The sequence below is a fragment of the Mesorhizobium sp. M1004 genome (genome assembly GCF_040318795.1).
Taxonomy (GTDB): Bacteria; Pseudomonadota; Alphaproteobacteria; order Rhizobiales; family Rhizobiaceae; genus Mesorhizobium.
This window is the reverse complement of sequence record NZ_JAMYNB010000001.1, coordinates 674603-784622: the sequence shown is the minus strand read 5'-3', so window position 1 is coordinate 784622 and position 110020 is coordinate 674603. Positions and strand designations below refer to the sequence as shown.

Annotated in this window: 118 protein-coding genes (2 of these 118 cut by a window edge); 67 read left to right on the top strand and 51 right to left on the bottom strand. The window is 62.9% G+C overall.

Annotation, left to right across the window (positions count from 1 at the left end; all coding sequences use genetic code 11):
* The 3 genes from carA to NKH54_RS03830 form a co-directional block, all read left to right on the top strand.
* Positions 1-314: the 3' portion of a glutamine-hydrolyzing carbamoyl-phosphate synthase small subunit gene (carA, locus tag NKH54_RS03840; protein ID WP_352497545.1), read on the top strand. It extends 904 nt beyond the left edge of the window; only the last 314 of its 1218 coding nucleotides appear in the window; its start codon lies beyond the left edge, outside the window; the stop codon is at positions 312-314.
* Between the two features lie 68 nt (positions 315-382).
* The gene (locus NKH54_RS03835) at positions 383-634 is read left to right on the top strand and encodes a type II toxin-antitoxin system RelE family toxin (protein WP_023711204.1); all 252 of its coding nucleotides are present in this window, start codon (positions 383-385) and stop codon (positions 632-634) included.
* An 11-nt stretch (positions 635-645) separates the two neighbouring features.
* Positions 646-1029 carry a helix-turn-helix transcriptional regulator gene (locus NKH54_RS03830; protein ID WP_352497546.1) on the top strand — a complete coding sequence of 128 codons (384 nt, stop codon included), beginning with the start codon at positions 646-648 and terminating at the stop codon, positions 1027-1029.
* Positions 1030-1038: 9 nt separating this feature from the next.
* On the opposite strand, the gene NKH54_RS03825 is transcribed toward NKH54_RS03830, so the two are convergent.
* From NKH54_RS03825 to ypfJ, 3 genes are all read right to left on the bottom strand, one after another.
* The gene (locus tag NKH54_RS03825; protein WP_353027724.1) at positions 1039-1959 is read right to left on the bottom strand and encodes an aldo/keto reductase; all 921 of its coding nucleotides are present in this window, start codon (positions 1957-1959) and stop codon (positions 1039-1041) included.
* A complete protein-coding gene (locus tag NKH54_RS03820; RefSeq protein ID WP_023683790.1) occupies positions 1956-3221 on the bottom strand; it encodes a TCR/Tet family MFS transporter in 1266 nt (421 codons plus the stop codon). The genes NKH54_RS03825 and NKH54_RS03820 overlap by 4 nt, the downstream gene beginning before the upstream one ends.
* Before the next feature lie 176 nt (positions 3222-3397).
* On the bottom strand, positions 3398-4333 hold the full coding sequence (gene ypfJ / locus NKH54_RS03815) for a KPN_02809 family neutral zinc metallopeptidase (protein WP_023672436.1): 936 nt from the start codon (positions 4331-4333) through the stop codon (positions 3398-3400).
* A 188-nt stretch (positions 4334-4521) separates the two neighbouring features.
* Between ypfJ and NKH54_RS03810 the strand changes: the two genes are divergently transcribed.
* Entirely contained in the window at positions 4522-6588 is a 2067-nt protein-coding gene (locus NKH54_RS03810; RefSeq protein ID WP_352594840.1) for a hypothetical protein, read from the top strand.
* 28 nt (positions 6589-6616) lie between these two features.
* On the opposite strand, the gene NKH54_RS03805 is transcribed toward NKH54_RS03810, so the two are convergent.
* The gene (locus NKH54_RS03805; protein WP_023672434.1) at positions 6617-6805 is read right to left on the bottom strand and encodes a hypothetical protein; all 189 of its coding nucleotides are present in this window, start codon (positions 6803-6805) and stop codon (positions 6617-6619) included.
* Positions 6806-6895: 90 nt separating this feature from the next.
* Positions 6896-7351 carry a manganese-binding transcriptional regulator MntR gene (gene mntR / locus NKH54_RS03800; protein WP_023740198.1) on the bottom strand — a complete coding sequence of 152 codons (456 nt, stop codon included), beginning with the start codon at positions 7349-7351 and terminating at the stop codon, positions 6896-6898.
* A gap of 258 nt (positions 7352-7609) precedes the next feature.
* Between mntR and NKH54_RS03795 the strand changes: the two genes are divergently transcribed.
* The 3 genes from NKH54_RS03795 (at position 7610) to NKH54_RS03785 (ending at position 10747) form a co-directional block, all read left to right on the top strand.
* Positions 7610-8968 carry an Nramp family divalent metal transporter gene (locus NKH54_RS03795; protein WP_023672432.1) on the top strand — a complete coding sequence of 453 codons (1359 nt, stop codon included), beginning with the start codon at positions 7610-7612 and terminating at the stop codon, positions 8966-8968.
* A 153-nt stretch (positions 8969-9121) separates the two neighbouring features.
* Positions 9122-9979, top strand: a complete 858-nt coding sequence (locus tag NKH54_RS03790; RefSeq protein ID WP_353027723.1) for a protein-L-isoaspartate O-methyltransferase family protein — start codon at positions 9122-9124, stop codon at positions 9977-9979.
* Positions 9980-10096: 117 nt separating this feature from the next.
* Positions 10097-10747: a dihydrofolate reductase family protein gene (locus NKH54_RS03785; RefSeq protein WP_023727458.1), complete on the top strand. Its 651-nt coding sequence runs from the start codon at positions 10097-10099 to the stop codon at positions 10745-10747.
* A gap of 63 nt (positions 10748-10810) precedes the next feature.
* On the opposite strand, the gene NKH54_RS03780 is transcribed toward NKH54_RS03785, so the two are convergent.
* Complete coding sequence (locus NKH54_RS03780) at positions 10811-11689, bottom strand: LysR family transcriptional regulator (protein ID WP_502907452.1); 879 nt, start codon at positions 11687-11689, stop codon at positions 10811-10813.
* 87 nt (positions 11690-11776) lie between these two features.
* Here NKH54_RS03780 and NKH54_RS03775 point away from each other — a divergent pair, with 87 nt between their 5' ends.
* Complete coding sequence (locus NKH54_RS03775) at positions 11777-12376, top strand: LysE family translocator (protein ID WP_023683785.1); 600 nt, start codon at positions 11777-11779, stop codon at positions 12374-12376.
* Positions 12377-12535: 159 nt separating this feature from the next.
* Here the strand turns inward: NKH54_RS03775 and NKH54_RS03770 are convergent, their stop codons facing one another.
* Positions 12536-13330 (bottom strand): SDR family NAD(P)-dependent oxidoreductase, encoded by a 795-nt coding sequence (locus NKH54_RS03770; RefSeq protein WP_023683784.1) that lies wholly within the window; start codon positions 13328-13330, stop codon positions 12536-12538.
* Between the two features lie 179 nt (positions 13331-13509).
* Here NKH54_RS03770 and NKH54_RS03765 point away from each other — a divergent pair, with 179 nt between their 5' ends.
* Positions 13510-13974, top strand: coding sequence for a MarR family winged helix-turn-helix transcriptional regulator (locus NKH54_RS03765; RefSeq protein ID WP_023691525.1), 465 nt, complete (start codon positions 13510-13512; stop codon positions 13972-13974).
* 29 nt (positions 13975-14003) lie between these two features.
* Here NKH54_RS03765 and NKH54_RS03760 read toward each other — a convergent pair whose 3' ends face one another.
* Positions 14004-15182 (bottom strand): MFS transporter, encoded by a 1179-nt coding sequence (locus NKH54_RS03760; protein ID WP_353027722.1) that lies wholly within the window; start codon positions 15180-15182, stop codon positions 14004-14006.
* A 199-nt stretch (positions 15183-15381) separates the two neighbouring features.
* Here NKH54_RS03760 and NKH54_RS03755 point away from each other — a divergent pair, with 199 nt between their 5' ends.
* Positions 15382-15738, top strand: coding sequence for an ArsR/SmtB family transcription factor (locus tag NKH54_RS03755; RefSeq protein WP_023683780.1), 357 nt, complete (start codon positions 15382-15384; stop codon positions 15736-15738).
* 20 nt (positions 15739-15758) lie between these two features.
* Here the strand turns inward: NKH54_RS03755 and NKH54_RS03750 are convergent, their stop codons facing one another.
* A complete protein-coding gene (locus tag NKH54_RS03750) occupies positions 15759-16229 on the bottom strand; it encodes a nucleoside deaminase (protein ID WP_023672423.1) in 471 nt (156 codons plus the stop codon).
* 179 nt (positions 16230-16408) lie between these two features.
* On the opposite strand from NKH54_RS03750, the gene NKH54_RS03745 reads away from it, so the two are divergent.
* From NKH54_RS03745 to carB, 3 genes are all read left to right on the top strand, one after another.
* On the top strand, positions 16409-17185 hold the full coding sequence (locus NKH54_RS03745; RefSeq protein WP_353027721.1) for a metallophosphoesterase family protein: 777 nt from the start codon (positions 16409-16411) through the stop codon (positions 17183-17185).
* Between the two features lie 248 nt (positions 17186-17433).
* On the top strand, positions 17434-18486 hold the full coding sequence (locus tag NKH54_RS03740) for an SH3 domain-containing protein (protein ID WP_352626131.1): 1053 nt from the start codon (positions 17434-17436) through the stop codon (positions 18484-18486).
* Positions 18487-18721: 235 nt separating this feature from the next.
* Complete coding sequence (gene carB / locus NKH54_RS03735) at positions 18722-22225, top strand: carbamoyl-phosphate synthase large subunit (RefSeq protein WP_023823448.1); 3504 nt, start codon at positions 18722-18724, stop codon at positions 22223-22225.
* A gap of 28 nt (positions 22226-22253) precedes the next feature.
* Here the strand turns inward: carB and NKH54_RS03730 are convergent, their stop codons facing one another.
* The 5 genes from NKH54_RS03730 to NKH54_RS03710 form a co-directional block, all read right to left on the bottom strand.
* Entirely contained in the window at positions 22254-23207 is a 954-nt protein-coding gene (locus NKH54_RS03730; protein WP_352909452.1) for a hypothetical protein, read from the bottom strand.
* A complete protein-coding gene (locus tag NKH54_RS03725; protein WP_081726818.1) occupies positions 23204-24139 on the bottom strand; it encodes an HD domain-containing protein in 936 nt (311 codons plus the stop codon). Before NKH54_RS03725 ends, NKH54_RS03730 begins: the two co-directional genes overlap by 4 nt.
* A gap of 270 nt (positions 24140-24409) precedes the next feature.
* A complete protein-coding gene (locus NKH54_RS03720; protein ID WP_023672419.1) occupies positions 24410-24802 on the bottom strand; it encodes a Rid family hydrolase in 393 nt (130 codons plus the stop codon).
* 238 nt (positions 24803-25040) lie between these two features.
* Positions 25041-25505, bottom strand: coding sequence for a cupin domain-containing protein (locus tag NKH54_RS03715; RefSeq protein ID WP_023724916.1), 465 nt, complete (start codon positions 25503-25505; stop codon positions 25041-25043).
* 299 nt (positions 25506-25804) lie between these two features.
* Positions 25805-26356, bottom strand: coding sequence for a DUF4142 domain-containing protein (locus NKH54_RS03710; RefSeq protein WP_023691533.1), 552 nt, complete (start codon positions 26354-26356; stop codon positions 25805-25807).
* Between the two features lie 332 nt (positions 26357-26688).
* Between NKH54_RS03710 and NKH54_RS03705 the strand changes: the two genes are divergently transcribed.
* On the top strand, positions 26689-27027 hold the full coding sequence (locus tag NKH54_RS03705) for a hypothetical protein (RefSeq protein WP_023697061.1): 339 nt from the start codon (positions 26689-26691) through the stop codon (positions 27025-27027).
* 287 nt (positions 27028-27314) lie between these two features.
* Here NKH54_RS03705 and NKH54_RS03700 read toward each other — a convergent pair whose 3' ends face one another.
* Complete coding sequence (locus NKH54_RS03700) at positions 27315-27803, bottom strand: GNAT family N-acetyltransferase (RefSeq protein WP_023711187.1); 489 nt, start codon at positions 27801-27803, stop codon at positions 27315-27317.
* 5 nt (positions 27804-27808) lie between these two features.
* A complete protein-coding gene (locus NKH54_RS03695) occupies positions 27809-28738 on the bottom strand; it encodes a lytic transglycosylase domain-containing protein (protein WP_023805970.1) in 930 nt (309 codons plus the stop codon).
* A gap of 177 nt (positions 28739-28915) precedes the next feature.
* Here NKH54_RS03695 and NKH54_RS03690 point away from each other — a divergent pair, with 177 nt between their 5' ends.
* Positions 28916-29497: a methylated-DNA--[protein]-cysteine S-methyltransferase gene (locus NKH54_RS03690; protein ID WP_353027720.1), complete on the top strand. Its 582-nt coding sequence runs from the start codon at positions 28916-28918 to the stop codon at positions 29495-29497.
* 148 nt (positions 29498-29645) lie between these two features.
* Here the strand turns inward: NKH54_RS03690 and NKH54_RS03685 are convergent, their stop codons facing one another.
* A complete protein-coding gene (locus NKH54_RS03685) occupies positions 29646-29972 on the bottom strand; it encodes a hypothetical protein (RefSeq protein WP_353027755.1) in 327 nt (108 codons plus the stop codon).
* A 298-nt stretch (positions 29973-30270) separates the two neighbouring features.
* Here NKH54_RS03685 and NKH54_RS03680 point away from each other — a divergent pair, with 298 nt between their 5' ends.
* Positions 30271-30483, top strand: a complete 213-nt coding sequence (locus tag NKH54_RS03680) for a cold-shock protein (RefSeq protein WP_015316174.1) — start codon at positions 30271-30273, stop codon at positions 30481-30483.
* 530 nt (positions 30484-31013) lie between these two features.
* On the opposite strand, the gene NKH54_RS03675 is transcribed toward NKH54_RS03680, so the two are convergent.
* On the bottom strand, positions 31014-31874 hold the full coding sequence (locus NKH54_RS03675; protein WP_353027718.1) for an EAL domain-containing protein: 861 nt from the start codon (positions 31872-31874) through the stop codon (positions 31014-31016).
* Positions 31871-32770 carry an EAL domain-containing protein gene (locus NKH54_RS03670; RefSeq protein WP_023728195.1) on the bottom strand — a complete coding sequence of 300 codons (900 nt, stop codon included), beginning with the start codon at positions 32768-32770 and terminating at the stop codon, positions 31871-31873. Before NKH54_RS03670 ends, NKH54_RS03675 begins: the two co-directional genes overlap by 4 nt.
* A 275-nt stretch (positions 32771-33045) precedes the next feature.
* Here NKH54_RS03670 and NKH54_RS03665 point away from each other — a divergent pair, with 275 nt between their 5' ends.
* The gene (locus NKH54_RS03665) at positions 33046-34248 is read left to right on the top strand and encodes a pyridoxal phosphate-dependent aminotransferase (RefSeq protein WP_023751219.1); all 1203 of its coding nucleotides are present in this window, start codon (positions 33046-33048) and stop codon (positions 34246-34248) included.
* A gap of 59 nt (positions 34249-34307) precedes the next feature.
* Here NKH54_RS03665 and NKH54_RS03660 read toward each other — a convergent pair whose 3' ends face one another.
* Together NKH54_RS03660 and NKH54_RS03655 are read right to left on the bottom strand one after the other, a co-directional pair.
* On the bottom strand, positions 34308-34703 hold the full coding sequence (locus tag NKH54_RS03660; protein ID WP_023695758.1) for a (R)-mandelonitrile lyase: 396 nt from the start codon (positions 34701-34703) through the stop codon (positions 34308-34310).
* Between the two features lie 48 nt (positions 34704-34751).
* Positions 34752-35303 (bottom strand): methyltransferase family protein, encoded by a 552-nt coding sequence (locus NKH54_RS03655; protein ID WP_023695759.1) that lies wholly within the window; start codon positions 35301-35303, stop codon positions 34752-34754.
* Between the two features lie 148 nt (positions 35304-35451).
* On the opposite strand from NKH54_RS03655, the gene NKH54_RS03650 reads away from it, so the two are divergent.
* The 3 genes from NKH54_RS03650 to NKH54_RS03640 all read left to right on the top strand — a co-directional run bounded on the left by NKH54_RS03650 (position 35452) and on the right by NKH54_RS03640 (position 39832).
* Entirely contained in the window at positions 35452-36312 is an 861-nt protein-coding gene (locus tag NKH54_RS03650; RefSeq protein ID WP_353027717.1) for an alpha/beta fold hydrolase, read from the top strand.
* Positions 36313-36557: 245 nt separating this feature from the next.
* Positions 36558-38609 (top strand): elongation factor G, encoded by a 2052-nt coding sequence (locus tag NKH54_RS03645; protein WP_353027715.1) that lies wholly within the window; start codon positions 36558-36560, stop codon positions 38607-38609.
* Between the two features lie 725 nt (positions 38610-39334).
* Positions 39335-39832, top strand: coding sequence for a methyltransferase family protein (locus NKH54_RS03640; RefSeq protein WP_352513930.1), 498 nt, complete (start codon positions 39335-39337; stop codon positions 39830-39832).
* 22 nt (positions 39833-39854) lie between these two features.
* On the opposite strand, the gene NKH54_RS03635 is transcribed toward NKH54_RS03640, so the two are convergent.
* Positions 39855-40751, bottom strand: coding sequence for a LysR family transcriptional regulator (locus NKH54_RS03635; RefSeq protein ID WP_023671970.1), 897 nt, complete (start codon positions 40749-40751; stop codon positions 39855-39857).
* Between the two features lie 80 nt (positions 40752-40831).
* Positions 40832-41806, bottom strand: coding sequence for a thioredoxin-disulfide reductase (gene trxB, locus NKH54_RS03630; RefSeq protein ID WP_023689720.1), 975 nt, complete (start codon positions 41804-41806; stop codon positions 40832-40834).
* 256 nt (positions 41807-42062) lie between these two features.
* On the opposite strand from trxB, the gene NKH54_RS03625 reads away from it, so the two are divergent.
* Positions 42063-42539, top strand: a complete 477-nt coding sequence (locus tag NKH54_RS03625; protein ID WP_023689719.1) for an Lrp/AsnC family transcriptional regulator — start codon at positions 42063-42065, stop codon at positions 42537-42539.
* Between the two features lie 422 nt (positions 42540-42961).
* On the opposite strand, the gene NKH54_RS03620 is transcribed toward NKH54_RS03625, so the two are convergent.
* From NKH54_RS03620 to NKH54_RS03600, 5 genes are all read right to left on the bottom strand, one after another.
* Positions 42962-43942, bottom strand: a complete 981-nt coding sequence (locus NKH54_RS03620; RefSeq protein ID WP_245260033.1) for a phosphodiester glycosidase family protein — start codon at positions 43940-43942, stop codon at positions 42962-42964.
* A gap of 206 nt (positions 43943-44148) precedes the next feature.
* The gene (locus tag NKH54_RS03615) at positions 44149-44802 is read right to left on the bottom strand and encodes a D-glycero-alpha-D-manno-heptose-1,7-bisphosphate 7-phosphatase (protein WP_023671974.1); all 654 of its coding nucleotides are present in this window, start codon (positions 44800-44802) and stop codon (positions 44149-44151) included.
* Positions 44795-45367, bottom strand: a complete 573-nt coding sequence (locus NKH54_RS03610) for a D-sedoheptulose-7-phosphate isomerase (RefSeq protein ID WP_023671975.1) — start codon at positions 45365-45367, stop codon at positions 44795-44797. Before NKH54_RS03610 ends, NKH54_RS03615 begins: the two co-directional genes overlap by 8 nt.
* An 8-nt stretch (positions 45368-45375) precedes the next feature.
* Entirely contained in the window at positions 45376-46869 is a 1494-nt protein-coding gene (gene rfaE1, locus NKH54_RS03605; RefSeq protein ID WP_023671976.1) for a D-glycero-beta-D-manno-heptose-7-phosphate kinase, read from the bottom strand.
* 124 nt (positions 46870-46993) lie between these two features.
* Positions 46994-47626 carry a LysE family translocator gene (locus NKH54_RS03600; protein WP_023689716.1) on the bottom strand — a complete coding sequence of 211 codons (633 nt, stop codon included), beginning with the start codon at positions 47624-47626 and terminating at the stop codon, positions 46994-46996.
* Positions 47627-47759: 133 nt separating this feature from the next.
* On the opposite strand from NKH54_RS03600, the gene rfaD reads away from it, so the two are divergent.
* Genes rfaD through waaC form a run of 3 tightly spaced genes read left to right on the top strand, consistent with a single transcriptional unit; the run spans position 47760 to position 50661 of the window.
* The gene (gene rfaD / locus NKH54_RS03595; protein ID WP_352594810.1) at positions 47760-48710 is read left to right on the top strand and encodes an ADP-glyceromanno-heptose 6-epimerase; all 951 of its coding nucleotides are present in this window, start codon (positions 47760-47762) and stop codon (positions 48708-48710) included.
* Positions 48683-49690, top strand: coding sequence for a lipopolysaccharide heptosyltransferase II (gene waaF / locus NKH54_RS03590; protein WP_352594808.1), 1008 nt, complete (start codon positions 48683-48685; stop codon positions 49688-49690). The genes rfaD and waaF overlap by 28 nt, the downstream gene beginning before the upstream one ends.
* Positions 49687-50661, top strand: a complete 975-nt coding sequence (waaC, locus tag NKH54_RS03585; protein ID WP_023825336.1) for a lipopolysaccharide heptosyltransferase I — start codon at positions 49687-49689, stop codon at positions 50659-50661. The genes waaF and waaC overlap by 4 nt, the downstream gene beginning before the upstream one ends.
* A 24-nt stretch (positions 50662-50685) precedes the next feature.
* Here the strand turns inward: waaC and greA are convergent, their stop codons facing one another.
* The gene (greA, locus tag NKH54_RS03580; protein ID WP_023671981.1) at positions 50686-51159 is read right to left on the bottom strand and encodes a transcription elongation factor GreA; all 474 of its coding nucleotides are present in this window, start codon (positions 51157-51159) and stop codon (positions 50686-50688) included.
* Positions 51160-51445: 286 nt separating this feature from the next.
* A complete protein-coding gene (locus tag NKH54_RS03575; protein ID WP_023683752.1) occupies positions 51446-51982 on the bottom strand; it encodes a tetratricopeptide repeat protein in 537 nt (178 codons plus the stop codon).
* 229 nt (positions 51983-52211) lie between these two features.
* Here NKH54_RS03575 and NKH54_RS03570 point away from each other — a divergent pair, with 229 nt between their 5' ends.
* From NKH54_RS03570 to NKH54_RS03560, 3 genes are all read left to right on the top strand, one after another.
* The gene (locus NKH54_RS03570; RefSeq protein WP_023683751.1) at positions 52212-52637 is read left to right on the top strand and encodes a DUF3775 domain-containing protein; all 426 of its coding nucleotides are present in this window, start codon (positions 52212-52214) and stop codon (positions 52635-52637) included.
* Positions 52638-52835: 198 nt separating this feature from the next.
* Positions 52836-53912: an extensin-like domain-containing protein gene (locus tag NKH54_RS03565; RefSeq protein WP_023689711.1), complete on the top strand. Its 1077-nt coding sequence runs from the start codon at positions 52836-52838 to the stop codon at positions 53910-53912.
* A gap of 132 nt (positions 53913-54044) precedes the next feature.
* Positions 54045-54836 carry an extensin-like domain-containing protein gene (locus NKH54_RS03560; protein WP_353027714.1) on the top strand — a complete coding sequence of 264 codons (792 nt, stop codon included), beginning with the start codon at positions 54045-54047 and terminating at the stop codon, positions 54834-54836.
* A gap of 20 nt (positions 54837-54856) precedes the next feature.
* Here the strand turns inward: NKH54_RS03560 and NKH54_RS03555 are convergent, their stop codons facing one another.
* Positions 54857-55576, bottom strand: coding sequence for a gamma-glutamylcyclotransferase (locus tag NKH54_RS03555; protein WP_023705875.1), 720 nt, complete (start codon positions 55574-55576; stop codon positions 54857-54859).
* Positions 55577-55688: 112 nt separating this feature from the next.
* Here NKH54_RS03555 and NKH54_RS03550 point away from each other — a divergent pair, with 112 nt between their 5' ends.
* The gene (locus NKH54_RS03550; protein ID WP_352443337.1) at positions 55689-56396 is read left to right on the top strand and encodes an LssY C-terminal domain-containing protein; all 708 of its coding nucleotides are present in this window, start codon (positions 55689-55691) and stop codon (positions 56394-56396) included.
* Between the two features lie 70 nt (positions 56397-56466).
* Positions 56467-57777: a hemolysin family protein gene (locus tag NKH54_RS03545; protein WP_023724931.1), complete on the top strand. Its 1311-nt coding sequence runs from the start codon at positions 56467-56469 to the stop codon at positions 57775-57777.
* A 28-nt stretch (positions 57778-57805) separates the two neighbouring features.
* Here NKH54_RS03545 and NKH54_RS03540 read toward each other — a convergent pair whose 3' ends face one another.
* Positions 57806-58684, bottom strand: coding sequence for a DMT family transporter (locus tag NKH54_RS03540; protein WP_050587011.1), 879 nt, complete (start codon positions 58682-58684; stop codon positions 57806-57808).
* 258 nt (positions 58685-58942) lie between these two features.
* Between NKH54_RS03540 and NKH54_RS03535 the strand changes: the two genes are divergently transcribed.
* Complete coding sequence (locus NKH54_RS03535; protein ID WP_023683745.1) at positions 58943-60238, top strand: glucoamylase family protein; 1296 nt, start codon at positions 58943-58945, stop codon at positions 60236-60238.
* A gap of 165 nt (positions 60239-60403) precedes the next feature.
* Here NKH54_RS03535 and NKH54_RS03530 read toward each other — a convergent pair whose 3' ends face one another.
* Positions 60404-61009: an NADPH-dependent FMN reductase gene (locus NKH54_RS03530; protein ID WP_023671992.1), complete on the bottom strand. Its 606-nt coding sequence runs from the start codon at positions 61007-61009 to the stop codon at positions 60404-60406.
* Positions 61010-61098: 89 nt separating this feature from the next.
* Here NKH54_RS03530 and NKH54_RS03525 point away from each other — a divergent pair, with 89 nt between their 5' ends.
* A complete protein-coding gene (locus NKH54_RS03525; RefSeq protein WP_023683744.1) occupies positions 61099-61467 on the top strand; it encodes a winged helix-turn-helix transcriptional regulator in 369 nt (122 codons plus the stop codon).
* A gap of 500 nt (positions 61468-61967) precedes the next feature.
* On the opposite strand, the gene NKH54_RS03520 is transcribed toward NKH54_RS03525, so the two are convergent.
* On the bottom strand, positions 61968-62363 hold the full coding sequence (locus tag NKH54_RS03520) for an acyl-CoA thioesterase (RefSeq protein ID WP_023671995.1): 396 nt from the start codon (positions 62361-62363) through the stop codon (positions 61968-61970).
* Between the two features lie 223 nt (positions 62364-62586).
* Here NKH54_RS03520 and NKH54_RS03515 point away from each other — a divergent pair, with 223 nt between their 5' ends.
* The 3 genes from NKH54_RS03515 to NKH54_RS03505 are packed head-to-tail and all read left to right on the top strand — an operon-like array spanning position 62587 to position 66328.
* A complete protein-coding gene (locus NKH54_RS03515; protein WP_023741088.1) occupies positions 62587-64203 on the top strand; it encodes a GMC family oxidoreductase in 1617 nt (538 codons plus the stop codon).
* Positions 64200-65414, top strand: a complete 1215-nt coding sequence (locus NKH54_RS03510; protein WP_023691553.1) for a mandelate racemase/muconate lactonizing enzyme family protein — start codon at positions 64200-64202, stop codon at positions 65412-65414. The genes NKH54_RS03515 and NKH54_RS03510 overlap by 4 nt, the downstream gene beginning before the upstream one ends.
* Positions 65411-66328 carry an NAD(P)-dependent oxidoreductase gene (locus NKH54_RS03505; protein ID WP_023683741.1) on the top strand — a complete coding sequence of 306 codons (918 nt, stop codon included), beginning with the start codon at positions 65411-65413 and terminating at the stop codon, positions 66326-66328. The genes NKH54_RS03510 and NKH54_RS03505 overlap by 4 nt, the downstream gene beginning before the upstream one ends.
* A gap of 92 nt (positions 66329-66420) precedes the next feature.
* Here NKH54_RS03505 and NKH54_RS03500 read toward each other — a convergent pair whose 3' ends face one another.
* Positions 66421-67359, bottom strand: a complete 939-nt coding sequence (locus tag NKH54_RS03500) for a diacylglycerol/lipid kinase family protein (RefSeq protein WP_353027713.1) — start codon at positions 67357-67359, stop codon at positions 66421-66423.
* A 661-nt stretch (positions 67360-68020) separates the two neighbouring features.
* Here NKH54_RS03500 and NKH54_RS03495 point away from each other — a divergent pair.
* Positions 68021-68338 carry a hypothetical protein gene (locus NKH54_RS03495; protein ID WP_023724937.1) on the top strand — a complete coding sequence of 106 codons (318 nt, stop codon included), beginning with the start codon at positions 68021-68023 and terminating at the stop codon, positions 68336-68338.
* Between the two features lie 37 nt (positions 68339-68375).
* Here NKH54_RS03495 and NKH54_RS03490 read toward each other — a convergent pair whose 3' ends face one another.
* Positions 68376-69008 (bottom strand): hypothetical protein, encoded by a 633-nt coding sequence (locus tag NKH54_RS03490; protein WP_156933370.1) that lies wholly within the window; start codon positions 69006-69008, stop codon positions 68376-68378.
* Between the two features lie 286 nt (positions 69009-69294).
* Here NKH54_RS03490 and NKH54_RS03485 point away from each other — a divergent pair, with 286 nt between their 5' ends.
* From NKH54_RS03485 to NKH54_RS03475, 3 genes are all read left to right on the top strand, one after another.
* Complete coding sequence (locus tag NKH54_RS03485; RefSeq protein WP_023672002.1) at positions 69295-69810, top strand: hypothetical protein; 516 nt, start codon at positions 69295-69297, stop codon at positions 69808-69810.
* A 100-nt stretch (positions 69811-69910) separates the two neighbouring features.
* Positions 69911-70405, top strand: a complete 495-nt coding sequence (locus NKH54_RS03480; RefSeq protein ID WP_023741084.1) for a YegJ family protein — start codon at positions 69911-69913, stop codon at positions 70403-70405.
* Between the two features lie 11 nt (positions 70406-70416).
* Complete coding sequence (locus NKH54_RS03475; protein WP_023691556.1) at positions 70417-71418, top strand: serine hydrolase domain-containing protein; 1002 nt, start codon at positions 70417-70419, stop codon at positions 71416-71418.
* 28 nt (positions 71419-71446) lie between these two features.
* On the opposite strand, the gene NKH54_RS03470 is transcribed toward NKH54_RS03475, so the two are convergent.
* Complete coding sequence (locus NKH54_RS03470) at positions 71447-72424, bottom strand: hypothetical protein (RefSeq protein WP_352757669.1); 978 nt, start codon at positions 72422-72424, stop codon at positions 71447-71449.
* Between the two features lie 46 nt (positions 72425-72470).
* Positions 72471-73517: a CapA family protein gene (locus tag NKH54_RS03465; protein WP_023751231.1), complete on the bottom strand. Its 1047-nt coding sequence runs from the start codon at positions 73515-73517 to the stop codon at positions 72471-72473.
* Between the two features lie 146 nt (positions 73518-73663).
* On the opposite strand from NKH54_RS03465, the gene NKH54_RS03460 reads away from it, so the two are divergent.
* From NKH54_RS03460 to NKH54_RS03440, 5 genes are all read left to right on the top strand, one after another.
* Positions 73664-74929 (top strand): hypothetical protein, encoded by a 1266-nt coding sequence (locus NKH54_RS03460; RefSeq protein ID WP_353027712.1) that lies wholly within the window; start codon positions 73664-73666, stop codon positions 74927-74929.
* Between the two features lie 122 nt (positions 74930-75051).
* Positions 75052-78222, top strand: a complete 3171-nt coding sequence (gene uvrB, locus NKH54_RS03455; RefSeq protein WP_353027711.1) for an excinuclease ABC subunit UvrB — start codon at positions 75052-75054, stop codon at positions 78220-78222.
* Between the two features lie 215 nt (positions 78223-78437).
* Positions 78438-78773 (top strand): hypothetical protein, encoded by a 336-nt coding sequence (locus tag NKH54_RS03450; RefSeq protein WP_023728225.1) that lies wholly within the window; start codon positions 78438-78440, stop codon positions 78771-78773.
* A gap of 305 nt (positions 78774-79078) precedes the next feature.
* Positions 79079-80605, top strand: a complete 1527-nt coding sequence (locus NKH54_RS03445; protein WP_353027710.1) for an ABC-F family ATP-binding cassette domain-containing protein — start codon at positions 79079-79081, stop codon at positions 80603-80605.
* Positions 80606-80752: 147 nt separating this feature from the next.
* Positions 80753-80926 (top strand): hypothetical protein, encoded by a 174-nt coding sequence (locus NKH54_RS03440; RefSeq protein WP_023672009.1) that lies wholly within the window; start codon positions 80753-80755, stop codon positions 80924-80926.
* Positions 80927-80975: 49 nt separating this feature from the next.
* Here the strand turns inward: NKH54_RS03440 and NKH54_RS03435 are convergent, their stop codons facing one another.
* Positions 80976-81590 carry a glutathione S-transferase family protein gene (locus NKH54_RS03435; protein WP_353027709.1) on the bottom strand — a complete coding sequence of 205 codons (615 nt, stop codon included), beginning with the start codon at positions 81588-81590 and terminating at the stop codon, positions 80976-80978.
* A gap of 200 nt (positions 81591-81790) precedes the next feature.
* On the opposite strand from NKH54_RS03435, the gene NKH54_RS03430 reads away from it, so the two are divergent.
* Both NKH54_RS03430 and NKH54_RS03425 read left to right on the top strand, forming a co-directional pair.
* On the top strand, positions 81791-82219 hold the full coding sequence (locus NKH54_RS03430) for a VOC family protein (protein ID WP_023691563.1): 429 nt from the start codon (positions 81791-81793) through the stop codon (positions 82217-82219).
* A 71-nt stretch (positions 82220-82290) separates the two neighbouring features.
* On the top strand, positions 82291-82644 hold the full coding sequence (locus NKH54_RS03425; RefSeq protein WP_023711158.1) for a DUF1428 domain-containing protein: 354 nt from the start codon (positions 82291-82293) through the stop codon (positions 82642-82644).
* Between the two features lie 7 nt (positions 82645-82651).
* Here the strand turns inward: NKH54_RS03425 and NKH54_RS03420 are convergent, their stop codons facing one another.
* Complete coding sequence (locus tag NKH54_RS03420; RefSeq protein WP_352594797.1) at positions 82652-84286, bottom strand: tetratricopeptide repeat-containing sulfotransferase family protein; 1635 nt, start codon at positions 84284-84286, stop codon at positions 82652-82654.
* Between the two features lie 203 nt (positions 84287-84489).
* Positions 84490-84672 (bottom strand): hypothetical protein, encoded by a 183-nt coding sequence (locus NKH54_RS03415; protein ID WP_023728228.1) that lies wholly within the window; start codon positions 84670-84672, stop codon positions 84490-84492.
* A 323-nt stretch (positions 84673-84995) separates the two neighbouring features.
* Between NKH54_RS03415 and NKH54_RS03410 the strand changes: the two genes are divergently transcribed.
* Genes NKH54_RS03410 through NKH54_RS03400 form a run of 3 tightly spaced genes read left to right on the top strand, consistent with a single transcriptional unit; the run spans position 84996 to position 85703 of the window.
* Complete coding sequence (locus NKH54_RS03410; RefSeq protein ID WP_023672014.1) at positions 84996-85265, top strand: hypothetical protein; 270 nt, start codon at positions 84996-84998, stop codon at positions 85263-85265.
* On the top strand, positions 85262-85528 hold the full coding sequence (locus NKH54_RS03405; RefSeq protein WP_023695785.1) for a hypothetical protein: 267 nt from the start codon (positions 85262-85264) through the stop codon (positions 85526-85528). Before NKH54_RS03410 ends, NKH54_RS03405 begins: the two co-directional genes overlap by 4 nt.
* 37 nt (positions 85529-85565) lie before the next feature.
* Entirely contained in the window at positions 85566-85703 is a 138-nt protein-coding gene (locus tag NKH54_RS03400) for a hypothetical protein (protein ID WP_023695786.1), read from the top strand.
* Between the two features lie 552 nt (positions 85704-86255).
* On the opposite strand, the gene NKH54_RS03395 is transcribed toward NKH54_RS03400, so the two are convergent.
* The gene (locus NKH54_RS03395) at positions 86256-86660 is read right to left on the bottom strand and encodes a Kazal-type serine protease inhibitor domain-containing protein (protein ID WP_023695788.1); all 405 of its coding nucleotides are present in this window, start codon (positions 86658-86660) and stop codon (positions 86256-86258) included.
* Positions 86661-87144: 484 nt separating this feature from the next.
* On the opposite strand from NKH54_RS03395, the gene NKH54_RS03390 reads away from it, so the two are divergent.
* The 3 genes from NKH54_RS03390 (at position 87145) to NKH54_RS03380 (ending at position 88540) form a co-directional block, all read left to right on the top strand.
* Positions 87145-87357, top strand: coding sequence for a cold-shock protein (locus NKH54_RS03390; RefSeq protein ID WP_006202520.1), 213 nt, complete (start codon positions 87145-87147; stop codon positions 87355-87357).
* Between the two features lie 352 nt (positions 87358-87709).
* Positions 87710-87922 (top strand): cold-shock protein, encoded by a 213-nt coding sequence (locus NKH54_RS03385; RefSeq protein ID WP_023672019.1) that lies wholly within the window; start codon positions 87710-87712, stop codon positions 87920-87922.
* A 192-nt stretch (positions 87923-88114) separates the two neighbouring features.
* Complete coding sequence (locus NKH54_RS03380) at positions 88115-88540, top strand: BA14K family protein (RefSeq protein ID WP_023672020.1); 426 nt, start codon at positions 88115-88117, stop codon at positions 88538-88540.
* A gap of 67 nt (positions 88541-88607) precedes the next feature.
* On the opposite strand, the gene NKH54_RS03375 is transcribed toward NKH54_RS03380, so the two are convergent.
* The 3 genes from NKH54_RS03375 to NKH54_RS03365 form a co-directional block, all read right to left on the bottom strand.
* The gene (locus NKH54_RS03375) at positions 88608-89246 is read right to left on the bottom strand and encodes an MBL fold metallo-hydrolase (RefSeq protein ID WP_023695789.1); all 639 of its coding nucleotides are present in this window, start codon (positions 89244-89246) and stop codon (positions 88608-88610) included.
* Positions 89247-89476: 230 nt separating this feature from the next.
* Positions 89477-89791 carry a hypothetical protein gene (locus NKH54_RS03370; RefSeq protein WP_023672022.1) on the bottom strand — a complete coding sequence of 105 codons (315 nt, stop codon included), beginning with the start codon at positions 89789-89791 and terminating at the stop codon, positions 89477-89479.
* Positions 89792-89936: 145 nt separating this feature from the next.
* Positions 89937-90830: a branched-chain amino acid aminotransferase gene (locus NKH54_RS03365; RefSeq protein WP_023695790.1), complete on the bottom strand. Its 894-nt coding sequence runs from the start codon at positions 90828-90830 to the stop codon at positions 89937-89939.
* A 242-nt stretch (positions 90831-91072) separates the two neighbouring features.
* Here NKH54_RS03365 and NKH54_RS03360 point away from each other — a divergent pair, with 242 nt between their 5' ends.
* The 4 genes from NKH54_RS03360 (at position 91073) to NKH54_RS03345 (ending at position 95062) form a co-directional block, all read left to right on the top strand.
* Positions 91073-91606, top strand: coding sequence for a MarR family winged helix-turn-helix transcriptional regulator (locus tag NKH54_RS03360; protein ID WP_023683723.1), 534 nt, complete (start codon positions 91073-91075; stop codon positions 91604-91606).
* The gene (locus tag NKH54_RS03355; RefSeq protein WP_023672025.1) at positions 91593-92312 is read left to right on the top strand and encodes a response regulator; all 720 of its coding nucleotides are present in this window, start codon (positions 91593-91595) and stop codon (positions 92310-92312) included. The genes NKH54_RS03360 and NKH54_RS03355 overlap by 14 nt, the downstream gene beginning before the upstream one ends.
* Positions 92313-92401: 89 nt before the next feature.
* Complete coding sequence (locus NKH54_RS03350; protein ID WP_023672026.1) at positions 92402-93817, top strand: ATP-binding protein; 1416 nt, start codon at positions 92402-92404, stop codon at positions 93815-93817.
* A gap of 222 nt (positions 93818-94039) precedes the next feature.
* Complete coding sequence (locus NKH54_RS03345; protein ID WP_023683722.1) at positions 94040-95062, top strand: glycosyltransferase family 4 protein; 1023 nt, start codon at positions 94040-94042, stop codon at positions 95060-95062.
* Positions 95063-95072: 10 nt separating this feature from the next.
* Here the strand turns inward: NKH54_RS03345 and NKH54_RS03340 are convergent, their stop codons facing one another.
* From NKH54_RS03340 to NKH54_RS03330, 3 genes are all read right to left on the bottom strand, one after another.
* A complete protein-coding gene (locus tag NKH54_RS03340; RefSeq protein ID WP_023672028.1) occupies positions 95073-95432 on the bottom strand; it encodes a tRNA-binding protein in 360 nt (119 codons plus the stop codon).
* Between the two features lie 6 nt (positions 95433-95438).
* Complete coding sequence (locus tag NKH54_RS03335; RefSeq protein WP_006202532.1) at positions 95439-95939, bottom strand: type III secretion system chaperone family protein; 501 nt, start codon at positions 95937-95939, stop codon at positions 95439-95441.
* Between the two features lie 315 nt (positions 95940-96254).
* Positions 96255-96557 carry an accessory factor UbiK family protein gene (locus NKH54_RS03330; RefSeq protein WP_023711152.1) on the bottom strand — a complete coding sequence of 101 codons (303 nt, stop codon included), beginning with the start codon at positions 96555-96557 and terminating at the stop codon, positions 96255-96257.
* 397 nt (positions 96558-96954) lie between these two features.
* Between NKH54_RS03330 and NKH54_RS03325 the strand changes: the two genes are divergently transcribed.
* From NKH54_RS03325 to NKH54_RS03285, 9 genes are all read left to right on the top strand, one after another.
* Positions 96955-97194: a BrnA antitoxin family protein gene (locus NKH54_RS03325; protein ID WP_023683720.1), complete on the top strand. Its 240-nt coding sequence runs from the start codon at positions 96955-96957 to the stop codon at positions 97192-97194.
* Positions 97195-97297: 103 nt separating this feature from the next.
* Positions 97298-98182, top strand: coding sequence for a prolipoprotein diacylglyceryl transferase (lgt, locus tag NKH54_RS03320; protein ID WP_023672032.1), 885 nt, complete (start codon positions 97298-97300; stop codon positions 98180-98182).
* Positions 98179-99243, top strand: a complete 1065-nt coding sequence (locus NKH54_RS03315; RefSeq protein WP_353027708.1) for a class I SAM-dependent methyltransferase — start codon at positions 98179-98181, stop codon at positions 99241-99243. Before lgt ends, NKH54_RS03315 begins: the two co-directional genes overlap by 4 nt.
* A gap of 151 nt (positions 99244-99394) precedes the next feature.
* Positions 99395-100189 (top strand): peptidoglycan editing factor PgeF, encoded by a 795-nt coding sequence (pgeF, locus tag NKH54_RS03310; RefSeq protein WP_023695793.1) that lies wholly within the window; start codon positions 99395-99397, stop codon positions 100187-100189.
* Complete coding sequence (locus NKH54_RS03305; protein ID WP_023683716.1) at positions 100189-101340, top strand: M24 family metallopeptidase; 1152 nt, start codon at positions 100189-100191, stop codon at positions 101338-101340. Before pgeF ends, NKH54_RS03305 begins: the two co-directional genes overlap by 1 nt.
* A gap of 55 nt (positions 101341-101395) precedes the next feature.
* The gene (locus NKH54_RS03300) at positions 101396-101992 is read left to right on the top strand and encodes a hypothetical protein (protein ID WP_023686118.1); all 597 of its coding nucleotides are present in this window, start codon (positions 101396-101398) and stop codon (positions 101990-101992) included.
* A 141-nt stretch (positions 101993-102133) separates the two neighbouring features.
* Positions 102134-103069 (top strand): ribose-phosphate pyrophosphokinase, encoded by a 936-nt coding sequence (locus NKH54_RS03295; RefSeq protein WP_023686119.1) that lies wholly within the window; start codon positions 102134-102136, stop codon positions 103067-103069.
* 93 nt (positions 103070-103162) lie between these two features.
* Complete coding sequence (locus NKH54_RS03290; protein WP_023686120.1) at positions 103163-103678, top strand: hypothetical protein; 516 nt, start codon at positions 103163-103165, stop codon at positions 103676-103678.
* Between the two features lie 146 nt (positions 103679-103824).
* The gene (locus NKH54_RS03285; protein ID WP_023683714.1) at positions 103825-104796 is read left to right on the top strand and encodes a Bug family tripartite tricarboxylate transporter substrate binding protein; all 972 of its coding nucleotides are present in this window, start codon (positions 103825-103827) and stop codon (positions 104794-104796) included.
* A 35-nt stretch (positions 104797-104831) separates the two neighbouring features.
* On the opposite strand, the gene NKH54_RS03280 is transcribed toward NKH54_RS03285, so the two are convergent.
* On the bottom strand, positions 104832-105704 hold the full coding sequence (locus NKH54_RS03280) for an AraC family transcriptional regulator (protein WP_352513945.1): 873 nt from the start codon (positions 105702-105704) through the stop codon (positions 104832-104834).
* A gap of 203 nt (positions 105705-105907) precedes the next feature.
* Between NKH54_RS03280 and NKH54_RS03275 the strand changes: the two genes are divergently transcribed.
* Together NKH54_RS03275 and NKH54_RS03270 are read left to right on the top strand one after the other, a co-directional pair.
* Entirely contained in the window at positions 105908-107152 is a 1245-nt protein-coding gene (locus NKH54_RS03275; protein ID WP_352667177.1) for an MFS transporter, read from the top strand.
* A 274-nt stretch (positions 107153-107426) separates the two neighbouring features.
* Entirely contained in the window at positions 107427-108341 is a 915-nt protein-coding gene (locus tag NKH54_RS03270) for an alpha/beta fold hydrolase (protein ID WP_027049909.1), read from the top strand.
* A 79-nt stretch (positions 108342-108420) separates the two neighbouring features.
* On the opposite strand, the gene NKH54_RS03265 is transcribed toward NKH54_RS03270, so the two are convergent.
* Entirely contained in the window at positions 108421-109263 is an 843-nt protein-coding gene (locus tag NKH54_RS03265; protein WP_155921599.1) for an alpha/beta fold hydrolase, read from the bottom strand.
* Between the two features lie 150 nt (positions 109264-109413).
* Between NKH54_RS03265 and NKH54_RS03260 the strand changes: the two genes are divergently transcribed.
* On the top strand, positions 109414-109845 hold the full coding sequence (locus tag NKH54_RS03260; protein ID WP_023670043.1) for a MarR family winged helix-turn-helix transcriptional regulator: 432 nt from the start codon (positions 109414-109416) through the stop codon (positions 109843-109845).
* A gap of 22 nt (positions 109846-109867) precedes the next feature.
* Here NKH54_RS03260 and NKH54_RS03255 read toward each other — a convergent pair whose 3' ends face one another.
* Positions 109868-110020, bottom strand: partial view of a glutamine amidotransferase gene (locus NKH54_RS03255; protein WP_023670042.1) — the 3' portion only. It continues 609 nt past the right edge of the window; the window shows 153 of its 762 coding nt (coding positions 610-762); its start codon lies beyond the right edge, outside the window — the gene reads right to left on this strand; the stop codon is at positions 109868-109870.

The window sequence follows — 110020 nt, the reverse complement described above, 5'->3', positions numbered from 1 at the left end:
CCAAGATGCACCAGGGCCATCACGGCGCCAACCACCCGGTCAAGGATCATACCACCGGCAAGGTCGAGATCGTCTCGATGAACCACGGCTTTGCCGTCGATGCCGACTCCTTGCCCGAGGGCGTCGAGGAAACCCATGTCTCGCTGTTCGACGGCTCGAACTGCGGCATCGCGCTGACCGGACGTCCGGTGTTCTCGGTCCAGCACCACCCCGAGGCCTCGCCCGGCCCGCAGGACTCGCACTATCTGTTCCGCCGCTTCGTCAACCTGATCCGCGAAAAGCGCGGCGAGGAATTGCTGGCCGAGCGCGCCTGAGCCTTGCCAAGCAGAATTAAGCGATAATATCGCTTAACATAAAGCGATAAATCTGCGATATTCCTGCCGTGAAGACGATCATCCTCTCGGCGTCGGCAGCTCGCGATCTCGATAATCTGCCGGCCGATGTCCGCGAGCAGGTTACCGAGGGCTTGAACACTTATGCCATCAGCGGGCGTGGAGATGTGAAACGTCTTGCCGGCCGAGACGGTTACAGACTTCGGATCGGTCGCTACCGCGTTATCTTCGATGAAGATCGCACGACAATCCTCGCGATCTACATCGGCAAGCGCGAAACGACGACCTACAGCCGGCCATAGGACAGGACATCATGAACGCTCCGCAAATCATAAGGACTTCAACCGGGGAAGAACTGGTCGTCATCCCGAAGGCTGACTACGAGGCATTGCTGCATGCCGCCGAAGAAGCCAGAGAAGACGCTGCGGATGTGGCGATCTACGATGAGCGGAAGGCCGAGCTCAAAACGGAAAAGCCCCTGCCCGCCGAGGTGACCATGGATATTTTGCGAGGTTCCAGCCGGCTCAAGGCGCTGCGCAACTGGCGCAAGCTGACGCAAGCCGAATTGGCTGATGCCATCGGTGTCAGCCAGGGCTTCCTGTCGGACCTTGAATCCAATCGCCGCAAGCCATCGGCGCAAACCAGCACCATGCTGTCGAAGGCATTGGACGTGCCCAGCGAATGGATCGAAGCCTAGTATCTAACCTTACGGCACCGGCCGGCCTTCGCTGGCTTCCAAAATGGCGAACCATTGCTGGCGGTCGAGCGCGATATCGAGTGTCTTGACCATGGCGGCCAGCCGCTCGGGCTTCATCGTGCCCAGCACCGGCACCAGCCGGGCCGGATGGCGCAGCAACCAGGCGATGGCGACGGCGGCGAGATCGCCGGCGCCGATCTCGGCAGCCACCGCCGCGATTGCCGCCCTGACCCGCGCCTCGCGCCCTTCCTTGCCGGTGAACAGCAAGCCGCCGCCGAGCGGCGACCAGATCATCGGCGCATAGCCGAGGCGTTGCGCGTGATCGAGGCTGCCATCCATCAGCGCATTGGTCTTCAGCACCGACATCTCGATCTGGTTGGTGGCCAAGGCAAACGGCAGCCGCGAAGCCAGAAGGTCGAACTGCGACGGCGTGAAATTGGAGACCCCGACCGCTCTCACCTTGCCCGACTTGACCAGCCCGGCAAGGGCCGCCGCCGTCTCGTCGGCATCCATCAGCGGATCCGGCCGGTGCAGCAGCAACAGGTCGAGATAGTCGGTGCCGAGATTGGCGAGCGAACGGTCGACCGAGGCGGCAATGTGGGCCGCACTGGTGTCGTAATGCTTCAGCCGGTTCTGAGGCCGGTTGGCCGATGCCAGCATGATGTCGCATTTCGAGATCAGCTCGATGCTGTCGCGTTTGCCCTTCCAGCGCGACAAGCCGGCGCCAAAGGCAGCTTCCACCTGGTAATGCCCGTAAATATCGGCATGGTCGAAGCTGGTCAGGCCGAGATCGACCGCAGTGCCGATCAGCCGCGCGATCTGGTCGGCGTCCGGGCGCGCGGCGTTGTCGAGCAGGCGCCAGGCGCCGAACACCAGCCGCGACAGCGACACTCCGTTCTTGGTTAGCTCTATGCGGCTGTCATGGCTCATATCTGGGCTCCATCTTCCGCAGCGCCGGTGGCAACGCTTCTCACCGCCGTCGGCCTCGCAACTTTCGTCACAAAGACAATGACCGCAAGCGTCAGGAAGCACGCGCCAACCAGATAGGGCGCGCCGCCGAACACCACGGGCGCATTCGGTCCGGTGAACCAGGAAAAGATCGCGGTGTAGAGCAGCGGCGTGATGATCGAGGTGATCGAGAAGATCGACGTCATCGCGCCCTGCAATTCGCCTTGCGCCGACGGCGGCACCTTGGCGGCGGCAAGGCTTCTCAGCGGCGGATCGGCCAGTGCTTCCAGGCAGCCGACGACGATCACCGCATAAATCATCCAGCCTTGCGAGGCGAAGGCGTAGCCGAAGGCGCTGGCCGCCGTGAATGTCAGGCCGATGACCGCCGTCCTCCATTCGCCAAGTTTGGGGATCACGCGCGGCAGCACCGTCGCCATGACGATCGCCCCACACAGGCCGAAGGCGCCGAGCGAGAAGCCGATCTGCTGCTCGCTCCAGCCATAACGATAATTGGACACGAACGACCACACCGCCGGATACATCATGTGGCCGAGCGTCATTAGGAAGAAGGCGAGCCCGATCCAGCCGATGCCCTGATATTGGCGCATCTGCAGCAGCGTGCCGACCGGGTTGGCGCGTTTCCACTCGAAGCGGCGGCGGTGCTTTTCATCGAGCGTTTCAGGCAGGAAGAACATGGCGATGAGGAAGTTCACGAAGGCAAGCCCGGCGGCAAAGTAAAACGGCACTCGCGGCCCGAACGTGCCGAGCAGCCCGCCCAGCACCGGCCCAATGACGAAGCCGACGCCGAAGGCGATGCCGAGCAGACCGAAATTCTTCGCCCGGTTGTCATCGTTCGAGATGTCGGCAATGAAGGCCGACGTCGTCGAATAGCTGGCGCCCGAAATGCCGGCCAGCACGCGGCCGATGAACAGCATCGGATAGGACCAGGCGATGGCGCAGATCAGATTGTCGATCGAGAATGTAAGCACCGAGGCAAGCAGGATCGGCCGCCGCCCGAAGCGGTCGCTCAATCCACCCATGATTGGCGCGAAGAAGAACTGCATCGCCGCATAGACGAAGAACAGCCAGCCGCCTTCGATCGCCGCTTCGCTGATGCCGACGCCGGAAAGCTCCCTGAGAAAGGCCGGCAACACCGGCATGATCATGCCGAAGCCGATAATGTCGAGCAGCAGCGTGGTGAAGACGAGCGCAAGGCCCCGCCTGGCGGTTTTGGGGTCGATCATGATGGCGTCTGCTCCCTGAGACCGCCCTTGGGCGGGCGCCCGTTATAGGCGAGGCGCCACTTTGGAACAATAGGAGAACGCCTCAGGCGTTCTCCTCCTGACATCTGTTGCCGGTGGTGAATCGGCCCGCCGACGGATGCGCTTTGGACCGCGGTCGGCTGGAACTTGCGAGCGCCTCAAACCGGACCAGTCAGCGTGTTGCAATCCGACAGCTTGCCGCTCTTGTAGCCGCGCGCCAGCCAGGTCTGCCGCTGCTGCGACGTCCCGTGGTTGAAGCTTTCCGGCACGACATAGCCCTGCATCTTCTTCTGCAGCGTATCGTCGCCGATCTGCTTGGCGGCGTTGAGCGCCTCTTCGATGTCGCCCTGTTCCAGAATGCCCTTCTGCGCGGTGAAATGCGCCCAAACGCCGGCGAAGCAGTCGGCCTGCAGCTCGATGCGCACCGACATCTGGTTGGCTTCCGCCTCACCCATCGACTGCCGCATCTGGTTGAACTTGGGCAGGATGCCGGTGAGGTTCTGCACATGGTGACCGACTTCATGAGCGATCACATAGGCTTGGGCGAAATCCCCCGAGGCGCCGAACTGCTGGTCGAGCTGCTGGAAGAAGGTGGTGTCGAGGTAGACCTTGTGGTCGCCGGGACAATAGAACGGTCCGGCTGCCGTCGAGGCGGAGCCGCAGGCCGAGCGGATCTGGCCGCTGAACAGCACAAGCTTCGGGTCCTCGTATTTCAGGCCCTGCGACTGGAAGATGCCGGTCCAGGTCTCTTCGGTCTCGGCCAGCACGGTCGCCACGAACTGCTTCATCTCGTCGGAAGCAGGCGTGCCGGCGCCGTCGTCCTGGCCGCCGCTGTTGTCGGTAATCTGGCCACCGCCACCCGGCAGCACGCCGCCGCCGTCGCCGCTGCCCAGGATCTGCGACGGATCGAAGCCGAAATACCATCCGGCCAGCACCACGAGGACAACCAGCAGGATGCTGCCGCCGCCGCCGGTGCGGCCGCCGATCGGGATGCGGAACTGGCCAGGGCTGCCGCCGCCGAAACCACCACCGCCGCCGCTGTCGCTGCGCTCGTCCTCGACATTGTCACTCTGACGGCGGCCCTTCCAGAGCATGGCAACTCCCCGTATGCAAATTTTCGGCTGGCCTGGCCGATTGTCGTGGCCCAGTCCGACCCAACAGACAATTATCGCAATGGTTGCGCCAAGTCACAGTATTTTTCGTGGCGGCGGCATCGCGTTCGCACTCTGGTCGAGGCGGCATGCGCGCTGTAGCATCCGGTTCGAACGGGGGTGTCGGGGACTTGCGGACGATCGGTCGATTTCTGCTGCTGGCCGTGGTGCTATGCCTCGGCCCGTCGCCGGCCCGCGCCGTGACGCTCGATTCCAGCGTCGCCGTGACCGACCCCGAGACATTGCAGGCGCTTGAGCGTGGCGGCCTGTCGATCAGCCGCCTGCTCGGCCCGGCGCTGGGTCTCACGCGCGAGGTCGACAATCGCGGCCTGTTTTCGGTGCGCGCGCTGACCCCTGTGCGCAACGCCGTCAAGCAGGAGATCGCCGACGAGCCTGCCAATAGCCCCGATCCTTACGTCGCGGCCATGGCCAAGTCGAAGGACACCAGCCAGAAATTCAACCCGAAATACATCGACGATGACGGCTCGACGCTCGACCTGACCGGGGTCGTCAACCGCATGGACCGCGGCTATCTCGGCCACACCGAATGCGGCGAGATCAGGCTGATCTACCGCTTCCACTATTCGGTGGCGGAGAAGCCCACGAAGGGAAAGACAGCGCAACGAATCTCGTCGCGGCTGCCGCTGACCATGAGCCTGGTCTTCAACGCCAGGCCCGGTGAGGCTCACGCCCGCGCTTCGAGAGACCGTCCAAGCGCCACCGCCGTTTCCTGTGCCGAAATCGCCAAGCGCTGGCTCGCCGCCGGCCAGAAGAACCTTGCGCCCGAGCAACTGGCAGCCTGGCTGCGCTCCGACGAAGGGCCGCTCTCCAACGCCATGCTGAATTCGTCGCAGATCATGCGGCTTGAGCTGAACATGCAGGTTCTCCGGCTGTCGGCCTCGAGCCGCCGCGACTTCGGTGGCCACGCCGAATATCTCCTCAAGATTTTCAAATGGGACCCAACGACGTCCACCTTCCAGGAATCGAAGATGGAGAACCAGATCGACCGGAAAGTGGTTCTGGCCGACCGGCCGGCCTTCGCCAAATGGCTGCTGACCGACCGCAACCTCTACGACCTCGATCGCGGCCGGCTGGTCATCGACGACAAATTCCTGGCGACCAGCGCCGTCTCGGTCGCACCCGGCGGCATGGCCAGGTCGCAAAACAATATCGCCTATGGGCTGCTCGACGATGCCGACATCGACAAGGCACTGCAGGACTATGTCGCCAAGGGCAACGAGCTGCGCAGCGTGAAATCGGTGGCCGGCTTCAATCTGCGTCTCAACGAAATGACCTGCACCGGCTGCCACCAGACGCACGGCATTGCCGGCTTCCATTACACCGGCGCCGATCCGGCCAGCGAGCCGCGCCGCAACGCCGTCTTCGTCCCCGGCTCGGCGGTGTTCTTCGCCGACCTGCCGCGCCGCCGCGCCATCGTCGAGGACTTCGCCGCCGGCGGCCATCCGGATTTCTCACGCGGCTTCGCCGCCCGTCCGGACGCCAAACTCGCCGAAGCGCTGAAAGGCACCGATCTCTACAATGGCTGGGGGTCGATCTGCTACAGTGGCGAGGATACGAGCTTCAAGGACTGGAACTGCGGCGAAAGCCTGCGCTGCGCCGGCGTCCATGAAAGCGACATCCATCCGGGCTTCGGCACCTGCGTCAGCGAGGCGGCCACCGCAGTCGGCGACCCCGTCGAGTTCGGCGAGATCAAGATGTCGAGCTGGGGCAGCGACAAATATTGCCGCCTGTCGCCGGCCACCGCAAAAGCCTGCGCCATCGATCCGGCGCGCGACAAGAAACCGGTAATCAAGCTCGCCGGCTATGGCGCGGCGCGCCAACGCTATGACAACCCCGAGCAGAAGACCGGTGGCTTTCCCGGGGGCATGCTGCGCAAGGCAAGCTGCGACAAGCTTCCCGACGAGGCGACTTGCGGCCGCCTGGCCAAGACCGGTTTCAACGACTGCATCGCGTCGGGCAAGGACCACAAATTCTGCACCAAGGAATTCACCAAGACCGCCGGCCTGCGCGCCTGCGACAAGGCGCATCCCTGCCGCGAGGACTATATCTGCACCGCCGGCTACGACGATCTGGCCGCAGCCAAGCCTGGCAAGGGCTCCTGCATTCCGCCCTATTTCATCTTCCAGTTCCGCGTCGACGGCCATCCGCGCAGTTGGGTGCAGGACACCGAGGAATGAGCGGCAGGTTGCCGCTTGCGAACAGAACTCAGATCTTCTGCTTGGTGCCGGCGCTTTTGCCGTCCGAGCTTTTGGAGCGTTCCTCGAAACGCGCGGCGCCCTTTTTCAGCGCATGGCCGGTTTCGACCTCGGTCTTGCGTTCGTCCTTTGCCGCTGCCTGCCTCAAACCCTCGGCCGCCTGCTTGCCCTTCGCGGTCGGTGCCTGTTCGACGCCCATGTTTTCCTCCTTGGCGCGCAACAATCGCGCGCAACGTCAGGAGCAACGAGCCTGACGTGCGGAGGTTCCAGTGGTGCGGCCCGGCACCCCTCAGCCCGGCGCGATCATCGCCTTGCGAAAGGCTTCCAGCGTCTCGGCGCTGACATGATGCTCGATGCCCTCGGCATCGATGCGCGCCGTCTCGGCGCTGACACCGAGCGAACGCAAAAACGCTTCTACCGTCTGGTGGCGGATGCGGCTCTCTTCCGCCACCTTGCGCCCGGCGTCGGTCAGGAACACACCGCGATAGGGTTTTCTGGAAACGAGCCCGTCGGCGCACAGCCTTGTCAGCATCTTGGCCACCGTCGGCTGGGCGACACCCAGCCGCGCAGCAATATCGACCTGACGCGCCTCATTGCCGTCCTCGATCAGGTCGGCGATCAGCTCGACATAATCCTCGACCAGCGCGCCGCGGCGCGCTTCGCGCTGCTGCCGGAACCCTTTCGAATGAATCTCGGCGTCAGGCAGCGGCTCCTCGCGTCCAACCGGTCTGTGCTTCAGCGCCAACACGCGCTCCTTCCTATCTTTTTGACAAGAATCGGCTTTGGGCAAAGCAATCGCCCTTTGCCATTCATAGCACGGGCTTAACTGTTCCAGCCGTTTATTTCCATTCCATGGTAGGCGCAACCGGCGTTTGCGATCCCCTGCCGGCCTGCCGGTCGGCGCAACAGGAAGCACATACAATGAAATATAGCCTATTGCATAATGTTGAGCCCTGGCATAGATTGGATGACGTCAACCGATCCACCCAGTGGAAAGCCCTCCATGTCCGAAGCTGACGCTACCTTGGGATCATCCTGGCGATTTGACAGGCCGGAGGACAATCCTCCCAGCCTGCGCGAGGTGAACTCCACGATCGCGGTGCCGCAGTCCGGCGTCTGGTTCCGTCGCCTGTTCGCCTTCATGGGACCGGGCTACATGGTCTCGGTCGGCTATATGGATCCGGGCAACTGGGCCACCGACCTCGCCGGCGGCGCCCAGTTCGGCTACACGCTATTGTTCATCATCATGCTGTCCAACCTGATGGCGATCCTGCTGCAGGCGCTTGCCGCCCGGCTTGGCATCGCCACCGGCCGCGACCTCGCCCAGGCCTGCCGCGCCTATTATCCGCGTCCCGTCAGTTTCGTGCTGTGGATCGCCTGCGAACTCGCCATCATCGCCTGCGACCTCGCCGAGGTGATCGGCACGGCGATCGCGCTGCAGCTTCTGTTCGGCATTCCGCTGATCGGCGGCGCGTTGCTGACGGCGCTCGACGCCTTCATCGTGCTGCTCTTGATGAACAAGGGTTTCCGCTATCTCGAAGCCTTCGTCATCGCGCTTCTGATCATCATCTTCGGCTGTTTCGCCATCCAGATTTTTGCCGCTGCCCCTCCGGTCGGCTCGATCCTGCATTCGATGTTCGTGCCGTCGACGGAGATCGTCACCAATCCGGCGATGCTCTACATCGCCATCGGCATCATCGGGGCCACGGTGATGCCGCACAATCTCTACCTGCACTCCTCGATCGTACAGACACGCGCCTATGAACGGACCGAAAAAGGCAAGCGCGACGCCATTAAATGGGCGACGACGGACTCGACCATCGCGCTCGTCCTGGCGCTGTTCGTCAACGCCTCGATCCTGATCGTCTCGGCGGTGGCCTTCCATGGCACCGGCCATCAGGATGTCGCCGAGATCGGCCAAGCCTTCGAGCTCTTGTCGCCACTGCTCGGCCTCGGCATCGCCTCCATCCTGTTTGCGGTGGCGCTGCTGGCCTCCGGCCTCAACTCGACGGTTACGGCAACGCTTGCCGGCCAGATCGTCATGGAAGGCTTTTTGCGCCTGCGCATTCCGCAATGGGCGCGCCGGCTGCTGACGCGCGGCATCGCCATCGTCCCGGTGGTGGTCGTCACCGCGCTCTATGGCGAAAAGGGCACCGGCCAGTTGCTGGTCTTCAGCCAGGTGGTACTGTCGATGCAGCTGCCCTTCGCAGTCATCCCGCTGGTGCAGTTCGTCTCCGACAAGAAGAAGATGGGCAACCTTGCCATTCCCCGCGGCGTGGCGGTCCTCGCCTGGGTCGTCGCGGCGGTCATCCTGGTGCTCAACTTCAAGCTGCTCTACGACACCGTCTTCGGCGTCGGCTGAGTTTCTTCTTGAGCAGTTCGCCGTTTCGCCGAAACGGCGAACTGCTCTATCTCTTGTTTTGACGCAATTCCGGGCGGAAAGCCGCCTCACACTTTTCCTGGAATTGCTCAAGACGGCGACAAACCGGTGGCTTGCGCTATCTTACCGGCCATCATGACAAGTGTCGAAGACGCCAGGAAATTTTACGCGCAGCTGATGGCGGCCAATGCCGGCTCGGCCGATCCGCGCCTCGAAGAGGCGTTCGCCACCGTTCCGCGCGAGGCTTTTCTCGGTCCCGGACCCTGGGCGGTAGTCGCCGGCAGGGCGCTCACCGCCGGCAACGGCAAGATCATGACGCCGAGCGCCGATCCTGTTCACATCTATCAGGACGTGCTGGTGGCGCTCGATGCCGACAAGGGCATCAACAATGGCGAACCCTCCCTGCACGCCATGTGGATCGGCAGGATCGCCCCCAGACCGGACGAGGCCGTCACCCATATCGGCGCCGGCACCGGCTACTACACCGCCTTGCTGGCCCGGCTGGTTGCGCCCGGCCCGGTGACCGCCTTCGAACTGGAGGCCGATCTTGCTGCCAGAGCGACAAAGAATCTCGAGACCTACGGCAATGTAAGCGTCATCCACGGCGATGCCGTCACCGGCGATCTGCCGCCGTCCGACATCATCTATGTCAATGCCGGTGTCGTCGCACCGCCGGCTGCCTGGCTGCGGGCGCTGAAAGCGGGCGGCCGCATGATCTTTCCCTGGCGCCCGTCCCAGGGCGTCGGCCTGGCCGTAGTGGTGACCCGCACCAAACAAGGCTTTGCCTGCGACCCCTTCATGCGCTCGTGGTTCATCCCCTGCGTCGGCGCCTCGGCGGCCGGTTCGGCGGCCAAAATCCCCGACCTCCAGAAGGCGGCGCGCAGCCGTTCGATCTGGCTGACATCAGACAGGGCGCCGGACCGGACCGCCACCGCCATCATCGGCGACCTCTGGTTTTCGTCGCAGGCGCTTGGCGGCGGGCGACGGCGGTAGGTACCCTTGTCGGCCGGCAGCGTTTTTTTGCCAACGCCTGTCGGGCGGCCGCCGGCCTGTCCGTCCTTAGATCGAAATCCGGCCCTGACGGCGCGGATCCTGGAAAAGGAAAATCCAATGCGAAAGATCATCGCTTCCACCTTCGTCAGCCTCGACGGCGTCATGCAGGCGCCAGGCGGCCCGGAAGAAGACCCGGTTGGCGGCTTCGAATTCGGCGGCTGGACTTTCCACTACTTCGACGAGGTGGCGGGGGTGGCCATGGAGGAATTGTTCTCCAAACCCTTCGCCCTGCTGCTCGGCCGCAGAACCTACGACATCTTCGCCGCTTACTGGCCGTACCAGAAAGATGCCATCGGAGATGCCTTCAACCCTGCGACTAAATATGTGGCGACGCATCGGCCGGATTCGCTCACCTGGGAAAATACGCAATGGCTTGGAGAAGATATCGTCGCGGCGTTGCGCCGCCTCAAGAAGGAAGATGGGCCTGACCTGCTCATCCAGGGTTCGAGCGAGCTGATCCAGACTTTGCTCGCCAACGGGCTGATCGACGAGATCCGGTTGATGATCTTCCCGCTGCTGCTGGGCAAGGGCAAGCGGCTGTTCGATGGTGGTGCGATGCCCGCCGCTTTCAAGCTGGTCAAGTCGCAGGCCACTACCACAGGCGTCATCATGGCGACCTACGAACGCGGGGGTGAGGTCAAGGTCGGGTCGTTCGCTACGCAGAAGCCGTCAGAGGCCGAGCTCGAGCGGCGTAAGAACTGGAAGTAACAGGGACAGGCTTGGCACCTTTCCTCTCCCCCGATCGACGGGGGAGAGGAAATGCAAGTTCTGTCAAGCCGCCACAGCCCGCCGTGCCAACCCACCCCGGATATACCGCGCGAACTCCTGCGCTGCCGGCGCCGTGCCGTACTTCGGCAAATGCAGATTGATGGAAAAATTCGGCAGCGGCGGCAGCCCGGCATCAAAAGCCAGGATGTCAAGATCGGCAGGCACGGTGGAGGCCAGCCAGGCGGTGACGGCAAGGTCGGAGCGCACTGTCGCGGTCGTCGCGTCGATGTTGCCGTTCTCGAACACGGTGCGCCATTCCAGCCCGTGCTCGTTCAGCGCCGACAGCACCACCGGTCGGAAGGCGCAGGTGTCGGCGACGATCGACACCGGCAGCGGCCGCTTGGCACGGGCGACGCCGCCCTTGGCCCCCACCCAGACCAGCCGGTCAATGACCAGGCATTCGCCGGCCGACGGGCCAACCCGTTCCTCGATGACGGCAAGATCGATAGTGCCGGCCGCAAGGGCCGCGGCAAGATCCGGCGAGGCGGCGCAGAGTAGGGATATCTCAACCTGCGGATAGGTCTCGGCATAGGCTTTCAGCACCGGCGCCAGCAAGGTGCCGACAAGGTCATAGGGAACACCGAGCCGCACCTGGCCGGCGACCTCGGTGCCCGCCATCTCGGCCCAGATCTCGTCATTGAGGCCAAGCAACCGTTTGCCCTTGCCGAACAGCCGCTCGCCGGGCCGCGTCAGCCGCAAGCCACGCCGGTCGCGCTCGAACAGGCTGCAGCCCAGCGCCTCCTCCAGCCTTTTGATCTGCTGGCTGACGGCGCCTTGCGTCAGATGCAGCGCGTTCGCCGCCGCCGTCATGCTGGCCTTGTCGGCGACAGTGACGAAGGTGCGGATCAGCGCTGTGTCGAGGTTACGGATCATGGTTGGCATTATACCTACTAATGCCAACCATCGCAAACATTGCATTTACTGAAGTATGCAGAAGTCTACCGTAGGGCCTTCGATGGAGGACGCCTCATGTTGCAGCCCATCTTTCCGCTCATCCTGTTTGCCTTCGTGGCCACCGTCACGCCGGGAATCGCCACCACCCTGTCGACTGCTTCAGGTGCGCAGTTCGGCTTTCGCCGTTCCGTTCCCCTATTGATCGGCAGCGCTGCCGGCCTCGCCACCGTGACCGCTGCTGCCGCCGCCGGGCTCGCCGGTCTGCTGCTGGCCATGCCGTCGCTGCAACTGGCGATGAAAATCATCGGCTCGCTCTATCTCATCTGGCTGGCAATCAAGATCGGCCGCGCCGGGCCGCCTGATCTCGATGTGGCGATGGCAAAACCCAACAGCTTCTTCGGCGGCGCCGGCATTCAATGGATGAACCCGAAGGGCTGGGCGATGGGACTGGGTGCGGCGGCCTCGTTCGCAGCCCTTGCCGACGGTCCGGGACAACTCGCGCTGCTGCTCGGCTCGACCTTCGGCTTCACCGCAGCCATCTCGCTGTCGATCTGGTGCGTGGCGGGCATGGTGCTGGCACGGCTGCTCAAGACCGAATGGCAATGGCGCGCGCTCAACATCGTGCTGGCGCTGGTGCTGGCTGCGTCGATCATACCGATGTGGCGGGGAGCGTAAACGCAGAGGTCGGCGCCAGTACCGCACCCGGACCTGCGGTCCGACCTCCCCACAAAGGGGAGGTAGGGGAGCGCGCACTTTATCCTCCCCCTTGTGGGGAGGGCCGCGAACGAAGTGAGCGGGGTGGGGGTCCTGGTTCGCGAAGCGAACCAGCTACTCTCAAGCCGCGTAACGCGCCGCCGGCTTGTCGGCGTGCAGGCTGCCGTAGAAGACTTGCCTTGCGCCGAGGAAGGTGTCGAGCTTGGCTGTGTCGGCAAGTGCCGGCACGGTGACGGCTTCGCCCCTGGATAGGCCCACAAGCGCGGCATCGACCATATCGTCGGCGGACATGATGATCTCCTTCGGCAGATTGTGGATATCGCCACCGGCGAGCTCCCAGAAATCGGTGCGGGTCGCGCCCGGCAGCACCGCCTGCACCTTCACATTGGTGCCGGCGACTTCGCGGTGCAGGGCCTCGGTGAAGTTGACGACATAGGCCTTGGTACCGCTGTAGATGCCGCCGAACGAGGTATCATAGGCGAGCACAGAGGCGATGTTGACGATGGCGCCGCGGTTGCGCGCAAGAAGCCCCGGCAGAACGGCGCGGGTCAGGCGGGTCAAGGCGATGACGTTGACCTTGATCATGCGCTCGGCCTCGTCGGCGTCGGCCGTTGCCACCACGGCCTGGCCGCCAATGCCGGCATTGTTGACCAGCAGCGTGACGCTATCGTCGGCTGCGATCGCCTGCTCGACGCGGCGCACATCATTGTCGTCGGCGAGGTCGGCTGATATCACGCTGACCTTGCGCTTGTAGGCATAACGCAGCTTTTCAGCCAGTTCCTGCAGCCGGTCGGCGCGCCGCGCCACCAGCACCAGATCGTAGCCTTGCCCGGCCAGCCGGTCGGCATAGACAGCACCTATGCCGGCCGATGCACCAGTGACGACTGCGGTACCCTTGTTGTCCTGTCCACTCATTGTCCTGTTCCTTTTTCTGCCCGGCGAGACAGGTCGATGACCCTCGTCCCGCCCTGACTTCCAATTAGTGGTATATGCCACCATCCTGGAAGTAGGTATATGCCACTATCTTGTCAACGGAGGCGGCAGAAACTATTTCTGCGACAGGCCGGCAGCGGTTTTGCCGGCAAGGAGTCGTGATGAGCAAGACCGTGCTGCCGGGATTCAGCCTTTGCAACAACGCCACGCTGCGGCGCGCCGCGCGCAAGCTCGGCCGCTTCTATGACGATGTAATCTCGCCTTCGGGTCTGAAGGGCACGCAGTACGGCCTGCTCTACCAGATCCATGTCAGCAATGAGCCGGCGATGGGCACGATAGCCGAAGCGATGGTCATGGATCTCTCGGCGCTCGGCCACACGCTGAAGCCGCTGATCCGCGACGGCTATGTCGACACCTTCGCTGACAAGGACGATCGCCGCGTCAAGCGGGTGCGGCTGACCGACCAAGGCCTGGCCAAGCTCGAGGAGACGACGAAATTGTGGACCATTGCCCAGCAGCGCTTCGAGGCCCTGGTCGGCCCGCAACGAGCGGCAGATCTGCGCGCTATGCTGGATGAAGTCGCGGCGCTGGACTACGACGTGCCCGCGGCCGCCCCTTCAAGCTGAAAGAGCGGCCGCCGGTCCTTTGCAAAGATCTATTCGGCCGGCATGGCGACCGGCCGGGCCGCCCAGCGGCCGGCCAGCACCGCGCCAAGCCCGATCAGCGGGAAGATGGCGGCGACCAAGCCGAGATCGGCCGGCACGCCGTAGCGCAGCACGGCGCCGCCGACCACAGCACCCAGCGCCACGCCGAGATAGAGCGCCGAAGCGTTGAGCGACAGCACGATCGGGGCGGCGTCGGGCGCCAGCTTGATGATGCGGCTGGCCTGCGCCGGCGGAAATGCCCAGCCGACCATGCCCCACGGCACCATCATGGCCATCAATGCCGGCCCGGCGAGATGCTGCGGCAGGAAGGTCGGGATGACCGAGAGCATCACCAGCATGACGGCGCTCAGCGCCAGCGACCAGCCGACGGTGCGCGTCGCACCAAAACGGTCGGCCGCCTGGCCTCCGGCTATGTTGCCGATGACGGCGCCGACACCGAAGGCGAGCAGCATGCCGGGCAGCGCAATCGGGCTGAGGCCGCCGCTCTGGATGGCCAGCGGCGCGATATAGGAAAACACCGAGAAGGCGCCGATCAGGGCAAGAGCGGTGGTCAGCAGGATCGGCATGACGCCGGGGCGCAGCGCCGCAGCCAGGCGCCGCCTGAGCGGCAGCTTGGTGCCGACAATTCCGCGCGGCGGCCGGTACCACAGGATGGCGCCGACCAGCGCGCCGAGCCCGGCAATGGCAAAGAAGGTCCCGCGCCAGCCGGCTATCGTGGCAACCAGCGCGCCGAGCGGTGCACCCAGCGCAACCGCCACCGTGGTTCCGCCGACGACGACTGCAATGGCCCGCGCCCGGTGGTGGTCATCGACCAGCGCCACCGCCGTGCCTTGAGCGGTAGCGGCAAACAGGCCTGACGACAGCGCCATGATGATGCGGGCAATGAGCAGCAGCTCGAAGGACGAGCTCAGCGCCGCCACCACATTGCCGATGACGAAGAACGCCAGCGTCCACAAGATGACGCGGCGCCGGTCCCATTCGCCGGTCAGCGTTGCCAGGATCGGCGTGCCGATGGCGTAAGCCAGCGCGAAGGCGGTGATCAGCGTGCCGGCGAGCGGAATGGAAATGCGGGCGTCGGTGGCGATGTCAGGCAGCAGGCTGGAGATGACGAAGCCTTCGGTCGAGATCGTGAACGATCCGAGCGCAAGCCAAAAGAGGCGCTTGTCCATAGGGCGTGTCCTTAGTTCAAAAGTTATTGAACAATTGGACATAACAGGGCGTGATGTCAATGAAGCCAGGTGAAAATAGCTGAAGCCTGCTGACAGCCCTGTGTCAGGACAGCCATTGGGCCAATCGCGAAGCGGACTGTGCATGCCCGCGAAACATGGACGCGTTGAAATCGCCACCGACTGTGCTTAGTTTCGGGCCATGACTTTGCCGCACCCCAATACAGACCAGATCAGCCTGCCGGTTGTGCTCGGCGTGCTTGGCGACCCGACCCGGCTCGCCATCGTGCGCTATCTCGCCAGCAAGGAAGGCGTGCCGCTGAACTGCAGCCGGTTCCTCGACCTCGGCTCCAAGACCAATCTCAGCTATCACCTGGCCAAACTGCGCGAGGCCGGCGTCACCCGCGCCGAAGTGGCTGGCACCAACCGGATGATCACGCTGCGCCGCGCCGACCTCGACGCCCGCTTCCCCGGCCTGCTCGACAGCGTGATTGCGGCGGCCGGAGATGATCCGGCTCTGCCCATCGTCGGTGGCCACGACATCGAAATGCCGGCCTAACCGGTTTAGAAGTCAAGGTCCTAGCGCTGCCAAAAACCGATATGCGGGGCGAGGAGTTCCTCGTCCATCTCGGGGAAAGGGCCGTGGACCTCGACCGGCTTCTGCCCGGAGCCGAGGACTGTGCGCGACGAGAGGTTCATCGTCGGGTTCTCTGCGTGATTGCCGGTCAGCGCGAGAAGCTTGGTTTCCTCGAAGCCGTAGACCAGCCGGCCGATATTCGCCCAGTACAGCGTTCCCGTGCACATCGCACAGGGCTCGCCGGTTGTGACCAGCGTGCAGGACCAGAGGAAATCCGGCGGATAGGTGTCGGCGGCACGCCGGGAGAGCTCGGTTTCGGCGTGGCGCACGGTGTTGATGTTGCCTTGCCGCATCAGGATGCGATCGTCGGGGCCGACGAGCACGCAGCCGAAAGGATGGTGCCCGTGCGCGGCAGTCTCGCGCGCGACGTCATTGGCGGCGCGAAGGTGGGCAACCATCTGGTCGCGGGTCATCGCCTGTCCTCCCCCGGATGAACTCTGGAGCGGCGTGGACGCTAGCAGATGGAGTGCTTCCGCGATAGGCGGGGCTCCCGGCTGTCTCGAACGATCTCAAGGGCTTGATAATGAAGGCAGGGGCTTGATAACGAAGACCGGCCGCAAGCCTCAACGGGCTGCACCAAGGAGCCCGCCGCATGCGCATTGCCGTTCTCGCCGACATCCATGGCAATGTGCTGGCGCTGGATGCCGTGCTCGCCGATCTGGCGCGGCGCGGCGGCGCCGATCTCACCGTCAACCTTGGCGACTGTGTCTCCGGCCCGCTCTGGCCGCGCGAGACGTTCGAGCGGCTCGAAGCGCTCGACCTGCCGACGGTGCGCGGCAACCATGACCGCCGGGTCGCGGTCGATCCGGCCGACGATGTGATGTGGGCTTCAGACCGCTATGCGCAGGAACGGCTGACATCAGCGCAGCGCGAAGCCCTGCTCGCCCTGCCCTTCACGCTGGAGATTGTTCCCGGCGTGGTCGCTTTCCATGCGCGGCCCGACCATGACGAGAAATACCTGCTCGACGCGATCGTCGATGGCCAACTGGTGCGCGCGCCGCTTGCCGCTATTCAGCGGCGGTTGCAGGCGCTGGACCCGGCCTGCCGCATCGTGCTGTGCGGCCACAGCCACCGCGCGGAACTGGTCCGTATCCCCGGCGGCCCCTTGCTCTTCAATCCCGGCAGCGTCGGCGCCCCCGCCTATGAAGATGACACGCCCCCGGCGCATGTTTCGGAGCAAGGCAGCCCGCATGCGCGCTACGGCATCCTCACCTTGGATGGCGATGGTCCAGACCGTTTCGAGACCATCGCCGTCGACTACGACCACGAAGCGGCGGCGAGACAGGCCGCACAGGCGGGCCGACCGGAATGGGCGCATGCGCTGAGGACCGGCTTCATGCCCAAACCCTCTTGGCAAGGCTCCGCTTGACCGCACGGCTGCGCCCTGCTTCCGCCTCGCGGCACCAAACATCGGACGCATTTTCAGACTTACATGGCCGCGTATCGTCCCTTATAAAACCGCCTTGGCATACGGCAGGACTGCTGCCGCAAGGGTAATCGGCGCACGGCCAAATGATGAGGCGCACAATCCGAACCATTTTGCATCGACTGACTGGCGCTCCGCTCCTGCGGGCAGCCCGGTTGTTGGCGGGTCCGTTGGTGGTGGGCCCGTTGTTGGTGAGCTTGCCGGCCAATGCCGAGGACGCGCCTGCCGACATCGTTTCCATAGTGACCGAGCTCGGCCCAGGCGATCTCCTCAACATCCGCGCCACGCCGTCGCCGGTCGGCAGAACCCAGGCGCGCCTGCCGATCGGCTCGAGCGTCAGGAATTTCGGCTGCAGCGAAGTGGACGGCCACCGCTGGTGCAAGGTCGAGGAGATCGACAATCCACTGGTCAAAGGCTGGGCGCCCGCGCGCTATCTTATCCCCGACAATCCGACCGTGGTCGAAGTTGACGCCGCGCCGCCCCAGGCGACCGCCAGCGCTGAAGCCGGCGGCCCGACGCTCGCGCCCGACATGCCGACGCAGCCGGCCGACGTGGCCGCAGCGCCCCGGACGACTGCACCCGCCGCCTCTGCCGCTCCGGCTGCACCCACTCAGGCTCCACCCACCCCGGCTGCACCCGCGCCGGCTCCACTCGACCTGACGGAGCGCCTTGGCAGCACGGATCCGGGCGCGCCGAAGTCCGCCGCCGAGATCGGCAGGACCGCCATGCAGGATGCTTACGGCCTCGCCTTCGCAGCCAATGAAAGCCCGAGGACGGGCGAGATCCCCGCCACGGAGGCTCCGGCGACGGAGGCCACGGGGACGCCGGTACAGGATTCCGCCGCGTCTGCGGGAGCAGCGCCGGATACGGCGTCCGCGCCGGGGGTACCATCCCCGACGCCACGGCCAGACCAGGCCAAAGCTGCGACCGCTACGCAAACCGTTGCACGGCTGGAACCCCCGCCCGCCCTCGGCGCCACCGCCGAGATCCCCTGCGCCCGCTATGTCGGACAACCGATGACCCGCTGCGCCGTCAACATCGTCCACAATGGCGCCGACAAGGCAGACATCACCGTGACCTGGCCCGACGGCGGCACCCGCGTCATCTCCTTCTCTGCCGGCATGCCGGCCAACTCGGATTTGGGCAAGGACTTCCGCTTCACAAGGGAAGGCAGCCTCAACATGATCCGCGTCGGGGTATCAGAGCGGTTTGAGATTACGGATCAGCTCGCGCTGGGGGATTAGGTGTCAGGCAGTAGGGAATGGGCAATAGGCGCCTTAACCTCGCTCCTGCCTAATCCCCACTGCCTGATCCCTACTGCCTAATCCCTACTGCCTAGCCTCATTTTCGGGGTTACATCTCCCAAAACTCTTCCCTATAAGGCCCTCCTAGCCTGATACCAGAATCGCAAGCACAACCGGCCGGGTCTTCCCGTCCCGGTTTTTCGTGCAAGCCGCTCGCCGAACGGAACTCACAACGATGCCAAGACGCACCGACATCAAGTCGATCCTGATCATCGGGGCCGGCCCCATCGTCATCGGCCAGGCCTGTGAGTTCGATTATTCCGGCACACAGGCCTGCAAGGCGCTGAAGGAAGAGGGCTTTCGCGTCATCCTGGTCAATTCCAACCCGGCCACCATAATGACCGACCCGGAACTGGCCGACGCCACCTATATCGAGCCGATCACGCCTGAAGTCGTCGCCAAGATCATCGCCAAGGAGCGGCCCGACGCGCTGCTGCCGACCATGGGCGGCCAGACCGCGCTCAATACTGCTCTGTCGCTGCGCCGCATGGGCGTGCTCGAACGCTACAATGTCGAGATGATCGGCGCCGACGCCACGGCGATCGACAAGGCCGAGGACCGGGCGCTGTTTCGCGAGGCGATGAAGAAGATCGGCCTGGAAACGCCGAAGTCGATGCTTGCCAATGCCACCGATGTCAAGAACGCCGACCGCAAGACGCACGAGGCCGAGCGCGCCGCCGTAAAGGCCGAGGCGCCTGCCGACCTCGATGCCGCGCTCGACGCGCTGGAAACCCGCTGGAACCTCGGCGAAGGCGACCGCAAGCAGCGCTACATCAGCCATGGCATGGCGATTGCCGCCCAGGCGCTCGACCATGTCGGCCTGCCCGCCATCATCCGCCCGTCCTTCACCATGGGCGGCACCGGCGGCGGCATCGCCTACAACCGCGCCGAATTCTACGACATTGTCCAGTCCGGCCTCGACGCCTCGCCGACCACCGAAGTGCTGATCGAGGAAAGCGTGCTCGGCTGGAAGGAATATGAGATGGAGGTCGTCCGCGACAAGGCGGACAATTGCATCATCGTCTGCTCGATCGAGAATATCGACCCGATGGGCGTACACACCGGTGACTCGATCACCGTCGCGCCCGCGCTGACCTTGACCGACAAGGAATACCAGATGATGCGCAACGCCTCGATCGCGGTGCTGCGCGAGATCGGCGTCGAGACCGGCGGCTCCAACGTGCAGTTCGCCGTCAACCCGGCCGATGGCCGCCTCGTCGTCATCGAGATGAACCCGCGCGTCTCGCGCAGTTCCGCCTTGGCTTCGAAGGCGACCGGCTTCCCCATCGCCAAGATCGCGGCAAAACTCGCCGTCGGCTACACGCTGGACGAGCTGGAGAACGACATCACCGGCGGCGCCACGCCCGCCTCCTTCGAGCCGAGCATCGATTACGTCGTCACCAAAATCCCGCGCTTTGCCTTCGAGAAATTCCCCGGCGCCGAGCCGGTGCTGACCACCGCCATGAAGTCTGTCGGTGAAGTCATGGCCATCGGCCGCACCTTCCAGGAGTCCCTGCAGAAGGCTTTGCGTGGATTGGAAACCGGCCTCACCGGCCTAGACGAGATCGAGATCCCCGGCCTCGGCCACGGTGCCGTGGCTGCCAACCACGCCGACGACCGCAACGCCATCCGCGCCGCGCTCGGCACGCCGACGCCCGACCGGCTGCGCATGGTGGCGCAGGCGATCCGCATGGGCACCTCGCTGGAAGACGTGCACGCCATGTGCAAGATCGACCCGTGGTTCCTCGAACAGATCGCCGGCATCGTTTCCATGGAAGCCCGCATCCGCGAGCACGGCATTCCGCAAGACGCCGTCAATCTGCGCATGCTGAAGGCGATGGGCTTCTCCGATGCCCGCCTCGCCTCGCTGACGAAGACCGACGCCGAAGTGATTGCGAAGATTCGTGAAAAGCTCGACGTTCATCCGGTTTATAAGCGCATCGACACTTGCGCGGCCGAGTTCGCCTCGCCCACCGCCTACATGTACTCGACCTACGAAGTGCCCTTCGCCGGCGCGCTGGCCAATGAAGCGCAAGTGTCAGCGCGGAAAAAAGTCGTCATCCTTGGCGGCGGTCCGAACCGCATCGGCCAGGGCATCGAGTTCGACTATTGCTGCTGCCATGCCGCCTTCGCGCTGCGCGACGCCGGCTATGAAGCGATCATGATCAACTGCAACCCCGAGACCGTCTCGACCGACTACGACACCTCCGACCGGCTCTACTTCGAACCGCTGACGGCGGAGGACGTGCTGGAGATCCTGCGCGCCGAACAGGCCTCGGGCGAACTGGTCGGCGTTATCGTCCAGTTCGGCGGCCAGACGCCGCTGAAGTTGGCCGATGCGCTGGAGAAGGCCGGCATCCCGATCCTCGGTACGTCGCCCGACATGATCGATCTCGCCGAAGACCGCGACCGCTTCCAGAAGCTGCTTCATAAGCTCAACCTCAGCCAGCCGAAGAACGGCATCGCCTATTCGGTCGAGCAGGCGCGCCTAGTCGCCGGCGAGCTCGGCTTCCCGCTGGTGGTGCGCCCCTCCTATGTGCTCGGCGGCCGCGCCATGCAGATCATCCATGACGAAGGCATGCTGCAGAGCTACCTGCTCGACACCGTGCCCGGCCTGGTGCCGGAGGACATCAAGCAGAAATACCCCAACGACAAGACAGGCCAGATCAACACGCTGCTGGGCAAGAACCCGCTTCTGTTCGACACCTATCTCTCCGGCGCCATCGAGGTCGATGTCGACTGCCTCTGCGACGGCAAGTCGACATTCGTCTCAGGCATTCTGGAGCACATCGAGGAGGCCGGCATCCACTCCGGCGATAGCGCCTGCTCGCTCCCTGTTCACTCGCTGCCTTCCGAGCTGGTCGACGAGCTGGAGCGCCAGACGGCGGCGCTTGCCCGCGCGCTCAACGTCGGCGGCCTGATGAACGTGCAGTATGCGATCAAGGACGGCACGGTCTATGTGCTGGAAGTCAACCCGCGCGCGTCACGCACCGTGCCCTTCGTCGCCAAGACCATCGGGCGTCCGATCGCGAAAATCGCCGCCCGCATCATGGCCGGCGAGAAACTGGAAGACGCCTTCGCCCATTACGGCGCCATGCCCGATCCGCGCAATCCCGGCCACATCGCGGTCAAGGAAGCCGTCTTCCCCTTCGCCCGCTTCCCCGGCGTCGACATCCTGCTCGGCCCGGAAATGCGCTCGACCGGCGAGGTCATGGGCCTCGACCGCGACTTTGCGCTCGCCTTCGCCAAGAGCCAGTTAGGGGCCGGCGTCGATCTCCCCCGCTCCGGCACGCTGTTCGTCTCGGTGCGCGACGAGGACAAGGCCGGCATCCTGCCGGCGGTCAAGCGCCTCGCCGGCCAGGGCTTCAAGGTGCTGGCGACATCCGGCACCGCCCGCTTCCTCGCCGAAAACGGCGTCGACGCCCAGAAGATCAACAAGGTGCTGGAAGGCCGCCCCCACATCGAAGACGCCATCCGCAACCGCCAGGTTCAGATCGTCTTCAACACGACCGATGGCCAGAAGGCGGTGTCGGACTCGAAGTCGCTGCGCAGGGCGACGCTGATGCAGAAAGTGCCGTATTACACCACGCTGTCGGGGGCGGCGGCGGTGGCCGAGGCGATTGCGGCGCTGAAGGCGGGGAGCCTCGAGGTCAGGCCGTTGCAGGAGTATTTTGCCTAGGACGATTGGCCAATCTATGTAGTCGGCCCTAAAACATAATCGCTCTATGAATGGGATGGCTACCATCGTAGTGGCGAACAAAGGCGCTTCTCAGTGACATCGAAAAGTGATGTCCGTCGTTCTTCAAGGACCGAAATATCTCGCTTTTTCTGAGCTCCTCTCTATCATTGCTCTCCAGCTTCTTGCGAATTTCGGTCTTAGCCATCCTTTCCAAGAATTTGTCGTAATATATGAGAGGCTCGAACGCGTCCTCGCCCAATACGCTCAACACTCTCTCAATGGGAGTCAGGCGCACTAGTCGTTCGCAGATTTCCCTCTTTTCCAATGCACTTCTTTGAGCGGTTTCAGCACAAATCAAAAGACCGGAAAAATATATAAGTTTTCGCGAAAAGACCAGCTTGATATTTCTAATCCCCCATGGCTTCCCATCTTCCTCCGTCTTAAATTCGAAATCGACGCAAACCGTTCTGTAGTACCTAATTATGTCGTTCAGAAGAAAAAGGCCCAGCTGATGGTCAGTTATTTGATCAGAAATATACCGACTAAGCATAGAGCTTATCAATCCCCGATAAGCAACCATGTCTCCGACACCAGTTGATTCAAGTACTAGAAGCATCCGCCTAGTGATGCTCTCATTGCTATCGCCGGCGCCCCCAATGTTCAGGAGCATTTCCTCATGCTGAACTATACTGTCTTTGCCGAATATCCCCGAAGAGCCAGGAAGCTTTAACCCAACTGCATCATGCGCATCCTTCCAAAGCTTTTGGATTGAGGTGTCCAGAGCCTTCCCCCTAACTATAAAGGCATCAAAGTCAGACCCATTTACGAGCTCCTTTCGAGCCAGCGAGCCATTTACCACTAGGAAAGTGCCCGAATTTGCGCAAGAAGCGCTCAACTTATCTAACTTTTTTAGCGTATTTTCTGAAGCAAAATGAGCGTTCTTTATGTTGATAAAACGCCCGTCAAGTTCATCTATTTTCACAGCTTCCCCCTTCTTATATATCTACGGTATAGATCGGAAATTGAACCCAGCACAATCGACTTGTCCACGTCGAAATTCGACTCTCTAAGCTCCAACTTGTTACCTGTTTGCCCATAGTACAAATTCGGGTCGAGACCTATTTCGTCCGCCAATTCCCGATCACTCTTTAGGAAGTCGCGGTACTCAATATTGCTCTTCTTAGACACAACTAGGTTGATGTACGCATTCTCGAATCTGGCATAAGCGCCATGCCTTAAGAATTCATCATAGAAAGCGGCCTTTACCTCCCAAAATTTATCAAGATTCTCGACTGAGCTCTCACTCAGCGTTCTTTCATAAAAGAGTTCAGAAAGTGAATTTACGGCCTCAAGAACATCGAAAGGCGGCAAAAGTCGGAATGAAACCATAAAACGGAATATGCCGTCGAGGGTATCAACATTTATGGGATTGTGAAAAATCCAGCCTAGCTTATTGTCAGATCCGACGCTTATCGCCAGAACCCTCTCCCCTTTTAAATTAAACTTCGAAAGTGCAGAAGACACCCCCATTTCAGGATCAGAAAGCAACAACTCCAAGATAACTCTATGATTGATGCTGGGATTTATCTTCTTGAAGGCGCGCTCGGTACTATGAGAGAATGGGCTATGGCCTAGATCATGACATATAGAGGATGCTATTACATAAAGCCTATCTTCTGCAGAAAAGTTTATGCTGTCTATCAACCTCTGCGACAGTAATAGAACACCAATAGTGTGGTCGGACCGTGTAAAATTCCATGTGCTTTCCCTAGATTTGTGAAAATTGTAATAATCGATAGCACCAAGAAAAGAGACCTCTTGCAAACGCCTAAACGCTTCCGATCTGACAAGGGCCTTTATGAGCTCTTTTTCAGAATCGTCGACGCGAGGTGGCTTACCTGACATGGAATTCATGGCTCTTCATCTACTAAGGGAGGCTACGCAGATCATTAAATTATTACCTTCTCGAGCGTATGTAAGGCAACTTATATCACGTGCCGCGCTGAGGCCTGCCGCTCGACCAAATCTGGCACTTTCTATGGTAGTGGGTGAAGGCCTTACTAGACAGTCTGTTGCGGTGTGGAGGGATGTTGAGTGCCCAATCCGTGAGTTGGGAGGAGCCCACCACCCCGCCAATTGCAGCGGAACTTTCTTCTCCCCTTGTTGAGAGAGAAAGAAGAGCCCTCACCCCACCGCCACACACTCGATCTCGATATCGAACTCCATGGGCCATGACGCCACCGGCACGAAACTCCGCGCCGGCGGGTTGACGCTGAAATACCTAGCATAGACCCGGTTGATGGCGTTGTAGAAGCCGGAATTGACGGCGTAGATGCGCACCATCACCACGTTGTCGAGCGAGGTTCCCGCCGCTTCCAGACAGTGTTTCAGCGCCTTCAGCGACGCCTCGGTCTGGGTTTCGATGTCGCCGCGCACCATCTCGCCGGTCACCATGTCCACCGGCGGCGTCGCCGAGATGAACACGAAGCCATTGGCCCTTACTGCCGTCGAGCAAGGCAGCCCGAGCGCCCGCACCTTGGCCGACATGACGGGCACTTCGATGACTTCTTTTTTCACTGTGATCTTCCCCTTGTTTGCCAAGCTGGCGCCAAGGCCCCCTCACCCAGCCTCCGCTTCGCTCGGCTGACCTCTCCCCGAGGGGAGAGGAGCCGGTCAGCGCCAGCGCTTCCCTCTTCTCCCCAGCGGGGAGAAGGTGGCCGCGAAGCGGTCGGATGAGGGGGCCTGCGCCACCTTTAATCGTGAGGAGCTTATCCCCCCGCCCAGCGAACGCCAGCGCCGAACCATGGTCCAGCCCTCACCCCTGCCCCGGATAGGGCATGCCGTCCTTGTGCAGGAACCTGCCATCCGAACTCGGGCTCATCATGTCGATGTCGGAGCAAGTGATGAGATCATCCGGATTGCGCGAGCCGACTTCGAGATAGCGCGCCGTTGTGGACGAGCGGTTGATCATGTGGTGGCCGTTGCCGCTGTTCTTGGCAAAGGTCGCGCAGTCGCCGGCCTTGAGCAGGGTCTCGCCGCCATCCTCGACCAGCACCAGTTCCCCTTCCAGCACATAAACAAGCTCGTCCTCATGGCTGTGCCAGTGGCGCTGGCTGGACCAGCCGCCTGATGGCAATGTCATCAGGTTGACGCCGAAATCGGTGAGGCCGCCGGCATCGCCGAGGCGGTGGCGTGTGCGCTCGGCGCAAGGGGCGTCGAAGGGTGCGGGGTAGCCGGAGCCCTTGCGGACAGGCACGGTGGACAGGTCGAGCTTGGGCATGGGAGCTCCATTGAATTGGTGGCGGCAGTGTATGTCACTGCCGGCGCAGCCACAGAGCCACTTTGCCGCAATGCCTTGCCAACGGCAGGCATCGGCCGTCGCACTCTACGGCGCCCCCTCTGTCCTGCCGGACATCTCCCCACAAGGAGGGAGATTGGCTGTCGCCTCAGCCTTCGCCAATTTTCACCGTCGCAAGAAAAGCACGGCGCCGACGCTGCTGATCTCCCCACTCGTGGGGGAGATGTCTGGCAGGACAGAGGGGGCGCCGTAGAATGCTATTGCTGGCCAGTCACCAGCCCTCAACCCTGATGCGCCGCCGCGAGTTCCTTCACGTGCTTCTCGTGCATCTGCAGCGTCGGCAGCGTCTTCTTGGCGAATTCCTTCATCGCCGGGTCGTCGCCCGAGTTGGCATAGCTGCTGAAAAGGGCAACTGCCTCCTTGTGCGCGTCCGTCTGCATCTGGATGTACTTGGCGTCAAAATCCTTGCCGCTTGCGCTCTTCAACTCGTCGAGCATTGCCTGCTCCTTCGGCTGCAGGGCCGGTCCCGCGGCTTTGGTCGAACCGGTGGTCTGGCCCTGGCTCAGCGCCGCCTTGAACTCCTTGCCGGCTTTGGTGTGGTCCTTGACCATCTGCTTGGCGAATTTCTTGACGTCAGCCGCCTTGGATTTCTCCTCCGCGAGCTTGCTCGACTGGATTTCGAATTCGTTGGAGCTGGGCACGGTCTTGACGAAGGTTGGGGTATCGACCTTGCTGGCGGCCATGGCAGGCGCGACCGCGGTCGAGTTGGCCGCAAGGGCGGCAGGGGCACCGGCGAACAAGGCGACGGCGGCAATGGTGAGAAGCGTTTTCATCTGAGGTCTCCGATTTTGAAAATTTCCCTCGGCTAATCAAACGCGGCATTGGCGGCAGGGTTGCGTCCGGAGAACTATTCGTCAGCGACCATCTGCCGAAGGGCCGTCCCGAGCCCCTGGCGGACAAACCTGAGGACAGCACGCCTCGCCATATTGCAGCTGTTCGTTCCAGTTCGGCCGACCCTCAGGCGTGAAATCCATAAGGTTCCACAGGATCTCGCAGATCCCGATGGCGCGCTGATCCTGGTCCTGATGGACGGCGCTGCATTGGGAGCCGGTTGCACTTCCCTGTATTGAGTCTGCAGGTTAGGTTTCCGGAGCTGGGGAGACACATGCAAGAGGATGAAGAGATCGATCTGCGCTGCCCGCAAGTGGTGGCCGACAATGCCGCCAAGGGGTTGAGGCTGCGAAGAGAATTCGGCCGGGGCGGCACCGAGATCGGCGTGGCGCGGGCGACGGAACTCAAGAACCGCGAAAAGCTGGCGCCATCCACTATCCGCCGCATGGTCAGCTACTTCGCCCGCCACGAGGTCGACAAGCGCGGCAAGAATTACGGCAATGAAGACAATCCATCGGCCGGCCATATCGCCTGGCTGCTGTGGGGCGGCGACGAGGGCCGCGCCTGGGCGCTTGAGCTCAAAAAGAAGATCGGCAATGCGCCCGATATCTGAGGGCTACCGCAAAACGACTGGCGGGCCCCAAACCCCCGCCTGGGACCCGCCAAGGAGTGGCTGAACACATGCCGGTGCAGCCGCCCCACATCTGCCAGTCGTCGATCCGCCATCGGTCGAAAGGCATGGATGGTGAGGTAGCATCCGGTTGCGGCGGCCAATGTGAAGCAGTTCACAATCCGGAGGTTTTCAACAGCGCTCGAGCAATTCCAGGAAAGGTGGGAACCGGTTTTCCCGGGAAAAGCGCGTAGCTTTTTCCCCAGGGAATTGCGGCAAGAAAAAAGCCCTTACCCTTCCCAGGCGACAGGCATCATTCCCAGCCGCTCGTAGAGCCGGAGCGCGGCGGCGTTCTCGACCGTGTTGGTCTTGAGGTCGACATGGGCCGCGCCCCGATCCCGAAAGGCGTTGAAAGCCTGCCACATCAGCGCTTCGCCAATGCCTTTGCCGCGTGCTTCGGGATGGACCGCGAGGTCCTTGACGAAGGCCCTGGTCCAGCACAGCGCTGCCGCCGCCAGCCGTCCCTTGGCGTCGATGACCAGGAAACACAGCGCCGGGTCGAATTCGGCATCGCTGGATATGCGCGGCCACCATTCGTCGAACGGGCCGTCAGCGCCGTCCTCGAACACCTCGGTCAAAAGCGCATGCAAGGGCTGCGCGTCACCATGTTCGAAGCAGCGCATGGTAAAGCCGTCCGGCCAGTGCGGTGCAACGAGCGTCTCGTCGAGGATCTTGCGCAGCCGGATGTCGTTTGGAGCCGGCGGGCGCGGTTCAGGCATCGCGCTCAGGCGTCGGGCTGCAGCCGGCGGCGCTTGCGGTCGACACCGAGGCCGGTGGCCTCGAGCAGGCCTTTGCGCTTGGCGTCGAAATAATAGCCGGTCTGGTAGAGCCAATCGGCCTTCTTGGCGTTGCCACCCGCCACCAGCCAGGCGCCACGCAGATATTTGACCGCGTATTTCAGATTAGTCTCGGCGTCGAACAAGCCCTTGGCCGGCCCGTCATAGCCCATGCCGCGCGCCGTCGCGTGCTTGATCTGCATCAGCCCCCAATGGCCGTTATTGTAAGCCTTGGGATTGTAGGTGCTTTCGCGGTTGACGACGTGGCGCACCAGATCGACCGGCACCTCGTAGAGAGCAGCGTATTTCTGGATCAGCCGGTCGACGTCGCCGCGCATGCCGGTCGCATGCTCTTCTTCCGGGAGACCGAGGGGCGCGGCGGGGAACTGGCCCAGGGAAGCAGGGTTCTGCGGCACGACATAGGCTACCTGCTGCACGCCGGGCATGGCGTTCTGGCCGCCCTTGGCGGTCGCCGGCATGACAAGGCCGGCGGTCGTATATTGCGCCGCGACCGGCTGTCCGGCCTTGGCGGGCGCAGGCGCCTGCCAGGCATTGGCGGCCATCACCGCAGGCAGGGCCGGGGCCGTGGGCGTCGCGCCAGCAAAGGCCGCGGTCGCGGCAACCGGCAGCGCAGCGGCATCGAGCGCTGGCGTGGCCGGCGTCGCTTCGGCCGACTGAACGGGTGTTATGCCCGAGGATTGCGGTAGCACCGAAACCGTATCGGGCAGCGGCAAGGTGAAGCCGGCATCGCTGCCGGCGGCGGTCGCGGTTTCGGTTAGCGCAGGCGTAGCCTTCATCTGCGAGGTCGATTGGCAGCCGCTGAGGGCAGCTGCGCCGACGATCACAGAGATCGCGAAAAGGTTGAATTTTGCTGGCAAGCCGCGCGGGTCCGATTTGTCGGTTGTTAAGAAGTCCTTACACCAGCGATTCCTGGTGGGCAATCGGGACCATCTGGTGGTTTTCGGGTGGCGAGAGCCGGGATCAGATGCCATATTGTTCTGCATATGTACCGGTTGGTATCCCGGTTTTCGCCGCTTTGCGGAAAGGAGCGCATCATGGAAACGGCATCTTCGATCACAGCCGGCCACGCAGTGTTAGAAACAGTGATCGGCTTCATGGGCATCGCCTGGAGCGAAAAGGGCCTGATCCGGCTCTGCCTGCCCGAAAGGAGCCGCGAAGCAGTGGAGCGCCGGCTGATGCGGCATGCCGGTGTTGCCGCCAATACCACTGCGAACACTGGGCAGCCGCAATGGGTGGTCGAGCTGATCGCCTCGATCAAGGCGTATGCCACAGGCGAGGACGTCGATTTCTCCGGCGTGCCGGTCGATCTCGACGGCGTCGACGACTTCCGTCTCGCCATCTACGACGCGGCGCGGAAACTGCATTACGGCGAAACCACCACCTATGGCGAACTGGCCAAGCGCGCCGGCCAAGCCGGCCTGCCGCGCGAAACCGGGGCAGCGCTGGGCGCCAACCCGGTGCCGCTGGTCATCCCCTGCCATCGGATTCTAGCCGCGGGCGGCAAGATCGGCGGCTTCTCGGCGCCCGGCGGCTCGGCCACCAAGGAAAAGATGCTGGCCATGGAAGGCGTGCGCGTCAGCCCGCCGCCGGCGGCGCAGGTCTCGTTCGGGTTCTAAGAGCTTGAATGGTATGCCGGCTGGGTATGTTGAGATTCAGGTCAGGCCGCACCGAGAACTATGGTCTTCGAGAACCGGAGCGGAGCGTACTTAATGTACGTGGGCGCCGGAAGCGCAGAAGACCGGCCTCACTTGAATATCAATATGCCTAATGACGGCGCAGGAAGCGGCGGTGAAAATGGTCGTTCTCGATCCGCTTGCAGAGATAGACCGGGCAGGATTCGGTATCGGCGCTCGGCACATAGGCGCGCTTTCTGACCTCGCCGACATTGCAGAATTGCTGGCTCTGCACATAGCGGTCGAAGAGCGGCAGCCCCGGCACGCGCCTGGACTGATAGCGCAGGATGACCCCGCCCTGGCGGGCGATCGTGCCTTGCACCCTGTCGCAGCTCATACGAGTGGGGTCGTAGCGCGAGATCGCCTGCGCCTCGGCGGCCGCCAGCGTCAGGCAGGCGGCAAGCAGAATGGTTTTCACAACCGTTTTCATGACAGTCTCCCAAAACCGGACTAACGCCGTCGGGCGTCCCGGTCTTCCCGATTGCTCGACGCTTTCATGCGATTGGGGCGGCCTTTGGGCGGCGCCACCGCAACGCCATTTTTCGAGCCATCTTGTTTTTGGTGCGAAACCCGCCTATATCAGCTCCATTGATATTTCGGCCGATCGATCCGGGCCTCGCGATCTTCGCGTTTGCTGACGTCTATCTCCAAAATCTCGATACAAACCGGCTGAACCTCGGTTCGGTCAAACCAAAGCAAATGCGAGGACTATTCATATGGCAACTGGTACGGTCAAGTGGTTCAATGCCACCAAGGGCTTCGGCTTCATTCAGCCTGATTCGGGCGGTGCGGACGTTTTCGTTCACATCTCCGCTGTCGAGCGCGCTGGACTGTCGACCCTGGTCGAAGGCCAGAAAATCAACTTCGAGATCGAGCAGGACCGCCGCACAGGCAAGTCGTCCGCTGGTTCTCTGAGCAAGGCAGCCTGATTTTGCGATAGCGCGCGCCGGACGAGAGTTCGGGGCGCGCGGCAAGTCACGGATGTACTGACGGTCGCGCGAGAAGCGCGCTGGAGCGGAAAGACCCGACAAGCTGGATCAGCAGATAGCTGCCGGCCCGGACTTAAAGCTCCGATCAGGCTACCGAAAATGGGAAGGCGGGATTTATCCCGCCTTTTTGTTTGTCTGGAATTGGACGATGGCCATGCTAGTTTCGCCCCATGACCAAGCTCGAACAGATTGAAAGATCCATCGCAGCCCTGAACACCAAAGAACTAAAGGCCTTACCAAATGGTTCGCAGCGTATCGGGCAGAGGTGTGGGATATGCAGATCGAGGCGGACGCCAAGGCTGGCCGGCTGGATAAGTTTGCCGAGCAGGCTTTGGCTGAACTTCACGCGGGCCGACTTCGCCCTCTTTGAATGCGCGCTACGGCCGAAGGCCGCAAGCCCAACCGGGCATCGCGCCCGTTGGCGTCCCGTCCGGAACGAGCCGCGAAGCGGCGGCAAGCGCGAATACAAATCAGCGCCGCAGATGCAGCGGCACCACCTTGTTGTCGGCGCCAAGCAGCGCCTCGATCGACAGCGGCTCCCGGTTGAAGATCGTGCCGGCCAGCGCCGGGCGGCCGAGATGGAACCCCTGTAGCAGGTCGACGCCGCCATCCAGCGCGACGCGCAGATGCACGGATTGCTCGATGCCTTCGACCAGCACCTTGGCGCCGCGATCGTGCAGCGACGAGACGAGCGGCCGGAAGAAGCGCTCGGCGGCAGCGTGGCGGCAGAATTCGGCGAACCAGCCGCCGTCGATCTTCACAATCTCCGGCTGGAGCAGGTTCATCCGCTCCGCGGTCGAGTGGCCGGTGCCGAAATCGTCGATGGCGATGCGGATGCCGTGGCGCCGCATCTCGCGCACCAGCGGGGCCAGCACATTGTCGTCGGCCGCCTGTTCGGTGATCTCGCAGACCAGCATGGCGGCATGCAGTTCGAGATCGCCGAGATGCCGCGTCATCAGCCGGATCTCGGCCAGCGCCCGCCCCAGATGATCGTTGATCATCGGGTTGTAATTGAAGAACAGGCCGAGCCCGTCGACGCCGATGTTGCGGAAGTTTTTCAGATGCAGCATCCGGCACATCGTCTCGACAAACAGGCGGTCGCCCGGCGCAACACTGTCCAAGAACATGGCCGGTGCAACCGGCATGGAGGCGCGCTGCGGTTCGATCAGCGCCTCGACGGCAACCGCGGCCAACGCGCCACCGCGTGGCGCAAAGATCGGCTGGTAGGCGCTCTTCAGCCGGAACGCGCCGTAGACGCCGTATTCGATGCCGACCTCGTCGGCAAAGATCGCTTCGCCGATATCGCGACGCCTATCGCGTTGCCCGGTCATGGCCCGGTCCTGCGCCCGAACACCCTGCCCGGCCGCGCCGGAGGCGCTGCAGTCGGGCCGGCAGGCGTCTTGCCAGGCTCGGCCGCCGCGACAGATGGCTGCCCATCCTTGCCGAAAGCGCGAAAGCTGGTCGGCGCCAGTTCCGGCTTCGCCAGCACGAAGCCCTGCACCATCGATGCGCCGGATTTCTCGGCCAATTCAAGCTGCCAGCCTTCCTCGATGCCTTCGAACACCGTGCGGATGCCCTGTAGTTCGAAGTTCGTCACCATGGCAGTCAGCAGGGCAAAGCCGGCGCCGGATTCCATGAGCTGCGTGATCCAGTGCGCATCGAATTTGACGATGTCGGGCTTGAGCTCCTTGATGCGGTTGATGTCGGATTCATCGGCGCCGTAATCGTCGACGGCAATGCGAAAGCCATTGGCCCGCAGCGCCTCGACAAAGCTGTAGAGCGTTTCCTGCGACGCCGACTTCTGCTCGGTCACCTCGCACACGATGCGGCGCGGATCGATCCCGGCTTCGTGCAGCACCAGCCGCATGTCGCGCAGCGCGTTATCGGCGATGGAGCGCTCGGTAAACACCGACGGATCGAAATTGACGAAGATCGAAGCCTCTTGCGGCAGGCAGGCGCCGGCATTGAGCAAATGCAGCGTGCGCGTCAGCGCCTCGATATGCAGGCGGTCGCCGGCCGGACAGGTGCGGAAGAAGTTCATCGGCGATTGCGGCTCGCCGTCACGAAACGGCCGGATCAGCCCCTCGAACGCTGCGATCGAGAGCTTGCCGTCCTTGAAGGCGAAGATCGGCTGAAAGGCGCTCTGCAGCGTGTAGGGACCCCAGACACCTGAAGCGGTGCCGTCATCGTGACGGATGATGTGGGCAAGCCCGGTGCTGCGCGACAAGGGTCCCTCGCTCCGCGAGACAGGCGAAATGGCTGGCGATCCTGCCGTCAAAGGTTTTAGCGGCCGTTGATGAATTTAGTCTTGCCGGGGATAAGCCGTCGATTGCAGAGCCCGCAACGCAGAGTGAAACCCTCATGCACGCGCTCCGAAAAGCCGATCTCCACGGGTCCTTGACCCTGGCTCATCCGACAATGCTTGCACTTGCCGGGTCGATGCGACATGAGAAGCGCCGCAGCTGTTTGCGGTTGCGCCGACCCCTCTGGAGATATCTGGTCATGGCCTTTCTTGCCGACGCCCTTGCCCGCGTAAAGCCTTCCGCCACCATCGCGGTGACGCAGAAAGCCCGCGAGCTGAAAAATGCCGGCCGCGACATTATCGGCCTCGGCGCCGGCGAACCGGATTTCGACACGCCCGACAACATCAAGAATGCGGCGATCGAGGCGATCCGCCGCGGCGAGACCAAATACCCGCCGGTTTCAGGCATCGCGCCGCTGCGCGAGGCGATCGCAAAAAAATTCAAGCGCGAGAACAATCTCGACTACAAGCCCGAGCAGACCATTGTCGGCACCGGCGGCAAGCAGATCCTGTTCAACGCCTTCATGGCGACGCTGAACCCAGGCGACGAGGTCATCATCCCCCGCCCCTATTGGGTCAGCTATCCCGAAATGGTGGCGATCTGCGGCGGCACCTCGGTGTTCGCCGACACCTCGATCGACAATGGTTTCAAGCTCACTCCCGCCGTGCTGGAAAAGGCGATCACGCCGAAGACCAAATGGCTGTTGATGAACTCGCCATCGAACCCGTCCGGCGCCGCATACACGGAAGCCGAGCTGCGCGCGCTGGCCGACGTGCTCTTGAAGCATCCGCATGTCTGGACACTGACCGACGACATGTACGAGCACCTGACCTATGGCGACTTCGTCTTCAGGACGATCGCCGAGGTCGAGCCGAAACTCTACGAGCGCACGCTGACCATGAACGGCGTCTCGAAAGCCTACGCCATGACCGGCTGGCGCATCGGCTATGCCGCGGGTCCGGTCCAGCTGATCAAGGCGATGGACATGATCCAGGGCCAGCAGACCTCGGGCGCCTGCACCATCGCGCAATGGGCCTCGGTCGAGGCGCTCAACGGCCCGCAGGATTTCGTCGCCAGGAACAAGGCGATCTTTCAGGGCCGTCGCGACCTCGTCGTGTCGATGCTCAACCAGGCGCGCGGCATAACCTGCCCGTCGCCGGAAGGCGCCTTCTACGTCTATCCGTCCTGTGCCCAGCTGATCGGCAAGAGGACCAAGGCCGGCAAGGTCATCGACACAGACGAGACCTTCTGCTCGGAACTGCTCGAAGGCGAGGGTGTCGCGGTGGTGTTCGGCTCTGCCTTCGGCCTCGGCCCCAACTTCCGCATCTCCTACGCCACGTCGGAGACGCTGCTGGAGGAAGCCTGCACGCGCATCCAGCGGTTCACGGCATCGCTGACCTGAACTGGCGGCACCGAGACATGAAACCCGGCTTCGAGCCGGGTTTTTGTCAGGAGCAGACCTCAGCCGCCATACTGCTCGCTGGTGACCGCTTCCATCCAATCTGCGTGGACGCCGTCCAGCGCTTCCTGCATGGCGACGTGGGTCATTGTCGTCTTTGGACCCGCGCCGTGCCAGTGCTTCTCGCCCGGCTCGAACGAGATCACGTCGCCCGCCTTGATCTGCTGGATCGGCCCGCCCCATGTCTGCGCAAGGCCGGCGCCCGACGTGACATAGAGCGTTTGGCCGAGCGGATGCGTGTGCCAGTGGGTACGCGCGCCAGGCTCGAAGCTGACCAGCGTGGCCCGCAGCCGCGCCGGCGCTTCCTTCTCGATGATGGGCGTCTGCAGCACGCGGCCAGTGAAATACTTCTCCGGTGCGATGAGGGTCGGCACGCTGCCGCAGGCAATGATCTTCATCTCTGGTGACCCCTAAGTTTGGCAGAACCTACCCTGCCCCGGTGCCGGCTACCACCCCAGCCGGGGCCAGAACAGGCCGGCACGTACGCGATAGTCCGCGTAGGCTCCGGCCAGCGGCGTGCGCGAAAATTTCTTCTCTTCGTCCAGCGCCGCAAACACATAGAGGATAGCGATCCCGGCGACCGGCACCACCGCCCAGACCGACCAGATCGCGATCCCCCAGCCGATCCAGAAGACGATGTAGGACGTATAGAAGGGGTGGCGGACATGGCCGTAGGGGCCGTCGGTCAGCAGGCTGTGCGGATCGTCGGGTGCGAAGGCGAAGCGCAACCGCGCCTTGCGCGACGTGACAATCGCCCACCAGAACAGGGCAGAGCTCGCCAGTTCGACGGCAAGTCCGGTGAGCTTTGCCGAACCCGGCTGCGATTGGATCCAAAGGATGGCGAGAAAGAACAGCGCCGTGGCGATGACCGCCGCCGAAATCACCATGGCGCCTGGAGACATCGCCTGCGATTGGAAATGCGCCCGCATCGACCAGACATACTGGCCAAGCGTCGCGATGCTGCAGATCGAGACAAGAAGATCGAGGACTGGTTCCATTGTCGGGATTCCGCGGGTGGTTGCCATGGAGCCGGAGGTTCGTGCCGGCTATCTCTTTAGAAATCGTTTCTTAACCACATGTTTAAAGAACATATAGAGCCAGCGATGCGATGTTGGCGGTCAGGCAAATCTCAAGGTCTAATCCAGCATGAGCATCACTCACCGCACCATCCGCACGCCGCAGGCCGACTTGCGCCTCAGCCAGTCGTCTGGGTCCGGCATGCCCATCGTCATGATCCATGGCTCGGGCAGTTCGCGCGCCGTGTTTGCCCGTCAGTTCGATAGCCCGCTTGCCGACGCCCATCGGCTGATCGCCTTCGACCTTCCCGGCCACGGCGAGTCCTCCGATGCCCGGGACCCGGCGACCGCCTATACGATTACCGGCCTTGCCCAGACCACAGCCCGGCTTCTCGACGCTTTGGGCATCGGCCACGCCATCATCTTCGGCTGGTCGCTCGGCGGCCATGTGGCGGTCGAACTGGCCAGCTTTCACCATGCGGTCAGCGGCCTGGTGCTGACCGGAGCGCCGCCGGTGTCGCGGGGGCCGCTTGGCATGCTGCGCGGCTTTCACGCCAACTGGGACATGCTGCTCGCCTCCAAGAAGGTCTACTCCGAACGCGACATCGAGCGTTTTGAGGCTCTGTGCTACGGCGACACCGCCAGTCCGTCTTTCCGCGAAGCCATCAGGCGCACCGACGGCCGGCTTCGCGCCGGCGTGGCGCGCTCCATGTTTGCGGGCAAGGGCGCCGACCAGAAACAGGTGGTCGAGCACGCTCCGTTCCCCGTTGCGGTGATCAATGGCGAGCATGATCCGCTGGTGCGGCTGAGCTATTTCGAGACCGTCGCCTACAGCTCGCTGTGGGAACAGTGCCATGTCATACCAGGCGCCGGCCATGCGCCCTTCTGGGAACGTGCGGACCTGTTCAACCCGTTGCTGTCGCGCTACGCCGAGATGGTGGTGAAGCAGAGTGCAGCCGCCACGCCCACGCGCCGCACTCAGGCAAGCTGAAATCGCCCGACGGTTCTGATCCCCGGGTCTTGCCTCGGCCGCCTGACGGCGGCGCGATTTCTATTTTCCTTGCCCTCCCGGCTAACCCGTGGGACGATGGGTTGGGCAGGTGGCTAAATGAAAACAACCCCGCCCGCGACGGTCGAACAGGCCGGCCGCCGCTCACGACAGGGTGCGATCGGCGCAAAACCGTTTCCACTTTTGCTGATCGCACTCCAAGGGCAACGCCTGAGTGGAGGTCAGCCATGGGTACTCGCGCCGGAGGACGACGCACGGGACCGAAATGCATTGCCATAGTCGGTCCCTTTGCAAGCGGTAAGACGACACTTCTCGAAGCCATCCTCGCCCGTACGGGCGCCATCCCCCGCCAAAATCCCGTTTCATCGGGAAGCACCGTTTCCGATCATTCGCCCGAGGCGCGGGCGCACGCCATGAGCGTCGAGGCGACCTTTGCCACCACCGAATTCATGGGCGAGCGGATCACCTTCGTCGACTGTCCCGGATCGATCGAATTCTCCTTCGAGGCCGAGCCGGTGCTGGCAGCCTGCGATCTCGCGGTGGTCGTCGCCGAGGCCGACGAGAAGAAGATCCCAGCCTTGCAGCTCATCATGCGCAAGCTCGACGATCTCGGCGTGCCGCGCATCCTGTTCCTCAACAAGGTCGACAAGGCAATCGCCGGCGTACGCGATACGCTGAAGATGCTGCAGCCGGCGAGCGCGGCGCCGCTGTTGCTGCGCCAGATTCCGCTGCGCAAGGACAATGTGGTGATCGGTTCGATCGACCTGGCGCTGGAGCGCGCCTACATCTACCGCGAATATGCCGAAAGCCAGGTTGCCGAAATTCCAACTGATGACAAGGCGCGCGAACTGGAGGCTCGCTTCTCCATGCTGGAGACGCTTGCCGACCATGACGACCAGTTGATGGAGCAGTTGCTGGAGGAGATCGAGCCGCCGAAAGACGCGGTCTTCGACGATCTGTCCGCCGACCTGCGCGCCGGCGCCATAACGCCGGTGCTGATCGGCACCGCCGAAAAAGGCAACGGCGTGCTGCGCCTTTTGAAGGCGATCCGCCATGACGCACCGGATGTCGAGGCGACGCGCAAACGGCTCGGCGTCCCCGACGGCAATCACACCGTGGTCCAGGTGATGAAGACCATCCACACCGCGCATGGCGGCAAGCTGTCCGTGTCGCGCGTACTCTCCGGCCAGATCGCCGATGCAGCCGAACTCTATTTGTCGAATGGCGAGACGGCGAAGGTCTCCGGCATCTACAAGATGCTCGGCAAGGACCAATCCAAGCTCACCGCTGCCAAGGCCGGCGACACGGTGGCGTTGGGCAAGCTGGACGAGGTCAAGACCGGCCAGACGTTGAGCTCCACGAAGGGCGGTATCAAGCCGCTGGTCACGCTGACGCCGCCGCAGCCGGTCTTTGCCTTTGCCCTGCGGCCGAAGGAGCGCAAGGACGAGGTCAAAATGTCGGCGGCCATCCAGCGCCTGGCCGAGGAAGATCCCTCGCTCACCTTGCGCCACAATCAGGACTCGGCCGAGACCGTGCTGTCCGGCCATGGCGAGATGCATCTGCGGGTCGTGCGCGAGCGGCTGGAAGGCAAGAATCAGATTCCGGTCGAAGGCCATGCGCCTGCCGTCCCCTATCGCGAGACGATCCGAAAGACGGTGCAGCAGCGCGGCCGCCACAAGAAGCAGTCCGGCGGCCATGGCCAGTTCGGCGATGTGGTGATCGAGATCAAGCCGCTGCCGCGCGGCTCCGGCTTTCAGTTCTCGGACACCATCACCGGCGGCGTCGTGCCCAAGACCTACATCCAGTCGGTCGAAACCGGCGTGCGCGATTATCTGAAATCCGGCCCGCTCGGCTTCCCTGTGGTCGATGTCGCTGTCAACCTCTCCGACGGCTCCTACCACGCCGTCGATTCCTCCGACATGGCTTTCCAGATGGCGGCCAAGCTGGCCATGAAGGAAGGCATGGCGGCCTGCTCGCCGGTGCTGCTCGAGCCGGTCATGAAGGTCGAGATCGTCACGCCGTCCGAAGCCACTTCGAAGATCATCGCGCTGATCCCGCAACGGCGCGGGCAGATCCTTGGCTACGACGCGCGGCCTGACTGGCCGGGATGGGATGTCGTGGAGGCGACCATGCCGCAGGCCGAGATCGGCGACCTGATCATCGAACTGCGCTCGGCGACCTCCGGCGTCGCCAGCTATCGTTGCGCCTTCGATCACATGGCCGAGCTGACCGGACGGTTGGCCGACGAGGCGATGAACGCCAACGGCAAGGCTGCCTGACAGGCCGAAGGATGATCCGCACAAAAAACGGCGCCCGGATGACCCGGACGCCGCTCTTATTGCGGACCGTCTTCTTGGGAGGAAAACGGCAGGTCCGCCGCACGTATCCGCCGCGCCATACGGCACTTACAGACGAATAGGTTCGGACGCGGTAGCCGCCTGAGCCCGGATCTTCCGAGTGATGCCCCCATCTCCCGGTCGAACCACACCGCGTCCTATGATCTGCTTAAACGATGAATCGCGCCTGCGGCATGTTACCTGAGGTTACATGTCACTGTTACGCGGCGATTTTGCTCGATTTTTCGCTGGCTACGGCAGGCCCGGAAACAAAAAAGCCGGATCAATGAAGATCCGGCTGAGTTTGATTGGAAGTGCCTGTTAAGGCTAACCTCCAGAGGGGAACACTCGAGGGCGCTAATGGGAGGAGAACGCGCCCAGGAGATGATCTATATATGTGCTGTTCATGCCCAAGAAACAAGCATCTATTTTGCAACACACGCATGCAAAAAGGTACAGGCTGTGGTCTAACCCATGTCTAGGGGCCATAGGACCACGAAAAGTTGCCAAATGAATGGCGCGACCGTGCTGTTGCCTTCGCAGAACCGCAAGTCGGGCTGATTCTCGCGCTCGCGGGCAAAAAGCCGAATGACGTTGAATCGGGCAGCAGGCGTTTATTTTTGCGGCAGCGGGATGGGAAGGGTCGGCCGGAAGAAGGGAGACCTGACATGCGGACACCCCAGGCGATCGCCGGCAGCGCGGTCTTCTTCATCGCCGCACCTTGTGTCGTGGCCGGGCTGGTGCCCTGGCTGCTGACGGACCGCTACCGTCTGCCGCGGTCGACGGTGCCCGGCTTCTTGCCGGCTGGCTCCCTCCTGATCGTCGCGGCCATCGCCCTGCTCGTCCATTCCTTTGCCCGCTTCGCGCTCGAAGGCCTGGGCACGCCGGCGCCTGTAGCACCCACCGAGAGACTGGTGATCGGCGGCGTCTACCGCCATGTCCGCAACCCGATGTACGTCGCCGTGCTGTCGATCATCCTCGGCCAGGCGTTGCTGTTTTCAAGCTGGAGCGTCGCTGCCTATGCCGCCATCGGCGCGATCGTCATGGGCTCTTTCGTCAGGTTCTATGAGGAGCCGACTCTCGCCCGCCGCTACGGCGGCGAATACGAGACCTACCGCCGCAATGTTCCCGGCTGGCTGCCACGGCTGACGCCGTGGCGGGGGTGACCAGCACCTCCCAAGGCCATGTTTAAAATGACCAGCTGCGCGCTTTGGCGATGATGAAGTCGCGGAAGACGTGCAGCTTGGCCTGGTTCTTCATTGCATCGGGATAGGCGAAATAGGTGTCGAAGGACGGCACCTCGGTCTCCGGCAAAAGCTGCACCAGATCCGATTCCTTGGAGATCACGTAGTCGGGCAGCATGGCGATGCCGGCGCCGCCCTGCACGGCGCGCTTGATCGACAAGATGTCGTTGATCTGCAGCGTCGGCACCCTTTGCCCACCGTCGAAATCGCCGATCGTTTCCAGCCAGTTCAGCTCCGACAGATGCGACGGCACCGGCACACCGAAAGTGACGATGCGATGGTTCTTCAGATCGGCGACCGAGGTCGGCTTGCCGTGCTTGCCGACATAGGACGGCGAGGCATAGAGGTGGAAATGCACAGTGAACAGGCGGCGCTGGATCAGGTCCGGCTGCTGCGGCTGGCGCAGACGGATCGCGCAATCCGCCTGGCGCATGGTGAGGTCGAGTTCCTCATTGGCGAGGATCAACTGCAGGCTGATTTCGGGATAGAGCTCGATGAACTCCTGCACCCGTTCGGTCAGCCAACCGGCGCCAAGCCCGACTGTCGTCGTCACCCTGAGCACGCCTGAGGGACGGTCCTTTGCCTCGGTCAGCTTCGACTTGATGGTCTCCAGCTTCATCAGCACGTCATGCGCCGTGCGGAACAGCATTTCGCCCTGCTCGGTCAGCACCAGGCCGCGGGCATGGCGATTGAACAGCGGCACCCCGACGTCATGCTCGAGCGCGCTGACCTGGCGTGAAATCGCCGATTGCGACAGGTGCAAAGTCTCGGCGGCATGGGTAAACGACCCAGCCTCCGCCGCTGCGTGAAACACGCGAAGCTTGTCCCAGTCCAACGCCATTGAATTCCCCTCGTTCTGTTCTTGGCGTCTGAATGAAAAATCAGGCTTTTGAACGGCTTGCGACGCCGTCTTGATAGATTTTATTCCGCCGCTTCGCGGTGCACCTCGATGCCGGCCAGGTATTTTTCCGCCTCGAGCGCGGCCATGCAGCCGAGCCCGGCGGCGGTCACCGCCTGACGGTAGATGTCGTCGGTTACGTCACCGGCGGCGAACACGCCGGGCACATCGGTGCGGGTCGAATTCGGCGCCGTCCACAGATAGCCGTTCGGCTTCTGCTTCAGCTTGCCGACAAACAATTCCACCGCCGGCGCATGGCCGATCGCCACGAACACGCCGTCCACCTGGAGATGGGTGACCTCGCCGGTCACCGCATTTCTGAGCTTCAGCCCTTCGACCGAAGGCGGCAGCGGCGTCTTGCCGGGCCGGCCGGTGATCTCGTCGACGATCGTGTCCCAGATGACTCGGACATTGTCCTTTTTCAACAGCCGCTCACGCAGGATGCGCTCGGCGCGGAAATCGTTGCGCCGGTGGATGACGGTCACGCTCTTCGCCAGATTGGAGAGATAGAGCGCCTCCTCCACCGCCGAATTGCCGCCGCCGATGACAGCGACATCCTTGCCGCGATAGAAAAAACCATCGCAGGTGGCGCAGGCCGACACGCCGAAGCCCATGAAGGTCTGTTCGGTGGGGATGCCCAGCCATTTCGCCTGCGCGCCGGTGGCAATGATCAGCGCGTCGGCCGTGTAGGTGGTGCCGGAATCGCCCGTGGCGCGGAACGGCCGCACATTGAGGTCAACCTCGGTGATGATGTCGTTGACGATGTCAGTGCCGACATGCTCGGCCTGCTTCAGCATCTGCTCCATCAGCCACGGGCCCTGGATCGGATCGGCGAAGCCCGGATAGTTTTCGACATCGGTGGTGATCATCAGCTGCCCGCCCTGCTGCAAGCCTGCTACGAGCATCGGCTTGAGCATGGCGCGCGCGGCGTAGACTGCGGCGGTATAGCCGGCCGGGCCGGAACCGATGATAAGGACAGGCGCGTGCTTGGTGGTCATCTAAAGCCTCTGCGGGGCAGACAATCGAGTGTGCCTTGGAAAACGACGTGAAATGTTGCTGGTAATGTAAGGGTTGCCAACCACACCAGCAAGACGATCAGGCCGTCGTCCCCGGAAAGCTTCGGCCTACAGGCTTATTCGCGCAATGGCCGCTTTCGTTACGGTTGCGAAATCGCCCGACCAAAGGGCTGGCATCGACACAAAAGTCGTTTAAGGACGAGAGCGCGAAAGATTCTTGCGCTAAGCCGAGACCGCCATGCCCCTGAAAGCCGACCTCGATGCCATCGACTGGAAGATTCTGCGCGAGCTTCAGGCCGACGGGCGCATGACCAATGTCGAACTGTCGAGCCGTGTCGGCATTTCCGCCCCGCCCTGCCTGCGCCGTGTCCGGCGGCTGGAGGAAACCGGCATCATCAGAGGCTATCGCGCCTTGCTCAACGCGCCGGCGCTCGGCATGGATGTCGTCGCCTTCTGCCTGATCGGCCTGCATCACCAAGCCGACGCGGAGCTCAAAGCTTTCGCCGAGCGCACTCGCGGCTGGCCGATCGTGCGCGACGCCTGGATGGTCTCGGGCGAATCCGACTTCCTGCTGCATTGCGTGGCGAGTGATCTCGGCACCTTCCAGACCTTCGTCATCGAAGAACTGGCTTCGGCGCCGAATGTCGACACGGTGCGCACCGCGCTGACCATCCGCCGCGTCAAGGACGAAGGGCTGGTGGCGTTCAGCGCCTGATAAGCGAGATTAACTTCGAAAAAGCATGTGCGACGCCGACCAAGACATACCCCAACAGACACACTGCTACCTCTCCGACAACTGGCAAAAGAATGAAGCCGTCCCCAGGGCCGGGGCTCTCACCAGGGGACATCCACGGCAAAGCTAAAAAGGCTAGCAAAATAGGTGAGCAAGCAAGCCAGACGAATGTGATGACATGCGGCAACCATTTGAGACGGAAAATGTTTTTTGACGCGAGAACGCCGCGCCGATCACAATCATGTTGACGACGAATATGAGCCAGAAAGCGAATTCTGGCGCCGAAATCGTAGGGTATTCCGGGTCAGATTGCGTGAACATGAGCGGCCAAGGTTGAATATGCCATCCGGTTTCAGCTACGGAATCGGGAGTACTTTGACCCACCCTGCCAAGGGCAGGATCTGCTACCTGCGCTCCACCGTGAGAACAACAGGCAATCCCCAGGGCACATCTAGCGGTGCTTGAAGCAGTGAGACGTCGCCATCCGCGACCTGGGCTTCCCACTTGGCATAGTGTTTCAACCGGTAGTTCCCGGAGCGGACGCTGAGGCAGGCAACAGGCCCGCCATCGAGGTTTAGCGCCGTCTTGAGATCGAGGTCGGTCTGCAACAGGAAGTTTGCTAGCCGGTCCAGCGAGAAGAAAGCGTCCTTGGTCGAACCGACGATGATCCAGCCCTGACGATCTTCCGCGATAAAGGTGCGGTTGGCCAACCAGTTGCTCTTGGCGCGTACATTGTTGCGGCCGTCCTCACCGACAAGCAATGGATAGGAAACCATAGCGTTTTCGGCATTCTCCGTGACTGCGCGCCAGTCACGTGAATTGAGATCGACCACATGCGTGCCGGAGGCATTCACGAACCAGGCGCCGGCCTTCGCATCGTATTCATCCGGCCCGAGCCTCGCACCCATGCTGACAAAGGGCGTGTCGGCTTCGCCCTTCAGTCCGAAATAACTGCCATTGACGATCAGAACGGTGCCGCCTGTGCCTTGTGGATTGAGTGCCGCTTCCCACTGGTCGATGTCCTTGGCACCACTGGGCTCGTTACGGGCAACGAAACGGAATTTGGCTGGATCGAAACGGTTGAGATAGAGCCGGTCAATTTCACGGTCGCCCGCCATGACGGGGATTTCTCTGACCTGGAATCCAGGCTCGGTTTCATTCCATGAGCTGGCTCCAGCGGTCACATCAGGAATTTCCGATTTCAACGCAAGCTGCATGGCAGGCGAGAGACGCGCATCGTCGGGTGCAACGGCGATCCAGTAGCTTCCGCCGCGGCGAAGAAGTGCATTGAGCCCATACACGCCGTGTTTTTGCCAGACATACCCCACGGCTGAAAGCACAGCCAATATCAACAAGACAACGGCAACAGAGATTGCTTTCTTCAATGAATTCCCCTCGTTCTTCGATGGAATGACATCTGCAAATTTCTTGCTTGAATGATGTCTGATCTCTGCAGTTTTTCCGCAAAAGAGCGTGGTGCTTTCCTGGGGAATAGCGTCAAAGCAAAGAAATGGATCGGCTCGCCGTTTCTGCGAAACGGTGAAACGCTCAAGCTAACCCATTGAGATTGCGTCGCAACAGATCCGGAAAGCTAAATCAGTCTCGATCCGAGCGACTCGACAGCTCTCAAAAGCCGTTCCAGATCATCGGGGTTGCGCAGCGGCAGAACCTCGAAGCCCGGCTCATTACTTCCCTCGCCATCCACCAGCCAGCCGCGCGGCAGGCCGGCACGTTGTCCGGCCTGCATATCCGCGGCCTTGTCGCCGACTATCAGCGAGCGCTTGAGATCGAGGCCGAGACGCTGCCGGGCCTGTAGCAGCATGCCCGGATTGGGCTTGCGCATTGGATGGTCGGCGACCGCCAGTGGCCCGCTGCCCGCCTCGTGGTAGGCGCAGGCCAGAACCATGTCGACGAAGGCATCGCCGGCGGCAAGCAGCTTGAGAACCCGGCCGTTGACCGCGGCAAATTCCTTCCAGCCGAAATAGCCGCGCGCGATGCCGGACTGGTTGGTGACGATGACCACCGGGATGTTGCCCCGGTTGGCCGCCGCGATGACCGGCACGATGCCGTCGCGCAGCGCCATTTTGGCTGGATCGTCGGGATAGCCGGTGTCGACATTGATGGTGCCGTCGCGGTCGAGGAACAGCGCCGGCGCGTTGGCTGGAAACACCCGCGAACCCACCCGCTCAACCCACAGGCCGGGCTCAGCCAGCGGGTATGGACCGTAGGCCCCGGTGTCAGCCATTCGACAGACGGTCTTCCACCACCTCGCAGAGATAGTGGTAGAGGCAGAGATGTCCCTGCTGGATGATCGGCGTCGAGGTCGAGGGCACGTTGAGCAGTATGTCGGTGAGCGGCTTGAGTTTGCCACCGCTGTCGCCGGTGAGGCTGACCACCGTCATGCCCATCATCCGAGCCTGTTCGGCGGCAGCCAGAATGCTCGGCGAATTGCCGCTGGTCGAGATGGCAAGCAGCACGCCGCCGGGCGCGCCATGCGCCTCGACCTGGCGCGAAAACACGGTGTCGAAGCCATAGTCATTGCCCCAGGCGGTCAGCATGCCCGCGTTGGCCGGCAGCGCAATCACATTGTAGGCCTTGCGCTCCTTAAGGAAGCGGCCGACCAGTTCGGTGGCAATGTGGATGGCGTCGCTGGCCGAGCCGCCATTGCCGCAGACCAGCAGCGCCTTGCCCGAGGAAAGCGCGGCGACGACCGCACTCACAGCACGTTCCATCTCGGCGGTCAGGTCACGCTCGACTGTCGCGGTGATCGCGGCCGCCGAGCGGACCAGATAGTCATTCAGTCCGGACATGAAATCCCTCAGTTAGTACCGCCGCCGGCGCGCAATTTGCCGATCGTGCCGGTGGTGCTCTTGCCGGCGACAAGGTCGACCAGGACGACGCGCCCGCCCGCCTTCTGCACCACATCGGCGCCGACAACGGTTTCGACCGTGTAGTCGGCGCCCTTGACCAGAATGTCGGGCAGAAGCGCCTCGATCAGCGCCAGCGGCGTATCCTCTTCGAACACCACGACCGCATCGACCGAGGCCAGGGCGGCGAGCACGCAGGCACGATCATGCTGATCGTTGACCGGGCGCCCTGCGCCTTTCAGCCGACGCACCGAGGCATCGCTGTTGAGGCCGAGCACCAGCCGGTCGCACTGGCTGCGCGCCGCGTGGAGAAGACTGACATGGCCGGCATGCAATATATCGAAGCAGCCATTGGTGAAGCCGACGCTCAGGCCCTCGTCCTTCCACGCCGCCACCATGCGCGCGGCCGATGCGGCATCGAGGATGGCGTCCTTATGGGCGGTGGGGCCGTGCGAGCGGAACAGCGCGCCGGTTAGTTCCTCCACGGTCAGCCGCGCGGTGCCGCGTTTGCCCACCACCACACCGCCGGCGGCATTGGCGATGGAGGCGGCCATGACGCGATCGGCGCCCGCGGCCAGAGCCAGCGCGAAGCTCGCGATTACCGTATCGCCGGCGCCCGAAACGTCGAACACTTCGCGCGCCTGGGTGGCGATGTGGCGCGCCTCATCCGCGCCGACGACGCTCATGCCCTTTTCGCTGCGGGTGGCGACGACGAAGTCGAAGCCATGTGCCGAAATCAGCTGGCGTGCCGCCGCGACGATCTCGTCGTCGGCGAAAACCGGGCGACCGACAGCTTCGCCAAGCTCCTTGCGGTTGGGCGTGATGGCGGTCGCGCCGGCATAGCGCGCATAGTCGCGGCCCTTGGGATCGACCAGCACCGGTTTTCCCGCCTCGCGGCAGATGGCGATCAGGTCGGCGGCGACGCCGTCGAGCAAGATGCCCTTGCCATAGTCGGACAGAATGACGATGTCGGCGCGCGTGAGTGCGGCGCGAAAATGCCGGACCAGGTCCGCCCGTTCCTTGTCGTCGAGCGGCTTGATCTCTTCCTCATCGAAGCGCAGCACCTGCTGATTGAGCGCGCTGAAGCGGCTCTTCGACGACGTCATGCGACCGCGCTCCTGCGCCATATCAGCCGTATCGGCGCCGAGTTCGCGCAGCATGCGCACCAGATTGTCGCCGGCCACATCGGTGCCGATCACCGATATGGGAATAGCGCTGGCACCCAGCGAGACGATGTTGGCGACAACGTTGCCTGCGCCGCCCATCGTCGAGGTCTCGCCGCGCCCGTGCAGCACCGGGATCGGCGCTTCCGGCGAGATGCGCTCGATGACGCCGTTGACGAAACGGTCGAGGATGAAGTCGCCGACCACCAGCACGGCAACGTCGCCAAAGCGGGCAATGGCGCGGTGCAAAGGTTCGGGCGAAGGCGGATTGTGCTTGATCATGTCACTGGCAATGCGAGGGAAAGGCCGACCTCAATCACGCTGAAAATTGTCAATTTACGGGCCGGATCGTTCATGGCGAAGCCGATATACCGCAAATCCGCGCAGCGCAACGTCAGGGCGGCCGTCAGCTCTTCTGCAACGCGACGTGGACGCCCAGTCCGACCAGCACCGCCCCGCCCGCCCTCTGCATGATGCGCTGCGCACGGCTGGAGCGCTTCAGCCGGGCGATCACCATGCCTGCCAGCAACACGCAGACAATATCTGCCGAAGAGAACATTAAATTGACGATGGTGCCCAGCACGACGAATTGCAGCCACACCGGGAACCCCGCCGAGGCATCGATGAACTGTGGCAGGAACGCCATGAAGAAGATCGCCGTCTTCGGATTGAGCACTTCGACGGTGATGCTCTCGAAAAATGCGCGGCGCGCCGATTTGCGCTCGATCGCCGGCAGCGCCCTGTCACCGTCCCCGCGCTTGCGGAACAAGGACACGCCAAGCCAGATCAGATAGAGCGCGCCGATGAGCTTGACCGCCATGTAGAGCGGCGGCACCGCATGGAAGAGCACCGACAGCCCGGCGGCAGCCGCAAAGACATGGAAATAACCGCCAAGATGGATGCCAAGTGCCGCCGTCAGCCCCGACCAGCGCCCGCGCGCCATGGTCTGCGCGGCGGCATAGAGCATGGCCGGTCCTGGAATATAGGCAAAGATCGCCGTGGTGGCGAAAAACGCAATGAGCAGTTCGGTCGACGGCATTTTTTGTCCCCTAGCTTGCGGGCCTCGAATAAAGCGGGCGCTTCGCGGTCTCACTATGGCGTCGTGGTGCTTCATCGACAGCCCGGCTGCCCTCCCTTATAAGGACCGGAATCGCAAGCAACCAGAGGCCTTCATGATCATCGTCACGGGCGGGGCCGGCATGATCGGCTCCAACATCGTCGCCGCACTCAATGCCGAAGGCCATGATGACATCCTCGTCGTCGACGACCTCACCGACGGCCACAAGATCGCCAACCTGGCCGATTTGCAGATAGCCGACTATCTCGACAAGGACGAATTCTTGGCCACCCTGGAAGCCGGCGACCTAGGCCCCGTCGAGGCCGTCTTCCACCAGGGCGCCTGCTCGACCACCACGGAATGGAACGGCAAGTTCATGATGGACGTGAACTACGCCTATTCGAAACGGCTGCTGCATGCCTGCCTGTCGCTGCGCGTGCCCTTCCTCTATGCCTCCTCGGCTTCCGTCTACGGCGGCGGTTCGGAGTTTCGCGAGGAGCCCGCACTTGAGCGGCCGCTCAACGTCTACGCCTATTCGAAGAAACTATTCGACGACTATGTCAGGCGCACTGTGTTCGACACCGATCATTCGCAGGTCGCCGGCCTGCGCTACTTCAACGTCTATGGCCCGCGCGAGGCGCACAAGGGCGCCATGGCCTCGGTCGCCTTCCATCTGTTCAATCAGGTCGGGCGCGGCGAAAACCCAAAGCTGTTCGGCGCCCATGACGGCTTCGGCCCCGGCGAACAAAGCCGCGACTTCATTCACGTCGGCGATGTCGCCGACGTCAATCTGTGGCTGTGGAAGCGCGGCTCGAGCGGCATCTTCAACTGCGGCACCGGCCGCGCCCAGCCGTTCCGCGCCATTGCCGAGACCGTGATCGATACGCTGGGCCAGGGCGAGATCGAGTTCATCGAATTCCCCGATCACCTCAAGGGCAGCTACCAGAGTTTTACCCAGGCTGATATGTCCCGCTTGCGCGCAGCCGGCTATAATGGGCAATTCCGCAGCGTGGAAACCGGCGTCAGAGACTATGTCGAATGGCTGAAAGCCCAAAGATCCTCGTGATCGGCCCACGCTGGGTGGGCGATATGGTCATGGCTCAGTGCCTGTTCTCGGCATTGAAGGAGCTCCATCCCAACGCCGCCATCGACGTGCTTGCCCCGGCCTGGGCGGCCCCGCTGGTCAAGCGCATGCCCGAGATTCGCCAGCAGATCGATTTCCCGCTGCAACCCGGCGCGCTTGAATTCATCGTTCGCCGCCGCTTCGGCCGCCTGCTGCGCGGCCGCTACGACATGGCCTACGTCCTGCCGGGTAGCTGGAAATCGGCGCTGATCCCGTTCTTTGCCCGCATTCCGCGCCGTTTCGGCAATTTGCGCGAAATGCGCTATGGCCTGCTGACCGACATCTTGCCGCTGCCCGATGCCGTCAAACGGCACACCGCGCAGGCCTATTTTGGCCTCGCCCAAGGCGGACATTTCCGGCCGCCGCGGCTCACCGTCGACGCCGGCAATCAGAAAGAGCTGCTCGCTCGCTTCGCACTTCAGCCGGGAAAATTCGTCGCCATGATGCCCGGCGCCGAATTCGGTCCGGCCAAACGCTGGCCTAGCGAAAGCTATGCCGGCCTCGCCAGAGAGATGATGGCGAAAGGATTCAAGGTCGGGTTGTTCGGCTCGAAGAACGATCGCGACGTCACCGCCGAGATCGCAGCACTCGCGCCCGGTGTCGTCGATCTGGCAGGAAAGACGCGGCTGGAGGACGCCATCGACCTGATCGCCGCGGCCAGGCTGGCGGTGTCCAACGACAGCGGGCTGATGCATGTCGCGGCCGCCGTCGGCACGCCGGTCGTTGCCGTCTACGGTTCGACCTCGCCGGAAAACACGCCGCCGTTGGCTGAACAGCGCGAACTGATCTGGTTGCATCTGTCTTGTTCGCCCTGCCACCGGAAGGTCTGTCCGCTCGGCCACCTCAACTGCCTGAAGACGCTGGACGTTGCCCGAGTGGCAGCGGCGGCGGACAGGTTGCTGGAACTCCCGGCCGCCGCATGAAGGTGTTGATCGTCAAGACCTCCTCGATGGGCGACGTCATCCACACCTTCCCCGCCGTCGAAGATGCACGCCGCAAGCGCCCCGATATCGCCTTCGACTGGTGCGTCGAAGAGGCCTTTGCCGGCATCGTCGCGCTGCATCCGGCGATAGCAAAGATCCATACCGTCGCCATCCGGCGCTGGCGCAAGCATCTGTTCAACGCCGGCACATGGCGGGAGGCGACAAGCTTGCGCCGCGCTCTGCAAGCAGGCGAGTACGACCTCGTCATCGATGCGCAGGGGCTGCTGAAATCGGCCCTGGTGGCGAAACAGGCAGCGGCACCAATCGCAGGTTTCGACCGCGCAAGCGCGCGGGAGCCCTCGGCAACGTTGTTTTACCAGCGCAAATACGCCGTGCCGCGCAACCTGCACGCCATCGAACGCACGCGCCGGCTGTTCGGGCTGGCGCTCGGCTACGAGCCCGACCTTTCGACCCTGGCATCCGGGATTGTGCCGCCTCCGGGCCGCCTGGCCGGCATCGACGGCAAGACGGCCTTCCTGCTGCACGGCACCAGCCGCGAAGACAAGAAATGGCCCGCCGAAGACTGGATCGAAACCGCTCGCCTGCTGGTTGGTACCGGAATGACGCCGGTCACCACCTGGTCGAACGAGCGTGAGAAGGCGGTCGCCGAGGCAATCGCGAAAGCCGTGCCGTCAACGATCGTGGTGCCGAGATCGCCGCTGGCAGACATTGCCGCGATCCTTGGCCGCTCGACGCTGGTTATCGGCGCCGACACCGGTCTGACCCACCTCGCCAGCGCCTTCGGCCTGCCGACGGTCGCGGTGTTCCTGGCGACCGAGCCGGGTTTGACCGGCCCGCGCGGGCAATATGCCTCAACGTTGCTGGCCGCATCGGGGGAGCGCCTAACGCCGGCGAAGGTGGTGGCGGAAGCTAAGAAGCAACTGGCGCTCAAATCACGAGCACCAGCCTAGAGCCTTTCAGAAGTATCTGAGGTGCTAGATAAATTGCACCTGGACGATCTCATAACCCCTGGCGCCGCCAGGCGCGTTGACCTCGATGGCGTCGCCGACTTCCTTGCCGATCAGCGCGCGCGCGATCGGCGATGAGATCGAGATACGGCCCGATTTCACGTCCGCTTCCTGGTCGCCGACAATCTGGTAGGTCTTCTTTTCCTCGGTGTCCTCGTCGACCAGCACCACCGTGGCGCCGAACTTGACCTTGTCGCCGCTAAGCTTGGTGACGTCGATCACCTCGGCCCGAGCAATATAGTCTTCCAGTTCGTTGACACGGCCCTCATTGAGGCTCTGCGCCTCTTTGGCGGCATGGTATTCGGCATTTTCGGACAGGTCGCCATGCGAGCGCGCTTCGGAGATCGCCTCGATGATGCGCGGCCGCTCCTCCTGCTGGCGCCAACGCAGCTCTTCCTTCAATGACGCGAACCCCTCGCCTGTCATCGGGACCTTGTTCATGATGCCTGACCTTTCCTGCCGCCACCCCCGCATTTCGGGGAAAGCCTTGTCGATGGGTATAAAAAGAAAACGGGTCCGGCAGCCTCGGGCTAACGGAACCGTTTCACCGCAATTTTCCCCAATATAGCGATCCTCGCGCGTTTTTCACGCTGAAAAAGCAGGCTTTTTGAAAAATCATGAGCCCTTGCGCAATTGCCGTCACGGCATGTGCAGCGTGTTGCAGTTGCGACAACAAAAACCGGCTGCGATTGCTCGCAGCCGGCCCAGAGAAGCCGTTGGGGTGGGGTCAGCTTCTCATGAAATGGTAGATCTGTTCGGCCAGCATGCCGTATTCGCGCGAATCTTTGCCCGTCCGCTTCTCGATCTCGGCCAGCTGCGCCTGGGCGCCGGCCAGATCGCCGATCTGCAGATGGGCCTCGCCGAGATATTCGCGCACCAGCGTGTAATCCGGGTTGATGCGGAGCGCTTCCTCGTAATAGCCGAGGCCGACGGTGACACGGCCGGAATGGCGATGCGAATAGCCGAGATAGTTGAGGATGCGTGGATCCTGCTTGTTGGCGGCAAGGCTGAGCACGGCGATCGCCTCATCATAACGCCCGGCCATGGCCAGGTCGTGACCAGCATCGTAGATGTTGTCGTCGTCCAGCATGCCGTACTTCGGCGCGACGCATTTCTGCTTTTTCTTGTCCCAGACCTGCCCCTTCTTGCACTGGGTGGTGGTCTCGGTACCACCGCCACCGCCGCCGGCCGCAAACACCGGAACCGCAAAGAACTGCAGCGCCACAAGCGCCGCAGCCGCCTGGATCAACACTCTTTTATGCATCGAAGCCTCCTTGAGGGATAATGACGATCTTGAGGGATAATGACGATAATGAAAAGCTAACGCCGGGATGCAGACTTTTCATCCCGGAAACCCGCAGCCGCCGAAACTATTTGTGCGGCCGTGCCTAACCTGAATTCGGTCAAAGGCGGGAGCCAGGGATCAGAACATGACGTGACGCGCGCTGCAAATCCGCTATCATTCCGGAAATGATCAGCGGGGGTGCCCGAGAGTGCAACAGCGCCGTGAGCGGGAATGGGAGCTATCGATCGGCCCGGACACCGTGCGCCTGTTCATTCTCAAGGCAAAGGGACTGAGTGCTGCCGTCAACGAAGACTATGCCGACGGTGCCGAGCATGAGGTCGAGCTCGATGGTGAATCACATGCCAATCACCACCATGACGGTCTGGCGGAGGAAAGCGCGGAAGACCTCACCGAGGAAGAGCTGCGCGAGCTGATCAACGACCTCAACGTCGACGAAGCGGCCGAGTTGATCGCGCTGGCCTGGGTCGGCCGCGGCGACTATGACGCAGCGGAATGGTCCGATGCGGTTGCCGCCGCGCGCGACCGCGCCAACAAGCGCACGGCGAAATACCTGCTCGGCATGCCGCTTTTGGCCGACTGGCTGGAAGAAGGGCTGGAAGCGATTGGCGCGTAACGGCGTGGTTACCGTTCGTGATGGGCCGCAGGCAACCTCCGGGCGCTCGCGCCGTTGAGGAGGATGGGGTCGCTTGTACTTTCCCGAACATGCAGAGTTGCACTGGTCATGGTCGTCACGGCTCTGCTGCTGACGCCCCTGCTGACGCAAGCCGACGCCAAACAGCGCAAGAAGCATTACACGCCGCTGTCACAGCGGTTGGAGCAGCTGTTTTCACCGCGGGTCGACTCGCATCCTAAGCCGCGCAGTAAGCACCGCCAGAAGCCCAGTCCAAAGCGGCACATCACGCCAAAGCAGGTGGAACAAAAGACCCCGGATAAAAAGCCCTCGCCCGCCGATGTTCCGGTGCAGCCCTCGCGCGTTGTCCCGCTGCCCGAGGCGCGTCCTTCAGAGGCGCCGAAGACCGGCGCGGCACCGATCGAAAAGCAAAAGGCCGAAGGTCCGAACCCCCTTGGCGCGCCCAACCGGTCCAATGACGATCGATTCAACGAAGAAAAATCCGGTTTTAAAAAGCAGGCGCGGCCCGGACCGTCAGCCCCGAAGCCATCGACCGATAGGCAAAGCGAGCCCGAGCCGCCGGCCGCGGCGCCGATTCCGACACAAAAGCCAGACACTTCGGAACCTGAAGCTCAGCCGCCGGCCGTTGCTCCGCAACCACCTGAAAAACCCGATGCCGGCGACAAGAAGATGCTGCCCGATGCGCGCTCGGCCGATTTGCCCGATGCAAAAATGCCGGCGGCGGAAGTCGCCTGTCGCGAGCGGCTGACGGCCCTTGGTGTCGAATTCGAGGAGCATAAGGCGGAAAGCAATCCCGACATCGGCTGCTCGATCCCCTATCCCCTGGTGCTGAAGTCGCTCGGAAAATCCATCGCCATCGGCCCCGCGACCGAACTCAACTGCCCGATGGCCGAAGCGGCAGCCCGCTTTGCCGCCGAAATCATACAGCCGGCGGCGAAAGCCGAGTTCGGAGCCGACCTGAAATCGATCAACCAGGCATCGGCCTTTGTCTGCCGGCCGCGCAACGGCACGCGCCATCTGTCGGAACATGCCTTCGGCAACGCGCTCGATATTGCCAGCTTCACGTTGTCGGATGGCAGAAAGGTCGAAGTCGGTCCAACGCCGCCCGAGAAGGACGGCAAATTCCTCAATGCGGTGCGCAAGGCCGCCTGCGGACCGTTCAAGACCGTGCTTGGACCGGGCGCGGACCCGGACCATTCCCTGCATTTCCATCTCGATCTCGAACCGCGCCGGAATGGTGGCACTTTCTGCCAGTGATGGCCCTTCAGTGATCGTCATGCCAGTGATGGTCTGGCTGCCGCATTTCGGCCGCAGGCATGAACGCGGACGCTGAGTTTTCCTTTACCCTTGATCGTTAAAATCCCACCGATCAAGGACAGGATTCCGCCCATGGCCGCAATATTTCGCGCCGCGAAGGCAAAAAGCGCAGCGATACTGGCCGCCGGTCTTGCGCTGGCCGCCGTTTCGGCTTGCAACACTGGCAGCGTGCTGTCGCTGCAGCCGGCCGTCGATGTCGGCTCGCAGACCGCGGCCGTGCCGCAATATGAAGGCATGCAGAAGCTCGTCCCGTCCAATCCCTATATGACTGCCGCCTATCCGCGCATGGACGAGCCGATGTCGGAGTCGGAGCCGCAGCAGATGCCGGCCAGCGAAACCGATTGCCGTGGCGAGCTGAAGCGCCTTCGCGTCGTCTACACCGATGTCCAGCCGACCCATGAGGGACAGTGCGGCATAGACTGGCCGGTCAAGGTCTCCGCCATCGGCGGCATCCAGATGAAGCCCGCCGCAACATTGACCTGCGACATGGCCGCAAGTTTCGCCGCCTGGACCAGCAACGAACTGGTTCCCTCCGCCCGCTGGCGCTATTTCTCGGGCGTCAAGACCATCCACCAGGGCTCAAGCTATTCCTGCCGCAACATCGCCGGCGAAGGTGTCCTGTCCGAGCACGGCAAGGGCAACGCCCTCGACGTCATGAGCATCGAGCTCAACAACGGCGACGACATCGACGTGCGCAAGCCCGGCCTGTTTGCCTTCCGCACCCGCGGCTTCCTCAACAATGTGCGTGCCGACGGCTGCCAGTATTTCACCACCGTGCTCGGTCCCGGCTACAATTACGATCACCGCAACCATTTCCATTTCGACATCAAGAACCGCAAAAGCGGCTACCGCGCCTGCCGCTAAGGCGTTTCACCGTTCAGAAATCAGTCGGGATTGGCGTTCCTGGTGGAAGCGATGATTTGCTGGGCCACCAGATCCTGGATGCGCCAAAGGTTCCTGTCGCGGATACCGCTCTCTTCCAACTTGCTGACGGTTCGGAACAGGTATTGAGCCGACGAGCCCCAATGCCCGGCAGCCCGCGCCAGCGTGTCGGCAACCTGCTCCAATGGCAGCCGGCCCGCATAGGCCCTGCCGTCTGGCGCGGCGACGAAAGCCAAGGCCCGCAACGGCCCATCCTTGGTCTTGACCTTGATCCAGCATGGCACGTTAGTCGGCGGATTGGCATCGATCTCGCGGCGCATCAACTGGCCAAGTTGCCCGACATGGTCTTCCGCGGGCAGCCGATAGACGATGCCGTTGCAGCTGCCGCCTCGATCGAGCGCCAGCATCAGCGCCGGCAAATCACGGGTTCCGCGCCAACGGGTCAGCGTCAGGCAGAACGAGCGGTGCCATCCTGGCGCCGTGGCCGGGCGCTGCTCGACATGGGCAAATTCGGGGTTCCAGATCAGCGACCCGTAGGCAAAGACCCATAGCGCTTCAGGCCGATGCTCCGACAGAAGTTGCTCGACAAGACTATCGAACTCCGCGTCTGTATGCTCGGTTGTTCCGGGCTCGGGACCCGGATCCGGTTCGACACGTTCGACCCTTGCGACAAGGTCCGCGGTCAATGCCATCGAGCTGCGACCCACCGGCTTCTTATCCATTCCTGCTCACCCCCCGCAAAAACGATGGCCGACGATAGAACGGCTGCTCGCCGCTGGCCATTGATTTCCAGGGTCCGTCAGGCACAGATACCGCACGGATCGAGCCGCTTTCATGAGCCGACGAAGCCTGCAACGACGCGCATTGACCTGGCTCGCCGCTCTTCTGGCGGTCTGGCTGGCCCTCGCCTATGTCGCTGCGCCGGAATTCTGGACGGTTCGCGACCGCGGCTTTCGCACGCAGACTTTCGAGATGGTGACACACACGCCGCAAGGCATTCCGGGCGACCCGATCAATATCGGCCTTGTCGGTACCGAAAAAGAGATGGTCCATGCCTTCGCCATGACCGGATGGGATACGGCCGATGGCGTGACGCTAAAGACCGCGATCGAAATCGGTGAGAGCGTGCTGTTCGACCATCCCTATCCTGACGCCCCGGTCAGCCGGCTGCTGTTCGAAGGCCGCGCCCAGGATCTCGCCTTCGAAAAGCCGGTCGGCGGGAGCGCCGACCGGCGCCATCATGTCCGCTTCTGGCGCAGCGATGCGACCGGCGACGACGGCCGAACGCTCTGGATGGGCTCGGCCAGCTTCGACCGCGGCGTTGGTCTCAGCCACGATACCGGCGCCATCACCCACCATATCGCCCCTGACATCGACGCCGAGCGCGATCTCGTGATCCACGACCTGTCGGCGGCCGGCATGGTGACCTCGGCGAGCGACATCCCGGGCATCGGCGCCACCAGGACCGGACGCAACGGCGGCGGCGATCCCTATTTCACCGACGGCAAGACTCTTGTCGGGGTGCTCAGGCAATTCCCCTGAACCACCGTCATTTCCCAAAAATCATCGCGGACTATTTTCCTGCGGCCCGCCGCAATGCTATTGAGCCCTGATGCTATACGTCGAAATCGCCACCGTGGTCGTCCTCATCTGTGTGAACGGCCTTCTGTCGATGTCCGAGCTCGCCATCGTGTCGTCGCGCCCGGCGCGGCTCAAGGCGATGATCGACCGCGGCGTCAATGGCGCCGGGCGTGCGCTGACGCTCGGCTCCAATCCCGGCAAATTCCTGTCATCGGTGCAGATCGGCATCACTCTGGTCGGCGTGCTGTCGGGCGCCTTCTCCGGCGCCACGCTGGGCGACAGGCTTTCGGTGTACCTGGCCACGACCGGCATGCGCGAAAACATCGCCGACCCGCTCGGCGTCGGCATTGTCGTTGCGATCATTACCTATTTCTCGCTGATCGTCGGCGAGCTGGTGCCCAAGCAGATCGCGCTGCGCGATCCCGAGCGTGTTGCGGCCCGCGCGGCGCCTGCGATGACCATCCTAGCCACCGTCTCGGCGCCGCTGGTGTTCCTGCTCGACATTTCCGGCCGCGCCATATTGTGGCTGCTCGGCCAGCGCGGCGAGAGCGAGGAGAAAGTCACCGACGAAGAGATCAAGATGCTGGTCGCCGAGGCCGAGCACCACGGCACCATCGAATCCGACGAGCGGCGCATGATCGCCGGCGTCATGCGGCTCGGCGATCGCGCCGTGCGCGCCGTGATGACGCCGCGCACCGAGGTCGACTGGATCAATTTGCAGTCCGATGAGGGTGCCATCCGCAAGCTCTTGATGGAGACCCAGCATTCGCGCCTGCCGGCCGGCGATGGCGGCGTCGACGTCATGGTTGGCGTTGTTCAGACGCGCGACGTGCTGGCCGCCCTGCTCGCCGGCCGCGCACTCGATCCGCGCAAGCATGTGCGCGCCGCCCCCATCGTCTACGACCAGGCCGACGCGCTGGATGTGCTGCAGAAGCTGAAGGAATCCGACGTGCCGATGGCGCTGGTGCATGACGAATACGGCCATTTCGAAGGGATCGTCACACCTGCCGACATCCTCGAGGCCATCACCGGCGTCTTCCGGGCCGATACCGACGCCGGCGACGAGGAAAACGCCGTCAAGCGCGAGGACGGCTCATGGCTGCTCGCGGGATACATGCAAGCCGACGAGATGGCTGACGTTCTCGGTATCGACCTGCCGGAAAACCGCGACTACGAGACCGTCGCCGGTTATGTGCTGTCGCACATGCACCATCTGCCGGCGACCGGCGAATGCGTCGACGCGCAAGGCTGGCGTTTCGAGGTCGTCGACCTCGACGGCCGCCGCATCGACAAGCTGATCGCCACCCGGCTGCCCAGCGGCCATCGCGAAGTGGTGCGTTGACGCTCTGCCGTCAAAGCGAATAGCGCCCTCAGACCGCGGCTTCGATCGGTTCGGCAAGCTTCGGATTGGAGCGCGAGGCGATCAGGCAACTGGCCACGATCAGGGCCGCTCCAGCCAGCGTGGTCCAGGTCGCCGCCTCGTCGAAGAACAGCCAGCCAAACACGATCGCCCAGATGAAGGCGGAATACTCCGTCGGGATTAGATATTGCGCTTCGGCCCGCGCGTAGGACCAGCTCATCAGGAACTGGCCGGAGAGCGACAGCGCCGTCACCCCGGCCAGTGGAAGCAAGAGATTGCCCGGCAGGGCAACCGCGAGCCAGGGAGCGGCGGGGAGAAGGACGGCGGCAACGCACAGGTTCTGGAACAGCATGATCTCGACTGGTTTGGCCACCAGCGCCTGCCGCCGCGAGAGGATCAGATTGTAGGCGTAGAACACCGTCGATGCGAGCACCGCCACCGTGCCAAGCAGGGCATCCCCGGTATAGTTCCCTTGCCCGAACTGTCCGGCCATGATGATGACGACGCCGGCGATGCCCGCCAGCGACGCCCAGATCGCCTGGCGCTGTATGCGTTCGCCCAAAAGCAGCGCCGCCAGCAGGAGAGCGAACAGCGGCGCGACGAAACTAAGCCCGATCCCATCCGCTAGCGGCAATCTGGCAAGGCCCCAGAAGAACGACAGCAGAACGATGCCCACGATCACGGCGCGCAGCGCGTGTAGCCGCAGCACGGAAGGCGTGGGAAGGGAACGCGGCCCCGCCGCCCAGGCCGTGCCCGCGACCACGCTCGCAAGCATGCTTCGCCACAGCACCGTGTTGTAGACACCGACGGCGATGACCAGGATTTTCATCGCCGCATCCATGGCGGACAGAAGGAAGATCGCAAGTGCACAGACCAGCACCGGGGTCATGGGGGAAACGACGCCTGACAGGCTGGGTGACTTCACGGGGCATGCTCATGTGATGGATCGCAGCCGGATATATCAGGGGAGGACGGACAGGCCAGATGGCAGGGCCGTGCATATGGCGGTCCAACCGATCTTCGCAGCCCCTCGATTTGAATTCGGTGCGTCGGCAGCGCCTTTCGCTATCGGCCCCAGCCTGCCCTCACCCATGATTGATCCGCTGGAAGAATGGCAAAAGCAGCCAAAGCCTCTATATCGATTGTCATGGATGCATCGAACGAACACGCGCTAAACGACGAGCTTCTCCAAGATATCCAGCGCCTGTCCTTCGAGTATTTTCTCAACGAGGCCAACCCTGCCAACGGCCTGGTCGCCGACCGCAACACGCCAACGTCGCCTGCCAGCATAGCCGCTGTCGGGCTCGCTTTGTCGTCCTATCCCGTCGGTGTCGAGCGCGGTTTCATGACGCGCGATGCCGCAATCGAGCGGACGCTCGCCACGCTTCGCTTCTTCTGGAACGCCCCGCACGGGCCGGAGCCCGATGCCACCGGCTACAAGGGTTTCTACTATCATTTCCTCGACATGAAGACCGGCCGCCGCGTCTGGAATTGCGAACTGTCCACGATCGATACCGCACTTCTGCTTGCCGGTGTTCTGGCTGCCGGCGCTTATTTCGACGAGGACGATGAGCTCGAACTGGAAATCCGCAAGCTTGCCGATGCGCTCTACCGCCGTGCCGACTGGCGCTGGGCGCAGAACGGCGGCGCCACCGTCACCCATGGCTGGCGGCCTGGAAAAGGCTTTCTGCGCTACCGCTGGGAAGGATTTGACGAGGCGCTGATCCTGTACGTTCTGGGTCTCGGTTCGCCGACCCACTCGCTGCCGCCCGAGAGCTACGCGGCCTGGCTGTCCACCTATAAGTGGAAGACAATCTACGGCCGCGAGATGGTCTATGCCGGCCCGCTTTTCATCCACCAGTTCTCGCATATCTGGATCGATTTTCGCGACATCCGCGATGCTTTCATGCAGGGTCACGACAGCGACTATTTCGAAAACAGCCGCCAGGCGACGTATCTGCAGCGCGATTACGCAATCCGCAATCCGAGGGGGTTCGCGGGCTATGGCGAGAATTGCTGGGGCGTCACCGCCAGCGACGGCCCAGGTCCGATCGCGCGGCGAGCCGATGGACGCCGCTTCTTCGGTTATCTCGCCCGCGGCGCACCGTTTGGCCCCGATGACGGCACGCTGTCGCCATGGGCGGCAATCGCCTCCTTGCCTTTTGCGCCGGAAATCGTGCTGCCGGCGCTGCGCCATTTCCACGAGATGGACCTGCGCGACGGCAACCCTTACGGCTTCACCGCGAGCTTCAACCCGACGATCGCTGCCGACGACGGCCGCGCCTGCGGTTGGGTATCGCCGGACCATGTCGGCATCAACCAGGGGCCGATCGCCCTGATGATCGAGAACTACCGGTCCGACTTCCTGTGGCGATTGATGCGCCGCGTGCCGGCCATCACCACAGGACTGCGCCGGGCCGGGTTTTCCAGCGGGTGGCTGTGACAGGCGGCGATCCTTCGCGCGGGATCGTCAAGGCATCAGCGCGACCTTGCCGGTCCGACTCCACCATCCGGCCAAGGGAGCCGAGAGCGCCTCTTCACGTGAATGAAAAAGGGCGGCGCAAACGCCGCCCTTTGGAAAAATCATCGATCCTTGGGAGGATAAGGCTCAGGCCGCCTGGGCTTCGCCGGCAATCGCGTCGGCCTGACGCGCTGCCTTGAGCACGCGGGCCCACCAGGCAACGTCGTTGACCAGCGCCGTGGCAGCCTGGTTCAGATGCTCGATCTCCTCGAGCTTCTTCTCGCCCTGGCGCACCGCCAGGAAATCGCTCCAGGCAATGTGAACGGCGGATTTGACCGGCGCCATCTGCAATTCGACCGCGGCAAGACGCAAATGTTCGACAGCGCGCGAGCCGCCGACGCTGCCATAGCCGACGAAACCGGCCGGCTTCTTGTTCCATTCATTGGCGGCGTAATCGATGGCGTTCTTCAGCACGGCCGTCGGGCCATGATTGTATTCGGCGGCGGTGAAGATGAAGCCGTCGAACTCGGCGACCTTCTTTTGCCAGCGCTGGGCAACTTCGTTCTGCGACGGCGCCCAGGCGGACGAGGCGACCTCGTCGAAGAAGGGCAGCGGCCAGTCGCGCAGGTCGACGGTCTCGACGTCGATGTCGGCATGAGATTTCGCGATCTTGGCGATCCACTGGGCGGGCACATCGGCGAAACGCGCGGCGCGTGTCGAACCGACGACGATGGCGATTTTGGGCTTGGACATGGGGCTCTCCATATATGCAAAAGCTGGTATCGTTTGGATACCGGCGCTATATGAGATACTGACAAATGGCAGCGCAAGGAGGCACCGTTATGTTACTGAGGCACCCGCACAACACCGAAGACTGCCGCGCCGTCTCGGAAATCCTGCAGCGCGTCGGCGACAAATGGACCGTTCTGGTCGTCGGCAAGCTGGGCGGCGGACCGCTGCGTTTCAATGAGTTGCGCGCCGCTGTCGGCGGCATTTCGCAGAAGATGCTGACCACCACCTTGCGCGGTCTTGAGCGCGACGGCTTCGTCACCCGAACCGTGTTCCCGACCATCCCGCCACGCGTCGACTATGAGCTGACGGAGCTCGGCCATGAGCTGCTGGTGCCGGTCGGCGCGCTCGGCGAATGGGCGCGGAAGAACACCTCGCGGGTCCAGGCGGCGCGTGAAAGATTCGATGGCGTGCACGCCTGAAAACCGTTGCCCAGCAATAGTTTACGGATTTTGCCGTCGACGACGCGTACCCGGGTTTAACTGGATCCGCCCTTGCATCGTTGGTCACGCCATCGCGACATAGCTGCAGCGTTTCGTTCGCCGGCGCATCATCATTTTGAGGCTGACGAGGTCTTCCGCTGACGGGCCCTCAGGCCTTTGACGCAGGGTTGCTGCAACACACTGCGCCGCACGTCTCTACCCTTGCAGACCGGTGGGCGGTCCGCTCGTTGCCAACGGTCCGGTCGTGCGTGCAGGCAACGCTTGGAAGCTCTTTCCTGATCTCGGTATAAGCGGTCGTGCCAAGCAGGCAGATCACCGCGACGAGGGCCGCCACGAGCCAGCCGTTCAGCATGTGTTGACGCATTGTCTTCCCTCCGCCGCCCGCAGAATCGGATGTGAAGGCAACCATTGGATGTCGCGCAGCGCATCGCCCGCGCGGGGGATGTTACATAAGCGCAAGCTTGGCAGAATCGACGATGTCAACTTTCGGTTGGAATCGGCTTCGGCTTGCCGTCGCTATCCAGCGCCACCATGACGAAATCGGCGTGGGTGACCTTCTCCATCAGGTCGGAGAGGTAGCGTTGCGCCCAGGCCTCGACCTTGAGCGTCATGGAGGTGCGGCCGACGCGCTCGACATGGGTGTAGATGCACAGCGTGTCGCCGATCTTCATCGCCTTGGCGAAGGACATTTCCTTGACAGCCGCCGTCACCACGCGACCCTTGGCCCGCTCGGCCGCACGGATGCCGCAGGCAAGATCCATCTGCGCCATCACCCAGCCGCCAAAGATGTCGCCGGCCGCATTTGCATCGGCCGGCATGGCGAGCGTACGCAAGGTCAGATCGCCGATCGGCCGTCCGTCCGCGTAATGCACCATCCGAGATTCCCCTGAAGCGATAGCCCTTGATCCCGTAGCGTCATGGACCCAAGAGGTCAACGCGACGGGCGAGGCTCCCGGCGCAATGTCGGTTCCATGGTGGCTTTTCCGACCAGGCGTCTCACGGTCGCTTTTTTCACAAGCCATGCCGGAAGCCGCAGGGGCGCGGCCAAGCCGTCGCGGATAGGCTGCGCTCAGTTTTGCGGAGCCGCCAACACCAATCATGCAGACTTATGACTTCATCATCGTCGGCTCCGGCTCAGCCGGCTCGGTTCTCGCCGACAGGCTGTCGGCTTCCGGCCGTTACTCCGTGCTGGTGCTGGAAGCCGGCGGCAGCGACCGCCGCTTCTATGTCCAGATGCCGCTTGGCTACGGCAAGACTTTCTTCGACCCCGCGGTCAACTGGAACTACAAGCCCGAGCCGGACCCCGGCCTTGCCGGCAATGTCGACCATTGGCCGCGCGGCAAGCTGCTTGGCGGCTCCAGCTCGATCAACGCCATGGTCTGGATCCGTGGCGCGCGCGAGGACTTTGACGACTGGCGCGATGCCGGAAATCCCGGTTGGGGCTATGACGATCTGTTGCCGGGCTTCAAGGCGCTTGAGGACAATGAGGCCGGCGCCGACAGATGGCGCGGCACCGGCGGGCCGCTGCATATCACCGACACGACGAACGCCGTCCATCCGCTGACCAGGCGCTACCTCGCAGCCGGCCAGCAGGCTGGGCTGCCGCTCAACCCTGACTTCAACGGCGCCGCCCAGGAAGGCGTCGGCGTCTACCAGATCTCGACCAGGAATGGCCGCCGCATGTCGGCCGCGCGCGCCTTCCTGCGCCCGGCGATGAAGCGCGCGAATGTGCGCGTCGAAGCCAATGCGCTGGCGACCAGAATCCTGTTCGAGGGCAAGCGAGCCGTCGGCATCGAATATCTGCAGAACGGCGAGACCAAGACGGCGCGGGCCGGCCGCGAGGTGATCCTGTCCGCCGGTTCGATCAACTCGCCGCAGCTGCTGCAACTGTCCGGCGTCGGCCCCTCGTCACTGCTCAAGGGGCTTGGCATCCCGGTCGTCCACGGCAACGAAAATGTCGGCGCGCATCTGCAGGACCATGTCGGCATCAACTATACCTTCAAGGGAAACGTGCCGACGCTCAACCAAATCCTGCGGCCCTGGTGGGGCAAGCTGCTGGTCGGCATGCGGTACATCCTCACCCGCTCCGGCCCGCTGTCGCTGTCGATGAACCATGGCGGCGGCTTCTTCCGAACCGACCTGGCGTTTTCGCGCCCCAACATGCAGCTTTATTTCCAGGCTTTCTCGACCGTCATTCCGAAGAGCGGCGAGCGGCCGATCCTGACGCCGGATCCGTGGCCGGGCTTTTCCATCGGCCTCTCCAACTGCCGCCCGTCCAGCCGCGGCGAGATCATGATCCGCTCCAGCAATCCGCTGGACTATCCCAGGATCGTCGCCAACGCCTATTCCACCAACGCCGATGTCGACGAGATGCTGGCGGCGGTGAAATTCGTGCGCAAGATAGCCTCGATGCCCGCCATGGCCGAGATCATCACTGAGGAGGTTTTGCCGGGCCCATCGATCCAATCGGATGCCGATCTGATCCAGGATTTCAGGAAGCGCTCAGGCACCGTCTATCACCCGGTCTCGACGTGCCGCATGGGGCCGGGCGCCGGGGCCGCCGTCGTCGACCCGCGCCTGAAAGTGCACGGGCTCGCAGGTCTGCGTGTCATCGACGCCTCGATCTTTCCCGCCAACATCACCGGCAACACCAACGCCGCCTCGGTCATGACCGGATGGAAGGGCGCCGAACTGGTTCTGGAGGACCAAAAATGAAGATCACCGACGTCAAGACCTGGGTAGTCGGCAACCCGCCGCCCGGCATCGGCGGCAAGTATTTCATCTTCGTCAAGCTGACCACCGATGGCGGCGTCGTCGGTTACGGCGAGGCCTACAACGCCACCTTCTCGGCTCACATAACAGCGAAGCTGGTCGAGGACATGGCCGAGCGTTACCTGATCGGCCACGATCCGCATGACATCGAGACCTTCTTCCGCCGCGCCTATTCCTCAGGATTTACCCAGCGCCCCGACGTTACCGGCATGGGCTGTTTCTCGGCGCTGGAAATGGCCTGCTGGGACATTGTCGGCAAGGAAGCCGACAAGCCGGTCTACAAACTGCTCGGCGGCCAGGTGCACGAGACGCTGCGCTCCTACACCTATCTCTATCCGCACACCGGCAGCGTCCATTCGGAGGACGCGCCGGACGGCCGGAACGTCTACAATGACCCCGAATTGGCGGCCGCCTGCGCGCTCGAATATGTCGAGCAGGGGTTCAACGCCGTCAAGCTCGACCCGGCAGGCCCCTACACCGCCTTCGACGGCCACCAGCCGCGCCTGATCGACATCGATGTCTCCACCCGCATGGTCAAGGCGATCCGCGAAGCGGTCGGCACCCGCGCCGATATTCTGTTCGGCACGCATGGCCAGTTCACCGCGTCGGGTGCGCTGCGCATGGCACGAGCCATCGAGCCCTACGATCCCTTGTGGTTCGAAGAGCCGGTCCCGCCGGACATGCCCGAAGTGATGGCGCATGTCGCCCGCGGCACCTCGATCCCGATCGCCACCGGCGAGCGGTTGACCACGAAGTTCGAATTCGCTCGCGTGATCGAGAACCGCGCCGCCACCATCCTGCAACCGGACCTTGGCCGCTCAGGCGGCATTCTCGAAACCAAGAAGATCGCCGCCATGGCCGAGGCCTACCACATCCAGATCGCGCCGCACTGCTATTGTGGGCCGATCGTTGGCGCCGCCAACATCCAGCTGGCGGTGACGCTGCCCAATTTCCTCATCCTGGAATCGCTGAAGCAGTGGGACGGCTTCCACGCGACACTGCTCAAGAAGAAGATCGAATGGCAGGACGGCAATGTCATTCCATCGAAGGAGCCGGGCCTCGGCGTCGAGCTGGACGAAGCGGTCTGCGACGCGCATCCCTACACCGGCAAGGACCTGCATTTGCAGATGATGCAAACGCCGCTGATGCCGTGAGCGAACGCTACGCCTTCATCGGCCTTGGCCATCTCGGCGGCAACCTTGCCGCCAGCCTGTTGCGCAACGGTTTTGTCGTCATCGTCTTCGACCGCGACCCCGCCGCCGTCGAGCGCCTCGTGGCGCTCGGCGCCACGGCCGCGACCAGCCCGGCCGAAGCGGCGGCACAGGCCGGCAATGCCATTACTTGCCTGCCCTCGCCCAAGGTCAGCGAAGCGGTGCTGGCGAATGCCGGCGGCCTGCTCGAGGGTCTGCCCAGGGGCGGCTCCTGGATCGAGATGTCGACCAACGGCCGCGACGAGATCCTGCGCCTAGCCGCCCTCGCCGCGGCCAAAGGCATCGAGACGCTGGAGTGCCCGGTCACCGGCGGCGTGCATCTGGCCGCGGTCGGAAAGATCACCGCGCTTGTCGGCGGCGATGCTGCGCTTTACGAGCGCCATCGTCCGGCCATCGAAGCGATGTGCGCAAAGTCGTTCCTGATGGGTCCGGTCGGCTCGGCGGCGGTGATCAAGGTGATCACCAACATGCTGGCCTTCATCCATCTCGTCGCCGCCGGCGAGGCGCTGATGTTGGCCAAGCAAGGCGGCCTCGACCTCGCGCAATCCTACCACGCCATCGTCGCCTCCTCCGGCAACAGCTTCGTCCATGAGACCGAAAGCCAGCTCATCCTCAACGGCTCCTACGACATTGGCTTCACCATGGACCTGGCACTGAAGGACCTCGGCTTTGCGCTTGCGATGGGCAGGGAGTTCAGACTGCCACTCCAACTGGCGCCGCTTGTGAGTGAGATTTTCCTGATGGGCAAACAGGAATATGGCGGCGGCGCCTGGTCGACCCAGATCGTCAAACTGCTCGAGGATGCCGTCGACATGGATCTGCGCGCGCCCGGTTTCCCAGCCAAGCTGGAAAGCTAAGCCGGGTAAATATGTCCTGCGATTTCATGTCCTTGGCCGGTTCGCCGGAATCGCCGCTCAAACCACCTGAATCAATCCCTCAACGCCTTGATTCAATATCTCAGCGTCAGCGCTCCGGGCAGGATCTCAAACGTCGCGGGTATACGCCCCGGCGACTCGCCGTCTATGTCGACCAGCGCGCTATTCTTCTCGACATCGCCGATCGGTTCGACCACCACTTTCCGGCCGCGCAGGATGGTGATGGCGGGATGGTTACGATGCCGTCCGCCATAGAGCAGGCGGATGTCCCAGATCAGCTTGAGCTTGCCGGCCGCGCGCAGGATGACGATGTCGAACTGGCCGTCGGCGAGTTCGGCGTCCGGGGCGATCATCATGCCGCCGCCGAAGAACTTTCCGTTGGCGACCGCCACCAGCGCCATGCGCGCCTCGACCGGGGTGCCATCGTCGACGGTGATCCGGACATCCTGGAAGCGGTAGCGGATGAACTCGACCACGGTGCGCCAGAAAAACAGCGCCTTGGCCGACATCCTGCCCTTGCGCTTGTCGGCATTGACCGCACGGTCCGTGGCGCCGGATAGGCCGAGGCTGGCGATATTGATGAAGTGCCGGCTGGCCAGCGCGCCATGGTCGTCGATGTAGCAGATGCGCCCGGCATCGACCTTGCGCGCCTTGGCTTCGGCGATCCGCTTCAGCACCGCATCCACCTCTTTCGGCAGCCCGAGCCCGCGCGCGAAATCGATGCCGGTGCCGCAAGGCAGCAAGGCAAGTTCGGTTGTCCGGCCGCTCTCATCGAATGCCTGCAGCAATCCGTCGGCCACCTCGCTGGCGGTGCCGTCGCCGCCGGCCGCGATCACCAGCTCGAAGCCGCTTGCCGCGAGGTCGAGCGCCAGCCTTTCGGCGTCGCCCTCGGCCTGCGTCTCGCGCAGCTCGAATTCGCCGAAATGCTTTTTCAGCGATGCAGCGACCTCCGGCCAATGCCGTTTCAGCCGGCCGCCGCCGGCAATCGGATTGAGCACCACCCCGACTTTCAATGCGCACCCTCCCCGCACCGAGCCGATAGGCTCGATGCTTTGCCGGCATTGAAGCCCGCGCCAGCCGGCGGAGCAAGGGGCACAGCCGATCAGGCGCCAAAAAGCGGGCGGGCTGTCTAATGCAACTGGAGTCGAAATTCCGAGCTTTGTGGCAAACGATCCCCGATAATCCCGTTATCCACAGGCTCACGCCCATTCCCCAAAACCCTTACCCGGCGTAAGTTTAACCCATCTCAGGCGGCTACCGATCGCCACGCCGAAAGGCAAAGCGAAAAGGCGGATTTCCTGAGGCCCGTACGGCCCGAAGCGAGAGCAGGCTTGCTTGTTCGAGGGACGGATGCCGAGACCTACGGGGCCGCGGAAAGCGTGCGAACGCCAACGGCGGACCGATGCTGCCATGAAGGACGGCGAAAACCTTCGATGGCGCGCTGGGCGAAGCTCGCAAGGGTGGAGCACGGCGTGGTCTGGAACGGGCACTGCCCTCGGGCGGTGACTGGCAGGACCGTCAAAATCAAGGCCGGCATGGCGCGACGACTTTACGGAAGTTGCTGCCGCGACCGTGTCCTGATCTGACAGGGAGGCGCTGGGAGAAATCCCGGCGCCGACTGTCTTTTGGGCTAAGGGTCCAGTCGGCGAAGCGACGCGTGAAGAAGCCGATACTTTGCTGGAGCGCGATTTCGGCGCTGACGGCACCATCTTCATCACCAGGCGCGATCAGCAATTCACCGACATGATCCCGCGCCTGATCGACAGAGGCGTGTCCTTCGTCGAGATCGGTGGCAATGACGCGATCATGCTCACCGTGCTTTCGGCGGCAGACTTCGCTCCGCCCGAAGGCGCCCGGGCGCTGTTCAGCCAACCGTTTCCGATCGATCCGGCCACCCGTCGCACCGGGCTGATCGTCGCCGTGCGCAAACTGCACATCGTGCTGCCGGCGCTGTTCGAAGCAGGCGCGAGGCTTGAGCGCGTCTACAACTGAAGCCGCGCCCTGCACGCGGCCTGCCCGGCGGGCCGAGCTACTTCTTCGGGCCGATGCCCGGGACCAAATTGAGGCCAGCGTTTATATATTCCGGCCGTATGGCGCCGCTGATGAGCGTGAAGGTGGCGAGCATGATGCTGGCCAGCGCACCGTCATGCCATGGCCTGAGGGCCAGCGCGTTGACGGCATAGGCCCAGAATGGGAAGGCGAGCATCGACATGACGATGTTGGCTCCCGGAGCCTCCGCATTGTCGGCTGAATCGCTGACCGATTTCAGATACACCGGCGTCATCGCCAGCGCGACGATCAACATGATCCATGAAATGGTCCAGACGCTGATACCGGCCATTTCAATCTTATAGATGGCTGCCTGCACCTTACCCGGAATGTCCCCCGGATTGCCTTTGGTCTCTTCCGCCACCGCATCGGTCAACGCCTTGGCAACCGGCTGCTCAGTGGCATTGACCAGGATGGAGTTGACGAAGATGAAAAATGCCACGACTTCGGCAGGCACGTACTTCGCAACCCGGTCGAGATAGCCGTCGCCGCCTTTCGATCCTTGATCTTCTTTCTTGTCATCGTCGACGCCGAGCGGAGCATCGCCTGGAACGCCCTCGAGCGTTGAATCCCTTTTCGGCACAGGCTCAGCGGACCGGACAATTCTTCCCATGACAACCCCCTCCTATATTGTTGTATCGCCCCGTGAGTATCGTAGTAGAAAACCGGGCCAAGAAACAGTTGTCGCGGCCATAGCCGACAAGATTTATTCAGGCTTCTTCCTGCAAATGCATCACGCTCCCGCCCTATCTGCTACCGGGTGTCTCGAAATCCACCTATAGTGAGCCGTACCCGAAAAACGCATCCCCCGGCTCATCGCGTGATCGCGGCCAAAATCCCGCCTTGTTCGCGCGCGATGGAAGGACTGGCTGCCGGGGGGCAATCCGAAGGACAAGACCGTGATCAAGACCGCCCTTGTCGCCATGACCATTGTCGGCTGCGACTGCGACGCCAAGCTTTGCGAATATATCGGCGAGACGCCGGCGAAGTGGGCGACCATCGCCGACTGCGAAGCGGCGATGAAAAGCCAGATGCTGCACCAGAAGAACTTCGACTATCCGCTGGTCTCTGGCATCTGCCGCAGCAAGGGGTCGGCGTCTTCTTCGCAACTGGCGGCGGCCGCATCCCGCCCGGAACTGAAGCCCGCCAGCCGGAATGTCCAAACCCCGTTGCCGCCGGAACTGAGCCATCGGCCGAGCGTTCCCGTCGGCTCCCCGACGACGGCCATGGAGGCAGCAGCGGTACGGCCCGTCGCCTACGAGCAAGTGGTCGATGGCGGAACAGGCGTGCTCTACCGCACCAGGAACGGCTACGCCGTTGTCAAGACAGATCTCGGCCGCGTCGCGTCGGCAACGGTCGGCATTGCCAAGCGGTCCGCGAACTGGCTGGCAGGGCTGGTGCCGAGCGGGTTGTGAGCGGCCTGCCGTTCGGACCATACCACGCTGTCGCACTGCCGTTGAAAACTCCAGATAGATGCATGATGGTGTCAGCATCGACACGCAGGAGCGCCATTTCATGAAGCATGCAGTTCGAACCGTGTTGTCCCTGGTGCTGGCCTTGGCGCCGATTCCGGCCGGTGCGCAGGATTCCGGCCAGGGCGGCGACAAGGTTGTAGGCGTCGCCAGGGACGATCCGGACATGGCGGCGGCCATTGCGCAGGCGCGCGCCAGCCTCGATGAATTCCTGTCCTTGTCGGATGCGCCGCCAGCCGGGACAACCAGCTACAAATTGAAAGTCGAGGTCAGGGACGGAGACGCCTCGGAGCATTTCTGGATCATCCCCTTCCACAAGACCTCGACCGGATTTGCAGGAACATTGGCCAATGAGCCGCAAGCGGTGCACAATGTCGTGGCCGGCCAGGAACTCGAATTCAACCGGGACGATATTTCCGACTGGGGCTACACCAAAAACGGTCGCCAGGTCGGCAGCTTCACCGTCTGCGTGATGTTCAAGACGATGGCGCAAGAAGATGTCGAATATTATCGCCAGAACTACGGCTTCGACTGCTGAGGCGCGGCGACATGAAAGGGGCTGAATATCCCGGCGAAAAATGGAACGTCGTATCGGCGGCCGATGCCGGATGGAACGTCGATCTCCTCGCCGAGGCGAAAGCAGCGGCACGGCAATTTGGTTCGATAGCGTCTGTGGCCATCCATCGCGGATCTGTCGTCGCATCCAGCGGTTCGGCCTCGAAAAAAGTCGTCATCCGCTCGGTCCGCAAAAGCCTGCTGAGCGCTCTAATCGGCATCGAGGTCAAGCGCGGACGCATTCGTCTGGACAACACGCTGGGCGAGCTCGGCATCGATGATGTCGCGCCGTCGTTGAGCGAAGCCGAAAAGCAGGCAACAGTCGGCGATCTCATCAAGGCTCGGTCCGGGATTTACCACCCGGCGCTCGCCGAATCCGAACAGATGAAAGCCGACCGGCCCGTCCGCGGCAGCCACCCCAGGGACAGCCACTGGTATTACAACAATTGGGACTTCAACGCCCTTGGCACCATCTATGAGAGGGCAACCGGCCGCTCCGTTTTTGACGGCTTCCATGCCGACATCGCCGTCCCGCTCGGCATGCAGGATTTTCACCCTGACGACGGCGCGTATTTGCGCGGCCCCGAATCGGAGCACCCCGCCTATCATTTTCGCATGACCGCGCGCGATCTTGCCCGATTCGGCCTTCTGTACCTGCGCAAAGGCAGCTGGCGCGGCACGGAGATCGTGCCGCGGGCGTGGATCGAAGACAGCACAAAGGCTTATTCGATCACTCCAGACGGAAGCGGCTATGGCTACATGTGGTGGACGACCGGCCGTGATGGCGAAGCCCAGTCCGAAGCCACCGTTCTTCGCAATGCGGATTTGCCCAGGGTTCGCTATTTCGCCCATGGCGGTTTCGGTCAGATGATCGGCGTCTTGCCGGCAGCCGAACTGGTAGTCGTCAATCTGGCGGTCAGCCGCTCCAGATCCGCCGAGGAGCAGCGCAGGCTCGGCGATATTGTCCGCCTTGTCGCGAGAGCCGCACCCGGATGAATGGCGGCTTGTTGCAATCGGGAACTGCCTAGCTTGCGGCCGCCTCGCCATCCGTCGCGCCGATCTTGCGCACCAGCGCCGCGGTCGCCAAGATCGCGCCCATATCGGCGATCATCGGGGCGATGTGCTTGGTGTAATCGAGTGGCACGGAAATGGCGGGCAGTTCGAAGAAATTCTTCGGCTGCGGCAAGAGCAGGAAACCATCGCTGCCATTAAGTGCCACCCGCGCCGGATCATCGCGCCATGTCTCGTGCAGCCATTTCAGCGCCTGCGCCAACCGGCCGCTCACCAGCGGCTGCGCGGCGGCGACATTGTCGGTGCGAAATTCGTAGTCGCCGTCGAGCAGCGGATCGCCGCTGGACAGTTCCTGCATCTTGCCGGCGAAGATGCCGCGGAAGAAACCGACCACCGCGTTGCTGCGGCGCGTCGCGACCAATATGCCGGGGAACGGCGCAATGGTCTCGAAGGCGACGACGACGCCCTTGAAGACCGTCGACGAGCCTTTGCCCGAACCTTGGCGCAACTCCGCCTCGTAGAGCTCGAACGGAAAATCCTCGTAGCGGCCTGACACGATGTCGTCGAAGCTCTGCCGGTTGAAGGCGCCGACCACGGCGCGCGGCAGCCGGTCGAAGGAATTCGGCGTCACGCTGTGCTGATAGCGCACATCCCTGATGAAGCCGAAGATGATCGGCAGCAGCGTGTCACGGAACGATTGCTGCAGCCGCGTCGCCGGCCTGATCGCCAGGAAGTACAGCAGCAGCGCCGCGAAGAAACCGCCGACATAGAGGAACACATGCGGCGTCGAGAACCATTGCTCGTTCAAGTCGGCGACCTTGTTGAACAGCCAGGCCACCAGCACGACAAAAACCAGCAGCAGCCCCAGAAACACCGGCACCCGCCAGCGCACCTGGCGGTAGGCCGAAGCCCGTCCAGCCTCATAGATCTCGATATTCTTCCTGATGCCGGCGACCACCGCTTCATCAGGCATGAACTCAGCTGCTTCCATCGCCCCCTCGCAAAGTCCTATTATACCTATGATAACGGGAAAGTTGTCAGTCGCCAAAGATCGCCTTCAGCCTGGCCTGGACCTTGCCCTTCACCCGGCCAGTCAGCGCCTCGACCGGAACCAGCCGCTCATGCCCGCCTGCGCGCAGCCGCATGAAGGGATGCATCCGGTACCCGGCGATCGCACCGCGCATGCCGAGATCTGCGCTGACATCGACGACGAAAATGCCGGCGATGCGGCCGGGCCAGGGCTGCCGCGCCAGCGCCGTGCCGAGGAAGTCGCCAAGCCCGTAAGCCACGAGCGTCTTGCCGACCCATTGCACCGGCTGCACGACATGGGCGTGGTGCCCGGCAATCAGCCCCACGCCGTGACCGGCCAGCAACCTCGCCAGCGTTTGCGTTTGCGGCTGCGGAAAATGCCGGAACTCCCAGTCCCAGTGCGGCACCGCACAGGTGAGATCGATGTTCTTGTCGGCCGCGCCTCTCGGCCATGCCGCCGGATCGCCTTGCATCGAGACAAGCTCGGTGAATGGCCCGGCGTCACCATTGCGCCACAGTGTGAAGGCGGCAAAGCCGATCGTCAGCGGCCCGGCCTTGACCTGCTCGACCGGTCCTTTTTTCGCGGTGCCGATGGTGCGGATTCCAAGCCGCTTCAACGCCGCAACGGTCTCGTCGAAACCGGCGACGCCCTGGTCGAGCACATGGTTGTTGGCCAGCGACAGCACGAGCTTTTCACGCGCGATGCCTACGGCGGCAAGCGCCGCGGCAAGAAACCGCTCGCTCATCGCATGGTGCGTGCCAAGCCGCGTGCCAAACGCCACGCTCGGCCGCTCGACGACCGGACTTTCGCAATTGCCGATCACCAGATCGGCTGAGCCCAAGAGCTTTGCGATTTCCGGATCGCACTCCGGCGCACTACGGTTGGCCACCGCCGAAATATCGCCGACAAAGGCCAGCCGCACCTTCCGCCCCGGCGGCGGATCGATGATCGTCGTCGCCGCCCTCGGTGCAAAATCCCTGACATCGCCGCCGAGAGACGGTTTCAGGAAGCGCGGCAGCCATGACAGTTTGTAGGAAAGCGGATAATTCGACACGCGACGCCCAATCGTTTGCCCAATCGGTTAGCTTGTGTAGACGGTCTGCCCGGGAAGTGTCGACCGTCAGTCCTTGAAACACTGCCGCCGGCAGACACGGCGCCAAATGCGTGTAATGTCTGCGCATCGCATAGTGGAGGGATGAGATGACACGTTTTGCAGGCCTGCTGGCGTCCGCCCTCCTCCTGTTGCTGCTTTTATCTTCGGCCCGCGCCGCCGCGCCCGAAGCGGCAACCGCTTTGTTCGAGGCCAAAACGGTGACGGAGCGCAACGCCGCGCTTACCACGCTCGAGGCTGCAGCCCAGGGCGATCCGGCGTCAGCCTATGCCGCCGGCGCCGGCGAATTCTTCACCGCGCTGGAAATCCTCGCCGGCGGTCTGCACCGCCACGGGTTCGAAAGCCCGCAATCCTTCATGCTGCCGCTGATGCGGCTGCCGATTCCGGACAATCCCGATCCCGAACCGCTGACCTATGAGCAGTTCCGCGCCATTCTGGTCGCCTTCCGCGACCGGCTGGAGACATCCGCGGCCACTCTGGGCTCGGTACCCGCCGATGCCGATATCGGCATGGTCGTCGACCTCACCCATGCCGGCATCGATCTCAACGAAGACGGTGCCATCGCGCCGGATGAAAGCATGGCCGCGATCATGGCCTCGCTGTCGCGCGGCGGTATCTCGTCGGACGGCGCCGCTCCCTCACTCACATTCCGCTTCGACCGGGCCGACGGTTTCTGGCTGCAGGGCTATGCCGAATTCCTGATGGCGCAGGCCGATTTCTGGCTGGCGCATGATTTCAGGACCATGTTCGACGGCTCGTTCCACATGCTGTTCCCGCGCGCCAAACTGCCGCTGCAGGACGTTCTGGTGCCTCCCGCCGGGGACATGGGCAGCAGCATCTTCTCATCGGAATGGCGCATCGCGGATTTCATCTCCATGGTTCACCTCTTCAACTGGCCGGTGGTCGAGCCCGAGCGACGTCAAGCGGCGCGCCGCCATCTGCTCGAAATGATCCGGCTGTCGCGCCAGGACTGGAAGGCGATCCGCGCCGAGACCGACAATGACCGCGAATGGTTGCCGGGACCGCAGCAGAAGGGCGAGAACCCGCTCACCGGGCTCGAAGTCGGCGAGGAGCAGGTCGAGGCCTGGCTCGCCACTCTGACCATGGCCGAAGACCTTTTGGAAGGCCGCAAGCTGCTGCCGCATTTCCGCATCACGGCCAGCACCGGCCAGGGCATCAACATAAAGCGTTTCTTCGAAGAACCGAAGCCTTTCGACCTCGTGCTGTCGATTACCGGCCCGGCCATCGCGCCCTACCTCGAGAGCGGTGAGATCGTGACCAGCGGCGAGTTCGACCAGATCCAGCGTCAGTTCGGTGGCGGTGGGTTTTTGACCTTCGCGCTGTGGTTCAATTGAGCAGGTGGCCCGGCTTTGCGTGACACAGCTCCTGACACCCTTGTGTCAGGAGCTTCGACCCGCTTAGTGTCCCTTGCCACTGCACTCTTTCCATTTTGGCGGACTCTGCCCATATTTGGGGCATGGCCAAACTTCCCGAGAAAAAGACACCGTCTCCGGCGGGTGACAACAGCGCTTCGCCGCCCAAGCGGCGCAGCCCGTTGACCGATTTCCTCGATGCTTCGGAGCCTCTGCACAGAGGCGGCTTCGCCGAGGCGCCGCAGGCCGACTTCACCGGCGCGCCGCTGAGCGGCTCGATTGCCGACTGGGCCGAGCAGATCGAGCAGGAGGCCGAGAAGGAAGGGCGTAGTTCCGGCGGCGCCAAGCCGCCGAAGGTGGCGAAGAAGATTCCGGAACGCTCAACCTCCCCCGGCCGCAGTTCGCGCGGCACCTCGATGGGCGGCGCGGCCACGGCCCGCGAACGCACCGCCGCCGGCCTCAACCCGGTCGCCGGTCTCGACATCTCGCTAGAAGACGCCGAGACCATGGCCTCGGGCAGCGTCACCGCAACGGTCGCGGCGCTGTCGGCACTGATCGAATCCGGCAACCCCTTGCACAAGGACGGCGTGCTGTGGACGCCGCACCGCCCTGCCCGCCCGGAAAAATCCGAAGGCGGCATCGCCATCAAGATGGTGTCGGATTTCGAGCCGGCCGGCGACCAGCCGACCGCCATCAAGGATCTTGTCGAGGGCGTCGACAACAATGACCGCACTCAGGTGCTGCTCGGCGTCACCGGCTCCGGCAAAACCTTCACCATGGCCAAGGTGATCGAGCAGACGCAGCGCCCTGCTTTGATCCTGGCGCCCAACAAAACGCTGGCCGCGCAGCTCTATTCCGAGTTCAAGAAATTCTTCCCCGACAATGCGGTCGAGTATTTCGTCTCCTACTACGACTACTACCAGCCGGAAGCCTACGTTCCGCGCACCGACACCTTCATCGAGAAGGAATCCTCGATCAACGAGCAGATCGACCGGATGCGCCATTCGGCCACGCGTTCGCTGCTCGAGCGCGACGACGTCATCATCGTCGCCTCGGTGTCCTGCATCTACGGTATCGGCTCGGTCGAGACCTACACGGCGATGACCTTCCAGATGCAGATCGGCGACCGGCTCGACCAGCGGGCTCTGCTCGCGGATCTCGTCGCCCAGCAATACAAACGCCAGGACATCAATTTCGTCCGCGGCTCGTTCCGCGTGCGCGGCGACACGATCGAAATCTTCCCGGCTCACCTTGAAGACCGGGCGTGGCGCATCTCGATGTTCGGCGACGAGATCGAGGCGATCACCGAATTCGATCCGCTCACCGGCCAGAAGACCGGCGAGCTGAAGAGCGTCAAGATCTACGCCAACTCGCACTATGTGACGCCGCGTCCAACGCTCAACCAGGCGATCAAGTCGATCAAGGAGGAGCTCAAGCACCGGCTGGTCGAGCTCGAGCGCGCCGGCCGCCTGCTGGAGGCACAGCGGCTCGAACAGCGCTGCCGCTTCGATCTTGAGATGCTGGAAGCCACCGGCTCCTGCGCCGGCATCGAGAACTATTCGCGCTATCTCACGGGACGCCAGCCGGGCGATCCGCCGCCGACTTTGTTCGAATATATCCCCGACAACGCGCTGGTCTTCATCGACGAAAGCCACGTCACCGTGCCGCAGATCGGCGGCATGTATCGTGGCGACTTTCGGCGCAAGGCGACACTGGCGGAGTATGGTTTTCGCCTGCCCTCCTGCATGGATAATCGCCCGTTGCGCTTCGAGGAATGGGACGCCATGCGTCCGCTCTCCGTCGCGGTTTCTGCGACACCCGGCGCCTGGGAGATGGAACAGGCCGGCGGCGTGTTCGCCGAGCAGGTCATCCGCCCGACCGGCCTGATCGATCCGCCGGTCGAAGTCCGCCCGGCGAAAAGCCAGGTCGACGATGTCGTCGGCGAAATCCGCGACACCACGGCCGCCGGCTACCGCACGCTGGTCACCGTTTTGACCAAGCGCATGGCCGAAGACCTGACCGAATATTTGCATGAGCAAGGCGTGCGCGTTCGCTACATGCACTCCGACATCGACACGCTGGAGCGCATCGAGATTCTACGCGATCTCCGCCTCGGCGCTTTCGACGTGCTGGTCGGCATCAACCTGCTGCGCGAAGGCCTCGACATTCCTGAATGCGGTTTCGTCGCCATCCTCGACGCCGACAAGGAGGGCTTCCTGCGCTCCGAGACGTCGCTGATCCAGACCATCGGTCGCGCCGCCCGCAACGTCGACGGCAAGGTCATCCTCTATGCCGACCAGGTCACCGGCTCGATGGAGCGGGCGATGGCCGAGACCAACCGCCGCCGCGAAAAGCAGATGGAATGGAACGCGGCCAACGGCATCACCCCGGAATCGGTGAAGTCGCGCATCTCCGACATTCTGGACTCGGTCTACGAGAAGGACCATGTCCGCGCCGATATCTCGCAGTTCACCGACGGCGCCGGTGCGATGATGGGCAACAATCTCAAGGCTCATCTCGACGCCATGGAAAAGCAGATGCGCGACGCCGCCGCCAATCTCGACTTCGAGAAGGCCGCCCGCATCCGTGACGAGATCAAGCGGCTGCGCGAGATGGAACTGTCCATCTCGGAAGACCCGCTGGCCAAATATGCCGACATGGAAAGCCCGGTTTCGGGCCGCGAGAAGGGCAAGCACAACAAGGGCGTGGCCAAGCACCGTACGGCTGAGGAACAGGAGCGGTTCCGCAAGTTCGATGAGGCACGTGCCGCCGAAGAGGCGGCCAGGGCTGCCCGGTCCAACCTCTTCCGCAAGCCGGCGCTCGACGAAATGGGCGCCGACGGCGCCGTGCCGGTAAAGAAGCCACTGTTCGCCAAGCCCTCGATCGACGACATGGGCCCAGGCACCGACATGCCGACACCGGCCGGAGCGGTATCGCGCTCGCTGTTCAAGAAACAGTCGGCCGAAGAGGCGCACGGCTCCGACTTCGGCATTCCGGGCGATGCCACCAAGCCGCTGTTCAAGAAAAACTCGCTGGACGAGATGACCGTGCGGCGGACCGAAAAGCCGGTCGAAGGAAAATTGCCGGCCAAGCCAAACCCAATCTCCCCCCAAGTGGGGGAGATGTCCGGCAGGACAGAGGGGGGCGCGAAGGATCGCGACGATTCCCCCAAGCCAATCATTCGCCAGCGTGCTGGCATCGGCTCCTACGAGGACCCAGGCGATGCGCGTCGTGATAAGCGGCGGCCGGGGAAGACGGGACGGCCAGGAAAGTAAGCGCCCTTTCCCTTCTCCCCTTGTGGGAGAAGGTGGATCGGCGCGCAGCGCCGAGACGGTTGAGGGGTGTTCCAGCGGAGTGAGACGTTGGTGTTTTCTGGAACACCCCTCGTCCGACCGAGCTTCGCTCGGCCACCTTCTCCCACAAGGGGAGAAGGTAAGAACCGACCCGCTGCACCGTTGGGAATTTTCGACGCCGGCCACTAGAATGCGTGATGATCGTCACGCGCAGACTTCAGGAAGACGAGTTCAAGGCTTGCTTCGCCGAGCCCATGACGAACGTCACCGCCAAGGCAGAGGCTGCCGTGGACATATGGCCGTATGTCGAGGCGCTGGATCTCGATGAGATCGGCCTGCCCTATTTGAACGACGTCCACTATGTCTACCGGGATGCCCAAAACCGGTTCGATCAAGTTCTGATTGGCACCGGCAGGTTCAACGCCCTGCTCGTGATCGTTGTTGATCTTCACAGGAGCGCAGTGTTCGGACATTTCCTGCTGGATCCAAACAGGGAATACGGAGTGAGCGGAGGCCATCTGAGGCCCGTGTGACAGTAGCGGCCGATTGCCAACCGACCCGCCCACTTGCCTCCACCCCCGCCTTTGGTGTAATCGCTCCACACACTCAAAGTTTTGTCTTGAAAGGAGGGCTGCGTGTCTATCGATCACCATCGTCAGCGTGGCCCGATTTCTGCCCTGCGAGTTCGCTTGCAGGGCTGACCAGGGACATCACGGGTTTTTTCCCGTTTCGATTTTTTGGTCTGCCCTTCGTGGTGCGCAAAGCTGAGCCTGACGGCCGGCAAGCACACCGTCAAAGTGCATCCGGAGTTGTCTCCGGCAAGACCAGAGAAATCGCAATGGCCCTGATCAGCCTCAAATCCCTCGGCGTCACCATGAGTGCGCCGCTGTTTTCCAATCTCGACCTCACCATGGGCGCCGGCGACCGGCTCGGCATCGTCGCCGCCAATGGCCGCGGCAAGTCGACCTTGCTTAAATGCCTGACCGGCGCGCTGGAGCCGACCTCGGGCGACATTTCTCGCACGCGCGGCCTGCGTGTCGGCCATGTCGAGCAGTCGGTTCCGCCAGCCCTTCTCAGCCGCAGCTTCCATCAGGTGGTGGCCGATGCCTTGCCGGCCGAGCAGGCCGACAGCGAGATGTGGCGCGTCGACGTGGTGCTGGATTCGCTCGACGTGCCCGAGCCGATGCGCGAACGGCCGCTGCAGGCGCTGAGCGGCGGATGGCAGCGGCTGGCGCTGATCGCCCGCGTCTGGGTCACCGATCCGGATGTGCTTTTGCTCGACGAGCCGACCAATCATCTCGACCTCGCTAAGATCAGCCAGCTGGAAAGCTGGCTGAACGCCCTGCCGCGCGAAGTGCCGGTGGTCATCGCCAGTCACGACCGCGCCTTTCTCGACGCCGTCACCAACCGCACGCTGTTCTTGCGCCCGGAGGACTCGCCGGTGTTTGCACTGCCCTATTCCAGGGCGCGGCAGGCCCTGGACGAATTGGACGCCTCGACGGCGCGCCGGTTCGAGCGCGACATGAAGGTGGCGCAGCAACTGCGCAAGCAGGCCGCCAAGCTCAACAACATCGGCATCAATTCCGGCAGCGACCTTTTGACGGTGAAGACCAAGCAACTCAGGGAACGGGCGGAGAAGCTGGAAGACGCCGCGGTATCGGCGCATCGCGAGAAATCGGCCGGCGCGATCCGGCTGGCCAACCGCGGCACCCATGCCAAGGTGCTGATTACGCTGGATGACGCCGCAGTGGAAACGCCGGACGGCACGCTGCTGTTCAAGACCGGCAAGCGCCACATCTGCCAGGGCGACCGCATCGTGCTGCTCGGCCGCAACGGCGTCGGCAAGTCGCGTTTCGTCGATCTGATCCGCAACGCCATCGCCGAGCCGGACACGGTGCCGAACGTCAAGGTGACGCCGTCGACGGTGCTTGGCTACAGCGACCAGGCGCTGGCCGGCATCAGTGGCGACGACACGCCGCTGGCCCTGGTCTCGCACCGCTACGATGTCGGCGAGCAACGCGCCCGCTCGCTGCTTGCCGGCGCCGGCGTTGTCATTGAGATGCAGGAGAAGAAGATCGGCGTGCTGTCCGGCGGCCAGAAGGCGCGGCTGATGATGCTGGCGCTGAGACTCGCCAACCCCAACTTCTACCTGCTCGACGAGCCGACCAACCATCTCGACATCGACGGCCAGGAAGCGCTGGAGGAGGAACTGCTCAAGCACCAGGCGAGCTGTGTGCTCGCCTCGCACGACCGTTCCTTCATCCGCGCCATCGGCAACCGCTTCTGGCTGATCGACAAGCGGAAGCTGACCGAAGTCGAAGACCCCGAGGATTTCTTCCGCTCAGTGGCTGAAACGGCGGGCTGAGGAACTACCACCATGGGCCGCACTGTGTTGCGGCCCATGGTTTCACATCTCCCAGAATATTTTCAGCGCTCTGTCGGATCGCCTGAACCTGCTGCGTCCTTGGGATGCCGACACGATGATGCCGGCTTCATCTGAGGAGAACGCATCATGTCCATCCTGTCATCCATAGGCCGCGTCGCCGCCCGTTACGCACAGAACCGCGCCCGCTATCGCAGCGAGCGCGAGCTTCTGGCCCTGCCGATCGAACTGCGCAAGGATATCGGCTGGCCGGAAATCCTCATCGACGCGCAAAACGGCCCGCGGATCTGCAGGGCGCCCTGACCATGCGGTCGGGAAAGATCGATGCAGGCCGCCGCGGGGCGACCGTTGCTCAGTCATGCGTATCGCCCGACAGCGGCGTCGCCTGCATCGATCGACGCTTTTCGAACGCCTCGAACCAGCGCGTCAGCCGCGCCCGCGCGCGAAAGGACGGCAGCTGGCGGAACGCCATCCAGGACAGCGTGGTGGCAAGCGCTATATGGCCGACATGGAGCGGTGTCTCGTCGTCCAGCGCGCTTTCGATCCAGTCATAGCTGGCCTCGATTTTTTCCCGGTAGCCTTCGGCAAGCGCTGCATAGCGCAACTGTTCGGGCCGCCTTTCCGTCTCCCAGCGCAGGCCTATGCCCGTCTGCGCCAGGCCTTGGGCGACCGCCTGCAACCGCAACGCCTGCCAGCGCGCTTCGCCGTCCTGCGGCAGCAATTTGCGGCCGTCATGCAGCGTATCGAGATAGGCGCAGTTGACATCGGAATCGAAGAGCGGCGGCGCATCCGGCCGCAGCAGCACCGGCACCTTGCCGAGCGGGTTTTCGGCGTAGACACTGGCATTGCGCAAGGTCGGGCTGGTCTCGTGATGAATGACCTCGAGCCGGTCGGCAAGCCCGACCTCATGGGCGAAGACGAGCGCTTTGCGCGCAAAGGGCGAATGGGTCTGGTAATAGAGGATCATTGTCGTCTCAGCGGGGTTAAAGGAGCAGTCCCCTTTCTAGCCTGCTGACAGCGAGCATTGCGCTCTGATTGGGCGCCGCCGACGCAAGTTCGTTTCGCCAGAAAATCGCATCAGACATGTAGGATCGCGGCCGGCTCGTTCGTCCTAGGGTTCGCAAGGCCAAACCAAATGCCCAGACCAAACCCAAAGAGGAACAAGACATGACCGACCAGACCCCCATTCAGCCGGCCGCGAAAGTTCTCGGTGGATTGACCCCCTATCTGCAGCTGGACGGCGCCTTCAAGGCCGCCGAATTCTACAAGAAGGCTTTCGGCGCCGAACAGGTGTTCTTCTATCCGCCCGATGAGCAGGGCCGCACGATGCACATCCATCTCCACATCAACGGCTCGACGCTGATGATTTCCGATTTCTACCCCGAAAACGGCATGCCTGCCGTCAAGCCGCAGGGCTATACCATGCAGCTCCATCTCGGCGCCGACGAGATCGATGGCTGGTGGAAGCGCGCGGTCGGTGCCGGCTGCGAAGTCGCAGTGCCGCTGCAGCTGATGTTCTGGGGCGACCAGTGGGGCAACATGCGCGACCCCTTCGGGGTCGAATGGGCGATGAACGCGCCGGCGAAGAAAGACTGACCACCGCTGACAAAGCTCCTCACCGGCTGACGCCGGTAAGGAGCTTTGTGAGATACTCCAAGGAGAACCTCATGTCCTATGTCGATGGTTTCGTGCTCGCCGTGCCGAAGGCAAATATCGATGACTACAAGAAGCTGGCCAACCTCGCAGGCCCGATATGGAAGGAACACGGAGCGCTCGCCTACCTCGAATGTACCGCCGACGACGTGCCCTATGGCGAGTTGACCTCGTTTCCGCGTGCCGTTCAGGCAAAAGACGACGAGATCGTCGTCTTCGCCTGGGCCGTCTATTCGTCCAGGCAAAGCCGCGACGCGGTAATGGCCAAGGTTATGGCCGATCCGCGTTTGACGCCCGATTCGGGGCCCATGCCCTTCGATATGAAGCGCATGATCTTCGGCGGCTTCCAGCCCTTCATCGAGCTTTAGCCGCTGCTCAGGCCAGCTTGTCCAGCAGCGGCTTCAACCTGTCGCCATAGCGCTTCCAGAGATCGACCGAGCCCTGATACATCGGCTGGCGCACCTGCGCGGCCGAGGCCGTGCGCACCGGGCGGTCGGTCTCGTGGAACGACAGCGCCTTGTCGTCCCAGGACAGGCCGAGATGCCCGATCAGCGCCCGCGTCTGTCCCTCCTGGTCGGCCACGAAATCCTCGTAACGCACGTCATGGACGACGCCCGGCAGAACATCGTGCCAATGCGCCATGATGTCGGTGTAGATGTTGTGGAAATCGGCGAGCTCGCCCAGATCATAGCCGTAGCGGTGGTTGTCGCCGCGGAAATGCACCTTGTAGATCGAAAGGCAGGTCGCCGCCGCATCGCGCGCGCAATGGATGATCTTGGCTTTCGGCAGCATCATATGGATGAAGCCGATGAGCAGGAAGTTGCCGGGCATCTTGTCGGTGACATGCCTGAAGTTGGGATAGCGCTCATGCAGCATGTCGAGATAGGCTTGGCCCGCCTCCGCAAACTCCGCGTCGGATACATCGACCAGTCCCCAGGGGAAACCTCCCGGCATGGTCAGCGGAAATTGCTTGCCGACCGCGGTTTTCAACATGCTGAGCTCGCCCGCGCCATAGACTTGTGGATGGCTGGCGATGATCTGTTCGACCAGCGTGGTGCCGGAGCGCGGCATGCCGACGACGAAAATCGGCGTGTCGTCGGAGATTGCACTTGGCTTGTGCTTTTCGAAAAAGCCGGCGTTGAACACCGTCTTCATCGCCTCGAATTCGGCCCGCGTCCTGACCGGATCATAATCGATGCCCTTGCGGCGGATCGCATTGCCTTCAGCGAAATAGTCGAAGGCCCTGTTGTAGTCCTTCAAATCGTCATTGGCCTTGCCGAGACCGAAGGACAGCTGCATGCGCGCCAGGCTGTCGGCCGGCGCCTTGGCATGCTGGGCCTCCATGCCGGCGAGTTCGGCGTCGCGCTCCTTCTGGCGCTTGACCTGCGTCAGCATCAGCCAGGCTTTTGCCATGCCTGGCGTGATCGCCAGCGCCTGCCGGAACAGGTCGGCCGCCTCATCGAGCTTGCCTTTTTCCATCAGCCCGACGCCGAGCCCGTGCAACAGGTCGGCATCCCTGGGCCGGATCGTCAGCGCCTCGCGAAAGGTCGCCAGCGCCTCGTCCAGACGACCGGCTTCCTGCAACGTTTCGGCAAGCCCGATGCGGGCGCGGACATGGAAGGGATTGCCCCCGATTGTGCCGCGATAGATGTCCTCCGCAGCCTCGAACTGGCCGAGCTGTTTCAACGCCGAACCCAGATTGTCGCGTGCCGCGAGCTGGTCGGGCTTGAGATCGACCGCGCCGCGGAAGAAATCGGCGGACGCGGCAACGCGGCCGAGATCGCGCATCACCGTGCCGAGATTGTTGAGGAAATCGGGATTCTTCGGCTGCAGACGCACAGACTGCTCGATCAGCTCCAGCCCTTCGGGGTTGCGCCCGGTCTGGTGCAGCAACAGGCCCAGGAAATGCGCCGCTGCCGGGTGATTGGCCTTGCGCGCCAGCACCTGCCGGTACAGCGTCTCGGCCTCCTGCCGGCGCCCGGCCTGATGCAGCTGCAGCGCCTGCTGCACATATTGGTCGAGGCCCAGCGGCGCCTGTCCGCCAGCTCCAGCACCCGCCGCTCTTCTCTGATCTCTGTTGATGGGAAACCTGCCGTGTTTTGTCCGCTTGCCGCGATCTAGGCCATCGGCGCTGCAGGTTCAAGGGAAGAGTGGGCTCGCCAAGGGCGCGGACCTCTTCGAAACTCTAGAGGAATTCCAGCAAAATGTAGCGTTCAAATCAGCCGGTGGCTCTCGGCGAGCCGGCGCTCCCGCCGTAGCGTGCCGTCGGTGTCGGCAATCTTGCGCCGTGCCGCTTCGTCGCTTCTTATCGTCAGGCGCACTGATATTGCCTTGGGGAAGAGGACGATTGGCTCGATTGTTGCGGTCGGACGATCCGGCGTTTTCATGAATCTCATATATTTTTTCCTTTCGTAAAAAATAATCTTAGGGGCACCGGAATAATTATTCCGATGTTCTCTAAATAAGAAATTGGCTGATATTGTTCCACGATAGCAGATTTATTAGGGGTTTATACGAGAAAATTTTTATACCGGTCGAGCCGTGGCGGAAATCAGCTTGAATAACCAACAATTTCGGATTATTGATCTGAGATCGTTTTTTGGGTCAAGCTTGGCATATAGCGGCGTCGGAGATACTCGACCCGCCAAACTCATTCCAATCGCCGATGGTTGAATTCCCGGTTGATGCCGGAATGCATCGACGAACCAGAGCCAAGCCAATGCCGGATCGCACCACCCGTTCCATCGCCCATTTCGCGGCACCCTTCGTGCTTGGCGGGCTGGAAGGGCAACTGCCGGCCGGCGACTATGACATCGATCACGACGAAGAGCTGATCGAGGGCATGTCGCGGCTTGCCTGGCGTCGCGTCGCCACCTTCATCCATTTGCCGGCAAGGGCGGTGAAGAACCCGGCCACCAGCCAGCTTGTCGCCATCGACTACCTCGAACTCGAAACAGCGCTGAGGCGCGACCAGGAGAACGCAGCATGATCCGCTTCCAGCAGAATGCGCGTCCGCGCACCGACACGCCCTCGCACCTCTTCGCCATCGGCCAGACCGTGCGCATGAAGAGCCGCAGCGGGCTCGCCCAGAAGACCGCCGAGCTGTTTCAGATCAAGAGCAGATTGCCGGTCAAGGATGGCTCGCCGCAATATCGCATCCGCAGCGAGGAGGAGACCTATGAGCGGGTCACCACGGAAGACAACCTCGAAGTAGCGGACGCCCCGGCTGTCCCCGACAGCCCGGCCGTCTGACACCGCACCCACCCAGCACGTACGAAGGAGCAGACAGATGGCCAAGGGTCAGCAGCGCAGCAATCGCGAAACGCGCAAGCCCAGGAAAGACAAGGTGGTGGCCAAGGCCGCCTCCCCGTTCGGTTCCTCGGTCAAGCAAGCCGAGAGCAGCCTGAAGCCGAAGTCGAAGGGCTGACCAGCCAGGGGCGCGCCTGGCGCCTGCCGGCAATGGACTGACGATCTCGGACTGACGATCTCGCGCAAAACTCTGCAACGGAGGCGTGCTTGACGTTCTTCATCGAGCCGCTCGCGCGACGCCGACGAAGCCACGCTCGACAAGGTATCGCTGGACGCGCCGAACCTGCGCGCCGCCCTGCAGGGCGCCACCGCGCTGTTCCACAGCCTCGCCATGCCACAGATCCCCGACCGTCTGCGCATTTGCGACGAGGACGGCGCAGAGCTTTATGCCGGCCCGGCCGACGGGGCGTATTCGGCGTAGGCAACCACTCCGATCCGCGACCTTGCCTTCTCCCTTGGGGGTGAGAAGCGGTCCGCGCAGCAGACGAAAAGCCGATTGTTGGCTTTTCGAGTTTCGAACGCCCTGAGCCTGCGAAGGACCAAGGGGGGTCCGGTCCACCCGCCCGGTCCCCGCTGCTTCGCAGGGTCCCGGCATTCGCCGCCTTTTATCGTGCCAGTGGGACGGTGAATTCGCCTCCGGCGGACTCACCCGACAGGGGAGAAGGAAAAATCAGCAGGGGCCGTCCTCGACGACGCGGTAGTCGGCGGCACGGGCCTCGCAGGCGTTGGGAAAGGTGCGCAGCTCGCCATGGCGGCGGGCGCAGACCGGGGCGTATTCGCGCGTGCAGAATGTCGGCTCTTCGCCGCCACCACCGCCGTCGCGGCAAGGGCCGTCGCGAACGATGCGGTAGCCTTCCCGTTCGGCAAGGCAGGCATTGGCGAAGGTCTGGCGGTCACCGCCGCGCCGCGCGCAGACCGGCTCGTATTGCCTGGTGCAGAATTCCGGTTCCGGCCGTGGCGGGCGCGGACGTGGTCCCGGCCCGTCATCGACGACGACGGTGCAGGCCGCAAGAAGACCCGACAGGAAGAGAATAATAAAACCCTGGCGCGAGAAGATCGTCGCAAGAAATCTCATGAATATGCCTCCCTCGAGCCCCCCGTCCCCGGCGCAAAACGCGCCTGCCGATCCTCGCCATTCCCTTGCCAAATGCAACCCCCGTTTGCGGCGCGGGAGCCATGCGATGCCCGGCCCGCGCATTGCTTTGGCCCTGGACCAGACCGCTGGACCATGCGTGGCCGGGCTCTGGCTGATGAACTCTTAAGAACCCAGGTTTATCGAAGCGCCTTCGTTGGGATGCGTCGATGGACGCGGCCCGCGGCGCTATCTTGCAACGATCACGTTTCCGTGCGATAAATTTTGTGTTCGGGCATTTGCGACCCGGAGAGCGGAACGTTTTGGACGACCTTTCCCCGATACTGTGAATCTCTGACGGCCCCGTTTTCGGCGGGGGGTTTTACCATGCGCAAATGCAGGACTGCCGAAGCAACCACCGGGACTTGCCCACGATGCCAGGCGGCGGGCAAACCACAAGACTGACACGGGTGAAGGAGTTTCCCCAATGGCCCAGACCGGCACCGTTAAATTCTTCAACGCGACCAAAGGCTTCGGCTTCATCACGCCCGACGGCGGCGCCAAGGATGTGTTCGTCCACATTTCCGCGATCGAGGCCTCGGGCCTGCGTACCCTCGTCGACGGCCAGAAGGTCACCTTCGACGTTGAACCCGACCGCATGGGCAAGGGTCCGAAGGCGGTCAACCTCCGCGCGGCCTGAACCGGCGGTGCCCGCGCGCCCGTCAGGGCGCTCGAAAAAGCACCTAAAGCGTGTTTGAACCGGCTTTGTCAGCCGTCCAGAGTTTCGAAGGCGCGACGTTTCCCGTTGCGCCTTTTTCATGACCGCCGTCGCCGGAGGCAAAGGACGCTTTATCGGTCAATGCCGTGGCTGATCGCCGGAGCAATCGTCTGGCGCGAATTGCCTTCGGTGCCACGATCTATTTGACCAGCCTTCAGCGTTGCCGCCGTCGCCAAAACTTTCTCTTGCCGATAGCGCTAAAATAAAGGACAAATTTCCCTTCGGGCATTTGCCGGCCCGAAACTGGACTTTATGGGATCAAAGGGAGCTTCCCATGCCGCAGACCGGCACCGTCAAATTCTTCAATCATGCCAAAGGCTTCGGCTTCATTACGCCCGACGACGGGCAGAAGGATGTCTTCGTTCATATTTCGGCCGTGCAGGCTTCGGGTCTTTCCGGTCTGGAGGATGGACAGAAAGTGACATTCGACACCGAGCCGGACAAGCGCGGCAAGGGTCCGAAGGCCGTCAACCTGTCGGTCGGCTAAGCTGGCTCAAGACAGTCCGGACGGAGATTGACGAGGCGGAGCGCCTTGCGTACGCGCTTGGTTTTGCCGCAAGAACTGGATCGTATCAGCCAATTCCGTTCAGCCCCCGTTCAGCCACGGTCTTCTATTAATCGTCCCCTAGGCTGGACCGCATCCCCGAAAACTATCCGGGCCGGCACGAAGGAGACCAAAATGAATCGCATTTTCAAGACCGCCATCCTGGGCGCCGCTCTGGCCGCGACCACCCTCGCCACCTTGCCTGCCGCCAATGCCAAGGACTGGAACCGCTGGCATCATGGCCATGGTCGTCATCATAATGGCGACGCGCTTGCGGCCGGTGTCGTCGGCCTTGCGGCCGGCGCTCTGATCGCCGGTGCGCTGAGCAACCCGCAGCCGCGCTACAGCAGCTATGACGACGATTACGACTACCGCGAAGTGCGGCCGGCGCCGGTGCGCCGTTACTATGCCGAACCGCGGGTCGTCTATGCCGACCGCTATGCCGAGCCGTGGACCCGCGACTGGTACGAATACTGCTCGGACCGCTACCGGAGCTTCAATGCCCGCAGCGGCACGTTCACCGGCAATGACGGTGAGCAGCATTTCTGCGTCGCGAATTGAGCTTCCCTGTCCCACAAAAAGCGCTGACCGCAAGGCCAGCGCTTTTTTTCTTGGCAGAAAGACATCGCTAAGTCAGGAAGGGATTGGTCCGCCTTTCCTCGCCAAAGCGGCCACCCGGGCCGTGGCCGCAGATGAAGCCGATCTCGTCACCGAGCGGCAAAAGCTTGTTCTTAATCGAGGCGATCAGCGCCGCATGGTCGCCGCCCGGCAGGTCGGTGCGCCCGACCGAGCCGCGAAACAGCACGTCGCCGACATGAGCGAACTTCGCCGCGCGATTGTAGTATACGACATGGCCGGGCGCATGGCCGGGGCAGTGCAGCACCTCGAACATATGTGAGCCGAACGAAACCGTCTCGCCCTCTGCGAGAAACCGGTCGGGCACGCAGTTGCGCGCCCCGGCAATGCCGTAGCGCTGGCCCTGGTTCTCGAGATTGTCGAGCAATAGCTTGTCGGCTTCGTGCGGGCCGATGATCTCGATGCCGAGTGCTTCCTTCAGCTCCATGGCGCCGCCGGCGTGATCGATGTGGCCATGGGTGATCCAGATCGCAGCGGCGGTGATCGCATTGTCCTTCAGCACCGCCAGCACCTTGTCGATGTCGCCGCCCGGATCGACGACGACGCCATGCTTGTCATCCATGTCGAACAGGATGGTGCAGTTCTGCTGGAAAGGCGTGACCGGCACGATGCCGGCATTGAGCTGACCCATGATTGTCCTTTCGCTGTTCCAGCGTGATGTAGAGGCGCGGGCGAAGGCCGTCCACTGCTGAAAGGCAAACAGTCCGTCCTAAAACAGAAATGGGCGGCCCAACGGCCGCCCATTTGACGAAGCCTGAGTCTCGAGCAATTCCAGGAAAAGTGTAAAGCGGTTTTCCGTCCGGAATTGCGTAAAACAACAAACTAGATCATTCGCCGTGAAACGGTGAATGATCTAGAGGCTTACTTCTTCATCGCGCCCATGACCGCACCGATGATGCCGGTCAGGATGGCGCCGCCGCCGGCGCCGCCGAGCAGGTTTTTGAGGTTCAGCGTATCACCCAATCCGCCCGCTGCCGTGGCAGCCGCTGCCGGGTCGGCCGTACCGCCGAGCAGGCTGCCGAGGATCGCCGCGCCGCCGACGCCGCCAACGGCGCCGCCGAGGATTTTGGTCAGCTGGCCCATCGCCGCATTCTTCAGCGCAACGCCGACCGCCTGACCACCGACAACACCTGCAATTACCTGCACAACGAGCGCAATGAGCGTATTCGTATCCATGTACCTAGTCCCTCCATAGCTGCCAGCCTCCCGGGCCGACACCATCATGAGACGCTGAATTATACGAAAGTCAAATGCACAGATGCTGAAATAAAGGGGCCGGCCTCAAAACCGCCCCTGCTTGCGAAAAAAGCTGTGACTTTCGTTATTCTGCGGCTATCGCATGCTTAGGTTGCACCGCAGCAGAATAGTCGTTCATCAAAGTCTTGGCGATCTCGCCGACCTCGAATCGGTAGGGACCGATCTCGGAGACCGGCGTCACTTCCGCTGCCGTTCCGGTGAGGAAGCACTGTTCCAAGCCTTCGAGTTCCTCAGGCATGATGGCGCGCTCGACGACTTCAAGGCCGCGGTCCTTGGCGAGGCCGATGACGGTGCGGCGGGTGATGCCGTCGAGGAAGCAATCGGGCTTCGGCGTGTGGATCTTGCCATCCTTGACGAAGAAGATGTTGGCGCCCGTTGCTTCGGCGACCTGGCCGCGCCAGTCGAGCATCATGGCATCGGCATAGCCCTTGGCCTCGGCGGCATGCTTGGACATGGTGCAGATCATGTAGAGGCCGGCGGCCTTCGACTTCGACGGCGCGGTGCGCGGATCGGGCCGGCGCCATTCCGCCAGATCGAGACGGATGCCCTTGAGCTTCTGCGCCGGGTCGAAATAGCTCGGCCATTGCCAGATGGCGATGGCGCAGTTGATGCGGCTGTTCTGCGCCGACACGCCCATCTGTTCGCTGCCGCGCCAGGCGATCGGCCTGACATAGGCATCCTGGAAACCCTGCTTCTTCAGAAGCGTGGTCGAGGCGTCATTGAGCTCGGCCACGGAATAGGGAATATTGAAGCCGAGCAGGCGCGCCGATTCATGCAGACGCTCGGTGTGCTCATTGAGCTTGAAGATGGCACCGCCATAGGCGCGCTCGCCCTCGAAGACGGCGCTGGCATAGTGCAGGCCGTGGGTCAGCACGTGGATCTTGGCGTCGGCCCATTTGACGAACTCGCCGTTGATCCAGATGAAGCCGTCCAGTTGGTCGAAGGGAACGGATGCCATGGAAACCTCCCGCGGGCGGCGACCCGCATATCATTGGTGTTGTTTTTGTTGCGCGACAGCCGCGTCGGGCGGCCCTTGAAGCGTAAGCGGAGAATCGAACTCTGGCAAACTCAGGAAGTTCCGGAAAAACCGCACTCCCTTCCCTTTTCGTTCGCAATCCGCCCAAAAGCTTGCCAAAAATTACCATTGCAGGGGAATTACGTCAATAGTACTGACATATTCCCTCTATGGACGGAGAAATGATGACGGATCGAAGCCCAGCTGCCGGAAAACCGATCAAGACGCCGATCACCGACGAGGACGGCATCGACTTCGCCATCATCGAACTGTTCTTCTTTGCGTATCGCGATTTCACTTCCGATCCGGACCAGATCCTGGCCGATTACGGCTTTGGCCGCGCCCATCACCGGGTGCTGCATTTCGTCAACCGCCGGCCGGGACTGACGGTCGCTGAACTGCTCGACGTGCTCAAGATCACCAAGCAGAGCCTGGCGCGGGTGCTCAAGCAGTTGATCGACACCGACCATATCGTGCAATTGCAGGGTCCGCGCGACCGCCGCCAGCGGGAGCTCTATCCGACAGCCAAGGGGCGCGCCCTGGCGCTGGCCCTGGCGCGGCCACAGTCACGCCGCATCCGTGCTGCATTGGAAGATTCCGGAGCCAGCGAGCGTCCCTTGATCGAACGATTCCTGGAAGCCATGGTCAATCCGGAACTAAGGGCGCAGATCGACATTGTGCCTGCAAACATGTCAGGGAAAAGCCATGGAGACCATTGAGAGGGTGGACCAGCCGACGGCGCCGGACGATGACGCGCCGCATCTGCTTGTGGTCGACGACGACACCCGCATTCGCAATTTGCTCAAGCAGTATCTGACCGAAAATGGTTTTCGCGTCACAGTCGCCGGAAATGCCGGCGAGGCCAGGCGAAAGCTTGCAGGACTCGACTTCGACCTCCTTGTCCTCGACGTCATGATGCCCGGAGAGACCGGCGTCGACCTCACCAAGGCGCTGCGGGCGGAGAAGAACGTACCGATCCTGATGCTCACCGCGCTATCGGAAACCGACAGCCGCATCACTGGGCTCGAGGCCGGCGCCGACGACTATCTGCCCAAGCCCTTCGACCCGCGCGAACTGATCCTGCGCATCAATAACATTCTGCGCCGCGGCGGCCCGGCGACGACGCCCAAGGTCGAGCAGCTGGTCTTCGGCCCCTACACCTTCCAGATCGCCAGGCGCGAGCTGAAGCGGGGCGGCGAGGCGCTGAAGCTGACCGACCGCGAGCAGGAGATCTTGGCGATCTTTGCCGCGCGGGCCGGCGAAACGATCCCGCGTCACGAGCTTGTCGGCGACGATTCGGAAGTCGGCGAGCGCACCATCGACGTCCAGATCAACCGCCTGCGCCGCAAGATCGAGCGCGATCCGTCCAATCCGGTCTGGCTGCAGACGGTGCGCGGTATTGGGTATCGGCTTAGCGTGGAATAGAATGCCGCTGACGGCCGCCCTTGGCCATAGATGTGTGGCCATCGACCAGCGGCCATCGACCAGCGGCCATTGACCCAGCGAAAGGACAAATGGCGACCACGCAACTGGAACGGCCGGAACAGGGCGGCTTTGGCGCGCGCGTATCACGCGCGCTGAAAGCAATGCCGCGTGCCTGGAAGCGGTTCTGGCGGCTGGTTGCGTTCTATATGCCCAAGCGGCTTTATGCCCGCTCGCTGATCATCGTCATCGCGCCGATGATCCTTCTGCAGTCGGTCGTCGCCTTCGACTTCATGGAACGCCACTGGGCAACCGTGACGCAGCGCCTGTCGCAGGCCACCGTGCGCGACATCGCCGCGATCATCGACATGATCGAGACCTATCCGCACGATGGCGACTACGCGAACATCATCCGCATCGCCCAGGACCGCATGCAGTTGAAGGTCGACCTCTTGCCGCCCGACCCGTTGCCGGCGCCTGGACCCAAGCCCTTCTTCTCGATCCTTGACGACGTCCTTTCCACCGAGATCACCCGCCAGATCAACCGCCCGTTCTGGATCGACACGGTCGGCAATTCCAACATCGTCGAGGTCCGCATCCAGCTCGAGGGCAAGGTGCTGCGCGTCTTCGTGCGCCGCAGCCAGGCCTATGCCTCCAACACCCACATCTTCCTGATCTGGATGGTCGGGACGTCACTGGTGCTGCTGACGATTGCCATCCCCTTCCTTCGCAACCAGATCCGGCCGATCCTGTCTCTGGCCGAGGCCGCCGAAAGCTTCGGCAAGGGCCGGCCGATGCCGCGCGATTTCCGCCCACGCGGCGCCGAGGAGGTTCGCCGGGCCGGCTTTGCCTTCATCCAGATGCGCGAGCGCATCGAACGCCAGCTGGAACAGCGCACCGCCATGCTGACCGGCGTCAGCCACGATCTCAGAACCATCCTCACCCGCTTCAAGCTGCAGCTGGCGCTGGCCGGCGGCAAGCCCGAGACCAAGGCCGCGCTCAACCAGGACATCGACGACATGCAGTCGATGCTGGAAGGCTATATCGCTTTTGCCCGCGGCGAAGCGTCGGAAGATGCCGGCCATTTCGATCTCGAGGCCTATTTCCAAAAGCTCGGCGAGGAGGCGTCGCTGCACAAGCGCAAGCTATCGACCGTGCTTGCCGGTGATCCGGACGTGCATGTGCGCCCGCACGCTTTCGCCCGGCTGTTGTCCAATGTCGCCGGCAATGCCTTGCGCTATGCCAAGACGGTGGAGATCAGCGCCGATCACGGCCGCGGCTCACTCGTCGTCACCATCGACGATGACGGTCCGGGCATCCCGCCGGAAAAGCGCGAGGACGTGTTCAAACCGTTCGTGCGGCTCGACGAGGCGCGCAACCTCGACGCCAGCGGCACCGGCCTTGGTCTCTCTATCGCCCGCGATATTGCCCGCAGCCATGGCGGCGACATCATGCTGGAAGACAGCCCGCTCGGCGGCCTGCGGGCGGTGATCAAGGTGCCCGCCTGACCAAAGCATGATCTGGAAGTCGGGCTCGGCCAAAAACCACCTTCATCCGCGCGTCATGAAACCATGGTCAAGAGCGCGCATGAAGCGCGCGACCTCAGTTGATTCGGCTCAGCCGCCTTACTTCGACCTCGTGCCTGCCCGGGTGCGGTGGAGCGAAGCGAGGGCAGCCGGGCCGTACCGCTATCGCATCAAGGCAACCGTCGACCCGAGCAAAGGACCGCCATGCGCATCCTGATGGTCACCGACGCCTGGCGGCCGCAAGTCAACGGCGTCGTCCACACGCTGGAGCGGCTCACCGAAACGCTGAAAACCTTCGACGTTGCGGTCGACTTCCTGACCCCGAACATCTTTCGCACCTTGCCGTTGCCGACCTACCCCGACATCAGGCTGGCGCTGACCACGCCCGGCCATGTCGCGCGGCTGATCGAGGCTCGCAAGGCCGACCATATCCATATCGTCACCGAAGGCCCGCTCGGCATCATGGCGCGGCGCTATTGCCGCAATGCTGGCCGTCCCTTTACCACCAGCTATCACACCCGCTTTCCCGAATATCTCAGCGCCCGCCTGCCGGTGCCGGAGAGCTGGGCCTATCGCTGGCTGCGTGATTTCCACAATTCGGGACAAGGCACGCTGGTCGCCACCCAGTCGCTGGCGGAGGACCTTGCGTCGCGAGGCTTCACCAAGCTCAGGCCGTGGACGCGGGGCGTCGACACCGATCACTTCCGCCCGGACAAGAAGAAGGACCTCGGCTTTCCCGGCCCGGTATTCCTGTGCGTCGGCCGCGTCGCCATCGAGAAGAACCTGAGCGCCTTCCTCGATCTCGACCTGCCCGGCAGCAAGGTGATCGTCGGCGAAGGACCGGAACTGGCTAGGCTCAGGGCGAAGTACCCGCAGGCGCACTTCCTCGGCCATCGCCCGAACGATGAGCTGGCCGAGATCTACGCCTCGGCTGATGTTTTCGTTTTCCCCAGCCGCACCGACACGTTCGGCAACGTCATCATCGAGGCGCTGGCCAGCGGCACGCCGGTGGCCGCCTATCCGGTCACCGGACCGATCGACATTGTCGGCGACGGCATCGGCGGCGCGGTGTCGACCGATCTGCGCGAGGCCTCGCTCGCCGCGCTCAATGTCGACCGCGCCGAGGCGCGCGAACGCGCCATGCGCTACAGCTGGAAAGCCTGCGCCGAAATGTTCATGGACACGGTCGAAGAGGCGCTGAGCACAAGGCGCAAGCTGGCCGCCTGACGCAATCTTCCTAAAACAACCTGCCGCCGTCCGGCACCTTGCGCTCGATGGCGCCAAGGACCACGGCGCCTTCCTCATCAGGGAAGCCGAGCGTGAGCACTTCCGACATGAACGGACCGATCTGGCGCGGCGGGAAATTCACCACCGCAAACACCTGCCGTCCCACCAGCGTTTCCGGCGCATAGTATTTCGTGATCTGTGCCGAGGATTTCTTCACGCCGATCTCAGGGCCGAAATCGATCTTCAGCTTGAAGGCGGGTTTGCGCGCCTCGGGGAATGGCTCGGCCTCGACGATCGTGCCGGCACGGATGTCGACACGATCAAAATCGGCAAAGCTGATCTCGGGCTTGCGCGCGCTGCTCGAACTCATGGAAGCTCAAGCGTTGCCATAGGTCTCGAACAGGACGCCGGCCAGCGCATCCTTGGCCGAGGTTCCCGACCAGACAACGAACTGGAAGGCCTGGAAATAGCACTCGCAGGCTTCAAGCGCCGACGACAAAAGCACCTCGACCTGCTGGCTCGACGGTTCGACCCCGCCGGCGAGCAGCAGTGACTGGCGAAACATGATCGCGCCCTCCTGCTCCCAGAGATCGAAATGGCCAAACAGCATCTGCTCGTTGATCAGCGACAAAAGCCGCATCACTTCCAGCGCGCGGGCTTCCGGCACCTTGATGTCGAAAGCACAGGCCAGATGCAGCGCCTCGAAGTCCTCCATCCACGAGAAGGAGACGTGATAATCGGTCCAGCTGCCGGCAACCGAGATCGAGATTTCGTCATCGCCGGCCCGTTCGAAGGACCAGTCATTGTTATGGGCGACCTGCTCGATGACATCCACCGGATGGATTTCGCGGGAGAATTCGAGTTCGAGAAGTTCCATGGAATGCTTCCTGTGTTCAGGGGAGCGCCACACGCTCCGCGGGGCACACACGACGAACAATTTGTCTTGAACTCGGACGGCCAGGACTTCACGACACAAAGACCCCGGACCGGACCCCACCGCCCGGCCGCATGACCCTGCTCCGAATCATGCAACAAATTCAGTCTATTGATCGGGAGTCGCGTGAACAGCCTAATTTTTCGCACTGCGTCATCAGCATGTGGAAAGGCGCTGTCACAAAGATTCATGCATTGCCGGTAAACGATTCACGGCAAAGCACTTTTTCGGATTGTGCTTTGTGGAAAAGTTCAAATTTTATTTTTTTGCTTTGGGCTTTGCCGCAGCCGCAGGTGCGGCCTGTCCGGTCAATTCGGCAAGCCTGGCCTCGAGCGCGTCGATGCGGGCGGCCAGCCTGGTGTTTTCTTCGCGGGCCTTGGCAGCCATGTCGCGGGCAGCCTCGAACTCCTCGCGCTGCACCACATCCATGGTGTTGAGGATGCGCTCGGCCTGCCCCTTGAAGGCAGTCTCCACCTCGCGGCGCACGCCTTGTGCGGCACCCGCGGCATCGGTCATCAGCTTGGCGAATTCATCGAGAATGCGGTTCGGTCCGGTCGACATGGCAAATCCTCGCTTGCTGGAATTGACGTAGTGGCACTGCCTGCGGAATGCAAGAACGTTGAAGCTGGTGCGGCTTCATGTCGGACGCGATTTGGCTCACGGTCCGGCCGACAGATTGCTATTATCGCAAATGGATTCTTGGAACGACGGTTGCCGTGACGGACAGTGCGGACTTGGAGAAGCGCTTTGCAGCACTCGATGCAGCACTCGCAAAGGGCATTTCGGATGCCAGTGCGGGCCGGGTCTAGCCTGGCGACGAGGTGCTGGACAGGCTTGAAGCCAAATACAGGGCAATGGCAGAGAGAACCAAGTGAAGTTACTGGTCTTCACAGACCAGCGGCCTAGTTTTCCTCACGACTTGCTCCAGGCAAGAGTCACTCTCATTCAGGATCAACCAATGGCAACGCCCCCGCGCCGACCGACCAATCCGATGGAAGCCGCTGAAGCGGCCTTCAAGCCGGTCAAGAAACCCGCGCCTCCCATTCGCGAACCCTCCGCCGCACCAAACGTTCGCGAGCTTGTCTCGATCAGGATCGATCGCGCCGTGCTCGACCATTTCCAGGAAGATGGCCCCGGCTGGCAAGACAGGATCAACGATGCGCTCAGGCAATTGGTCGCCGGCAAGCCGCAGGGTTGAGCCCATTATCTCTGACGATCAGGCTGTCGTCACCTTGCCTTGACCCCGCCAAAACCCTGCCGCATGGTCCGCGCCCTAACGCGAGCCCTCCCAGGAGATCCTGTTGAACGACTATTTCCCGCTGCCGATGGCGTCGCTGTCCTTCCCCAACATCGACCCGATCCTGGTTCAGATCGGCCCGCTGGCTGTGCACTGGTACGGCATCGGCTATATCGTCGGCATCCTGTTCGCCTGGTGGTACGCCAAGCGGCTCGTCACCAACACAAGGCTGTGGCCTGATGGCGTCTTGCCGATGAAGCCGATCGACCTCGACGATTTCATCGTCTGGGCCGCCGTCGGCGTCGTGCTCGGCGGACGCACCGGCTATGTGCTTTTCTACGATTTAAAGCGCTATATCGACCACCCGCTCGACATCTTCGCCGTCTGGCAGGGCGGCATGTCGTTCCATGGCGGCCTGCTTGGCGTCATCCTCGCCATGACGCTGTTTTCCCTCAAGCGCGGCATCCGCACCTGGACGCTGTTCGACGTGGTGGCAGCCGGCGTGCCGGTCGGGCTCGGCCTCGTCCGCATCGCGAACTTCGTCAATGCCGAACTCTGGGGTCGCGTGACCGACGTGTCGTGGGGCGTCGTCTTCTGCAACGAGCGTCTCCAGCAGACCGTGGCGGGTTGTGTCGCGGGCCTGGAGCCTCGCCATCCGAGCCAGCTCTACGAAGCGCTGCTCGAGGGCGCGGTGCTGTTCCTGGTCCTGCGCTTCCTCACCCATTCGCGGCTGAAGCTGAAGACGCCGCGCTTTGTCGGCGGCGCCTTCATTTGCGGCTACGGCCTGTCACGCATCTTCGTCGAGTTCTTCCGCGAGCCCGACCAGCAGCTCGGCTACCTCCTCGGCGGCTGGCTCACCATGGGCATGGTGCTGTCGCTGCCGATGGTGCTGGCCGGCATCTGGGCGATGGCCACAGCCAAACCGGCGCCGCAACCACAGCCGGCATGACACGGCTGAAGACCCGCATCGTCGACCTGATCGGCGCGCTCGGCCCCCTCCCCGTCAACGAGTACATGGCGCTCTGCCTGTTCGATCCCAGCGACGGCTACTACACCACGCGCGAGCCGTTCGGCGCCGCCGGCGACTTCGTCACCGCACCCGAGATCAGCCAGATGTTCGGCGAACTCGTCGCCGTCTGGCTCTATCAGGCCTGGCTGGCGATCGGCCGACCCCTGCCGGTCACCATCGCGGAGATCGGGCCTGGCCGCGGCACGCTGATGAAGGACATGCTTCGCACCCTGACGCGGCTCGATCCGGCTATCGCCGCCGGAGCCTCCTTCGCCCTGGTCGAGACCAGTCCGCGGCTGACTGAAATCCAGAAGCAGACGCTTGCCGAAACTTCGGTTGAGCTCGGCTGGCACGAAACCATCGCCACACTACCGCAGGCGCCGTTGCTGATTGTCGGCAACGAATTGTTCGACGCTGTGCCGATCCGCCAGTTCATCCGCGCCGGCGCCGGCTGGCGCGAACGGGTGATCGGCCTCGATGTCTCAGACGAGTTGAGCTTCTTCGCCGGCGCCGGCTCGGTCGAGGCGACGCTGCTGCCGGAAGACGCCGCCGAGGCGCCACAAGGCTCTATTTTCGAAATAGCACCGGCCCGCGCGGCACTGATGGCGACCATTGCCGAACGCATAGCCGACCACGGCGGCGCCGGGCTGTTCCCCGATTACGGCCATCTCCAGCCCGGTTTCGGCGACACATTGCAGGCCGTGCGCAGGCACGCCCCCGAAGATGTGCTGGCCAATCCCGGCGAAGCCGATCTCACCGCCCATGTCGACTTCGCTGCACTGGCCGCCGTCGTGCGGGCGCATGGCCTCGATGTGGAATTGGCGACGCAGGGCGACTTTCTGCTTGGCATGGGATTGCTTGAGCGAGCTGGCCAGTTGGGCAGCCAGGCAAGCCAAGAGGCACGACAAACCATTGCCGATGCCGTCGAGCGCCTGGCCGGACTCGACGGCATGGGCACGCTGTTCAAAATCCTGAAAATACTGCCGCATCAGCCAGTCTGACCCTCAGAGATCGTTACAAGCCGTCCCGCGACGCCGCCTATGGTCGCATGCCTGCTTTTGGCCAATGCAAAGTCGACGCAGCAGCACTGTCGCAATCACTCGGCCGAACTTCGCCTTGACGAAAACGCCGGCGCGGACAACAAACCCATCCATGCTGAATCAGACCAAACCGGATCCTGTTCGCTCGCCGCTGCTGGAAGCGGCCAAGCCGCGAGGTATCCGCCATGGCTATTTCACCCGTATCGGCGGCGTCTCCGGCGGCATCTATCAGGGACTTAACATCGGCACCGGCTCGGATGACGATCAGATGCTGGTCGCCGAGAACCGCCGCCGCGTCGCTGCCTGGATGGGTGTGCCGGCCAGCCATCTCCTGACCGCGCATCAGGTCCACTCGCCCGATGTCGTTATTGCCAGGGAACCCTTTCCCGGCCCGCGGCCCAAGGCCGACGCCATCGTCACCGACCGGCCGGGCATCGCCATCGGCGCCTCGACGGCCGATTGCGGCCCGGTGCTGTTCGCCGATGCGCAAGCGCGCATCATTGGCGCTGCACACGCCGGCTGGAAGGGCGCTTTCACCGGTGTGCTTGAAAACACCATTGCCGCGATGGAAAGCCTCGGCGCCCGCCGTGAGCGCATCATTGCGGTTCTCGGTCCTTCGATCGGCCCCGACAATTACGAGGTCGGGCCGGAATTCGTCGCCCGTTTCGTCGAAGCCGATGCCGAAAACATCGGCTATTTCGCGCCTTCGGCCAATCCGGCGCATGCAATGTTCGATCTCAACCTCTATACGGTCGACCGGCTGAAGAAGGCTGGCGTGACCGCGCAGGGGCTTGGCCGCTGCACCTATGCCGAGGAGGATCTCTTCTTTTCCTACCGGCGCGCGACGCATCGCAAGGAACCGGACTACGGTCGGCAGGTTTCGGCAATTGTTTTGGAGAACGGATAATGGCGCTGCATTTCGAACGGTCGGAATTTGACGCCCGGCGTGACCGGTTGATGATCGAGATGACGGAAAAGAAGCTCGATGCTGTACTGCTTTTCGCCCAGGAGAGCATGTACTGGCTAACCGGCTACGACACGTTCGGCTTCTGTTTCTTCCAGTGCCTGGTTGTGAAGGCTGACGGCTCGATGGTGCTGCTCACCCGCTCGGCCGATTTGCGCCAGGCGCGCCACACATCGATCATCGACAACATCGTGCTGTGGACCGACCGCGACGGCGCCAACCCGGCGGTCGACCTGCGCAACCTGCTCAACGACCTCAATCTCCTCGGCGCCCGCATCGGCGTCGAATACGACACCCATGGCCTGACCGCCTTCAATGGCCGCCGCGTCGACGAGCAGCTGCAGACCTTCGGCCAGATCGCCGACGCCTCCGGTATTGTCGGCCGTCTGCGCCTGTTCAAGAGCCCGGCTGAAATCGCCAAGGCCGAAAAGGCCGCCAACCTTTCCGACGACGCGCTCGACGCGGCCCTGCCGCTGATCAAGCAGGGCGGCGACGAAGCGCTGATCCTTGCCGCCATGCAGGGCGCGGTGTTTGCCGGCGGCGGCGACTATCCGGCCAATGAATTCATCATCGGCTCGGGCATCGACGCGCTGCTCTGCCGCTACAAGGCCGGGCGCCGCAAGCTGACCAAGAACGATCAGCTGACGCTCGAATGGGCCGGCGTGTTCCATCACTATCACGCGCCGATGATGCGCACCGTGCTGACCGGCAAGGCGTCGAAGCGCCATCAGGAGCTGTTCGACGCCGCCCGCGCGGCTCTTCTGGCGGTCGAGAAGGCGATGACGCCCGGCAACACCTTCGGCGACGTCTTCGACGCGCATGCCCGCACGCTGGAGGCGCACAGCCTGACCAAGCATCGGTTGAACGCCTGCGGCTATTCCGTCGGCGCCCGCTTCACCCCGTCCTGGATGGATATGCCGATGTTCTACCAGGGCAATCCCGAGCCGATCGCGCCCAACATGACATTGTTCGCGCACATGATCATCATGGACTCCGAAACCGAGACGGCGATGACGCTTGGCCGCACCTACCTGACCACCGAATCCCAGCCGAAGCCGCTTTCGCGCCATGATCTCGACTTGATCGTACAGTGAATCCATAATGGTTGGTCCACGCGGGGGCGTTCGCGACTAAGGAGTTTTCGGGCAGATGAGACGATCGCATGTGACGACCGTGTCATTGCTCGCAGCGCTTGTGCTGGCCGCTTGCACCAATGCCAAGGACGTCCTTGAGCCGTCCGCCATCACGCCGCCGGCAGCCTCGGCCCAACCGGCTCAGCCCTTGGCTGCCCCGGGCATCGCGCCCGCCGCCACACCAGCGCCGGCCGTCGGCGCCACGACACCCGCCAACCCCGCGCAGAGCGCCGCCGCTTTGTCGAAGACCCGGCTGCAGATCGCGCCGATCGTCGGCGCCTCGGTGGAAGCGGCAACGCCGCTGACGGCCGAACTGCAGACACGCGCCAAGCAGCGCGGCATCACCCTTGCCGGCAGCGCCGACCAAGCCGCCACCCATGTGCTGAAGGGCTACTTCTCGACGATGACGGAAGGCAAGGATACCACCGTTATCTATGTCTGGGACGTCTATGACCCCGCTGGCAACCGGCTACACCGCATCAATGGCCAGCAGAAGGCGCCCTCGGTCAATGCCGCCGAAGGCTGGCCCGCGGTTGCACCCGCTACCATGCAGGCGATCGCCGACCAGACGATCGACCAGTTCGCGGCCTGGCTCGGCGGCAGCGCCGGCTGATCCGCCTGTTACCGGCTTCCGTTCACTGTTGACGTTTTTGAGATTAGCCGGCGGATTCCCGTCAACGAGGCTTGCAATACCGGCACGGCTCGCTACAAGCCCGATTAAGAGGACCTCCCCATCCTTCGCCAGGAACGGTGCATGAAGCTTTTCGCGGGCAATTCCAACCGGGTGCTGGCCGAAGCGGTCGCCCGCTATCTCAATGTCCCGCTGGGCAAGGCCAGCGTCAGACGCTTCGCCGATCAGGAAATCTTCGTCGAAATCCAGGAAAACGTGCGCGGCGAGGATGTCTTCATCCTGCAGTCGACCTCGTTCCCGACCAACGATCATCTGATGGAACTGCTCATCATGATCGATGCCTTCATGCGCTCCTCGGCCAAGCGCATCACCGCGGTCATCCCCTATTTCGGTTACGCCAGGCAGGATCGCCGGGCCTCGGGCCGCACACCGATCTCGGCCAAGCTGGTCGCCAACATGATCACCCGCGCTGGCGTCGACCGCGTTTTGACGCTCGACCTCCATGCCGGCCAGATCCAGGGTTTTTTCGACATTCCGACCGACAATCTGTTCTCGGTGCCGGTGATGGCCCGCGACGTGAAGGCAAAATACAAACAGCTTGCCAATGTCGTCGTCGTCTCGCCCGATATTGGCGGCGTGGTGCGCGCCCGCGCGCTCGCCAAACGCTTCGACGCACAACTGGCCATCGTCGACAAGCGCCGCGAACGTCCCGGTGAATCCGAAGTGATGAACATCATCGGCGCGGTCGCCGGCAAGGATTGCCTGCTGATCGACGACATCGTCGATTCCGGCGGCACGCTGTGCAACGCCGCCGATGCGCTGCTCGCCAACGGCGCTACCAGCGTCACCGCCTATATCACCCACGGCGTGCTGTCGGGCGGTGCGGTCGCCCGGATCAGCGGCTCGAAGCTGCAGGAACTGGTGATCACCGATTCCATCCAGCCGACGCAAGGCGTGCTCGACGCCCCGAATATCCGCGTCATCTCCATCGCCGACCTGATGGGCGAGGCGATTTCGCGCACAGCGACCGAAGAGTCCGTGTCGAGCCTGTTCGATTAATCCATGTTGCCCAAAAGCGTGCCCACGGGCCTGGCTCGGGGGTAATCTCCTTTTTTGGAATCTGCCCCAAACCGTCGTGAAAGGAGCCAGCTGATGCGCAATCGAATCAAGGCTGCAGGCATCGCAGGAATGCTTCTCGCAATCGGCATCGCCAGCGCGGCCTATGCGCCGACAATCGCTCCGGTTTCGACCGCGCAGGCGCAAACGGAATATCTTCCCACCGAAAAGGATTTCATCGGCAAATGGAGCATCGCAGGGTCCGCAATCCGGCCACCGCGTGATCTGAAAGAGCCGGCGAAGCCCGACCAGGAAGCGTCTGCGACCGAATTTCAGCAGACTGTGACCGCCTTTTATGGCGCCTTCGACTATCTGGAGATCACGGCGGACGGCCGCTACAATTTTCACCAACCGGGTGACCCGGCATCGGGGCCTTGCGTCTGGTGCGGGACATGGTCGTTCAAGAACGATTCCCTGTGGCTCGAACTGGACACGGCGCCCAGGCTCGACATCTACGCCGAGGGCGGCGACATGCAGATGACCTACACGGCCGAGCCTGAAGAGACGTCACGATACAAATGGCTTGTTTTCAGCTGGACCAAGGCTGATTGAACTGAGGGGTGAGGCGTTCTCGCGCACGCCAACCGAAGCATCGGTGTCAAGCCCGATCTCCTGAGGCGGGCAGTCAGTCCATGGTTGCATTGTGCGAGGAGTTCACCATGGCCATACTGCCCCTCCAATCAACGGAGGAGTAGCAGATGCGGCGTAGGACTTTGCTCGGGCTCGCGGTTTCCATCGCAGCCACCCTTTCAGCACCGGCGGCCTGGGCCGCCGATTTTCCGGACCGGACCATCACCATGGTTGTCCCCTTTTCCGCCGGTGGCTCGACGGATCTGGTCGCGCGCCTGGTCGCCAACAAGATGTCCGAAAAGCTGGGCCAGCAGATTGTCGTCGAAAATGTCGGCGGCGCCGGGGGCAGCATCGGCGCTGCCCAGGTCGCCCGAGCCGAACCGGACGGCTACACGATCCTGATGGGCACGGTCGCAACCCACGCGCTCAACCCGCTGATCCTGAAGACAAAGCCCTACGACGCGGAGAAGGATTTTGCGCCGATATCGTTGCTCGTGCTGGTGCCAAACGTCCTGGTCGTAAACCCTGAATTCCCCGCCAAGGACGTCAAGGAACTGATCGAGATGCTGAAGAAGGACCCGGACAAATATGCCTACGCCTCATCAGGCAATGGCACCCCGCTGCATCTCTCCGGCGAGCTTTTCAAGACGATGGCCGGCGTCAGTATGCAGCACATTCCCTACAAGGGCGCCGGACCGGCCTTGAACGACGTTATCGGCAATCAGGTGCCGATGATGTTCGACAACCTCCCCTCTTCATCGGGCCATATCAAGAGCGGGACGCTGAGAGCGCTTGGCGTCACCACTAAGGAGCGCGTTCCCTCCTTCCCCGACATACCGGCCATTGCCGAAACCATTCCCGGCTATGAAACCTACAGCTGGAACGCTCTGTTCGCGCCCGCAGGCACGCCGCCGGAGGTCGTCGCCGTTCTTCAGAAGGCGGCAGTTGAAGCCCTGAAAGACCCTGATGTGATCGCCCGCATGGCCCAGTTCAGCGCCTCGATCGTGGCCTCCACCCCGGAAGAGCTTGGAGTGCATGTGAAGGCCGAACTCGCCAAATGGGAACCGATCGTCAAGGCCAGCGGCGTTCAGCTGGACTAGGGCCTACGGCAAAGTACTGCGGGCTTTTCCTGGCGCTACGGCGCCGGGGCCTCAAGTCGAGGCTGAGCCCGCCGCATGCCTTCGTCGCGGGCGCCGCGCATATAGCCGCGCGGCGAGGCGCCGAGCATGCGCTTGAACATGGTTATGAATGCCGGCACGCTGTCATAACCGAGGTCGAGCGCCACCCTGGTGATCGGCTCGCCATCGGCGAGCCTGGGCAGGGCCGCAAACAGGCAGGCCTGCTGGCGCCAAGTCGACAAGGACAGTCCGGTCTGGCGGTGAAAGGCGCGGGTGAACGAACGGCGGCTCATGCCTGCGGCATCCGCCCACTCGTCGATCGTGGCGTGCGGCGAAGGTGCCGCGACAAAGCGTCGGCAGAGCGCCGCCAGCTTCGGGTCGGACGGGAACGGCAGCCCGAGCGGCCGTTCCGGCAAGGTCGGGATCTCGTGCAGCAACAGGTTCATGATCAGCCCGCCGCGGCCTTCCAGTTCGCCGCCTTGCGGCAGCTTTTCCGATTCGACGATCAGGCTGTGCATCAGCTCGGTGATGCCGACGACGCGCAAACCTTCCGGCAGGCCGGGGATAGCGCCCGGCATGACATAGACCGAGCGCATCGAGACATCGCCCAGCATTTCGACAGAATGCTCGGTGCCGGCCGGTATCCACATTGCGTGGTCGGGCGGCACCATCCAGCGCCCGTACCTGGTCGTCACCAGCACGACACCGACCAGCGCATGCAGCAGCTGGCTGCGGCTGTGGCGGTGTTGCGGCACGAGGTAACCGTCGGGATATTCGGTCGGCAAAGCCACCGCCGGCCCGGAAACCTCCTCCAGCCACTGCCAGCGGCTTTCGTGCAATCGGCCGAGATCGGCATTGCCGGCGCGGAAGATGTCCCTGCCATGTGGCATCGGCTATGGCCCACTTGCGAAACTATTGGACCAAACCACGAAAGAAGTCGCCTCGCAAGCGGCTTATAAGGCAGCCATCCCCAAGGCGCTCCGCAGGGGCGTCGCCCAAGCGCTTCAGACGAGCGTCCTTAAGGCGGTCCGCGGGAGCGGCCGCCAAGCCTGCCCGCGGGCAAACACCCGCCAAAAAGACCTCGGAGCCTGCCTTGACCGATACGACAGCCACCAGCATTGCACCGCAGCCAAGCGCCAGCCTCCCTTCAGCCCAGGCGACCGCCTTCACCGTCATCCTGGCGGTGAGCTTTTGCCACGGCATCAACGACATCATGCAATCGCTGCTGCCGGCGATCTATCCGCTGCTGAAAGAGAATTACGGTCTCGATTTCTGGCAGATCGGTCTTCTGACCTTCACCTTCCAGGTCACGGCGTCGCTGCTGCAGCCTATCATCGGCATGATCACCGACAAGCGGCCAATGCCCTATTCGCTGCCCTACGGCATGGCGTCCTCGCTGATTGGCCTGATCGTTCTGGCCTATGCCGGCGACTATGCGCTGCTTCTGGTCGGCGCCTCGCTGATCGGAATCGGCTCGGCGATCTTCCATCCGGAATCCTCGCGCATTGCCCGCTTTGCCTCCGGCGGCCGCTTTGGCCTGGCGCAATCTTTGTTCCAGGTCGGCGGCAATTTCGGCCAGTCGATGGGGCCGCTGCTCGCTGCCTTCATCGTTGTGCCCTTCGGCCAGACCAGCATTTCATGGTTCGCCGTCGGGTCTCTGATCGGCATCATCGTTTTGTCGCGGGTCGGCGGCTGGTACAGCCGGATGCGCGCCGCGCAGGGCAATCGCAAGGCGGCAAGCTTCGTCTCCCCCTTCCCGCGCAAGAAGGTGATGGGAGCGCTGGCGGTGCTGACGCTGCTGGTGCTGACCAAGAACGCCTACATCGCCTCGCTCTCCAGCTACTACACCTTTTATTCCATCCATAAGTTCGGCGTGTCGGTGCAGATGAGCCAGGTCATGCTGTTCCTGTTCCTCGGCGCCTCGGCGCTGGGCATCCTGCTCGGCGGACCGTTCGGCGACCGCTACGGCCAGAAGGCGATGATCTGGTTCTCGATCGTCGGCGTGCTGCCCTTCACGCTGGCGCTGCCCTACGCCAATTTCGAATGGACGATGGTGCTGACGGTGCTGATCGGCCTGATCCTGTCCTCGGCCTTCTCCAACATCGTCGTGTTTGCGCAGGAGTTGGTGCCGGGACGTGTCGGCACCATCGCCGGGATCTTCTTCGGCTTCGCCTTCGGCATGGGCGGCATTGCAGCCGCCGTGCTCGGCGTCGTCGCCGACATGAAGGGCATCGATTTCGTCTTCCAGATCTGCTCGTATCTGCCGCTGCTCGGCCTGCTGACGGTGTTCCTGCCCAACATGAAGGAAGCCAGGAAGGCGCAAGCGGCGGCCAGATAAAACCGGTCGATTTTCCGGAAATGACACCAGGGGCGCGGCATTTGCCGCGCCCTCTTTGATTCTCCGCCATACGCCGGTTGAGAAGCCTGTTAGGAGATAGTCATCAACGAAGGCTTGGGGCCCTCCGACGAATGACCGCTCATGGTCGGTGGGGAAATGCTGATCGACGGCGGCTTGACCATCGCCCGATAGCACAAGGCACTCGCCTGACCGCGGCTTGTCAGCCGCGCGCTGTTGACCGTAGGTTAGTTGCTCAACCTCTCTGGAGAATAATATGCGCAAGATCGTATTGGCCGTATTGGGTGTGCTTCTTGTTACCTTGCCGGCGACGGCACGCATCGTTCCCTTTCCGCCGGGTTTCAAGACGCAGTCCGTCGAAACCAACGGCACCAAACTCTATGTGCGCGTTGGCGGCAAGGGTCCCGCCGTCGTGCTGCTGCACGGCTTTGCCGATACCGGAGACATGTGGGGCGCCGCGGCCATCGCCCTCGCAAAGGACCACACCGTCATCGTGCCGGACCTGCGCGGCATGGGTCTGTCGGCCCACCCGGAAGCGGGCTACGCCAAGAAGAACCAAGCCGTCGACATCGCCGGCGTGTTGGATGCCCTGAAGATCGACAAGGCAGATCTCGTCACCCACGACATCGGCAACATGGTCGGCTATGCGCTCGCCGCTCAGTATCCCAAGCGCATCACCAAATGGGTTATCATCGACGCGCCGCTGCCCGGCATAGGCGACTGGGAAAAGATCAAGCAAAGCCCGCTGCTTTGGCACTTCAACTTCCGCGGCCCTGATATGGAGCGGCTGGTCGCGGGGCGCGAGCGCATCTATCTCGACCGCTTCTACAACGAGCTGTCGGCTGACCCCAAGAAGATCGACAAGGCGACGCGCAGGCACTACGCCAAACTCTATGCCCGCCCGCATGCGATGCATGACGCTTTCGAGCAGTTCAAGGCGTTTGACCAGGACGCGATCGACAACCAGGCGATGCTTGCCGCCGGCGGCAAACTGACCATGCCGCTACTGGCTGTCGGCGGTGAAAAATCCGCTGGCACTACGCAGGCCGATCTCCTGCGGCTTGTTGCGACCGATGTAACGGGCGGCATCGTGCCCGCCTCCGGTCACTGGATCATGGAGGAAAACCCCGAAGACACCGTCAAGCTGATCACTGGTTTTCTCGATAAGTAGGCACTGTCCCGCTGACATTTCGACGAAACCAAAAGCACCCGCCTGACGGCGGGTGCTTTGCCTATCCAGGTGGACGATTCTAGGCCTTGAAGAAGGCCAGCAGGTCGGCGTTGATGACATCGGCATGGGTGGTCGCCATGCCATGCGGGAAGCCCTTGTAGATCTTGAGCTCGCCCTTCTTGAGCAGCTTGACCGAGAGCAGGGCGGAGTCGGCGATGGGAACGATCTGGTCGTCGTCGCCATGCATGACCAGCACCGGCACGTCGATGGCCTTCAGATCGTCGGTGAAGTCGGTTTCCGAGAACGCCTTGATGCAATCATAATGCGCCTTGGTGCCGCCCATCATGCCCTGGCGCCACCAATTCTCGACGACAGCCTGCGATACCTGGGCGCCGGGGCGGTTGAAGCCGTAGAACGGGCCGGCCGCAATATCGTGGAAAAACTGGGCGCGGTTGGCTGCCTGGGCGGAGCGGAAACCATCGAACACCTCGATCGGCAGGCCACCCGGATTGGCCGCCGTCTTCAGCATGATCGGCGGCACCGCGCCGAGCAGTGCGGCCTTGGCGACACGGCCACCGGAACCGTACTTCGCGACATAGCGGGCCACTTCGCCGCCACCGGTGGAATGGCCGACATGGATCGCGTCCTTGAGGTCGAGATGCGCCGCAAGCTCCGCGACATCAGCGGCGTAGGTGTCCATCTCGTTGCCGGTATCGGTCTGGGTGGAGCGGCCATGGCCGCGCCGGTCATGGGCAATGACGCGATAGCCCTTGGACAGGAAGAACAGCATCTGGGCGTCCCAGTCGTCGCTGCTCAGCGGCCAGCCGTGATGGAAGACGATGGGTTGTCCCGTTCCCCAATCCTTGTAGAAAATTTCGGTGCCGTCCTTGGTGGTGATCGTGCTGCTGCCGGGCTTGGTCATCTCGCTCTCCATTGATTGCTTCCGCGATAATCAATATCGCGATAACCATACGACTAGCGCAGGTCCAAATCCTTGTCTACAGAAAATATGTATCGCGATATCATTTTTCGTGGTACATATTGATGTGCTCAGTCGGCAAAGGAATGCCTCGTGCCTCTCCCGTTGGACAACCAGCTCTGCTTCACGCTTTACGCCACCAGCATGGCAATCAATCGCACCTACAAGCCCATGCTGGACGAGATGGGCATCACCTATCCGCAATATCTCGTGCTGAACGCACTTGCCGAAGCCGGCGGGATGTCGGTCGGCTCGATTGCGCACAGGCTCGCGTTGGAATCGAGCACCATCACGCCGCTGGTGAAGCGCATGGAACAGGCCGGTCTCGTCACCCGCCAACGCAGCCAGACGGACGAGCGCCAAGTGCAGGTCGACCTGACGCCTGCCGGCCGCGCGCTGCTCGTCCAGTGCAACTGCCTCAACGAAACCCTAATCGAACGCTCGGGCATGACGATGGCTGATCTCGATGCCTTGAATCGGCGGATCCAGGCGCTGCGCGAAGCGTTGAGCAGCAAGCCGGACTAGCTGCCCTACAAACACGCCAGGCTTAATCCTTGCCGGCCAGCCAGCGCACGACGTTGCCCATCAGCTTGCCGTAGAGCGGCCAGCCGAGAAAGTCCTGCGACAGCCAGTGCGGGCCGATATCCGTCGCCCAGGCGACAGTGCGGCCGTGGCCAACGCTGCGAGCAGCAAGCAGCGG

Bases quoted from the DNA above. Each gene is read 5' to 3' on its own strand.
- NKH54_RS03675 (WP_353027718.1), bottom strand. From the start codon at position 31,874: ATGACCGGGCAACGCGATAGGCGTCGCGATATCGGCGAAGCGATCTTT.
- NKH54_RS03610 (WP_023671975.1), bottom strand. From the start codon at position 45,367: ATGTCCGGACTGAATGACTATCTGGTCCGCTCGGCGGCCGCGATCACC.
- NKH54_RS03385 (WP_023672019.1), top strand. From the start codon at position 87,710: ATGCCGCAGACCGGCACCGTCAAATTCTTCAATCATGCCAAAGGCTTC.
- NKH54_RS03480 (WP_023741084.1), top strand. From the start codon at position 69,911: ATGAAGCATGCAGTTCGAACCGTGTTGTCCCTGGTGCTGGCCTTGGCG.
- NKH54_RS03395 (WP_023695788.1), bottom strand. From the start codon at position 86,660: ATGAGATTTCTTGCGACGATCTTCTCGCGCCAGGGTTTTATTATTCTC.
- NKH54_RS03475 (WP_023691556.1), top strand. From the start codon at position 70,417: ATGAAAGGGGCTGAATATCCCGGCGAAAAATGGAACGTCGTATCGGCG.
- NKH54_RS03445 (WP_353027710.1), top strand. From the start codon at position 79,079: ATGGCCCTGATCAGCCTCAAATCCCTCGGCGTCACCATGAGTGCGCCG.
- NKH54_RS03290 (WP_023686120.1), top strand. From the start codon at position 103,163: ATGCGCAATCGAATCAAGGCTGCAGGCATCGCAGGAATGCTTCTCGCA.
- waaF (WP_352594808.1), top strand. From the start codon at position 48,683: ATGGCTGAAAGCCCAAAGATCCTCGTGATCGGCCCACGCTGGGTGGGC.
- NKH54_RS03705 (WP_023697061.1), top strand. From the start codon at position 26,689: ATGCAAGAGGATGAAGAGATCGATCTGCGCTGCCCGCAAGTGGTGGCC.
- NKH54_RS03450 (WP_023728225.1), top strand. From the start codon at position 78,438: ATGATCGTCACGCGCAGACTTCAGGAAGACGAGTTCAAGGCTTGCTTC.
- NKH54_RS03335 (WP_006202532.1), bottom strand. From the start codon at position 95,939: ATGGAACTTCTCGAACTCGAATTCTCCCGCGAAATCCATCCGGTGGAT.
- NKH54_RS03270 (WP_027049909.1), top strand. From the start codon at position 107,427: ATGCGCAAGATCGTATTGGCCGTATTGGGTGTGCTTCTTGTTACCTTG.
- NKH54_RS03635 (WP_023671970.1), bottom strand. From the start codon at position 40,751: ATGGCGTTGGACTGGGACAAGCTTCGCGTGTTTCACGCAGCGGCGGAG.
- NKH54_RS03700 (WP_023711187.1), bottom strand. From the start codon at position 27,803: ATGCCTGAACCGCGCCCGCCGGCTCCAAACGACATCCGGCTGCGCAAG.
- NKH54_RS03470 (WP_352757669.1), bottom strand. From the start codon at position 72,424: ATGGAAGCAGCTGAGTTCATGCCTGATGAAGCGGTGGTCGCCGGCATC.
- NKH54_RS03755 (WP_023683780.1), top strand. From the start codon at position 15,382: ATGACTTTGCCGCACCCCAATACAGACCAGATCAGCCTGCCGGTTGTG.
- NKH54_RS03780 (WP_502907452.1), bottom strand. From the start codon at position 11,689: ATGCCAACCATGATCCGTAACCTCGACACAGCGCTGATCCGCACCTTC.
- NKH54_RS03795 (WP_023672432.1), top strand. From the start codon at position 7,610: ATGTCCGAAGCTGACGCTACCTTGGGATCATCCTGGCGATTTGACAGG.
- NKH54_RS03785 (WP_023727458.1), top strand. From the start codon at position 10,097: ATGCGAAAGATCATCGCTTCCACCTTCGTCAGCCTCGACGGCGTCATG.
- NKH54_RS03305 (WP_023683716.1), top strand. From the start codon at position 100,189: ATGGCGCTGCATTTCGAACGGTCGGAATTTGACGCCCGGCGTGACCGG.
- NKH54_RS03415 (WP_023728228.1), bottom strand. From the start codon at position 84,672: ATGAGATTCATGAAAACGCCGGATCGTCCGACCGCAACAATCGAGCCA.
- NKH54_RS03435 (WP_353027709.1), bottom strand. From the start codon at position 81,590: ATGATCCTCTATTACCAGACCCATTCGCCCTTTGCGCGCAAAGCGCTC.
- NKH54_RS03280 (WP_352513945.1), bottom strand. From the start codon at position 105,704: ATGCCACATGGCAGGGACATCTTCCGCGCCGGCAATGCCGATCTCGGC.
- NKH54_RS03805 (WP_023672434.1), bottom strand. From the start codon at position 6,805: ATGGGCGTCGAACAGGCACCGACCGCGAAGGGCAAGCAGGCGGCCGAG.
- waaC (WP_023825336.1), top strand. From the start codon at position 49,687: ATGAAGGTGTTGATCGTCAAGACCTCCTCGATGGGCGACGTCATCCAC.
- NKH54_RS03575 (WP_023683752.1), bottom strand. From the start codon at position 51,982: ATGCATAAAAGAGTGTTGATCCAGGCGGCTGCGGCGCTTGTGGCGCTG.
- NKH54_RS03360 (WP_023683723.1), top strand. From the start codon at position 91,073: ATGACGGATCGAAGCCCAGCTGCCGGAAAACCGATCAAGACGCCGATC.
- NKH54_RS03550 (WP_352443337.1), top strand. From the start codon at position 55,689: ATGAGCCGACGAAGCCTGCAACGACGCGCATTGACCTGGCTCGCCGCT.
- NKH54_RS03830 (WP_352497546.1), top strand. From the start codon at position 646: ATGAACGCTCCGCAAATCATAAGGACTTCAACCGGGGAAGAACTGGTC.
- NKH54_RS03520 (WP_023671995.1), bottom strand. From the start codon at position 62,363: ATGGTGCATTACGCGGACGGACGGCCGATCGGCGATCTGACCTTGCGT.
- NKH54_RS03265 (WP_155921599.1), bottom strand. From the start codon at position 109,263: ATGACCAAGCCCGGCAGCAGCACGATCACCACCAAGGACGGCACCGAA.
- NKH54_RS03375 (WP_023695789.1), bottom strand. From the start codon at position 89,246: ATGGGTCAGCTCAATGCCGGCATCGTGCCGGTCACGCCTTTCCAGCAG.
- NKH54_RS03300 (WP_023686118.1), top strand. From the start codon at position 101,396: ATGAGACGATCGCATGTGACGACCGTGTCATTGCTCGCAGCGCTTGTG.
- NKH54_RS03405 (WP_023695785.1), top strand. From the start codon at position 85,262: ATGATCCGCTTCCAGCAGAATGCGCGTCCGCGCACCGACACGCCCTCG.
- NKH54_RS03535 (WP_023683745.1), top strand. From the start codon at position 58,943: ATGGATGCATCGAACGAACACGCGCTAAACGACGAGCTTCTCCAAGAT.
- NKH54_RS03640 (WP_352513930.1), top strand. From the start codon at position 39,335: ATGCGGACACCCCAGGCGATCGCCGGCAGCGCGGTCTTCTTCATCGCC.
- greA (WP_023671981.1), bottom strand. From the start codon at position 51,159: ATGAACAAGGTCCCGATGACAGGCGAGGGGTTCGCGTCATTGAAGGAA.
- NKH54_RS03325 (WP_023683720.1), top strand. From the start codon at position 96,955: ATGGCAACGCCCCCGCGCCGACCGACCAATCCGATGGAAGCCGCTGAA.
- NKH54_RS03690 (WP_353027720.1), top strand. From the start codon at position 28,916: ATGGAAACGGCATCTTCGATCACAGCCGGCCACGCAGTGTTAGAAACA.
- NKH54_RS03430 (WP_023691563.1), top strand. From the start codon at position 81,791: ATGACCGACCAGACCCCCATTCAGCCGGCCGCGAAAGTTCTCGGTGGA.
- uvrB (WP_353027711.1), top strand. From the start codon at position 75,052: ATGGCCAAACTTCCCGAGAAAAAGACACCGTCTCCGGCGGGTGACAAC.
- NKH54_RS03390 (WP_006202520.1), top strand. From the start codon at position 87,145: ATGGCCCAGACCGGCACCGTTAAATTCTTCAACGCGACCAAAGGCTTC.
- NKH54_RS03600 (WP_023689716.1), bottom strand. From the start codon at position 47,626: ATGCCGTCGACCGAACTGCTCATTGCGTTTTTCGCCACCACGGCGATC.
- NKH54_RS03530 (WP_023671992.1), bottom strand. From the start codon at position 61,009: ATGTCCAAGCCCAAAATCGCCATCGTCGTCGGTTCGACACGCGCCGCG.
- NKH54_RS03285 (WP_023683714.1), top strand. From the start codon at position 103,825: ATGCGGCGTAGGACTTTGCTCGGGCTCGCGGTTTCCATCGCAGCCACC.
- NKH54_RS03680 (WP_015316174.1), top strand. From the start codon at position 30,271: ATGGCAACTGGTACGGTCAAGTGGTTCAATGCCACCAAGGGCTTCGGC.
- NKH54_RS03355 (WP_023672025.1), top strand. From the start codon at position 91,593: ATGGAGACCATTGAGAGGGTGGACCAGCCGACGGCGCCGGACGATGAC.
- NKH54_RS03820 (WP_023683790.1), bottom strand. From the start codon at position 3,221: ATGATCGACCCCAAAACCGCCAGGCGGGGCCTTGCGCTCGTCTTCACC.
- NKH54_RS03725 (WP_081726818.1), bottom strand. From the start codon at position 24,139: ATGAATTCCATGTCAGGTAAGCCACCTCGCGTCGACGATTCTGAAAAA.
- NKH54_RS03655 (WP_023695759.1), bottom strand. From the start codon at position 35,303: ATGGAACCAGTCCTCGATCTTCTTGTCTCGATCTGCAGCATCGCGACG.
- carB (WP_023823448.1), top strand. From the start codon at position 18,722: ATGCCAAGACGCACCGACATCAAGTCGATCCTGATCATCGGGGCCGGC.
- trxB (WP_023689720.1), bottom strand. From the start codon at position 41,806: ATGACCACCAAGCACGCGCCTGTCCTTATCATCGGTTCCGGCCCGGCC.
- NKH54_RS03365 (WP_023695790.1), bottom strand. From the start codon at position 90,830: ATGGCATCCGTTCCCTTCGACCAACTGGACGGCTTCATCTGGATCAAC.
- NKH54_RS03350 (WP_023672026.1), top strand. From the start codon at position 92,402: ATGGCGACCACGCAACTGGAACGGCCGGAACAGGGCGGCTTTGGCGCG.
- NKH54_RS03380 (WP_023672020.1), top strand. From the start codon at position 88,115: ATGAATCGCATTTTCAAGACCGCCATCCTGGGCGCCGCTCTGGCCGCG.
- NKH54_RS03775 (WP_023683785.1), top strand. From the start codon at position 11,777: ATGTTGCAGCCCATCTTTCCGCTCATCCTGTTTGCCTTCGTGGCCACC.
- NKH54_RS03790 (WP_353027723.1), top strand. From the start codon at position 9,122: ATGACAAGTGTCGAAGACGCCAGGAAATTTTACGCGCAGCTGATGGCG.
- NKH54_RS03330 (WP_023711152.1), bottom strand. From the start codon at position 96,557: ATGTCGACCGGACCGAACCGCATTCTCGATGAATTCGCCAAGCTGATG.
- NKH54_RS03710 (WP_023691533.1), bottom strand. From the start codon at position 26,356: ATGAAAACGCTTCTCACCATTGCCGCCGTCGCCTTGTTCGCCGGTGCC.
- NKH54_RS03625 (WP_023689719.1), top strand. From the start codon at position 42,063: ATGCCCCTGAAAGCCGACCTCGATGCCATCGACTGGAAGATTCTGCGC.
- NKH54_RS03750 (WP_023672423.1), bottom strand. From the start codon at position 16,229: ATGACCCGCGACCAGATGGTTGCCCACCTTCGCGCCGCCAATGACGTC.
- NKH54_RS03410 (WP_023672014.1), top strand. From the start codon at position 84,996: ATGCCGGATCGCACCACCCGTTCCATCGCCCATTTCGCGGCACCCTTC.
- NKH54_RS03660 (WP_023695758.1), bottom strand. From the start codon at position 34,703: ATGAAGATCATTGCCTGCGGCAGCGTGCCGACCCTCATCGCACCGGAG.
- NKH54_RS03540 (WP_050587011.1), bottom strand. From the start codon at position 58,684: ATGACCCCGGTGCTGGTCTGTGCACTTGCGATCTTCCTTCTGTCCGCC.
- NKH54_RS03615 (WP_023671974.1), bottom strand. From the start codon at position 44,802: ATGGCTGACACCGGGGCCTACGGTCCATACCCGCTGGCTGAGCCCGGC.
- NKH54_RS03370 (WP_023672022.1), bottom strand. From the start codon at position 89,791: ATGGATACGAATACGCTCATTGCGCTCGTTGTGCAGGTAATTGCAGGT.
- NKH54_RS03490 (WP_156933370.1), bottom strand. From the start codon at position 69,008: ATGGGAAGAATTGTCCGGTCCGCTGAGCCTGTGCCGAAAAGGGATTCA.
- NKH54_RS03345 (WP_023683722.1), top strand. From the start codon at position 94,040: ATGCGCATCCTGATGGTCACCGACGCCTGGCGGCCGCAAGTCAACGGC.
- NKH54_RS03555 (WP_023705875.1), bottom strand. From the start codon at position 55,576: ATGGATAAGAAGCCGGTGGGTCGCAGCTCGATGGCATTGACCGCGGAC.
- NKH54_RS03650 (WP_353027717.1), top strand. From the start codon at position 35,452: ATGAGCATCACTCACCGCACCATCCGCACGCCGCAGGCCGACTTGCGC.
- NKH54_RS03460 (WP_353027712.1), top strand. From the start codon at position 73,664: ATGACACGTTTTGCAGGCCTGCTGGCGTCCGCCCTCCTCCTGTTGCTG.
- NKH54_RS03510 (WP_023691553.1), top strand. From the start codon at position 64,200: ATGAAGATCACCGACGTCAAGACCTGGGTAGTCGGCAACCCGCCGCCC.
- rfaD (WP_352594810.1), top strand. From the start codon at position 47,760: ATGATCATCGTCACGGGCGGGGCCGGCATGATCGGCTCCAACATCGTC.
- NKH54_RS03825 (WP_353027724.1), bottom strand. From the start codon at position 1,959: ATGAGCCATGACAGCCGCATAGAGCTAACCAAGAACGGAGTGTCGCTG.
- NKH54_RS03665 (WP_023751219.1), top strand. From the start codon at position 33,046: ATGGCCTTTCTTGCCGACGCCCTTGCCCGCGTAAAGCCTTCCGCCACC.
- NKH54_RS03440 (WP_023672009.1), top strand. From the start codon at position 80,753: ATGTCCATCCTGTCATCCATAGGCCGCGTCGCCGCCCGTTACGCACAG.
- NKH54_RS03340 (WP_023672028.1), bottom strand. From the start codon at position 95,432: ATGAGTTCGAGCAGCGCGCGCAAGCCCGAGATCAGCTTTGCCGATTTT.
- NKH54_RS03545 (WP_023724931.1), top strand. From the start codon at position 56,467: ATGCTATACGTCGAAATCGCCACCGTGGTCGTCCTCATCTGTGTGAAC.
- NKH54_RS03770 (WP_023683784.1), bottom strand. From the start codon at position 13,330: ATGAGTGGACAGGACAACAAGGGTACCGCAGTCGTCACTGGTGCATCG.
- ypfJ (WP_023672436.1), bottom strand. From the start codon at position 4,333: ATGCTCTGGAAGGGCCGCCGTCAGAGTGACAATGTCGAGGACGAGCGC.
- NKH54_RS03645 (WP_353027715.1), top strand. From the start codon at position 36,558: ATGGGTACTCGCGCCGGAGGACGACGCACGGGACCGAAATGCATTGCC.
- NKH54_RS03715 (WP_023724916.1), bottom strand. From the start codon at position 25,505: ATGCCCAAGCTCGACCTGTCCACCGTGCCTGTCCGCAAGGGCTCCGGC.
- NKH54_RS03765 (WP_023691525.1), top strand. From the start codon at position 13,510: ATGAGCAAGACCGTGCTGCCGGGATTCAGCCTTTGCAACAACGCCACG.
- NKH54_RS03425 (WP_023711158.1), top strand. From the start codon at position 82,291: ATGTCCTATGTCGATGGTTTCGTGCTCGCCGTGCCGAAGGCAAATATC.
- NKH54_RS03400 (WP_023695786.1), top strand. From the start codon at position 85,566: ATGGCCAAGGGTCAGCAGCGCAGCAATCGCGAAACGCGCAAGCCCAGG.
- NKH54_RS03315 (WP_353027708.1), top strand. From the start codon at position 98,179: ATGACACGGCTGAAGACCCGCATCGTCGACCTGATCGGCGCGCTCGGC.
- NKH54_RS03525 (WP_023683744.1), top strand. From the start codon at position 61,099: ATGTTACTGAGGCACCCGCACAACACCGAAGACTGCCGCGCCGTCTCG.
- NKH54_RS03760 (WP_353027722.1), bottom strand. From the start codon at position 15,182: ATGGACAAGCGCCTCTTTTGGCTTGCGCTCGGATCGTTCACGATCTCG.
- NKH54_RS03515 (WP_023741088.1), top strand. From the start codon at position 62,587: ATGCAGACTTATGACTTCATCATCGTCGGCTCCGGCTCAGCCGGCTCG.
- pgeF (WP_023695793.1), top strand. From the start codon at position 99,395: ATGCTGAATCAGACCAAACCGGATCCTGTTCGCTCGCCGCTGCTGGAA.
- NKH54_RS03560 (WP_353027714.1), top strand. From the start codon at position 54,045: ATGGCCGCAATATTTCGCGCCGCGAAGGCAAAAAGCGCAGCGATACTG.
- NKH54_RS03745 (WP_353027721.1), top strand. From the start codon at position 16,409: ATGCGCATTGCCGTTCTCGCCGACATCCATGGCAATGTGCTGGCGCTG.
- rfaE1 (WP_023671976.1), bottom strand. From the start codon at position 46,869: ATGATCAAGCACAATCCGCCTTCGCCCGAACCTTTGCACCGCGCCATT.
- NKH54_RS03295 (WP_023686119.1), top strand. From the start codon at position 102,134: ATGAAGCTTTTCGCGGGCAATTCCAACCGGGTGCTGGCCGAAGCGGTC.